A 115,343-nucleotide genomic window follows, 5' to 3' on the forward strand; every position below is an offset into this window, starting at 1 on the left:
TCCACAAGGGAAAGTAACCACCCACCCCCCACAGCACCACCAAACACCCACACCACACCCAAGACCACCCTGCCCAAAAACGGTCAAAACACGAGGGAGGGGCCCGGACGACCTCGGTCGTCCGGGCCCCTCCTGGGAAGGTCGAGCGTCAGCCCAGGTGTCGAGCGTCAGCCGGGGTGTCACCCGTCAGGGAGCAACGTTCGGCTTGAGCGGGCTGCGCACCGCGGCGTTCGCGTCCACGATGCCGTAGCCGTAGAAGCCGTTGAAGTTCAGCGAGCCGGCGCAGTACGCGTCGAACTCGGCCGACCGGCCCTCGTTGGCGTAGCTCTGCGTACGCGGCTCCGGGCAGGCGTGCTCGGCGGCGGTCCGGTAGAGGTGCTGCTCCACCTTGGCCGGTGCCAGGCCGTAGCCGTTGCGGCCCTCCTTCTTGCCCCACTTGCTGACGATCAGCGCGGCGACGCCGCTGACGTGCGGCGAGGCCATCGAGGTGCCCTGGAGGTAGGTGTAGTAGCCGCACTCACCGGCGGTGGTGCACTGCTTGAGCACCGAGTTCTCGAAGCCCGGGACGACGTTGCCGTTCTCGTCGACCGAGCCCTCCTCCTGGAGCACCTTCTTGGGGTAGGTGGAGAGGATCATGTTGCCGTCGGTGCGGTGGGTGTCGGTGCCGAAGCCGTCCCGGAACCAGCCACCCGGCGCGGCGACCGAGATCTGCTCGGTGCCGTAGTTGGAGTAGTCCGACTTCTTGCCGGACGGTCCGACGGCGGACACGCCGATCACGTGCGGGCCCTCCACCGGGAAGTCCCAGCAGCTCTCGTTGTCGATCGGGCGCGGGTACGGGTCGGCGCCGTAGTCCGGGCTGGAGACGTCGGTGCGGGGTGCGCCGAGGTCCTCGTGGTTGTTGCCGAGCGAGCCGACCAGGGTGACGCCCTTGTTGTGGGCGAAGTTCAGGGCCCGCTTCATCGCCTTGATGATGGCCCGCTGCTCGGCCTGCGACTCGGCCGAGTCGGCCGGGTTGGCGGTGCAGTTGTAGAGCCACGGGTCGACGTAGAACGACATGTTGACCACGTCGATGCCGGACTTGCCTGCGTACACCAGGGCGTTGACGACCGGGTCGAGGAAGAAGTACCCCGAGTCCTGGCCGCCCTTGAGCTCCACCAGCGAGACGTTCGGGGCCACGCCGGAGAGGCCGAAGCCGTTGGCGGCGGCGCCGATGGTGCCGGCGACGTGGGTGCCGTGACCGCCGTCGTCGGTGCCGACCGGGTCGAGGCAGCTCGCCACCTCGCACGGGCCGTCGACGTCGACGAGGTCCGGGGCGAAGTTGCGCGACAGCGTCCAGTCGAAGTTGGGCGCGAGGTCGGGCTGGCTGGCGTCGACGCCGGTGTCCAGGATGCCGACGGTGACCCGCTTGTCGCCCGGCATGACCTTGCGGGCCTTGTCGGCCCCGATCATGCCGAGGCCCCAGAGCTTGTCGTCCAGCGGGTCCAGCTTCTTGCCGTTGGCGTTGCCCTTGGCCTTGACCGCCTTCTTGGTCTGGGTCAGCAGGTTCTCCTGCTCGACCCGGTCCAGCTTGGGCTTGCGGCCGATGGCCCGCTGCTCGGCCGCGCCGACCAGCGCGGAAGCGGCGGTGACCCGGCCGGCGAAGTCGGCCCGGTCGCTGGTGACCTGGAACAGACCGACGTCGTCCGTGCGGGACACGATGGTGCCGCCGGCGGCGCGGATCGCGGCGATCGCCGCGTCCGCCGAGACGCCGTCCTCGGCCACCACGGTGAACGTCCGGCTGGTGCTCGGCCCGGCGTTCGCCGGAACGGTCAGGCCGGTCACCGTGAGTGCCAGGGCTGCCGCGGTCGCGACGGCTCCGGCGGTGAAGCGCTTGCTCACCACATCAGATCCTCTCGTTGAGGGACGTGGCAGCCATCCCATAGCACCAGCGGCAATTCCGCCAGATACAAATCCGAATTGGACCCGCATCAGGCATTCGTCGGTTGCAGACTGCGCAGCGCCGCCGGCAGTTCGGTGAGCGTCCCGACCTCGGCGTCGGGCCGTGCCCCGGCCGGGCGCGGGAGACCGAGCCGGTTGAGCCAGATGCCGCGCAGCCCGGCCCGCTGCGGGCCGAGCACGTCGTGGGCGAAAGAGTCGCCGACGTACGCGATCCGCTCCGGCGGCACCCCGGCGGCGGCGACGATCGCCGCGTAGAACGCGGGGTCGGGCTTCTTGGGCAGGCCGCCCTCGTGGGCGTACAGCTCGAAGGCGAACGCGCCGGTCAGGCCGCAGCGTTCGGCCCGGCTGTTGCCGTTGGTGGCGTAACCGAGGGTGAAGTCGGCGCGCAGCGCGGCCAGCGCCGGCAGGGTGTCGGCGTACGGGCGGCTGAGCGCGAACCGGCGGGCGAAGAAGAGCTCGGCGAACTCGTCGAGCTGGCCGACCAGCCCGGCCCGGTCGAGCGACCGGGCCAGCGCGGCCCGGCGGATCTCGCCCACCGGAGCGGCGGTCATCGACCCGAAGACCGCCTGCCAGTCGGACTCCACCTCGGCGAGGCTGACCCCGGCCGCCACCGGGGTCCGGCGACGCATCTCCTCGAGTACGGCCACCAGGGCGCCGGTGACCGCCGGACGCAGGTCGATCAGGGTCTCGTCGGCGTCGAACACCACCACGCTGAGCATGTCCGTCACCTTCTCACGTCGTCGAACCCGGCCACGTCGAGCATGCGCCTGCCCTGAGCCCCGGTCGAAGATCGGCATGACGAGTCGCGGATCGACGGCGTCACGTCAGCGCCGGTTCGTCCGTCCGGGCCGGTGCCCGTTCGGCGCGGTCGGCGCGCAACTCGTCGAGGCGGACCAGCGCCACCCCGGCGACGATCAGCGCACCCCCGGCGAGTTGCACCGGCACCGGCAGTTCGCCCAGCACCAGCCAGGCGATGAGCACCGCGAACATCACCTCGGTCAGCCCGACGAACGACGACAGCCGGGCCCCCAGGATGCGGGTCGCGGCGATCCCGGTCAGGTACGCCACCACGGCGGCGACCAGCGACAGCCCGGCGATCGGCACCAGCCAGCTGGTGCGCTGCCCGGCGAAGTCGACCGCACCGAAGGTGGCCCGCAGCGGCAGCACCCCGACCAGGCCGAGCAGGGCCAGCACGGCCGCGCCGGCGGCCATCCCACCACTGGCCATGGTGACCGAGGGCAGGTCGGGGTCGACCCGGGCGGCGAGGACGAAGTAGCCGGCCAGCCCGACGGCCGCGCCGAGCCCCCAGAGCACGCCGATCGGGTCGAGTCGGCCTGCGCCGGTCAGGTCGAGCACCAGGCCGAGCCCGGCCAGGGCGGCCAGCGAACCGACCACGGTGAGCCGGCGGGGTCGCTGCCCGTGCACCAGCCACATCCAGCCCACCACGAGGATGATGCCGAGGTACTCCAGCAGCAGGGCCACCCCGACGGGCAGATAGCGGACCGCGTTGAAGAAACAGGCCTGGGCGGTCGCGACGCCGAGCAGGCCGAAGACGGCGACCGGGCCGAGGTTGCGGCGAAACACCTCCGCCCGGCCACGCAACGCGAGCGCGGCGGGAACGGCCAGCACCAGGGCGGCGAGGCCGACCCGGGCCACCACGACGGCCTCGGCGGACCAGCCGGCCTCGATCAGTGAGCGGGCGAAGGTGCCGGAGGTGGCGAAGGTGACGGCGGAGAGCAGGGCGAGGGCCAGGCCGGTGCCGGCGGCGGATCGGTGCGGCATCGGGTTCCTCCGGCGTGACATCAGCAAAGTAGCATTACGCCGGTGACGCTAGCGGCCGAGAACGACAGGGGTCAAGTTGCTTTTCGCCCATGACACGGAGTGCGGGCTGACTGCCGCCGCCGCCCTGGTCAACACCGACGGCCGGGACGGCGAAGGGCTGCCCGACATCGCCGCGCTGGACCGCTTCGTCGCCGCGAACAGGTGGACCGGCCGACACGAACGCACCGAGGTCGAGCTGCGGGCCGTCCGGGCGCTTCGCCCCCGGCTGCGCCAACTCTGGGGCGAGGACCCGGACACCGTCGTCGGCGTGGTCAACGACCTGCTCCGGGAGTCCCGGGCGCTGCCGCAGCTGATCCGACACGACGACGAGCCCTACCACGTGCACGCCGCACCCCGGGACGCCCCGCTGGCCACCCGGATGGCCGTCGAGGCGGCGATGGCCGTCGCCGACCTGGTACGCGGCGACGAGCTGGGCCGGCTGCGCCACTGCGCCCACCCCGACTGCACCAACGTGCTGGTGGACCTGTCGAAGAACCGGTCCCGACGGTTCTGCGAAGCGGGCTGCGGAAACCGGGTCGCGGTCAACGCCTACCGGGCCCGGAAGGCGGCCGGTCGCCCTGAGTAGCCCGCACCCCGCCGGGCCCTGATCCGATCCGGCGATCGGATCGCCCCGTCGAGGTGGCCGGTGCGACCGCACCGCGGGCCCGGCCCTCGCTGGCGGGATCTGCGAACACCGGACCATACCTGCCGCAAACCCTTCACACCGTAGTGACTCCATCAGCACACTGTGAGTACGACATCGACCGCCCCACCCTCCGGGCGCGACGTGTCGTGGTGAGACCGCCTGCCATCCCGGCCGACGGTCCCGCCTCCGGGGGAGACGACTCAGCCGACTCACCATGGAGACGACGCGATGCCCCGGCTCACCTGGCGACACTGGCTTGCCCTGATGTTCCGACCCACCGGCCGCCTCGAAGCAACCCCGACTGACCGTCCCGTTCCGACCAACCGGGCCGGTGGGCCGACCACCGGCCCCGCCATCGCGCCCGATGCTGGACCTGACAGTCAACGGCACGCCGGACCCGGCAACGGCCTGGGCATCGGACCCGTCACCGGCCTGGACGGCGGACCCGACGCCGACCCCAACACCGGACCAGACGTCGGACCCGACGCCCGACCAGGCGTTGGAGCCGATGCTGAACCGGTCCCCGGGTGGGAGGACACCACCATGGCGTTCCCACGGGTGGGACGCACCGGATGGCTGACGCTGGCGCAGGAGTGGCGGGCCAACGGGGGCCACTGGAAAGCGGCGGCCGACCCAGCCGGGCCGAGCGGGCCAGCCGGGCGGCACACATGATCCACTCACCTGCGGCGCGCCAGCGACCCCGCCGTACCGCCGTACCGGAGTCGAGCACGGGCACGGGTGGACGGGCGCGGTCAGGGGTGGGTCATGCGGAGGAGGTCGAGGGCCTCGTCGAGCTGGGTCTCGGTGAGCTTGCCGGAGTCGACGTGCCCCCGGGAGATCACCACATCCCGGATCGAGGTCTGCTTCGCCAGCGCCTCCTTGGCGATCGAGGCGGCCTCGTCGTACCCGAGGTGGCGGTTGAGTGGGGTGACGATCGACGGCGACCCTTCCGCGTACGCCAGGCAGACCTCGACGTCCGCGACCAGGCCGGCCACCAGGCGGTCGGCGAAGAGCCGGCTGGACGCGGCCAGCAGTTTGATCGATTCGAGCAGGTTGCGGCCCATCACCGGGAGCATCACGTTCAGCTCGAAGTCGCCCTGGCTGCCGGCGAACGCGACCGTGGCGTCGTTGCCGATCACCTGCGCGCAGACCTGCCGCATCGCCTCGGCGACCACCGGGTTCACCTTGCCCGGCATGATCGACGAGCCGGGCTGGAGGTCGGGGATGCGCAGCTCCCGCAGGCCCGCGCGGGGGCCGGAACCCATCCAGCGTACGTCGTTGGCAATCTTGTAGAGCCCGACCGCGACGGTACGCAGCTGGCCGGACGTCTCCACCAGCGCGTCCCGGGCCCCCTGCGCCTCGAAGTGGTTGCGCGCCTCGGTCAACGGCAGCCCGGTCGAGGCGCGCAGCTTGTCGATCACCCGGCCGGCGAAGCCGAGCGGGGTGTTGATGCCGGTGCCCACGGCGGTGCCGCCCAACGGCAGCTCGGCCAGCCGGGGCAGCGCCGACTCCAGCCGCTCGACCCCGTAGCGGACCTGCGCGGCGTAACCGCCGAACTCCTGCCCCAAAGTGACCGGGGTGGCGTCCATCAGGTGGGTACGCCCCGCCTTGACCACCGTCTCGAACTCGGCCGCCTTCGCCTCCAGCGCCCCGGCCAGGTGTTTCAGCGAGGGCAGCAGGTCCTCCACCACGAACTGGGTGGCGGCCAGGTGGATCGAGGACGGGAAGACGTCGTTGCTGGACTGCGAGGCGTTCACGTCGTCGTTCGGGTGCACATCCCGGCCCAGCTCACGGGTGGCCAGGGTGGCGATCACCTCGTTGGTGTTCATGTTGGACGAGGTGCCCGAGCCGGTCTGGAACACGTCGATCGGGAACTGGTCGTCGTACCCGCCGTCGGCCACGTGCGCGGCGGCGGTGGCGATCGCCTCGGCGACGTCCGCGCCGATCACCCCCAGCTCGCCGTTGACCAGCGCCGCCGCGCCCTTGATCTGGGCCAGCGCCTTGATCTGCGCCGGTTCGAGGCCCCGCCCGGAGATCGGGAAGTTCTGCACCGCGCGCTGGGTCTGCGCCCGCCACAGCGCCTCGGCGGGCACCTCCACCTCGCCCATCGAGTCGCGTTCGATCCGGTAGCCCGCTGCCTCAGGAGTCGTCACGCGTTCCATCCTGCCGCGCCCGCCGCCGGCTCGCAGATGATCGCCCAGTCCCGCGCCGACAGCCGTCCGACGCCTCGGCGGGAACGGGGGCGGGACGAGCGGATGCCCGGTGGCCGGCAGGGTCGCACCGGCCACCGGGCATCCGCCGTGGTGCTACTTCGTGCCGGTGAGCGCGACCAGCGCGTTGGCGGTACGGAAGTACGGGTTGCGACCGAGGTCGCCGACGGTGGTGATGCCGAAGGCCTCCTTGAGCAGCTTCGCGTCGCCGTCGCTGACCCCGGCGAGCGCGGCCACCGGGGCGTCGACGATCTCGGTGAGGGTCTTGTCCTGGTATGCCTTGTCGACCAGCTTGGTGAGGTCGGCGGTGACGGGCATGCACACTCCTTCGAAGATTCCGACCGGGCATTCCGGGCGGAAGCGGATGAACCTTCCGAATTAGATCATGAGACCGCTCGGCGATCCACTGTGGATCGCGGGAGGATCACGCCTCCTCGTCGCCGCCCTCGTCGCCGCCCTCGTCATCGCCGAACGAGTCGAAGATCTCGTCGGCGACCATGCCGCCGGCGAAGCCGAGCGCCGCCCCGCCTACCACGCCGGCGGCGACGGCACCCATGCCGGGACCACTGCTCCGCTCGTGGTGGTACTCCTCCTTGTAGTGCCCGCCGGGAGCGCCGTAGCCCGGAGCGCCGTAGCCCGGAGCGCCGTAGCCCGGAGCGCCGTAGCCGGGTGGCGGGGGCGGGTAGCCCGGGGTGCCGTAGCCCTGGGCCGGTGGGGCGTAGCCGTGGCCGGCGTGCAGGCTCTGATACCCGTCGAGGGCCTGGCGGACCCAGGTGTCGACCTGCCCGGCCCAGTCCACCCGGTCGGCGTCGGCGTGCGCAGCGTGGTAGCGACCGAACGAGTCGTGGCCGCCGCCGAACAGTCCGCCGCGCTTGTCGAACTCCAGCACGACGTCGACCCCGTGCTCGTTCGCCACGAAGGTCAACTCCACCGCGTTGACGCCGTGGGCGTACTGCGGGGCGGCGTAGTACTCGATCTCCTGGTAGAACGGCAGGCTCTGGTGCAGCCCCGAGATGTGCCCGCGCTCCAGGTCAGCGCTCTTGAACTGGAAGCCGAGCCGGCCGAACGCCTCCAGGATGCGCTCCTGCACCGGCAGTGGGTGCACGGACACCGGGTCCAGGTCGCCCTTGTCGACCGCGCCCCGGATGGCCACCTCGGTACGCAGGCCCATCGTCATGCCGTGCAGGTGCTGCCCGTACAGGTTGGTCACCGGGGTCTCCCACGGCATGGCGACCTGGAACGGCAGCGACAGGTGCTGCCCCGCACACAGGTGTAGGCCGCCCGCGACCGGAACGCGGTGGAACTCGACGACCGCGTCGTACTCCTCCTCCGCGCCCTCGATCTCCACCCGGGTGACCAGGCCGACGGTGATGTGGTCGATCTCCACATCGTGGCTGCCGCCGGCCAGGTTCACCTGCCCGCCCAGCACCAGACCCGGGCGGGTGTTCGGATTGGAAAGGACCGTATCGACGCTGGGGCCGCCCACCCCGAACGCGCCCAGCATCTTCTTGAACACCACGAACGTCTCCCTCGACGACCACCGAACGCGCGACACCCGGTTCCGGTGGAATTTCCACCCGGAACCCTTGTGCCGCAACCAGATCAACGACGTCCATAATGGATGCCGTCAGGCGGGGAACCTACCGACGAAACCTGCGAAGTAGCTGAGTGCATCCGCACGGCTACTCTCGGGCAATGCGGTGTGTCGCCGAGCCGAAATGCGTCAGGACTTCCCGGCGTCACCGGACGGAACGTGCCAGCCCACACCGGGAACCATCACGGCCAGCCCCTCGGCGGCCAGCGCGTCCATCGCCTTTGGAAGCGGTCTCCCGGGCTACGCCGTGGGTCTGGGTCAGGGTCTTCTCGGACGGGAGTCGACTCCCGGGCGGGTACTGGCCGACCTCGATCGCCGTACGGAGGATCGCCGCGAGCTGCCGGTATCGCGGCACCGGCGACACCGGGTCGATCTCGGTAGCGATGAGTCTGGCGGCCCGCTCTTCGGCGCGGGGCACACCAGCCTGCGCCGCGCGCAGCTTCCGCACCGCTGACTCTAGGTTGGCCACTCAGCCATCGTCCCTGGCCAGACGGCGGCATGCCAACTCGGTTATCCCTAGGCCCGATCGAGCATTCTCCGGACGTATCACTGCCGAGACCGACATCCCTCTCCCCACCCCATAGCCCCGACACGGAACCGGAAGCGATCAGGAGTCGTTTACGACATCAACTCGACAGGCGTCGCACGTCGGTCTCGTCGCAGAGCGCCAGGACGAAGGTGACAGATCAACCCCTGCCGAAGGAATGTCGGCCGCGCGCCGCCTCAGGAGTCGTCACGCCTCTCGTCCCCGGAGTTCCCGGGCTCCACACCGCCAGCTCGTAGGATCCGCCGGACCTGTTCACGGCCGTAGCCGGTGAGCCGGGCCCGGCGCTCCACCACCTGCGCGCCGAGGGCCAAGAGGGCAGGTCAGCCAGGCGGTCAGTCTTCACCGTTCCGGATGATCTGCCGGACCCTCTCCCGGCTATAACCGGTGGCCGCCACGATGTCGACCTGACGTGCGCCGTCCCGGTCAGCGGCGCGGATGGCCTCGGCCAGCTCGACACGAGCAGCCTTCACCTGAGCGCGGGCTTCAGCGATGAGCTTGGCGGCCCGTTCCTCGGCACGGGGCACGCCAGCCTGCGCAGCACGTAGCTTCCGTACCGCTGACTCCAGGTTGGCCACTCGGCCATCGTCCCTGGCCAGACAGTAGGCCAACCCATGCATCCCGCCACTAGGCACAAAAGATACCTTGACGTTTGGCCAACTCTGGTCTTGGGTATTTGGCATACGGTCGCGCACTACGGGAGGAGATTCCATGCCGAAATCAGAGGTTCCAGCGGTGGGAGCACGGGAGCTACCCGAACACGGGACCGTCGAGGTTTGGGTAGACGCCGGCAGTGGCGCAACTGGGCAGCGCGTCATGGTCGCCGTGAAAGATCTCCGGTTTGCCGAGCAAGACCGAGGGGAGGGCGCAACCGCGATCTATGCCGTCCGGACGTATCACTGCCAGGGTTGACCCGAACGCCCCGGCGCTTTCACCACCGGGTGCCGCAAGCCGGCAGCCCCGGTGTCCGCCTCTGCCAGCAAGCGGCCCGGGGCATCGCCTTACCTCCCGCCAGCCGAGAGCCACCTGCCCTCAGCGGCGGCCCACGGTCAGCACCGGCTTGGTGACCTCGGCGAAGAAGTCGTTGCCCTTGTCGTCCACCACGATGAACGCAGGGAAGTCCTCCACCTCGATCTTCCAGACCGCCTCCATGCCCAGCTCAGGATATTCCAGCACCTCGACGTGCTTGATGCAGTCCTGGGCGAGCCGGGCCGCCGGGCCGCCGATCGAACCGAGGTAGAAACCGCCGTGCTGCTGGCAGGAGCGGGTCACCTGGCCGGACCGGTTGCCCTTGGCCAGCATCACCTGGGAGCCGCCGGCCGCCTGGAACTTCGCCACGTACGCGTCCATCCGGCCGGCGGTGGTCGGGCCGAACGAGCCCGACGCGTAGCCCTCGGGGGTCTTCGCCGGGCCGGCGTAGTAGACGGCGTGGTCGCGCAGGTACTGCGGCATCGGCTCGCCCGCGTCGAGGCGCTCGGCGATCTTCGCGTGGGCGATGTCCCGGGCCACCACCAGCGGGCCGGTCAGCGACAGCCGGGTCTTCACCGGGTACTTCGACAGCTCGGCCCGGATCTCGGCCATCGGCCGGTTCAGGTCGACCCGCACCACGTCGGAGGCGTCGAGCGTCTCGTCGGTGACGTCCGGCAGGTAGCGCGCCGGGTCGGTCTCCAGGCGCTCCAGCCACACGCCCGACGGGGTGATCTTGGCAACCGCCTGCCGGTCGGCCGAGCAGGAGACCGCGATCGCCACCGGGCAGGACGCCCCGTGCCGGGGCAGCCGGACCACCCGCACGTCGTGGCAGAAGTACCTGCCGCCGAACTGCGCGCCGATGCCGAAGTTGCGGGTCAACTCCAGCACCTCGGCCTCCAACTCCAGGTCGCGGAAGCCGTGCGCGGTCATCGAACCGGCGGTGGGCAGCGCGTCGAGGTACTTCGCGGAGGCGTACTTGGCGGTCTTGAGGGCGTACTCGGCGGAGGTGCCGCCGATGACGATCGCCAGGTGGTACGGCGGGCAGGCCGAGGTGCCGATGAGCCGCAGCTTCTCCTCCAGGAACTGGATCATCCGCACCGGGTTCAGCAGGGCCTTCGTCTCCTGGTAGAGGTACGACTTGTTGGCCGAGCCGCCGCCCTTGGCCATGAACAGGAACTTGTACGCGTCCGGGTGCCCGTCTGGGTCCTCGGCGTACAGCTCGACCTGGGCGGGCAGGTTGCTGCCGGTGTTCCGCTCGTCCCACATCGTCAGCGGGGCGAGCTGCGAGTACCGCAGGTTCAGTTTCGTGTACGCCTGGTAGACCCCGCGCGAGATCGCCTCGGCGTCGGCGCCGTCGGTGAGCACGTGCCGACCGCGCTTGCCCATCACGATGGCGGTGCCGGTGTCCTGGCACATCGGCAGCACGCCACCGGCGGCGATGTTGGCGTTGCGCAGCAGGTCCAGGGCGACGAACCGGTCGTTCGGCGAGGCCGCCGGATCGTCGATGATCGCCCGGAGCTGGGTCAGGTGCGCGGGACGCAGGAAATGGGCGATGTCGTGCATCGCCTCGGCGGTCAGCGCGGTCAGCGCGGCCGGCTCCACGGTCAGGAAACGGCGGCCCCCCGGGCCGTGGACGACGTCGACGCCCTCGTCGGTGACCAGGCGGTATTCCGTCTGATCCGGACCGGTCGGCAGCAAGGGGGCGTACGAGAACGCGGCGGCACTGCTCATGTCGGAAAAGCCTAGGGCAGACCGGTCGATCGGTGACACCCGCCGGGTGGGTCGTGGGACGCCGCTCTCACCCGTTGCCGTCGGGGCAGAGCTCCCGCTTCGGCCCGCAGCTGTCCGCGGTGTCCGGTGCGCCACCCGTGCGCCCCGGTCCGGGCCCGCCACCGCCGTCCGATCCGGCAGGCGGCGCGGCGGGCGGTGCCGCACCGGCACCCGCGCCGAACCGGACGTACCCGATCTCCCGGCCCTCGCCGACGACAATCCCGTTCGGGCCGACCGCGAGCGCGTTGGCGCTGGTCCGTAGCACCACCAGCTCCTTTCCGGTACGCGGGTCCAGGGCGACCAGCCGGTTCGGCTTCTCCCCGGTCAACACCGCCGCGTACGGGGTGAGCGCCGCGCCCGCCTTCGCGCCGGCCGGCCGGGTCCAGCGGGCCTTGCCGGTGCCCAGCTCCCGGGCGACTACCGACTGCTTGTCGGCGGTCCGGACCAGGGCGTACCGGTCGTCGACGGCGAGCAGCTTCTCGCCCGCGGCGTCGACCAGCAGCAGCCGGCCGTCGTACCCGTCGAGGACGGCCTCCCGCCCGTCGGGGGCCACCCCAATCAGCACGTTCCGGGCGCCCTGCGGGTCCTCGCGCTGGGCGCAGCCGGCGCTGTCGGCGGTCCGCAGGTTGAGCCCGGTACGCCGCCACACCTCCTGCCCGGTGGCCGGATCCCGGGCCGAGACGGCGTACTGGCAACTGCCGTCCACCGAGACGGCGGTGATCCGGAGCATCCGGCCGCCGATCACGGACAACCGCTCGTCCCGGCCCGGTTCGACGTTCTGCACCACCCGGCCGGTGGCCGTGTCCACCACGTGCACCCGGCCGTCCACCGGGAAGCCGAGCAGCGGCGGCACCGCCTCCGGCCCGGCCACCGCCTCGTCGATCCGCTGCGCGGAGAGCCGCCGGGTGCCGCGCAGGCCCGGGTTGTCGGCGAAGAGCCCGGTGCTGACGCCGGGGAGGAAGGCCGTCCACAGTGGGCTGGTGCCCCGCGGATCCCAGGCGCTGAGCGTGCAGTCGGTGGCGGCCACACACCGGGCGTCCAGCAACATGTTCCGGTACGTCCAGACGGCCACCGCGTCGTTGTCGCGCCGACGTACCGCCCCGGTGGTGGGGTCGATCAGCTCGTACCCCTTGACCAGGAGCTTGCCCACGGCGACGACGGCGTCGCGGTCGCCACCGACCACCGCCGACCAGTCCGCCTTGCGCTCCCAGAGCGACGCGCCGGTGGCGAGGCTACGGACCTCGATCCGGGTCCGCTGCTCGACCACGACGGTGTCGCCGACGATCGTCACGCTCTTCGGGGTGCCGCCGACCCGTTGCTGCCAGAGCACGTCCGGTTCGGAGATCGGCTCGCTGCGGTCGACCCAGTCCCACACCCCCGGGAACGGGTTCCACACCCCGGTGGCGGCGAGCGCGACCACGATGACGAGCCCGAGCAGCAGCCCTCCCCGCACCCCCCCAAGGCCCTTCACACCGCACACGGTAGCGACGTTCACCTCCCCGCCCCGCCCCCGCGCCGGAGTGTCGCCCCGCTTTCTGACCCCGAGGGCCCGTCGACCGCCGGGCAGCGCAGGCCCGGGGACTCAGGAACCGGCGGCGGAGCGCAGCAGCGGCAACGTCCGGTACGGGATCTGCTCGGCCAGCGCGATGATCGTGGAAGCCCGGCGGATCGCCTCGGACGAGACGATCTGGTCGATCACCCGCTGGAGGTCGGCGTTGGAGCGGGCCACGATCCGGCAGAGCAGGTCGCTGGCCCCGGTGATGGTGTGCGCCTCCAGCACCTCGGGGATCGCCGCCAGGTGGGCGGTGACCGTGTCGTGGCCGTGCCGTTGGCTGATCTCCAGGGTGACGAAGCTGGTCACCGTGAACCCGATCGCCGCCGGCCGGATCTCCGGCCCGAACCCGCCGACCACCCCCCGACTGACCAGCTTGTCGAGCCGGGCCTGGACGGTTCCCCGGGCCACCCCGAGCCGGCGGGAGCATTCCAGCACGCCGATCCGGGGTTCGTCGGCGAGCAGTTGGACGAGCCTGCCGTCCAACTCGTCGAGCTGTGCACCCTGTCCACCGTTCATGGCTGGACACCCTACCGATTGCACAACCTGACCAGGGGAAAAAGCAACGGTTGCCCAGTCGTCGGGTCGCCGCGATGCTGCCTGGAAGAGCTACCACCGGCCCACGAAGCCGGCCGCTACGCGAGGGAGGCCACCGTGACCCAGGCGATCGACCGACCCCAGTCGACCGAGGACATCGACGTCGACACGCTCGTCGGCGCAGTCGACCACGACATCACCCGTGACCCGTTCCCGGTCAAGGGCCTCGACCACGTGCACTTCCTGGTCGGCAACGCCAAGCAGGCCGCCCACTACTACTCCACCGCGTTCGGGATGACCTGCGTGGCGTACCGGGGGCCGGAGCAGGGCTACCGGGACCACTCCGAGTACGTGCTGACCAGCGGTTCGGCCCGGTTCGTGCTGACCGGCGCGGTGCGCCCCGACGCCTCCGGGGCCGACCACGTCGCGAAGCACTCGGACGGGGTCAGCGACATCGCACTGGAGGTGCCGGACGTCGACGCCGCGTACGCGCACGCCGTCGCCCAGGGTGCGACCGGCCTGGTCGAGCCGCACGACGTGACCGACGCGCACGGCTCCGTCCGGCTGGCGGCCATCGCCGCGTACGGCGACACCCGGCACACCCTGGTCGACCGGTCCCGCTACACCGGCCCGTTCCTGCCCGGCTTCGTCGCCCGGGGCCCGATCGTCGACCGGCAGCCGATGATCGCCGCCGGCCTCCAGCCGAAGCGCTTCTTCCAGGCGGTCGACCACGTGGTCGGCAACGTCGAACTCGGCCGGATGGACGAGTGGGTGGAGTTCTACAAGCGGGTGATGGGCTTCTCCAACATGGCGGAGTTCATCGGCGACGACATCGCCACCGACTACTCGGCGCTGATGAGCAAGGTCGTCGCCAGCGGCACCCGCAAGGTGAAGTTCCCGCTCAACGAGCCGGCGGTGGCCCGCAAGAAGTCGCAGATCGACGAGTACCTGGAGTTCTACCAGGGCCCCGGCGCACAGCACATCGCGGTGGCCACCAACGACATCCTGGCCAGCGTCGACGCGATGCGGGCGGCCGGCGTCGAGTTCCTCGACACGCCCGACTCGTACTACGACGACCCGGAGCTGCGCGCCCGGATCGGCAACGTCCGGGCGCCGATCGAGGAACTGAAGTCCCGCAAGATCCTGGTCGACCGGGACGAGGACGGCTACCTGCTCCAGATCTTCACCAAGCCGGTGCAGGACCGCCCGACCGTCTTCTTCGAGCTGATCGAGCGGCACGGCTCGCTCGGCTTCGGCAAGGGCAACTTCAAGGCGCTCTTCGAGGCCATCGAGCGGGAGCAGGAAGCACGCGGCAACCTGTAACACTGTCGAACGTGACGCAGCCTCCGACACACCCGACGTCGCCGGCCGGTGGGCCTCCGCCCACGGCCGGCGGCTTCGCGCCGCCCTCCGGCCCCACCCCCCAGGGGTACGCCGTCCCGCCGCAACCCGGCCCGTACGGCGGCCCGTCGCACCTCCGCCCACCGCACCCCGGCCCGTACCCGACGCCGCCCGGCCAGTACGCCGGGCTGCCCGGGTACCCGCCGCCGGCACCCGGGATGCCGCCGCCCGGCTTCCCGGCGCTGTCGCCGGGCGGGCAGCCGCTGGCCAGCTTCGGTGACCGGCTGTTGGCGGTGCTCCTGGACGGGTTGGTGCTCGGGGCGGCCAGCCTGGTCGTCACCATCCCGGCGTTCATCGCCTTCTTCGTGCTGGTCATGCCGGACCTGACCGCCACCGCACCGGACGGCACCCCGGTGTCGGACCCGTTCCTCGGCTTCCTGCTGCCGTTGCTGGCCCTGGAGGCCGGGATCTTCCTGGTGATGCTCGCCCTGAGCTACGTCTACCAGGTCGAGATGATGTTCAAGACGGGGCAGACCGTCGGCAAGCGGGTGATGAGGCTACGGGTGGTGCCGCTGGACCCGGCCGGCACGCTGGACCGGAGGATGGCGGCCAAACGGTGGGCCGCGTACCAGGTCGCCGGGATCGTCATTCCCGGCTTCAGCTACCTCGATGGGCTCTGGCAACTCTGGGACAAGCCGTGGCAGCAGTGCCTCCACGACAAGTTCGCCGGCACCATCGTCGTTAAGGTTGCCGAGTGAGCGAGCAGAGCGACCGAACCGGACAGCGCAGGGCGAGACCGTGAGCGTGCAACCAGGCTGGTACGTCGACCCGGCCGAGCCGACCACCCGACGGTGGTGGGACGGCGAGGGCTGGATCGGCGCCCCGATCCCGGTCGACGCCACCCCACCGGAGGGCCCGCCGCCGCCCGAGCCGGAGCCGACCCCGGAGCCAGCCGCGCCGGTCTCCCCCGCCGCCGCCCTGCCCACGCCGACCGGGCAGCCTCCCGTACCCCCGTGGACCCCGACCGGCCCCGGCACGCCGGGAGCACCCGGCACCCCGGGGACGTCCTGGATCGGACAGCCGGGCCCAGGACAGCCGGGAGCCGGACAGCCCTGGGTCGGGCAACCGGGGACGCCCGGGGTCGGGCAGCCCGGCGGGCCGCCGCCCGGCTGGCCCTACCCGACCTGGCCGGGGCGTCCGCCCGAGCCGCGCCCACACGGCATGCCGTTGGCCGGTTACGGCGCCCGGCTACTCGCCCGCCTGGTCGATTTCGGTGCCGTCTTCCTGCTCAACGCGGTGGTCAACGGCTGGTTCGTCTGGCGGTACTTCGAGGAGACCGCGCCCTACCTGCGGGAGGCGTTCCGCCGGGCGCTGGCCGGTGACTCCTCCCGGGAGGGTCTGCCAACGATCGGCGAGCAGGCCGGCGGGCTCCAGATCGCCATCCTGGTCATCGCGACCGCGCTCTGGTTCGCCTACGAGGTGCCGTCGATGGCATCCGGCGGACAGACCCTGGGCAAGCGGCTGCTGCGCATCCGGGCGGTGCCGGTGGACGCCGACCAGCCGCTCGGCTTCGGCCGGGCCACCCGGCGGTGGAGCACCATGGGCATGCCCACCCTGCTCTGGTTCTGCTGCGGCTTCGGCCTGCTGCTCCAGTTCGTCGACGCGGTCTCCGCGCTCTTCGACCACCCGCTGCGCCAGGCGCTGCACGACAAGCGGGCCCAGACGGTCGTGGTGCAGGTGCCGCGATCCGCCAGCCCCGACACCCCCACCGCCCCGGCCGACCGCGCCGACCCCGAACCCCCGGGAGACACCCCATGACCGACACCGGACGTCACCAGCCGTCGCTGCGGCTGACCCGCGCCGACCTGGACACGCTGCCGAACTACGTGCCCGGTCGCAGCCCGGCCGACCTGGCCCGTGAGCTGGGCCTGACCGAGGCGATCAAACTGGCCAGCAACGAGGTGCCGTACGGGCCGCTGCCCGGGGTGGTCGAGGCGGTCACCGAGGCGGTCACCGGCTCGCACCGCTACCCCGACATGGGGGTGGTGGCGCTGCGCACCGCGCTCGCCGAGCGGTACGGCGTGGAACCGGACCGGGTCGCCACCGGTTGCGGGTCGGTGGCGCTGGCCGAGCACCTGGTCCGGGCCACCTGCCTGCCCGGTGACGAACTGCTCTACTCGTGGCGCTCGTTCGAGGCGTACCCGATCATCGCGGCGACCAGCGGCGCGAACAGCGTGCGGGTGCCCAACGACGCCGGCCACGGGCACGACCTGGCGGCGATGGCCGCGGCGGTGACCGACCGGACCCGGATGGTGCTGGTCTGCAACCCCAACAACCCGACCGGTACGGCGGTACGCAAGCCGGAGTTGGACCGGTTCCTCGACGCCGTCGGCGACGACGTGCTGGTCGTCATCGACGAGGCGTACCGGGAGTTCGTCACCGACCCGGAGGTGCCGGACGGCCTGACCTACCTGGACCGCCCCAACGTGGTGGTGCTGCGCACCCTGTCCAAGGCGTGGGGGCTGGCCGGGCTGCGGATCGGTTGGCTGGTCGGCGCCCCCGAGGTGGCCGCCGCGGTGCGCAAGGTGGTCACCCCGTTCTCCACCAGCACCGCCGCCCAGGCCGGCGCGCTGGCCGCGCTCACCCAGGCCGACGAGGTCGAACGACGCTGCGCGCTGGTCGTCGCCGAGCGGGACCGGGTCACCGAGGCGTTGCGCAAGTTCGTTCCCGACGTGCCGTCCAGCCAGGCCAACTTCGTCTGGCTGCCGTTGGGCGAGCGGGCCGTGGAGTTCGGCCGGGCGTGTGAGGCGCGCGGCGTGATCGTCCGGCCGTTCCCCGGGGACGGGGTACGGGTCACCATCGGCACCCCGGCCGAGAACGACACCTTCCTGGCCGTCGCGGAGGCCGCGCTGTCCTGAGCCGCCGACCGGGTGCTCGCCGGGGCCGGGTTCAGGTCGCGGCGAGCACCACCGGTTCGGCCATCAGGAAGTAACCCTGGTCGTCGTCGTCCGGGCCGGCGCGCTCCCGGAGCCGCTCCACCGCGACGTAGCCGCCGGCCGCGTACGCCTGGCCGGGCTTCCAGCCGATGCCGTCCCGGCCGGGGGTCATCGGGAACCGGGACCGCTGGGCACCGGTGACCGGGTCGAGGGTGACCAGTTCACGGCGCTCGGTCAGCACGTACAGCCGGCCGGCCTCGGTGGCGAGGATCCGGACCGGCCCCAGGTCGCCGCGCTGCCAGCGTTCCTTGCCGCTGCGCGCCTCCCGGCCCTTGAGCACCCCGCCGTCGTCACCGACGGCCAGCTCACCGACCAGGGTGCTGTCGGCGGCGTCCAGCGCGGGGGCGGCCATCGGCGCACCCGGGCCGACCTGCCAGCCCCGGCCGCCGGACCCGCCGTCGGTGCGCAGCCCCCGGCACTGCGACCGGGGGGTGAGGCAGCCGACCGGGGTGACGGTGAACCGGTCGGGGGCGTCCGACGGTCGCCAGCGGGTGCCCACCGTGCCGGTGGACACGTCCCGGAACTCGACCGCCGTCGGCCCGGCGCAGGAGTCGACGGAGACGGCCTGCCCGGCGGCGGTGGTGCCCAGGTCGGTACGGCAGTCCGGGTCGCCGTCGACCTGCCAGAGCAGCCGGCCGTCGGCGAGGTCGTAGCCGCGCAGGCTGCCCGCTCCGGAGACCACCAGCACCGTACGGCCGTCCGGGGCGGGCGCGACGGAGATCCCGCGCGGAGCCCAGACGGTGGCCGCCCCGGTGCGGCGGGCGGGCTGACCGCCGTCCGGCGTCGGCCCGTCGGCCCGCCAGGCGACCTTCCCGGTGAGCGCGTCCAGCGCCACCAGTTTCCCGTCCGACCAGCGGCTGAGCACCGTCGTACCGGCGGCCAGCACCCCGTCGAGCGAAGCGGGCCAGCGCCGGTACGACCAGAACGGGGTGACCCGGTTACGGCCGTCGGCGGGCTGGTCGGCGTAGAGCTGACGCTCGGCGGCGTAGACCCGGAGCCGTCCCGCGACCACCAGCGGCGCGACCGGCAACCGGCCCACCACCCCGATCGCCGGGGTGCCGACCGGCGGCGGTGCGCCCTGGGCGGGCGTACTGACCTCGGCGGGCGCGAGCACCCGGTAGCCGATGCCGGCGACCACCGCGAGGGTGAGCAGCGTGGTGACCGCGACCACGAGCCGTCGCCGCCCCTTCGGGAATCCCATGCCCACCTCCGCCCGGCACCCTACCCAGACGTCCCCCCTCGGGACCGGTCAGGTCACGCCGCGTGGCGCGAACGGATTCCCGTCGGGGCTCCGGCCCGCTCGTCGCGGGCACGCTCGGTGGACAGGCACGCTCGGCCGCAGGGCCCGTGGTGGCGATTAGGCGGCGGTGGGGTGGTCGGCGCTGCGCACGGCGGCCTCCAGCGCGGTCAGGTCACGCCGGATCGCGCCCTCCACCGTCCGGGCGGCGAGACCGCCGAAGAGCAGCGCCAACATCCGGCCGTACGGGCCGGTCGGCACCGCCTGGTGCTCGACGGTGACGGCGGTGCAGCCCCGGCGACGACGCTGGACGGTGCGCAGGGTCCAGGTGATCCGGTAGTCCACCCCGGTGCCGGGGGAACTGAGCACCAGCCGGTGCGGTGGCTCGGCGGCCAGCACGACGAACTCCTCCACCTGATCGCCGCCGTCCGGCCGGGTGCGGGTCTCCCGCCAGGCGGTCCCCGGGCCGAGCTGCCCCGGGGTGAGCAGTTCGACGGCGCTGACCGTGCAGAGCCAGTCGACGCGGACCGGCAGGTCGGTCAGGAGCGCCCACACGTCGACGGCCGGCGCCTCGATGAATGCGGTGACCGCAACCGTGGACATGACACCTCCCGTGTCGTCCACGGTACGGCGGGTGAGCGGCCAACGGGGGGCCGGACAGTGAAATTTCCGTCGTCGGCGCCCCGGACGGGGCGCCGACGACGGTGTCACTCAGGGGCGGAACAGCCCCTCCCGGACGGCGTCCACGAACGCCGTCCAGCCCGGTGGGCCGACGACGAGGGCCGGACCCGACGGGTCCTTGGAGTCGCGTACCCCGACCACGGCTCGGGTGCGGACGAGATTGTCCGCCACCTCCACACAGAGCCCCTGGTCGTTCGAGCGGCTACTGGTGCGCCACACCGCGCCGACGAGATCGTTCATGCTCGTACCTCCTGTCCACTGGGACGTGCCACGCCGACGCGCCCCACGCCGCCGACGGGAGGCGGGCGGTGCGGGGCGTGCCGACGGAATCCGTGGAACAAACGCGGCAGGAGAGCCGGACGATCGGACAGCCGGTGCGACCGGCTGCGGGCGGGCAGGAGCGGGACCGGCTGCACCAGGAGGCGGGCAGGAGCGGGACCGGCTGCTCAGCGGGCGGGCAGGATCCGGCCGGTGACCTCGCCGAGGGCGATGGTGGTGCCGTCCGGGCCGGGGGCGGTGGCCCGCAGGGTGACGGTGTCGCCGTCGGCCAGGAAGGTGCGGGTGTCCCCACCGACCTGGACCGGCTCGGCCCCACCCCAGGTCAGCTCCAGGAACGAGCCGACCTGGCCGCGCTGAGGGCCGGAGACCGTGCCGGAGGCGTACAGGTCGCCGGTGCGCAGGGAGGCCCCGTTGACGGTGAGGTGGGCCAACTGCTGGGCGGGCGTCCAGTACATGCCGGCGAACGGCGGCTCGGTGACCCGTTCACCGTTCCACTCGACCGCCAGCCGCAGGTCGAGACCCAGGTGCGGGGTCTGGCGCAGGTAGTCCCGCACCGGCGGGTCCTGCTCCGGGGCCGGCACGAACGCGTCGGCGAGGGCGTCCAGCGGGGTCACCCAGGCGGAGACGGAGGTGGCGAAGGACTTGCCGAGGAACGGCCCGAGGGGCTGGTACTCCCAGGCCTGGATGTCCCGGGCCGACCAGTCGTTGACCAGCACCACCCCGAAGACGTGGTCGACGAAGTCGTCGACCGCCACCCGGTCGCCCAGCGCGCTCGGCACGCCGACCACGAAGCCCACCTCGGCCTCGATGTCGAGGCGTACCGACGGGCCGACGGTCGGGCCCTGACCGGTGGCCCGCTGCCCGGTCGGACGGACGATCGGGGTGCCGGAGACCACCACCGTGCCGGCCCGACCGTGGTAGCCGATCGGCAGGTGCTTCCAGTTCGGCAGCAGCGGTGGCTGGCCGGGACGGAAGATCTGCCCGACGTTGCCGGCATGGTGCTCCGAGGAGTAGAAGTCGACGTAGTCGGCGACCTCGAACGGCAACAGCAGCTCGGCCTCGGCCAACGGCAGCAGGAGGGGCTCCACGGCGGGCCGGTGCGCCGGGTCGGTGAGCAGCTCGACGATGCGCTGCCGGACCGAGGTCCACTGCGGGCGGCCGAGGGCCATGAAGTCGTTGAGGGTCGGTCGGCCGAACGCCCCGGCGGCGAGCACCAGCCCGGCCGACTCCGCGCCGGCCAGGTCGAACACCAGGTCGGCGACGCGTACGCCGATCCGGGGCGGCTGCCCGTCGTGCCGGAACACCCCGTACGGCAGGTTGGTCACGCCGTACGGCGAGCCGTCCGCGCCCGTCACCCAGCTCATCGGTCGAATCCCCCGTTCACCAGCCCAAGCCGGATCAGATCGGTCAGTGGTTCCCGGACGCTGCACGAGCCGAACCCGATCCACAGCGGACGGGCGGCGTCACGGCCCGCTCGGGCCGGCTCGACCAGCCGTACCGCATCGGTGTCGGCGAGCAGCACGGCGACGGCGTCCACCTCGCCGCCGTCGACGGCGGCGAGGGTGGCGGCCAGCACGTTGCCGAAGCCGTGATGGGTGAAGCCGGTCTCCGGGTCGAGGTGGCGCACCGCGTGGTGCAGTCCGGCGGTCAGCTTGAACGGCAGGTCACGGTCCCGGCAGGCGCAGATCACCGCGGCCAGCTCGACCGGGGTGGGGAAGAGTTCGGCGGCCAGCCCGCCGGTGCGGAACTTCGCGGCGATCCGCACGCCGGCCGCGCGGGCCTCGGCGAGGGTGTCCAGCGCGGCGGTCAGCCCGAAGGTCAACGGGATCTCGGCGTACCAGTCGGTGCCGGGGTCGGCGGACCGGGCCGGCTCCCGGCCGCGCTCCGGCCGTGCCCCGGTGAGCCGGAGCAGCTCGGCCAGGCCGGGCTGGGGGTCCTCGCCGCGTCGGGCGACCGCCACCTCGACCTGCCTGACGACGATCCCGGCGGCGTCGAGGCCGGTCAACGCGGCGGGCAGCGGTGCGATGCCGGTGTCGCCGATCAGCCCCACCACGAAGCCCTCGGCCGGGTCGATCAGGCCGCCCAGCGCCCCGGTGGCGACGACGGAGGCGGGCACCAGCAACGGGCCGACCAGGTCGGCATACCAGGAGGCGCGGTGTTCCCGGTGCGCGGCGACCGCGTCGGGCAGCGACGCGCTGCCCGGCGGGAAGACGGCGGCGTCGTCGACGAGGCCGGCGAGGAGGCGGGGGACCTGCGTTGACACGAGACAAGAATCTACGGGACGCTGTCAAGGAACGGACAGCAACGTCCGACTATCGGACGCCACCGGCCGGATATCGGGACAATACGGGAGGCGAGCAACATGCCGTACTACCGCAGCGTCGGCGAGGTGCCCCGCAAGCGGCACACCCAGTTCCGCCAGCCCGACGGCAGCCTCTACACCGAGGAGCTGATGGGCCAGGAGGGCTTCTCCGCCGACTCGTCCCTGCTCTACCACCGGTACGCCCCGACCGCGATCGTCGCCGCCGAGGAGTTCACCCCGCCCGCGTACACCCGGGTGCCGAACCATCCGCTCAAGCCGCGCCACCTGCGTACCCACAAGCTCGTCGGCGCGGGGGCCGACCCGGTGCTCGGCCGGCGTCACCTGCTCGCCAACGACGACGTCCGGATCGGGTACGCGCTGGCCGACCGGCCGTCCCCGCTCTACCGCAACGCCACCGGCGACGAGTGCCTCTACGTCGAGGCGGGCACGCTGCGGCTGGAATCCACCTTCGGCGCGCTCGACCTGGTCGCCGGCGACTACGTCGTCATCCCCACCTCGACCGTCCACCGGCTGGTCCCCACCGGCGACACCCCCGTCCGGCTGCTGACGGTCGAGGCCACCGGGCACATCGGCCCACCCCGGCGGTACCTGTCGGCGCGCGGCCAGTTCCTGGAGCACTCGCCGTACTGCGAGCGGGACGTCCGGGGGCCGGACGCGCCACTGCTGGTCGACGGCACCGACGTCGAGGTGCTGGTCCGCCACCGGTCCCGGGCAACCGGCACCGCCTGGACCCGGCACGTCTACGCCCACCACCCGTTCGACGTGGTCGGCTGGGACGGGCACCAGTACCCGTGGGCGTTCTCGATCCACGACTTCGAGCCGATCACCGGCCGCATCCACCAGCCGCCGCCGGTGCACCAGACCTTCCAGGGCCCCAACTTCGTGATCTGCTCGTTCGTGCCCCGCAAGGTCGACTACCACCCGGACGCCATCCCGGTGCCGTACCACCACCACAACGTCGACTCCGACGAGATGCTCTTCTACACCGGAGGCAACTACGAGGCCCGGCGCGGCTCCGGCATCGAGCAGGGCTCGATCTCGCTGCACCCGTCCGGCTTCACCCACGGCCCCCAGCCCGGCGCGGCGGAACGCTCGATCGGCGTCGACTTCTTCGACGAGCTGGCCGTCATGGTCGACACCTTCCGCCCGCTCGACCTCTGCGACGCCGCCGTGGAGTGCGAGGACCCCGGCTACGCCTGGACCTGGACCCGCCACCCCTGACGCCCCGCCGGGCCATGATCGTCTACGCCTCAGCGGCACTCCCCCCGGCGTGTCGAGTCGCTCAGCCGTAGATGATCAAGGAGTGGGGACGGCGGGTGGCTAGACGCCCGCGCGGGTGGTGGCGATCAGGGTGGCCGGCACCGCGACGGCGATGGCGACCACCAGCGGCCACGGGGTGCCCACCAGGGCGTAGAGCAGGAGCAGGGCCGGGCCGGCCGGGACCGCGTACACCGCGAACGCCAGTGCCCGATCCTCCCGGCGCAGCACCGGCAGGACGACCCGGCTCAGTTCGGAAACCCGCCGGGACAGCCGCCAGGCCAGCAGACCGCCACCGACCGCCGCCATGACCGCCATCAGTCGGCTGGACCCCGACCCACCGGCGGCCAGGACCGCGAGCAGCAGGCTGGCGACCAGCGACCAGCCACTGCCGATCAGGACGAGCCGGCGTAGCCCGGTCCAGACCGGCAGCTTCTCCGCACGGGTCGGATGCACCGGTGCCAGCGCGGCCACCTGTTCCAGCGCCAGCACCCAACGACGCCGTTCCAGCCGTAGCACCCCCGGATCGTGCCGGGCATCGGCCAGCCCCGGGTCGAGCCGCAACGCCTCCCGGTAGGCCCGCTCAGCCAGGTCGAACAGCTCAAGCCGGCCGGCGACCAGCGCCAGCACCAGGTGCGCCTGCGGCTCGTCGGGGGCCAGCTCCACCCCACGCCAGGCCGCGTTCAGCGCCGGCTGGCCGTTGCGCGCCTCGGCCAGGATCGCCGCCGCGCTCCGCTGGGCGTACGCGTCAGCCGGCCCGGCCGCCAGAATCCGATCGGCGGTACGCGCCGACTCGGCGTACTCCCCCAGGTCGGCGAGGGCGATCGCCCGGACGACCAGGGCGGCGGTCGGGATCCTCGCGCCAGCCTCCCCGGCCGGGTTCGCCGACCCATCCCGCCCGCCGGAACCGCCCTGCTCATGCGGACGCCCCGCCCCCGGCACAACCGGCGACCCCGGCGGAACCGACGAGCCCGGCGACCCCAGCGAATCCGGCAAGCCAGGCGACCCCAACGGCCCCAATGAGCCCGACGACCCCAGGGAGCCCGATGACCCCAGGGGGCCTGAGGACCCCAGGGAGCCCGGCGACCCCAGCGCGCCCGATGACCCCGAAGACCCCAGCGCGCCCGGCGACCCCAATGCGCCCGAAGATCCCAGCCCGCCCGGCGACCCCGAAGATCCCGGCGATCCCGGCGATCCCGGCGAATCCGGCGAATCCGGTGAATCCGGCGGGGCCAGCGCACTCGGCGGAGCCGGTGGACTGGTTGCCGCGTCGGCGGCGGCGATCGCCGCACCCGGGCGACCGGCGGCGAGGTGCAGCCGAGCCAGCAGCGTCAACGCGGTCGGGTCGGTGGGGGCCAGGGCGAGCGCGAAGCCCAGTTCCTCGGTGGCCTCGTCGTAGCGGCCGAGTTCGGCCAGCAGTTGGGCCCGCTGCCGGTAGCCGTCCAGCGTCGATTCGTCGTCGGTCATCTCGGGCCCTACCCGGCCGCCGCGTCGTAGACCAGGGCCACCGCGATGCCGGCGAGGCCCTCGCCACGCCCGGTGAAGCCGAGCCCGTCACTGGTGGCGGCGGTGACGGTGACCGGCGCGCCGACCGCGTCGGAGAGCACCCGCTGGGCCTCGTCGCGACGCGGCCCGATCCGGGGCCGGTTGCCGACGACCTGCACCGAGACGTTGCCGATCGCGAACCCGGCCGCGCGGACCCGACGGGCGGACTCGGTGAGCAGCGCCACCCCGGACGCGGCGGCCCACTCCGGCTGGTCGACCCCGAAGTTCGCCCCGAGGTCGCCGAGCCCGGCAGCCGAGAGCAACGCGTTACAGGCGGCGTGGGCGACCACGTCGGCGTCGGAGTGCCCGGCCAGGCCGTCCTGGCCGGGCCAGTGCAGGCCGGCCAACCAGCACGGCCGGCCGGCCGCGAAGGCGTGGATGTCGGTGCCGACGGCGATCCGGGGAACGATCATGAATCGAGGGTACGCGTCACCGGCCGGCGGCCAGCAGCTGCTCGGCCAGGGCCAGATCGAACGGGCGGGTGACCTTCAACGCGTACTCGGAGCCGGGGACGCAGAACACCGGGACGCCCTGCTTCTCGACCAGACCGGCGTCGTCGGTGAGCGGGTCACCGGCGGCGGCATGCGCGGCGGCCAGCACCTCCCGACGGAAGCCCTGCGGGGTCTGCACGGCACGCAGGGCGGACCGGTCCACGGTGCCGAGGACGACGCCGTCGCCGTCCACCTCCTTGATCGTGTCGACCACGGGAAGCACCGGGATCACCGCGTCGTGGCCGGCCCGGACCGCCGCCGCCACCGCCTCGACAAGTGCGGGCGGGGTGAGCGCGCGGGCGGCGTCGTGCACCAGCACGATGCCCGGACCGGGTGGCACGGCGGCCAGGGCGTTCGCCACCGACGCCTGTCGTTCGGCGCCACCCGCCACCACCAGGACCGGGGCGACCGGGGCCAGCAGCCGCCGGACCGCGTCGACCTCGGCGGCCGGCGCGGCGACCACGACGGTGTGCACCGACGGCGCAGCCGCGATCCGGCGTACCGCGTGCACCAGCAGAGGTTCGCCGCCGAGCAGCCGCAACGCCTTGGGACCACCTGGACCGAGGCGTACCCCGGCACCGGCCGCAGGAACGAGGACCGCGACGTCACCGCGCGGATTGAGCTGCGCGGTCACGTCGCGGTCCTCGTCGGTTCTTCGCTGCGGGGTGGGTACGCCGATGCGGTGGGATCAGGCCTCGGTGAGGACCTTGTCGAGCAGCGTCTCCGCCTCGTCCTTGGTGCTCTTCTCCGCCAGCGCGACCTCGCCGACGAGAATGTCGCGGGCCTTGGCGAGCATGCGCTTCTCACCCGCGGAAAGGCCCCGCTCCCGCTCCCGACGCCACAGGTCGCGGACGACCTCGGCGACCTTCAGCGGGTTGCCGGAGGCAAGCTTCTCCAGATTCGCCTTGTAACGCCGCGACCAGTTGGTCGGCTCCTCGGTGTGCGGTGCACGGAGCACGTCGAAGACCTTTCCCAGGCCCTCTTCGCCGACCACCTCACGCACACCCACGATCTCGGCGTTCTCGGCGGGCACCCGCACCGTCAGGTCACCCTGTGCGACCCTCAGGACCAGGTACTCCCTGGGCTCGCCCTTGATGACCCGAGTCTCGATTGCCTCGATGAGTGCGGCCCCGTGGTGGGGGTAAACAACGGTCTCGCCGACGCTGAAAACCATAGGTTCGAAACCCCTTTCGCTGTGTCTAGGGTAACACGCTCAGGCACCAATGTCCCGCTGCCGTCCTGACCGTTGGCGCAGCTCAGGGGCCCTGTGAGAGGTCTTGCTTCGGCTTGACAGGCGGCCAAACCAATGGTTCAAACACGCTCCGTAAGCAGCGGATGACAGCCCGGCACGGGCGATCGGAGCATGGATTTCTCGGGCTATGCGCTTCTCCCATGGTAGCCCGGCGGCGTCCCGCCCGCTCAGGTCTAGCGGCAGGAGGGCCCGTGCGGGACGCTGGAGGGGTACCGCACACCGCTCGCCGCACCGCTTACCGGGGGGTCCGATGGGCATGCCTGACGCAGAGGGCCACGGCCCGCCCGACGGCCTGCCCGACCTGCCGCCGGAGTGGGGTCGGGTGGTCGTGCCGGACGACGCGTCCGCGCTCGCCGAGGAAGCCACCCAGCTCCGTCGCGAGCTGCGCCGCCGCACCTCGGCCGCCCGGTGGCGGCGTCGGCTGGGGCTGGTCCCGCGCCCGGACGGCCGGCCCCCGATCGGGCTGCCCCTGCTGATGCTCCTGGTGGCGGTGCTCGCCACCACCGTCGGCCTGGTCACCGTCACCTGGCCCCGGTCGTCCCGCGGCACCGACCGGCCGACCGTACTGCCGCAGTCGGCCACGCCGGTCCCACTGGTCGGGCGGTCGCTGCCGGCGCTGGACCTGGTCGACGTCGACCAGCGGCCGGTCCCGCTCCGCGGCCTGCTGCCCGCGATGATCATTCTGGTGGACGGTTGCGCGTGCGCCGAGCAGGTCGCCGCCGCCGCCGGCGCCGCGCCCGACGGCGTCCAGGTGGTCAGCGTCGCCGGCGGACGCGAGGTCACCCCCGCCCCACCGGCCGGCGGCCCGGTACGCGCCCTCGCCGACCCCGCCGGTGAACTGCGTACCGCGTTGCACCTGCCCGCCCAGTCCGGTGCCGCCCCCGCGCTGCTGGTGGACCGGGCCGGCACGGTGGTCCGGGTGCTGCCCGAGCTGGGTGCCGCCGCCGACTACCGGGACGACCTGGTCCGGCTCTCCGGCTGACCCCGACCCGCGACCCGGGGACCAGGTTGGCGCGCGGCAGCCAGCGGGCGGTGGTCGTGCGGGTGCCGGCCGGTCCCGTCAATCGGCGTCGCTCAGGGCACCACGACGACCTGCGCCTCCAGCTCGACCGAGCCCGGCCCCACCGCCGAGAACTCCAACCGGGTACGCCCACCCTGCCCGGTCAGCTCCCACGCGACCAGCTCGCCGTCGCAGTCGATCTGCCGGCGCTGCGGCGGATCGTCGTGCAGGATCGCGACCAGCAGCGTCCCGTCGCCCGAGCAGCGGTACTGGAACAGGTGCCGCACGCCGTCAGCCGGCGACTCCCGGCGGACCGGTGCCCGACCGGCCACCAGGGTCATCCGCTCCCGCCACCTGGTGTCGGTGAACGTCGGCAGGCCCACGTCCGGATCGCCGGACGCACTGGGCAGCTCGGTCGACGCCAGCACCCGCCCGGTCCGGGCGTCGATCATCACCACCCCGCGTCGCGGTGCCTCCGTCCCGGCCGACGGCTGCGGCGACACCGCCCCGACCGGGCCGGTCGTCGGGGCGGTGGCCGACCACCACCAGCCACCCCCGACCAGGGCGAGCAGGACCGCGCCGGCCAGCACCGCACCGCGCAGCCGGTCACCGCCGTCCACCTCGACCCTCACCCGGCGAGGGTAACCAGGCACCGGCCGGCGGCACTCGGCGCAGCGCCGACAACACCTGCTCTGACCAGGTCAAATACCCAGAATCAGGGTGTTCGGACCGCTACCGGGTAGGCCGGGGCGACGCGCGAGAGGAGTGGCGGGCGGATCAGGGGCGACGTTCGAGGAGGGCGGCGTAGAGGGTCAGCCCCGGGCCGAAGGCGAGCAGCACGATCCACCGGGGTGGCACCGCCGCCCGGAGCAACCGGTCCAGGACCAGCAGCACCGTCGGCGAGGAGCAGTTGCCGTGCGTGTCGAGGACCCCCCGGGAGGCCGCCAGGGCGTCGGCCGGCAGGGCGAGTTCCCGCTCCACCACGTTCAGGATGCGCGGCCCGCCCGGGTGTACCGCCCAACCGTCCACCTCGGCGAGCGTCGTGCCGTGCCGGGCCAGCAGGCCGTCCACCAGTTCCCGGACGTGCGCCGAGAGCACCTGCGGCACCTTCGGCGACAGGCCCATCCGGAAGCCGGTGTCGGTGATGTCCCAGGTCATGTGATCGGCGGTCGAGGTGTCGGTGATCGAGGCGACCTCGCGCAGCGCATACCCCCCGGAGGCGGCCTGCGTCTCCGGGACCAGCACGGCGGCCACCGCCGCGTCGGAGAAGAGGGCGTGCGAGATGATCTGCTGGGTGTCCATCCGGGCCGACGCCGGCTGGATGTGCAGGCTGGTCAGCTCGGCGCAGAGCAACAACGCCGGCCGGCCCCGGGCAGCCACGAAGTCCCCCGCCGCACCCAACCCCGGCAGGGCCGCGTAACAGCCCATGTGGCCGACGAACATCCGCTGGGTGTCCGGGGCCATGCCCAGGTCGCGGGCGAGGAGGATGTCCAGCCCGGGGGTGGCGTAGCCGGTGCAGGAGCAGACCACGAACAGCCCCAGCTCACCCGCCGCGAGCCCGGCGGCGGTCAACGCCCGCCCCACCGCCTCCTTGCCCAGCGGCAGGGCCTCCACCTGGTAACGGCGCATCCGCCGCTCGGTCGGCCAGTCGGAGACGTCCTCCACCAGCGGGCTGACCGCCGCCTGCCGCTGGGAGACCCCCGAGTTGGCGAAGATGCGCTCGGCCAGGCCCCGGGTGGTGTCGGAGAAGTGCCTGGCGAAGAAGCCCGTCCAGAGTTCGTCCTGGCGCGCGCCGGGCGGGTGCGCCGTACCCAGCCCCGCGATCAACGGCACGGCCATCTGTCCCCACCTCTCGTCCACACTGCCCGTCCGGCGGTCCCCGCCTCCGTCACCCTCACCAACGAGGGGCCGATCCGTCGCGGTCCGGGTCACCCCCGAGCACCGCCACCCCGAGCCAGTCGGCGCACACGTCGGAGGTCGCCGGGTGCAGCGAGCCGCAGCGGGCGTCCCGGTAGAGCCGTTCCAGCGGGTGCCCCCGACGGGTTGCCGAGGTGCCGGCCGCCTCCAGCATCGACGCCGCCACCTCCGCCGCCGTGGTGCCCGCGAGCAGCTTGGCCCGCCACACCCACCGGTTCGTCTCGGCGTCGCCGGGGGCGTCGTCGACCCGGCGGGCCGCCTCGGCCACCACCAGCTCCGCCGCCGCCACCATCGCGTCCGCCCGGCCGAGCCGCGCGCGGACCGCCGGCAGGCCGCCGAGGTCCCGGGCGTTGAGGTGCTCGGCGGCGGCGTCCACCGCCGCTCGGGCCACCCCCACGTAGACGGCCGCGTAGCTGGCCACCAGCCAGTGCGGCATGAGTTGGGCGAACACCAGGGCCAGCCCCTCCACCCCGCCGAGCAGCCGGTCCGTCGGCACGGTCACGTCCAGGTGCAGGTCGTGCGAGGAGGTGGCCCGCATGCCCAGGGCGTCCCAGGTCGGCTCCACGGTCAGCCCCTCCCCGGCGGGCACCAGGAACTGGGAGACCACCGACGGGTCGGCGGCGCTGCGGGCGGCCACCAGATAGCCGTCGGCGTGCCCGGCACCGGAGCAGAACGTCTTGCTCCCCTTGATCCGCCAGCCGCCGTCGACCGGTTCGTAGACCGTGCTGAGCCGGGACAGCCGGGCCCCCGCGCCGCGTTCGCTCATCGCCACCGCGTACCAGGAGCCCTCGGCCGCCGCCCGGAGCAGCCGGTCCCGGGCGGCCAGCGCCTCGTCCGGCACGCCCAACGCCTCGGCCAGTTCCTCGGTGACCGCGCCGAGCGCGCCGGTGACCGAGGCGTGCATGTTGAACACCAGCGCGGTCGCGCCGTTGCCCCGGGCCAGCTCGGTCGCGACCGCCGCGTACCCGGCGAAGGAGGCGTCCGAGCCACCCAGCCCGGACGGGACCATCAGCCCGAAGAGCCCGGATTCCCGCAGGTCGGCGAAGTCGTCGGCCGGGAACGTGCCGTCCCGGTCGTGTCCGGCCGCCCGCGCGGCGAACCTCGGCGCCAACCGACGGGCCGCCGCCAGTGCGTCCACAGTCATACGGTCCCCTTCCTGGAAGTTCCTGGTACCCCGAACCGTGACGGCTACCCGTGTCGGACCCCTCGGCCCTGGTAGAGCACCGCGGTCGACCAGGTCGGCCGGATCATGGGCCCGCCGTCGCGCGAGCCACGGCCGGCACCCCCGAGGTTGCGTCGCGTCAGCCAGCCCAGCGTCCCCCACAGCCCCGGCCGGACACCCCGTACCCGCAGTGCGACACCGTGCCGGGCACACTCGGCGACCAACTCCCGGTCGTCCACGAACAACCGTGGGTCGTGGATGCCTCGGGGCACGGTGGACAGCCGCTCGCCCACCTCCACCGCGATCAGCCGGGCCAGCGCGGTGTCGTTGAGGGTGTCCAGCACCAGCAGCCCACCGGGGCGCAGCAGGCGGCACGCCTCGGCGACCGCCGCCCGCCAGTCCGGCACGTGCTCCAACAGCTCACCGGCCGCCACCACGTCGGCGCAGCCGTCGACGAGCGGCACCGCCGTGGCGTCGCCGGCGAGCACGGTCACCCCGTGCGCCGCCGCCTGCTCCAGAGCGGAGCGGGTGAGGTCCACCCCGACGTGCCGGTAGCCCCGACCGGCCAGGTGCGGCGCCATCAGCCCGGCGCCGCAGCCCAGGTCGACCAGGACCGCGTCGGGCCGGGTCGCCGGTGGCACCAGCGCCGCCCGAGCACGGGCGAGCCAGTGCAGCATCGCGAACGCGCCGTCGGGCCGCCACCACTCGCCGGCCAGGTCGTCGTACTGGCGGGGATCGTTGGGGGGCAGCACTCGGACACCGATGGACGCCGAACCGTCGCGCATGGCATCGAGCGTGGCACGACCGGCCGGTAACGACCAGACTTCCCTTATGTCGAGGTCGGTGTTAGGGCTGGTCAGGGCAAGTCATCCGGAACCGGGCCTGGCGGTGACCACGGTGGCCGGGTTGCTCGCCGTCGGGGTCGGCCACCGTCCGGCCGGGACGGTCGCGGTGGTGCTCACCGTGCTGGCCAGTCAGCTCGCCGTCGGCTGGACCAACGACGCGGTGGACGCCGGGCGGGATGCTGCGGTGGGGCGTACCGACAAACCGGTCGCCGACGGGACGGTGGGTCGCCGTACGGTGGCCGTGGCCGCCGTGGTGGCCGCGCTCGCCACCCCGCTGCTGGCGCTGACCACCAACCCGGTCGCCGCGTTCTGGTACACCCTCGGCCTGGTGTCGGCGCTGCTCTACGACTGGCCGCTGAAGTCCACAGCGATCTCGGTGCTGCCGTACGCGGTCTCCTTCGGATCGCTGCCCGCCTTCGTGGTGCTCGCCCTGCCGGGGACGCCGACGCCACCGGTCTGGCTGGTCGTCGCGGCGGCCTGCCTGGGCGCGGGCGCGCACTTCGCCAACGTGCTGCCCGATCTGGCCGACGACGCCCGGACCGGGGTACGCGGCCTGCCGCACCGGCTCGGCGCCACCGGGAGCCGGCTGGCCGCCGCCGGGCTGCTCCTCGCCGCCACCGTCGCCCTGGTCCTCGGGCCACCCGGGCCGCCGTCGTGGGTCGGCTGGTCGGCCGTCGCGGCGGCCGTCGCGGTGCCGGCCGTCGGCTGGTACGCGGGACGCGCCGCCAGCCGGGGCGCCGGCCGGTCGGTGGCCGCCTTCCGGGCGGTGATGGTGGTGGCCCTGATCGATGTGGTGCTGCTGGTGGCGAGTGGTCGGGTGGTCTGACCGGCACCCGCCCGGGTGGCCGCACCGGGTCCGCGTGCGGCCCTCGATCAGCCCCAACTACCCTGGAGCGCGGTCTGCGCGGGTATGACCACCCCGTGCCCGGGGTACGGCCGGGTCGGGATCGTGACGAGGAGGACCGACGTGACGCGCTCGATCAGGGGTTCCCGGCGGGCCACCCTGCTGCTGTCCGGCATGGCGGCGGCGACCGCCCTGCTGGCGGCGGGCTGCGGGGCGGGCCAGGTGTCCGAGACCGCCAACAAGCAGCCGTCGGTCCAGGGTGTGAACGTCCAGACGCCGGACAACGCGTACAAGGTGCGTGGCCTCTACGTCGAGTACCCGGGGGAGAGCGGCTTCGCCGCCGGTGGGACCGCCGCGATCAACACGGTGATCTACAACGACACGCGGAACCCGGTGACCGTCACCGTCACCACCGACAGCGCCCGGCAGATCCTGCTCACCGGGGCCTCCGGCTCGGCCAGCCCCTCCACCTCCGCGTCACCGTCGGAGAGCGGGAGCGCGTCGCCGTCGGGCAACGCCTCGCCGTCGGGTAACGCCTCGCCGTCGGAGGAGACGTCGCCGTCGGGCAACGCGTCGCCGTCGGAGGGTGCCTCGCCGTCCGAAACGGCCAGCCCGTCCGCGCCGGCCGGGGAGCCGGCCCGGATCGAGATCCCGGCCCTCGGTTACGTCCAGCTCAACGTGCAGAACGGCAAGCACCTCCAGCTCGTCGGGCTGAACGAGGCGCTGCGCAGCGGCCAGCAGGTGAACCTGACCTTCGACTTCGGCGATGGCCGTACCGTCAGCACCCCGGTCCCGATCGGCGTCCCGTTGACCCCGGCCCCCCGGTCCTCTCCGATCGTGCACCGCGAGGGCGGCGAGGAGAGCGCCCAGGAGGGCAGCTCCGGGCACGGCGGCTGACCACCCCGTACGAACTGCCGACACCGTCGGCGTGGTGACCACCACGCCGGCGGTGTTTTCGTCACCGGTGGGGGTTAGCGTCCTGGGGTGACCACCTCCCGATCGACTCCCGCCCGTGGTGCGTCCGGCGCGTCCCGGGGCCGGGCCGCCCGCGAGCCCCGCCCCGCCTACGAGTGCGACGCCTGTGGCCACCAGCCGCCCAAGTGGGTGGGGCGCTGCCCGGAGTGCGGCGAGTGGGGTTCGGTGGTCGAGTGCACGGTCACCGGGCCGGTGGTCTCCGGTCGGGTGGTCAGCTCCCGGATGCCGGCCGAGCCGGCCCGGCCGATCGCCACGATCAGCGCCGCGCCGGCCCGAGCCCGGCCGACCGGGGTCAGCGAACTCGACCGGGTCCTCGGCGGTGGTCTGGTCCCCGGCGCGGTGGTCCTGCTCGCCGGGGAGCCGGGGGTGGGTAAGTCCACCCTGCTGCTCGACGTGGCGCAGCAGTGGGCGGCCACCGCCGGCAGCCCCTCGCTGGTGGTCAGCGGCGAGGAGTCGGTCAGCCAGGTCCGGCTGCGGGCCGAGCGGATGGGCGCCCTGCACGAGCAGCTCTGGCTGGCCGCCGAGAGCGACCTGAGCGCCGTGCTGGGCCACCTCGACGCGGTCAAGCCGGGCCTGCTGGTCCTCGACTCGGTGCAGACCATCTCCACCACCGGCACCGAAGGGGTGCAGGGCGGGGTGACCCAGGTGCGGGCCGTCACCGCCGCCCTGGTCGCGGTCGCCAAGGAACGCGGCATCGCCACCGTGCTGGTCGGTCACGTCACCAAGGACGGCCAGGTCGCCGGCCCCCGGGTGTTGGAGCACCTGGTCGACGTGGTGCTGCACTTCGAAGGGGACAAGCACTCCTCGCTGCGGATGGTCCGGGGCGTCAAGAACCGGTTCGGCGCGGCCGACGAGGTCGGCTGCTTCGAGATGCACGAGGGGGGCATCAGCAGCCTGGCCGACCCGTCCGGGCTCTTCCTCACCCGCTACTCCGAGCCGGTGCCGGGCACCTGCGTGACGGTGGCGATGGAGGGGCGACGGGCACTGCTGACCGAGGTGCAGGCGCTGATCGGCGCGACGGTGGCCGGCTCGCCCCGGCGTACCGTCTCGGGGCTCGACGGGGCCCGGTTGGCCATGGTGCTGGCGGTGCTCCAGCGCCGCACCGAGCGGCTGACCCTGCACGACCGGGAGGTCTTCGCGGCCACCGTCGGCGGGATCCGGGTGGTCGAGCCGGCCGCCGATCTCGCGGTCGCCCTGGCGGTCGCCTCCGGCGGGCTCAACCTGGCCATCGCGCCGCACCTGGTGGCGATCGGCGAGGTCGGGCTGACCGGCGAGGTACGACGGGTCGGGGCGGTCCCCCGCCGGCTGGCCGAGGCGGCCCGGCTCGGCTTCCGGGTGGCCCTCGTGCCGCCCGGATGCGGACCCGGCAGCACCGGCGTCACCCCGGACAACATGCAGGTGACCGAGGTCACGGATGTCCGGTCGGCGCTTCAGGCGGTCGCCCGCGCATCCGCGGAGTGACGGACGGTGGCGAACGCCCGGACCGGACGGGCCATACCGGACAACGCCCGCGACGTCCGGCCAGTGGGAAGAACCGACGCCGCGACACATCACAGTAACCACGAGAGCACCCACCGCAGGGCAGTCCGTAGACTGTGCCCGTGCCGACCGACCGCGACGCCGCCAAGCCTGCCGGCGCGACGCCCCACACCCGCGCCGCCGCCGTGGGCTCGCCCACCCGTCCGATCAGCGTGAGCGTGACCGGAGCCACCGGCAACGCCGGTGATCCGCTGCGGGCCAACCTCGCCCTGATGGCACCCGGTACCGCGCTGCGTGACGGGCTCGAACGCATCCTGCGCGGCCGGACGGGTGCCCTGATCGTCCTCGGCTACGACAAGGTCGTCGACCAGATCTGCACCGGTGGCTTCCCGCTGGACGTCGAGTTCTCCGCGACCCGGGTCCGCGAGCTGTGCAAGATGGACGGCGCGGTGGTGCTCTCCAGCGACGGCACCCGGATCGTCCAGGCCGGTGTGCACCTGATGCCCGACCCGTCCATCCCGACCGAGGAGTCCGGCACCCGGCACCGCACCGCCGAGCGGGTGGCCCGGCAGACCGGCTACCCGGTCATCTCGGTCAGCCAGTCGATGCGGATCATCAGCCTCTACGTCAACGGCCAACGACACGTGCTGGACGACTCGGCGGCGATCCTCTCCCGGGCCAACCAGGCCCTGGCCACCCTCGAACGCTACAAACTCCGCCTCGACGAGGTCTCCGGCACCCTCTCCGCGCTGGAGATCGAAGACCTGGTCACCGTACGGGACGCGGTCGCGGTGGTGCAGCGGCTGGAGATGGTCCGCCGGATCGCCGACGAGATCGCCGGGTACGTGGTCGAGCTGGGCACCGACGGCCGGCTGCTCGCCCTCCAGCTCGACGAACTGATGGCCGGCGTGGACGCCGACCGCACCCTGGTCATCCGGGACTACCTCCCCACCGGCCGCAAGTCGCGCACCCTCGACGAGGCCCTGGTCGAGCTGGACCTGCTCGGCGCGACCGAGCTGATCGACCTGGTCGCGGTCGCCAAGGCGATCGGCTACCCGGCCGCCTCCGACGCGCTCGACGCGGCGGTCAGCCCGCGCGGGTTCCGGCTGCTGGCCAAGGTGCCCCGGCTGCCGGCGGCGATCGTCGACCGGCTGGTGCTGCACTTCGGCAGCCTCCAGCGGCTGCTCGGTGCCACCGTGGAGGATCTACAGGCCGTCGAGGGGGTCGGCGACGCGCGGGCCCGAGGCGTTCGGGAGGGGCTGTCCCGGCTGGCCGAGGCGTCCATCCTGGAACGCTACGTCTGACCGGGGCCGGGGCGCGGCCGGTGCTGACGCCTCCTCCCGGCCCTGCGGGCAGCCCGGTGCCGGCCAGCCTGCCGCGATCACGGCCGACCCGGTGCCGACCAGGGAGCCGGGGGTCGGGAGCAGCCGCTCGCGACCGGCCCAGGGTCAGCCGGTGACGACCAGCTTGACCGGATCGCTCAGCTTGGTGCCCACCCGGGCGAAGACCTGGTAGTTTCCGGCCGGCGGGTTCGGCCCCGAGGCCACGCCCTGGCTGCACCGGCTGGCGTCCATGCCGTTCCAGGTGAGCTGGTAGGAGCGCTCGAAGCCGGGAGTGAAGGACTGCACGTCGGAGCCCTTGCCGGTGCCGCAGGTGTCCGACGACCAGACCTTCTCCGCACCGGACTTGATGAACAACTCCTGGAGGTCCGCGCCGACGTCCCGGCTACAGGTCCGTTGCGACCTGTTTTTGATCTTGAGACTGAGGTCCACCGGAGCACCCCGACGCACCTCGGCGGGGAGCGCCACCGGGGTCACCGTGATCTCGGTATCGGTGCAGGTGCCGTCGTCCACCCGGGCCGGGTTGACCGGCGGGGCGGGCGGATCGGCCGACGGCGCGCTGCTCGTACCCGGGTCGGTGGACGGCCCGGCCGACGAGTCCGGCGCGTCGGCCGCGCCCGACGGTGAGGCGGACCCGGGGGCCGGCGACGCGACCGTCGGCGACACGACGCCCGCCGCCGGGGCCGACGACGAGGACCCGGCACCCGGTGTGGTGCTGGTGCCCCCGGACCGGGTGCACGAGTAGAGCAGGACAATCAGGAAGAGAAGCCCCGCTCCGAGTACGACGGCGCGACGCCGCCAGTACACGGCGGAAGGCAGGGGACCGACCGTCAGACGCATGATGCCCCCACCGTAGCGGCGCGACGCACGCGGACCGGTCGCGACTCGCCGGACGTCCCCCACCGGGCCGGAAACGACGCTCCACACCCGACGGTCGCCCGGGAATCGGCCCGGTCCATCCACCGCCGTGCAGCACGGCGCGTCACCGGTGGACCGTGCTCTGCCCGACGCCTGCGCCCCGGCGCGTCACAGGTAGACCTTGCGTTGGTACACCGCGTGCGCGCCGGCCACCCGGTCGAGGAAGAGCAGCCCGGCGCAGTGGTCGATCTCGTGTTGCAGGGCGCGGGCCTCGAAGCCGTCGGTGACCAGCTGGACCGGCGCACCACTGCCGGGCAGCGCCCCCTCGACCACCAGCCGGCTGGCCCGCTTCACGTCGCCGGTGAGGTCGGGCACCGACATGCAACCCTCCCGGCCGGGCTTCCAACGGCTCGCCTCCACCACCCGGGCGTTGCAGAGCACGAAGGTGCCGTGCACCGTCACCGCCTTGGGATGGCCGGTCACGTCCACCGCGAACACCTGGGCGCCCACCCCGACCTGCGGTGCCGCGAGACCCACGCAGCCGGGCGAGACCCGCATGGTGGCCACCAGGTCCGCGGCGAGCCGGACGGTCTCCTCGGCGGTCGGGTCCACTTCCGGCCCCGGCCGGCTCAGCACCGCCTCGGGGGCGCAGACCACCCGGCGCACCTCCCCCGGTACGCCCAGCGTCGCCGGAGTCCAGCCGCCGAGCCCGACGTACGGCACCCCGCTCACGGGCTCACCTCTGTTCGCGACTGCGGGGCTCGCAAACCCGACTCACTCCTCGCACTCACGGGCTCACCTCTGTTCGCGACTGCGGGGCTCGCAAACCCGACTCACTCCTCGCACTCACAGGAGGTCCGGGTCTGCGGGGCGCAGGGAGACCTCGACGCCCAGGTCGGCGGCGACCCCGGAGAGCCGGCCGGTGAGCTCGTCGGCGCTGCCCGCAGGCAGGTCCACCTCGGCCACCACCACGTAGAGCGAACCGGCCAACCGGGTGCTCAGGTCCGTCACGTTGCCACCGGCCTCGGCGATCACCCGGGTCATCGCCGCCACGATTCCCATCCGGTCCGCGCCGTGCACCGCCAGCACGTACGGCTCACCCGCCGGCGTCGTCGCACCGTCCGGGGTGACCGCGCGTACGGTGGCCAGCAGTTGACCGTCGGCGGCGAGCGGCGCCAGGGCGGCCTCGACCGCGGCGGCCGTCGGCCCGACACAGATCAACGTCATGGCGAAGTGGCCGCGCAGCCGGGTCATGGTGGAGTCGGTGAGGTTCGCGCCGAGCCGGGCAAGCACCTCGGCGACGTCGGCCACGATGCCGGTCCGGTCCCGGCCGATGACGGTGATCGCGAGCTCGCTCATCCGGGCATTCTGCCCGATCCGCCCGGCAGCCCGGCGACGCCCCGCCCGGCCCGCCCATCCAGCGGGAAGGCATCGCATGACATCATCGTCGGCGCGATGACTGAACCGACCTTCACCACCCTGGTCAGCCGGTGGTACGAGCAGAACGCCCGCGACCTGCCCTGGCGGGTGCCCGGCATCGGGGCCTGGCCGATCCTGGTCAGCGAGGTCATGCTCCAGCAGACACCTGTGGTACGCGTACTGCCCGCCTGGCACGCCTGGCTCACCCGCTGGCCGGATCCCGCCGCCCTCGCCGCCGACACTCCCGCCGAGGCGATCCGGATGTGGGGCCGACTCGGCTACCCCCGCCGGGCGGTACGGCTGCGCGACTGCGCGGTGGCGGTCGTGGAACGGCACGGCGGTCGGGTGCCCGACCAGCTGGAGCAGTTGCTGGCGCTACCCGGCATCGGGACGTACACGGCGCGGGCGGTCGCCGCGTTCGCGTACGGTCAGCGGCACCCGGTGGTCGACACGAATGTCCGGCGGGTCGTCTCCCGGGCCATCGCCGGGGAGCCGGATGCCGGCCCGGCCACCACCCCGGCCGACCTGGTCGCCTGCGAGGAGCTGCTGCCGACCGAGCCGGCCGCCGCCGCGCTGGCCAGCGCCGCCTTCATGGAACTCGGCGCGATAGTCTGCACCGCCCGCTCGCCGCGCTGTCCGGACTGTCCGGTCGAGTCGGTCTGCGCCTGGCGGGCCTCCGGCCAGGCAGCCCCCACCGGCCCGACCCGCCGACCCCAGCGGTACGCCGGCACCGACCGTCAGGTGCGTGGACTGCTGCTCGGGGTGCTCCGGGACGCCACCGGCCCGGTGCCGCACCAACGGCTCGACCAGGTCTGGCAGGACGACGTGCAGCGGGCCCGAGCCCTGGCCGGACTGGTGAAGGACGGCCTGGTCGAGCCGGTCGGCGAGGAGAACTTCCGGCTCATCGGTGACGGCCCGGCCACCCAGCCCCTCCCCGGCTGACCCCCACCCATCCGATTCTTCTGATCCACTCAACTGTGGCGGCCTGGCGGTCTCCCACCCTTCGCCAGACCGCCGGTGGCCCCGCCGGTGACTCGACGCCGTCAGCGATGACCCGAACCGGTATCGGGAGACGAGAAGGGCGACGGCCCGGTGGCTCGCGCCGCCGGGCCGTCGCCCTTGTGCTCTGTCGTCCTACTCGCGAACGGTCCTACCCGTGGGTCGGCCCTACTCGCCCGTGGTGGCGGCACCACCCAGGTCGGCCGGGACGGCGTCCGGCACCTCGGCCGGGCGGTCCGAGCCGTGGAAGACCAGCTTCGACTTCTCGATGTCCTCCGGGTCTCCCTCGCAGTCCACCACCACGATCTGACCGGGGGTCAGCTCGTTGAACAGGATCCGCTCGGAGAGGTTGTCCTCGATGTCGCGCTGGATCGTCCGACGCAGCGGACGCGCTCCCAGCACCGGGTCGAAGCCCTTCTTGGACAGGTACTTCTTGGCGTTGTCGGTCAGCTCCAGACCCATGTCCTTGTTGCGGAGCTGGCCCTCGATCCGCTGGATCATGATGTCCACGATCGAGAGGATCTCGTTCTGGCGCAGCTGGTGGAAGACGATGGTGTCGTCGATCCGGTTCAGGAACTCGGGCCGGAAGTGCTGCTTGAGCTCGTCGTTGACCTTCTGCTTCATCCGGTCGTAGGTGGACTCGGAGTCCTCCGACTGCTGGAAGCCCAGCGAGACCGCCTTGGCGACGTCCCGGGTGCCCAGGTTGGTGGTCAGGATGATGACCGTGTTCTTGAAGTCCACGATCCGGCCCTGACCGTCGGTCAGCCGACCGTCCTCCAGGATCTGGAGCAGGGTGTTGAACACATCCGGGTGGGCCTTCTCGATCTCGTCGAAGAGCACCACCGAGAACGGGCGACGACGGACCTTCTCGGTCAGCTGCCCACCCTCGTCGTAACCGACGTAACCGGGAGGGGCACCGACCAGGCGGGACACCGTGTAGCGGTCGTGGAACTCGGACATGTCCAGCTGGATCAGCGCGTCCTCGCTGCCGAACAGGAACTCGGCGAGGGCCTTGGACAGCTCGGTCTTACCGACACCGGACGGGCCGGCGAAGATGAACGAGCCGGACGGTCGCTTCGGGTCCTTCAGGCCGGCCCGGGTACGCCGGATCGCCTTCGAGACCGCCTTGACCGCGTCCTCCTGGCCGATGACGCGCTTGTGCAGCTCGTCCTCCATGCGCAGCAGGCGGGAGGTCTCCTCCTCGGTCAGCTTGTAGACCGGGATACCGGTCCAGTTGCCGAGCACCTCGGCGATCTGCTCGTCGTCGACCTCGCTGACGACGTCCAGGTCACCGGCCTTCCATTCCTTCTCCCGCTGCGCCTTCTGACCGAGGAGCTGCTTCTCCTTGTCCCGCAGCTGGGCGGCCCGCTCGAAGTCCTGCGCGTCGATCGCGGACTCCTTGTCGCGGCGCACCTGGGCGATCCGCTCGTCGAAGTCACGCAGGTCTGGCGGCGCGGTCATCCGGCGGATGCGCATCCGGGCACCGGCCTCGTCGATCAGGTCGATCGCCTTGTCCGGCAGGAACCGGTCGGAGATGTACCGGTCGGCCAGGGTTGCGGCAGCCACGAGCGCGGCGTCGGTGATGCTCACCCGGTGGTGCGCCTCATAGCGGTCCCGCAGACCCTTGAGGATCTCGATGGTGTGCGCCAACGACGGCTCACCCACCTGGATCGGCTGAAAACGACGCTCCAACGCGGCGTCCTTCTCCAGGTGCTTACGGTACTCGTCGAGGGTGGTCGCACCGATGGTCTGCAACTCGCCCCGGGCCAGCATCGGCTTGAGGATGCTGGCGGCGTCGATGGCGCCCTCGGCGGCGCCCGCACCCACCAGGGTGTGGATCTCGTCGATGAACAGGATGATGTCGCCCCGGGTGCGGATCTCCTTGAGCACCTTCTTCAGGCGCTCCTCGAAGTCACCCCGGTAGCGGGAGCCGGCGACCAGGGCACCGAGGTCGAGGGTGTAGAGCTGCTTGTCCTTCAGCGTCTCGGGCACCTCGCCCTTGATGATCTTCTGGGAGAGGCCCTCCACCACGGCGGTCTTACCGACGCCGGGCTCACCGATCAGGACCGGGTTGTTCTTGGTGCGGCGGGACAGCACCTGCATCACCCGCTCGATCTCCTTCTCACGCCCGATGACCGGGTCGAGCTTGCCCTCGCGGGCAGCCTGAGTCAGATTACGACCGAACTGGTCCAGCACGAGGCTGGTCGACGGCGCGGCCTCACCCGGCGCGGTGCCGGCGGCGGCCGGCTCCTTGCCCTGGTAGCCGGAGAGGAGCTGGATAACCTGCTGGCGGACCCGGTTGAGGTCGGCGCCCAGCTTGACCAGCACCTGGGCGGCGACGCCCTCGCCCTCGCGGATCAGCCCGAGCAGGATGTGCTCGGTGCCGATGTAGTTGTGGCCGAGCTGTAGCGCCTCGCGCAGGGACAGCTCCAGCACCTTCTTGGCCCGGGGCGTGAACGGGATGTGCCCGCTCGGCGCCTGCTGGCCCTGGCCGATGATCTCCTCGACCTGCTGGCGGACGCCCTCCAGGGAGATGCCGAGGCTCTCCAGGGCCTTTGCCGCGACGCCCTCACCCTCGTGGATCAGGCCCAGCAGGATGTGCTCCGTACCGATGTAGTTGTGGTTGAGCATCCGGGCCTCTTCTTGGGCCAGGACGACAACCCGTCGCGCTCGGTCGGTGAACCGCTCGAACATGCCCTCGTGCTCCTCACGTGCCGTGCGCCTCGACCGCGAGATCTTGGCGGGGCCGGTGCGCGGACGTCCGGGACGGGCGTCCGTGCCTCCTTACTCTATCGCCGCTGACCGACTCCGCTGAGGTCGTGTCTCCTCGCACTGAGCCGTTCCGACGTCGTTTTGACCAACCATCCGCGCTCAGGAGGTGTTCCGGCACCCCAGCCTGTACGCGCAGAGCGAAATTCGCCCGGGGTGCGGAACGCCCTCCGGGGGCCTCGTGGGTCATCCACAGGCTGTGGACGCCTTCTCCACCGGCTGTGGACAACACCCCCGGAGCCGGAGAACTTCCCGCCCGGACACGGCGGACGCCCGCCCGGATGACCCCGGCACGGCGACGCCGCCCGGACGTCCGGATACGGCGACGCCGGCCCGGAGGGGTGCTCCGGCCCGGCGTCGGTTCGCCGCTGACGCTCAGCGGGTCGCGTGGTACTCGTCGACGATCTCCTGCGGGATGCGACCCCGGTCGGAGATGTCCTTGCCGTTCTTCTTGGCCCAGGACCGGATCGCCTTGTTCTGCTCGCGGTCGGCGGTCGCACCGCCCCGGCCCCGGGCGGCCCGGCCGCCCACGACCACGCCACCCCGGCCCACCCGGGTGCCGGCGGCCACGTACGGCGCGAAAACGTCCCGCAATTTGTCGGCGTTGGAGTTCGACAGGTCGATCTCGTACTGAACACCGTCGAGGGCGAACTTCACGGTCTCGTCCGCGTCCCCGCCGTCCAGGTCATCGACCAGCTTGTGAATGATCTGCTTGGCCACGTCCCACATTCCTTTCGAGCAGGGTGCTCCTGCAATAGGAGCACGATAACCTGCCCGATGCTTGCCGCGTCAATAGGACGCCGTAACGACCCGGCAAAGGTCTTGCCGGGGGCTACTCGGCGCGGACCAAGGGGAAGAGGATGGTTTCCCGAATTCCCAGGCCGGTCAGCGCCATCAAGAGCCGGTCGATTCCCATTCCCATACCACCTGCCGGCGGCATTCCGTACTCCATCGCCCGCAGAAAGTCCTCGTCCAGCCGCATGGCCTCGTCGTCGCCCCGGGCGGCCAGCTGGGCCTGCGCGACCAGCCGCTCCCGCTGCACCACCGGGTCCACCAGCTCGGAGTACGCGGTGCCCAGCTCGAAGCCGAGCACGTAGAGGTCCCACTTCTCGGCCAGTCCCGGCTCGCTGCGGTGGGCCCGGGTCAGCGGGCTGGTCTCCTCCGGGTAGTCCCGCACGAAGGTCGGCGACTGGAGGCTCGGGACCACCAACTCCTCGAACAACTCCTCGGCCAACTTGCCCGGACCCCACTTCGGGTCGACCGCGAGCCCCACCTTGTCGGCGTACTCCACCAGGCGGTTGCGGTCGGTACGGACCGTGACCTCCTCGCCGAGCGCCTCGGAAAGCACTCCGAAGAGGGTCACCGAGCGCCACTCGCCGCCCAGGTCGAACTCCTGGCCGTCGGCGTGGGTCACCGTCGTCGAGCCGCTGACCGCCACCGCCGCCTGCTGCACGAGATTACGGGTCAACGCGGCCATGGTGTCGTAGTCGCCGTACGCCTGGTAGGTCTCCAGCATCGCGAACTCCGGCGAGTGCGACGAGTCGACTCCCTCATTGCGGAAGTTGCGGTTGATCTCGAACACCCGGTCGACGCCGCCGACCACGGCGCGCTTGAGAAACAGTTCCGGCGCGATTCGCAGATACAGATCCGTACCCAGTGCATTGCTGTGGGTCACGAATGGGCGGGCCGCCGCGCCGCCGTGCAGCAACTGGAGCATCGGCGTCTCGACCTCGATGAATCCCTGACCGTGCAGCGAGTCACGCAGGCTGCGCACCGCCGCGGCCCGGGTCCGGACCATCTGCCGGGCCTGCGGACGGACGATCAGGTCCACGTACCGCTGCCGGACCCGGGCCTCCTCGCTCAGTGGCTTGTGCGCCACCGGCAGCGGACGCAGCGCCTTGGCGGTCACCGCCCACTCGTCGGCGAGCACCGACAGCTCACCCCGCCGGCTGGTGATCACCTCACCGGTGACCCCCACGTGGTCACCCAGGTCGACCAGGCGCTTCCAGTCGTCCAGCCGCTCCGCGCCCACCCGGTCCAGGGAGAGCATCGCCTGGAGTTCGGTGCCGTCGCCGTCGCGCAGGGTCGCGAAGCAGAGCTTGCCGGTGTTCCGTACGAAGATCACCCGGCCGGTGACCGAGACCCGGTCCCCGGTCGCGGTGTCGGTCGGCAGTTCGGCGTACCGCTCGCGGACCTCGGCCAGGGTGCTGGTCCGGGGAAAGCCCACGGGGTACGGCTCGACGCCCTCGGCGAGCATCCGGTCCCGCTTCTCCCGGCGGACCTTCATCTGCTCGGGAAGGTCGTCGGCGGGGTCCACTGGCACGGCGTTCTGCTCGGTCACGGCACGCTTCCTCGGCTAAGGGAATTTTCGGCGGGGTCAGCCCATGAGCGTACTCAAGCCCTCAGCCGGCCGTTACGGGATAACCTGCCGGCCATGACGGACCCCACTGCGGCGGTCTCCTTCGGTGCCGCCGCGGCCGGTTCCGCCCGCGGCGGCTCTTCGCCAGCCATCCCGACCTGGCCGGTCGGGAGACCGTCGCACCGCCGTACCGCATCCTCGTCTTCCGCGCCGCCGCCACTGATCTGCCCGTTCCGGTACCGCGCCGCGGTCGACGACCTGGACGTCGACGAGCAGACGACGGAAGGTGGCCCTTCCGTGCGGCTCAGGTGTTCCGCTCGTAGACCATCCGCAGGCCGATCAGGGTGATCATCGGCTCGTGGTGGGTGATGGTCCGGCACTCGCCGATCACCACCGAGGCCAGCCCACCGGTGGCGATCACCGCCCGCACCTGGCCCAGTTCCTCGGTCATCCGTTCGACGATCCGGTCGACCTGCCCGGCGAAGCCGAAGTAGAGGCCGGACTGGAGGCACTCCACGGTGTTCTTGCCGATCACCGAGCGGGGCTTGTTCGCCTCCACCTTGCGCAGCTGGGCGGCGCGGGCCGCCAACGCGTCGAAGGAGATCTCGATGCCCGGGGCGAACGCCCCGCCGAGGAACTCACCCCGGCCGCTGATCACGTCGAAGTTGGTGGTGGTGCCGAAGTCCACCACGATCGACGGCCCGCCGTAGAGGGTGTACGCGGCCAGGGTGTTGACCACCCGGTCCGCGCCGACCTCCTTGGGGTTGTCGATCGCCAGCTGGACCCCGGTCCGTACCCCCGGCTCGACGACCACGCTCGGCAGGTCGGCGTAGTAGCGGGCCAGCATGGTACGCAGCGAGCGCAGCGCCGCCGGCACCGTCGAGCAGGCGGCCACCCCGGTGATCTCCACGGCGTCACCGGCCAGCAGCCCCCGGAACATCAGACCCAGTTCGTCCGCCGTCGAACGGGCGTCGGTCTTGATCCGCCACGAGTGCACCAGCTTGTCGCCGTCGAAGGTCGCCAGCACGGTATTGGTGTTTCCGATGTCGATGCAGAGCAGCACGCACGCAGCCTAGACGCCGGCCGGCCCGTCGAGCGCGAGGAGTGAGCCGGGTCAGCTCACCGCTCGCGCAGGTCGAGCGCGATGTCCAGGATCGGCGAGGAGTGCGTCAGCGCCCCCACTGAGAGGAAGTCCACCCCGGTCGCCCCGTACTCGGCGGCCCTCTCCAGGGTCAGCCCGCCGGTCGCCTCCAGCTCGGCGCGGTCGCCGACCGCCGCGACCACCTCACGCAGGGTCGCCGGGGACATGTTGTCCAGCAGCAGGAAGTCGGCGCCGGCCTCGACCGCCTCGACCGCCTCGACCGGGGTGTCCACCTCGACCTGCACGGGCACCTCCGGGAAGGTCTCCCGGACCCGCCGGAAGGCCGCCCCGATGCCACCGGCGGCCAGCTTGTGGTTGTCCTTGATCATGGCGACGTCGTACAGGCCCATCCGCTTGTTGGTGCCGCCGCCGGCCCGGACCGCGTACTTCTCCAGCATCCGCAGCCCCGGGGTGGTCTTCCGGGTGTCCAGCACCGTCGCCTTCGTACCGGCCAGCGCGTCCGCCCAGGACCGGGTGTGGGTGGCCACCCCGGACATCCGGGAGAGCAGGTTCAGCGCCGTCCGCTCGGCGGTGAGCAGCAAACGGGTCGGGCCGGTCACCGTGGCCAGCACGTCACCCCGGGCCACCCGTGCGCCGTCGTGGGCCACCACCGACACCTCGACCGTACGATCCGCAGCGGTCACCTCGGCGACCAGCTCGAAGACCGCCGCAGCCACGGCCAGGCCGGCCACCACGCCGTCGGCTCGGGCCACCAGATCGGCGGTGTCGGTCTGCTCGGGCGCAATGGTGGCGACGCTGGTGACGTCGAGGAAGTCCGGCCCCAGATCCTCGGTGAGCGCGTCGACGATCACCCGCCGAACCCGCTCCGGGTCCAGGCCACCGGCCGTCAGCGCCCGCCGCGTCGAGTCCCTCACCAGACCTCCCTCACCTGCAACACCGACTCACTCCGCGCGCTCAGGGGCGCTCCCGCCGTTCGTGACTGCGGGGCTCGCAAAACCGGCTCACTCCTCGCGCTCATGGGTAGCCTCCCATCGTTCGGTCAGGCCGCCCTGGGGGCCGACCGCCGCGACGAGGTGGCCGCGCCAGCGCTCGTCGGCCGTCGGGAAGTCCTCCCGCCAGTGGCAGCCCCGGGTCTCCTGCCGGGCGTACGCGGCGGCGACCAGGGTCGCCGCCACGGTCACCAGGTTCGTCGCCTCCCAGTCGGCCACGCCCGGCCGACCCCGGCCCTGCCCCAGCTCGGTCAGGGTGGCGGCGGTCGCGGCCAGGGTCCGCGCCGAACGCAGCACCCCGGCGCCCCGGGTCATCGCCCGTTGCAGCTCCGCGGTCCCCCCGGCCGGCACCACCCAGCCCGTGCCGCCCACCCAGGCACCGGTCTCCGCCGGCTTCGCCTGCTCGGGCAGTCCGGCGGCGATGTCCTCGGCGATCCGGCGGGAAAAGACCAGCCCCTCCAGCAGCGAGTTGCTGGCCAGCCGGTTCGCGCCGTGCACGCCCGTGCAGGCGACCTCGCCGCAGGCGTACAGGCCGGGGATGGAGGTCCGGCCACGCAGGTCGGTGCGCACGCCACCGGACGCGTAGTGGGCGGCCGGGGCGACCGGGATCAGCTCGGTCGCCGGGTCGACCCCGATGGCCAGGCAGGACGCGACGATGGTCGGGAACCGCCCGGCCAGGAAGTCCCCGCCGAGATGCCGGGCGTCGAGGTACACCTGGTCGACGCCGGTGGCCAACAGCACCCGGTGGATGCCCTTCGCCACCACGTCCCGGGGCGCCAGTTCGGCCAGCTCGTGCTGGCCGAGCATGAACCGCTTGCCGTCGGCGTCGACCAGATGGGCGCCCTCGCCGCGCAGCGCCTCCGAGACCAGCGGCTGCTGGGCCAGTCCCGCGCCCGGCACCCGGGCCTGCGGCGGCACGATCAGGGCGGTCGGGTGGAACTGCACGAACTCGACGTCGGTGACCGCCGCGCCGGCCCGCATCGCCAACGCCACCCCGTCACCGGTGGAGACCGCCGGGTTGGTGGTGGCCGAGAAGACCTGCCCCATCCCGCCGGTGGCCAGCACCACCGCGCGGGCCAGCAACGCGCCGACGCCGTCCTCGCTGCCCTCGCCCAGCACGTGCAGGGTGATGCCGCAGGCCGGGCCGGGGGAGTCCGGGCCGTCGCCGGGGGCGCGCAGCAGGTCCAGCACCAGGGCGTGCTCGACCAGCCGGATCCACGGGTCGCGGCGGACCGCCGCGTGCAGGGCCCGCTGCACCTCCGCCCCGGTGGCGTCGCCACCGGCGTGCACGATCCGGTCGGCCCGGTGTCCACCCTCCCGGGTGAGCATCAGCGAGCCGTCCGGGTTGCGGTCGAACTCCGCGCCGATCCGCATCAGCTCCCGCAGCCGGAGCGGACCCTCCTCCACCAGCACCCGGACCGCCGCCGGGTCACAGAGTCCGACCCCGGCGACCTCGGTGTCCCGGGCGTGCGCGGCGGGCGAGTCCGCCGGATCGAGTACGGCGGCGATGCCGCCCTGCGCCCAGCGGGTCGAACCGTCGTCAATGTTGACCTTGGTGACCACGGTGACGTGCAGGCCCGCCTCGCGCAGGTGCAGCGCGGCGGTGAGCCCGGCGACCCCGGAGCCGACCACGATCACGTCGGTGGTCTCCACCCAGCCGGGCGCGGGAGCGGCCAGCAGCCTGGGCAGAGCCGGCAGGTCGACGGTCGGCGGAAGTTCCATGCCCACAGTCAACCTGAACGATCCTCGCGACGGGCGGCGGGGGCGGGACGAGTGGTTTCGGCTACCCCGTCCGCTACTTCGTCCGGATCGGCAGGGCGGCCGGTCCGCCCCCCTTCAGCGAACTGGTCACCGTCCGGTCGCTCAACCACAGGTAGCAGCGGACCCCCCGGTCACCGACCCGCCAGCGACCCGGACCGGGGGGACGCACCACCACGCCGCTGCGGAACCGCAGGTCGGCATCGTCCGGCACGCCCACGTAGCGGGCCAGGAGAGTACGGCAGCCGGCGTACAGCGGCAGCCAGTCGGTGTCCTTCGTCGGGTACGGCCGATCGGGGGCCTTCCAGGCGCCCACGAACTCCGCCTCGTGCGCGGTGGCGCACTCCACCGGCACCAGCACCTGCACGCCGGCGCCCCGGCCGCCGTTCTTCGCCCGCTGGCAACCCAACCGGAGCGGGGACGGGCCCTTCAACGCGTCCCGCAGACTGCCCGTACGGGTGACCACGGTGGCCGCCGCCTCGACCGTGTTCACCTCGCTGACGTCGCACCGGAACCAGCGGGCTCCCGCCGCCCAGCCGGGTGCGGTCGGCAGCGCCACCGCCAACCGCAGCCGGCCGGCCCGCCAGTCGTCACCCACGTACCCGGTGGCCTGGACGTCGCACTCGGCGAACGCGCCACGCAGTTCGGGTGAGCCGGTCGCGGGCGCGGTGGCCCGCTCGCCAGGCAACGCGCCCACGTGCACCGTCTCCACCCGGTGCGGCACCGCACAGTCCACCGGCGCGTACGCCGCCAGGGCGACCGTGTCGGTGAAGTCGGCGACCTGGCACACCCCTGCCTCGGGGGTGAACGGCCCGGCCGCCGGCAGGGCCGCCCAGTCGTCGGTGAGATCCCCGTCGAGGCCGCCCGGCGCGCCGCAACCCGTCAGGACTGCTCCCACCGCCAACGCGGCGACCATGACCCTCATCGCACGGCGCAACGCGGCCTCCCCAGCCGACGACCGTCAATCCGACGGTCAGCCCAGGGTAACCAAAAATGACCTTCCGGTGACAGACCGGAAGTCCGGTCAGCCGACGACGGCGAGCGGACTCGGGACCGGGTCGCCGGCCGTCCCGGTGGCCGCCGCGGCGGGATCGCCGCCCAGCTCAACAACCCTGTTGTCGGCGTCGACGTGGACCACCCGGGGACGGTACGTCCGGGCCTCCGCGTCGTCCATCTGACCGTACGAGATCAGGATCACCAGATCCTGCGGGTGCACCAGATGCGCCGCCGCGCCGTTGATGCCGATCACGCCGCTGCCCCGCTCCCCCGGGATCACGTACGTCTCCAGCCGGGCCCCGTTGGTCACGTCCACGATCGCCACCTGCTCGCCGGGGAGCAGGTCGGCGGCGTCGAGCAGATCCTGGTCCACCGTCACCGAGCCCACGTAGTGCAGGTCGGCCTGGGTCACCGTCGCCCGGTGGATCTTCGACTTGAGCATGGTCCGGAACATCGGCGTGCCTTTCAGCAGGTGATGACTGGTGATCAGGAGCGGGGGGCGAGGTGGATGGCCAGGTTGTCGATCAGCCGGGTGTCGCCCACCCAGGCCGCGATCAGCAGCCGCGCCGGCCCGGTGACCGGCCCCGGCTCCAGGTCCGGGTCGGTGAGCGCCAGGTAGTCCAGTCGCGCGCCCGGCGCATCGCCCCACCCCCGGTGCGCGGCGGCCAGCACGTCACCGGCGTCGTCACCCCGATCGGCGGCGGCGGCTCCGGCCCGCAACGCGGCGGACAGGCTCAGCGCGACCCGCCGCTCGTCCGCCGACAGGTAGCGGTTGCGGCTGGACAGAGCCAGGCCGTCCGGCTCCCGTACGGTCGGCACCCCGACCACCTCGACCGGCACGTCCAGGTCCCGGGCCATCCGGCGGACCAGGGTGAGCTGCTGGTAGTCCTTCTCCCCGAAGAAGGTGAGATCGGGCCGGGTGAGCTGGAGCAGCTTCAGCACCACGGTCAGCACCCCGTGGAAGAAGCCGGGCCGGCTCTGCCCCTCCAGGTCCTCCCCGAACTGCCCCGGGTTCACCCCGACCGTGGGCTGACCGGTCGGGTACATGTCCGACACGTCCGGGGCGAACACCAGGTCCGCGCCGGCCCGTCGGCACACCTCCAGGTCGGCGTCCAGGGTGCGCGGGTACCGGTCGAAGTCCTCGTTCGGACCGAACTGCAACGGGTTCACGAAGATCGTCACGAGGACGTGGTCGGCCCGCTCCCGGGCCGCCCTGATCAGGGTCTCGTGCCCCTGGTGCAGCGCGCCCATCGTCATCACCACACCGACCGTGCCGGCCAGCCCCTCCCGGGCCTTCGCCAGCTCCGCCCGCGTGTGCACCAACTCGGTCCCGGTGCTCATGCTGTAATCCCTTTCGCTCGCGACTGCGGGGCTCGCAAAACCGGCTCACTCCTCGCGCTCACCGCACTCCCACCCGCTCGCGACTGCGGGGCTCGCAAAACCGGCTCACTCCTCGCGCTCACGCGGGCACCTCGCGGTGGATGCTCGCCAACACGTCCAGCAGCGACTCGGCGTCCACCGGGCGCAGCCGGCCCGCCGCGATCGCCCGATCCGCGCTCCGTCGGGCCAACGCCAGGTAGGGGGCGACGGATTCCGGCGCGGTCTCCGCCAGCCGGGCCAGGTGCCGCCGTACGGTGCCCGCGTCGCCCCGCGACACCGGACCGGTGAGCGCGTCGTCGCCGAGCCGCAGCGCGTTCTCCAACGCCGCCCGCAGCAGCGGGGCGAGCACCTTCTCCGGCTGCCCCACCCCGGCGTCCCGCAGCCGGTCGGCCGCCTCGTTGACCAGGGTCACCAGGTGGTTCGCGCCGTGCGCCAGCGCCGCGTGATAGAGGACACGGTCCGCCTCGCCCACCCATTCCGGCACCCCGCCCAGGTCGGCGACGAGCCGGGCCGCCGCCGCCCGCAGCTCCACCGGGGCGGTCACCCCGTACGAGATGCCGGCGAGCCGGGACAGGTCGTCCGGCGTACCGGTGAAGGTCATCGCGGGGTGCAGGGCCAGCGGGCGGGCGCCCACGGCGGCGGCCGGGGCCAGCACGGCCAGGCCGTGTGCGCCGGAGGTGTGCGCGACCAGTTGGCCGGGGTGCAGCGCCCCGGTGTCGGCCAGCCCGGCGACCACCACCGCCAGGGCGTCGTCCGGCACGGCGATCAGCAGCAGGTCGGTGGCGTCCCGGGCGACCGAGGTGGCCGACCGGTTCACCGCATCCGGCAGGAGCAGCGCGATCCGGGCCTTCGCGGCCCCGGAGACCCCGGAGGCGGCGACCACCCGGTGCCCGGCGGCGACCAGCGCCGCCCCCAGCACGGCACCCACCCTGCCTGCGCCGACGACACCGACGGTGAGGCTCCGGGGAAGGACGAACGGGACGCCGGGTACGGCGGGGCCCTGCGGTGCGGCGGCCCCGGGCGGGGCAGCCGGACGCGGGCGCAGCGGTGCGCTCATGGCAACGATCCAGTCCTCGAAAGGGGGTACCGGTCGATCGCAAGTATGCGCCGGGGGCAGGGAACACGAACAAGGATGTGTGAAAACCTTCACCGACTGCGGGGACCGGGCCGCCCGGTGGAGCGGCGGCCCGGTGCGGCAGCTCAGCGTCGGTCGCGTAGGAAACCGGCGTCGACGAACTTGACATTGGTGTCCGGACGCGCCCCGTCGTCCCCGTCCGGCTTCGCCGGGGTGTTCCGACCGTCGTGCACCACCAGCAGCCCACCGGGGAAGCCCGGCAACGGGGTGGCCGTCACCGCCGCCCCGTCGCACTCCTGCGAGCCGTCGACCCGGCCGTCGACCACCGCGAACCGGCCGGTCGGCCGGTTGGTCCGCCGGTCGTAGGTGTAGAACGTGTCGTCGCCCTGGCTGGACACGATCAGGGTGCCCGCGTACCGGCCGGTGCGCAGGATGGTCAGGCCCTCCACGTCCTGGGCGATCCGCCCGCCGAAACCGGGGTCGGCGGCGTCCCGCACGGGAGCGGCGGCGGCACCGGAGGCGGCCACCAGCAGTGGTACGACCGCCAGCGCAGGGATCGCGATTCGTCTCATGCCCGCAGACCGTAGGGTCGGCACGGTGACGGACCCTGAACGCGGGATGAACTCGATACGCTGGCGGGACGCCATGGACGCCGCCCTCTACGGGCCGGACGGCTTCTTCGTCTCCGGGGCGGGCCCGGCCGGCCACTTCCGCACGAGCGTGCACGCCTCCCCCACGTTCGCGGCGGCGGTCTTCCGGCTCGTGACGCGCCTCGACGCCGCCCTCGGGTTCCCCACGCCGTTCGACGTGGTAGACGTGGGCGCCGGCCGGGGTGAACTGCTCCGCACCCTGGCAACCCTGGCCCACGACCCCGTACCCGACACCTCCCCACCCACGACCTCTCCGCACGTCGCTTCCCCCGCCGACACCCGCCCAGCCCCCAGCACCCCCCTCACCACCTCCCCGGCCGTCCCCTCCCCGACCGTCCCCCACCCGGCCGTCCCCTCCCCGACCGCCCCTCACCCGCAACCGCCGCCACTGGCCCACCGCCTGCGCCTCACCGCCGTGGAACTGGCCCCCCGCCCCCCGGATCTCCCGCCCGACATCACCTGGACCACCGAGATCCCACCAGCCCTGACCGGCCTCCTGATCGCCACCGAATGGCTGGACAACATCCCCCTGGACCTCGCCACCGGCCACCACTACCGCCTGGTGGACCCGAAAACCGGCAAGGAGACCCCCGGCCCCCCACTGACCCCCCAGGACACCACCTGGCTAACCCACTGGTGGCCCACCCCACCCCCACCCCCCGGCCTGCATCCGGTGATCAAGAGGTTTGCGTCAGAAGAGGGCGCGGAACCTGACGCAAACCTCTTGATCAACCGGGTGGAAATCGGGCGGAGTCGGGATGAGGCGTGGGCGAAGGCGGTGCGGCGGGTGGGGCGGGGGGTGGCGCTGGCGGTGGACTACGGGCACCTGCGGGGGGAGCGGCCGGTGGGCGGGACGTTGACCGGGTACCGGGGTGGGCGGCAGGTGCCGCCGGTGCCGGACGGGTCGTGCGACGTCACCGCGCACGTCGCCATGGACTCCGTGGCCGCTGCCGGTGAGCGGGTCGCCGGGTGCGCGTACACCCTCATGTCGCAGCGGGAGGCACTGCTCGCGCTCGGGGCCGACGGCGGGCGACCGCCGCTGAGCCTGGCCGGCACCGACCCCGCCGGGTACGTGCGGGCGCTCGCTGCGGCGTCGGCGGCGGCCGAGCTGACCGACCCCGCCGGCCTCGGCGGGCACCACTGGCTGCTCCAGCCGGTCGGCGTCGCCGTCGATACACTCATGGCACGATGACCGGATGACCACGGACACCGGTGAACTGCGCGAGCTGACCGTCGGCACCGGGGCCGGCGGCGAGCAGCTCGGCACCGACATGGTGCTCAACATCGGCCCGCAGCACCCCTCGACGCACGGGGTGCTGCGGCTGAAGCTGGTGCTCGACGGGGAACGGGTGGTCGCCGCCGAACCGATCGTCGGGTACATGCACCGGGGCGCGGAGAAGCTGTTCGAGGTCCGCGACTACCGGCAGATCATCGTGCTGGCCAACCGGCACGACTGGCTGTCGGCCTTCTCCAACGAGCTGGGCGTGGCGCTCGCCGTGGAACGCCTGATGGGCCTGGAGGTGCCCGAACGGGCCACCTGGCTGCGGATGGCGCTGGCCGAGCTGAACCGGGTGCTCAACCACCTGATGTTCCTCGGCTCGTACCCACTGGAGATCGGCGCGATCACCCCGGTCTTCTACGCGTTCCGGGAACGGGAGACCATCCAGGCGATCATGGAGGAGGTCTCCGGCGGTCGGATCCACTACATGTTCAACCGGGTCGGCGGGCTCAAGGAGGAGGTGCCCGCAGGCTGGACCGGCCGGGCCCGCGCCGCCATCGGCGAGGTCCGCCGCCGACTGCCCGACCTGGACGATCTGATCCGGCGCAACGAGATCTTCCTGGCCCGTACCGTCGGGGTGGGGGTGCTGTCGGCCGCCGACGCCGCCGCGTTCGGGGCGTCCGGGCCGGTCGCGCGGGCCTCCGGGCTCGACCTGGACCTGCGCCGCGACGACCCCTACCTGGCGTACGACCAGCTCGACGTGCCGGTGGTCACCCGCACCGCCGGGGACTGCCACGCCCGCTTCGAGGTGCTGCTCGACCAGGTGTACGCCTCCCTCGACCTCGCCGAGCAGTGCCTGGACCGGGTGGACCGGCTCACCGGGCCGGTGAACACCCGACTGCCCAAGGTGGTCAAGGCCCCCGAGGGGCACACCTACGCCTGGACGGAGAACCCGCTCGGGATCAACGGCTACTACCTGGTGTCGCGGGGCGAGAAGACGCCGTGGCGGCTCAAGCTGCGCACCGCCTCGTACGCCAACGTGCAGGCCCTGGCCACCCTGCTCCCCGGCTGCCTGGTACCCGACCTGATCGCCATCCTCGGCTCGATGTTCTTCGTGGTCGGCGACATCGACAAGTGAACCGCGTCTGATCACGGCGCGGAAGTTGTCCCGGGCGGCCCGACGTGGCCGGGTGGGCAACGCCAGGGGCCGGGGCGGGGTCAGCGCCAGTGGCCGCCGGCGCGGGGGGCGTCGTCCTGCGGCGGGTAGCCGTACCGTTGCTCGTCACCCCACTGGTGGCTGCCACGCGGCTCGGGCTCGGGGGTCCGCCACGAGACCACCGGCTCCCGGTCCCGCCGCTGCTCGGCCGGTTGCCCGCCCCACCGCTGGCCGTCGGCCTGTGCGGGCCAGTCCTGCGCCGACTGCGGGGCCCGCGCCGACCAGTCCTGCGCCGGCTGGCCGGCAGGAGCCGACCAGTCCGGTCCCGGCTGTTGTTCGGCACGGGCCGGCCGCTCCTGGGCGGACTGCACGGACTGGGCGGCACGGGCCGGCCGCTCCTGGGCGGACTTGACGGGCTGGGCGGCACGGGCCGGCCACTCCTCGGCCGGTCGCTGGCCGCGTGCCGGTTCGCGCCACTGCTGCGGCACCGGAACGCCGCCGGCCGGGAGCGCCGGGCGGTCGTCCGGCGCTGACCGGCCGCCACCCCACTGCTCACCAACCCGCTCCGGATCGTCGCGGTACGGGTCCTCCTGCCGGACCGAGGCCCACTGGTCGGAGTAGCGGTATCCCGCTCCGTCGGCGTGCGCCTCCGCCCGACGCTCCCCGACCCGCAACTCCCGGGCACGCCCGTCGTCGCGCACCTCGGCCCACCTGCCACCGGCGCGCACCTCACGAGCGGGCGGCTCCTCACGGGCGTCGGTCCAGCCGGTCCGGCTGCCCGTCCAGGCATCGGCCTCCTCGACGACCGGGGACCGCTCCGGCCGGGCCGGCTCGCCTCGCTCGTCGGCCGGAGCGCCCCAGGCGGGGGCGGTGGCCGGCCAGGCCCGCTCGTCCCGAGGTGCCGGACGGGAACCCCGGGAACGGTCGTCCGGCTGGGCCGACCACCCCCGGTCGGTCGACTCGGCCCGCCCCGACCAGGGACGCTCCGGCTCCCCGCCGGCCCAGGACGACTCGTCCGAGCCGGGCGTCCAGCGGCCGGCGTACCCACCGCCGTAGCCGCCACCCGCCGGGTCGGGCCCGTCGACGACGGTGTGCCGGGTGGTCACGTGCACGGTCTCGGTGTGCCGCACCACGCCGAGCGGGCGGGACGCCGGCTCGGCAGCGGGCACCGCGCCGCGCGGTTCCCGGGGGGACGCCCCGTACCCACCGGCCTGGCCGGTGACCGGGCGCTCCGGGGCGTACCGGCGGCCGGTCGGTTCGGCGGCCGGTCGGTCGGCGGTGGCCCGTCCCCGGCCCGCCGCGACCGGCTCCGGGGTGTCCGCCCGCCGCCCCCATCCCGATGCGGTCTCCTCGGCGACGGCCCGGCGACGGCCGACCGGAACCTCCGGTTCCGGCTCGGCGGCCGGGACCTGGACTCGACCCGCGCCGCCGGCCCGCTCGTCGGCGGTCGGCGGGCTGATTCCGGCGGCGATCCCTGCCGCCGCCGCGTCCAGTTGGCGACGCAACGCGGTGACCTGCTCCTCGGCCCGCTGGGACTGGTCCAACGCCTGGTTGCCACGCTGGGCGGCGGCGACGATCTCGCTACGCAACTCGCGTCGGAGCTGCTCCAACTCGTCGAGAACCTCCTCGCCGGACGACCGGGCACCGTCGTCGGCCCGCAGCGCGATGGAGAGGCCGATCAGCACCACGGAGGTGATGGCCAGTACCGCGGCGAACCGCAGTGGACCGTTGCCATCGGCGACCATCAGGATCAGCGCGGCTATCGGCGCGAACGCCACCCCGGTCCAGAACAGGACGGCCAGCAACTGGAGGCTGCGCTTCTCGGAGACGACCGGGGAGGGCATGGCTGTGCAGCCTACCGAGATGTACGCGGGCTGGGAACGGTCCCAGGGCAGAAATGACCCGATCTCGGCCGGTACGACTCGAGACGGACCCGGTCGCGGTCGGGGGGAGCCGACCGCGACCGGGATGACGATCAGCTGGTGGCGAGCGCGCCGTCAGACGAGAAGACCAGGCCCACGCTGGCGGTACCGGTCTTCAGGGCGTTCTTGGTCTGCGGACCACCGGCGTCCAGCGAGCTGAACGAACCGGCCTTGAAGTCGTAGACCTCGACCAGACCGGCCTGGCACTTCGGCCGCTGCGGGCACTCCGGCGGCCCGGCCAGCACGGTGTCCTTGCCGGAGCACTTGGCCGCCAGGTCGGAGAGGGTCTTCAGGGCGTACTTGTCGGCGAACGCCCTGGTGACGGCGAAGGCGTTCTGGTCCTGGGCCGACGACGGGGTGCCGAAGGTGATGCCCGCCTTGTCGCCCTCGGACTTCAACGCGCTGACCGTCTTGTCCAGCTCCGGCGAGGAGACCGGAGTGGCGTCCTTGCCGTTGGCCTTGGTGTTGAGGAACTCCGCCATGGTCGCCGCGTACTCGGGGACGACCTGGATCTCGCCCTTCTCCAGGCTCGGCTCGTAGAGCTCACGGTTGCCGATCTGCTGCACCTTGACCTGGTAGCCGGCCGCGGTCAGGGCGATGTTGTACAGCTCGGCCAGGGTCTGGCTCTCGGAGAAGTTGCCTGCCCCGACGACGATCGGGCCGCCCGACCCCTTGGCGATGCCGGTGGTCACCCCGTTGGCCGAGGCGAACTCCTCGGCAGCCGCCTTCGGCGTCTTGCGGTCCACGTCGACCGCCTTGTTGAGGGCGATCAGCTTCGGCGTGTCCAGCGCGGCGGAGACCCTGTCCAACGCGGCGAGGAGCTGCGGGTTCGCCACCTTGGCGTTGACCGCCGGAATGATGTTGTCGGTGTTCTGGAGCTTCTTGTCGTCGTCGAGGACGACCAGCTGGTCACCGGCGACCGGGGCGCAGCCCGCACTGCTCGTACCCTGCTCCGGAGCATCGGTGCCGGACGAGCCGGCGTCTCCGCACCCGGTCAACAGACCCGCCATGGTCAGGGCGCCCACCGCACCCACCGCCAGCCGTGTCCGTACGCGCATCGTGCCCGCCTTCCGTGTCCCGGCGCGGCCCCGGAAGGGCCGGCCGCGTGTCCGACGGGCGACGATCGCCGCCCGCGTGTTCCAGCCAATATCCTCCAGGACCGACCGACAAACTCTGAGCGGATTTCGTCATCGGATCGTCACGCGACAGATCAGTTTCCCGCCGTGGCGTCCGCCGCCCGTCGGTTCGCCGCCCGTCGGGTACGCCGCAGTGGTCGCGGGGTCACCACCCGCTCGACCAGCGCCAACACCCCCTCCGCCGCCAACGCCAGCCCAGCCACCAACACCCCGCCGGCGATGATCTGCCCGCCGCCGGCAGCGATGTCCAGCCCGAAGCCGGCGCGGATGATCTGCCCCAGTCCCCCGCCGTTGACGAACGAGGCCAGCGCCGCCGTCGCCACCACCTGGACGGCGGCCGTGCGGAACCCGGCGGCCAGGTACGGCACCGCCAGCGGCAGCTCCACCTGGCGCAGCACCTGCCACCCGGAGAGCCCCATACCGCGCGCCGCGTCCCGGGCCTCCGGATCGGCCTGCCGCACCCCGGTGTACGCGTTGGCCAGCAGCGGCGGCACCGCGAAGACGGCCAGCGCGACCACCACCGCCGGACGACCGAAGCCGAGGAAGGTCAGCGGCAGGATGGTCAGCAGGGCCAGGGTGGGGATGGACAGGGTCAGGTTGGAGATCAGCACGACCGCGCCGCCACCGCGCCCCGAGTGCCCCAGCCACAGGCCGACCGGCCAGGCCACCATGCAGCCCAGCAGCACCGCCGCGGCGGACATGCTCAGGTGCTCACCGATCCGGTCCAGCACACCACCCGGGTTGGTCCAGTTCAACGGGTCGTTCAACCAGACCACCGCCTGCTGCACGGGATTCATCGGGTCGACCCTTCGTTGGCGGCGGGGGTCATCGGGGGCAACTCCGCAGCGTCGGCGGGGGTCATCGGGGGCGGCTCCGCAGCCAGGGCGTGAGCAGGCGGCCCACGCCGGCCAGGATCAGGTCCAGCACCAGGGCCAACAGGACGCAGAGCACCGTACCGGTCATGATCTGGGCCTTGTAGAAGTTGTTCTGGAAGCCGGCGAAGATCAGCTGACCGAGGCCACCCCGGCCGATCACCACCCCGACGGTGACCAGCGCGACGGTGGAGACGGTGGCCAGTCGTACGCCGGTGAGGATGCCGGGCAGGGCCAGCGGCAGGTCGATGCGCAACAGCCGGGCCCAGCGGCCGTACCCCATGCCCTCGGCGGCGTCCCGCACCTCCGGGGGCACCTGGTTCAGCCCGGCCACCGTGTTGCGGACGATCACCAGCAGCGCGTACAGCACCACCACGGTCAGCACGGTCACCGCGCCGATGCCCAGGTACGGGGCGATGAACGCGAACAGGGCCAGGGAGGGGATCGTGTACAACACCCCGGCCAGTGCGAGAATCGGCCCGGTGAGACGTCGGTACCAGTAGGCCAGCACCGCCAGCGGCAGGGCGACCAGCGCGGCGAGCAGCACCGCCCGGCCGGTCAGCGAGGCGTGCTCGCGCAGCGCGGCGAGAACGGTGTCAGAGTTGTCCCGCACGTACTGCCAGGAGAACCACGGATTACCCGGCTCGGCCCGGTAACTCAGGTGGAAGGACACACGTGGACGTTACCCCCGGGGGCACCGGCGACGCAGGGCACAGCGCTGCCTCGATCAGGCTGGACGGCATCCGCAAGCGGTACCCGGACGGCACCGAGGCGGTCCGGGAGCTGAGCCTGGAGGTGACGGCCGGCGAGCTGGTGGTGCTGATCGGCCCGTCCGGCTGCGGCAAGTCCACCGTGCTGCGGATGGTCAACCGGCTGATCGAGCCGACCGGCGGCCGGATCTTCCTCGGCGACGAGGACATCACCCGGGTCGACCCGGTGAAGCTGCGCCGCCGGATCGGGTACGTGATCCAGAACGTGGGCCTGTTCCCGCACCAGACCGTGGCCACCAACGTCGGTACCGTGCCCCGGCTGCTCGGCTGGTCGAAGGAGCGGATCCGGCAGCGCAGCGGTGAGCTGCTGGAGCTGGTCGGGCTGGACCCGGCCCAGTTCGGTCGCCGCTACCCGCACGAACTCTCCGGCGGCCAGCGGCAGCGGGTCGGCGTGGCCCGCGCGCTGGCCGCCGACCCGGTGGTGCTGCTGATGGACGAGCCGTTCTCCGCCGTCGACCCGATCGTGCGCGCCCGGTTGCAGGAGGAGTTCCTCCGGCTCCAGGCCGAGGTCCGCAAGACCATCGTGCTGGTCACCCACGATCTGGACGAGGCGGTCCGGTTGGGCGACCGGATCGCGGTGCTCTCCGAGGGGGGCCGGCTGGAGCAGTACGACACCCCGGCGGCCCTGCTCGGTGCCCCCGCCTCGCCGTTCGTCCGGGAGTTCGTCGGTGCGGACCGGGGCATCCGCCGGCTCGCGGTCACCCCGGTCACCCGGGAGGTGCTCGACGGGGCGACCGTCGACGCCTCCCTGCCGGAGTTGCCGCTGGGCCGGTCGGCGTACGACGCGCTGGCCGCGATGCTGACCGCTGGCGTCGACACGGTCGTGGTCACCGCCGACGGCCGGCCGGCCGGCACGCTCAGCCGCGCCCGGGTGCTGGATCTCGGGCGGACCGACAGCTAGGCAACGCCGAGGTCAGACCGGGCCGGGGTGCAGACCGGGCCGGGTCAGGCCCGACCGCCCAGGCTGGCCAGCCCGATGATCCAGCCGGCGAAGAAGCCGTAGCCGGCTCCGGTCCCGGTGGTCTCGAAGGCGGCCAACAGCGACCCGTCCGAGGTGAGCAGCGCCGCCAGCAGGGTGGCCGCCGCCCCGGCCAGGGTGTACGCGGCCCAGCCGGAGAAGAACTGGCTGGCCGAGCCCTGCACCCGGGCCACCTGGCCGGCCGGCAGCAGGTAGAGCAGCGCGGCGGCGAACAGCAGCAGCAGGATGGCCCGCAGGTCGGTGGCGAGCACCCCGTGCGCCGAATCCGCCGAGTCGACCCGCCAGGCCGGCCAGGCGAGCAGCCGCAGGTACCAGCCACCGGCGGAGTTCGGATCGGTGTGCTCCTCGGCCCAGCCGACGTACCAGGGGCTGCCGCAGACGCCGACGAGGATCAGCGCGGCGAGGGTGCCGGTGCCGGCCGCGGTGCCGTACCCGCGCACGGTGCGGGGACGGTTGGTGAGGGCCATGCGGCGGGAAGTTCCCGATCCGCCACGGCCGGCAAACCTCTCCCGCCACCCGGCGACGCGCCCGGTCAGTGCTTCATCAGGTAGTCGATGAACGCCGCCCGCAGCAGCGGCGCGGACTCCTCGTAGCCGTGCCCGGTCAGCTCCCGCCACAGCGCCGACGCCTCGTCGATGGTGGGCCCGACCGAGTTGGGCGCCCCGTCGAGGGCCGCGGCCTCGTCGGCGTTCGGCAGGTGCCGCAGCACCGACCAGAAGAACCCGACGTCGCGCCGCTCCCGGGCCAGCGCGAAGGCCCGCTCCCGCAACTCCTCCGTGGAGAGGGCGTCGAGCTGGTCGAAGGTGTGGCCGGTGCCGGCGGAAGGAGTCTCGGTCATGTCCGCGAGCCTAACCGGCGAGATCCCGTCCCGGCCCGTCGTCCACGCCCGTCCGCGCCGCCGGCCGGTGGGTCAACGCTCGCCGGTGTCCCAACGGGGTGGTTCGCGCTGCCACCGGGGGGCCTCCCAGGGGTCGGGCGGGGTGTCGGCGTCGGTCGTCCGCTCCGGCAGTGCCGGGGGCCAGTTACGCGCCTCTCCGGAGGGGGGGATCGACCAGCCGGAGCTGATCGCCCCGTCCCGCACCGGCGGCAACTCGACCGGTTCACCCCGGGGCGTACGCGGCCGACCGTACGTCTCGACCAACCGGGTCACCAGCAGGCCGCCGGCCAGCGCCGCCCCGCCGACGGCCCAGCGGTCGGTCGGGGCACCGGTCTCAGCCGCCCAGGCCAGGTAGGTCACGACCAGACCGACCGCGAGGAGGGCGCCGAAGATTCCGCCGCGTCGGCCGTAGGCGCTGGTGCCGCCGAGCATGGACCCGCCCACCGCGAGCACCGTCCAGTCCAGCCCCGACGTCGGCGTCACCGGACCGGTCCCGTTGGCGGCGACGAGCACCCCGGCGAGCATGGCGAGCACGGTGGAGGCGATCAGCGCGGCGGCGGTCACCACGGCGGCGGCCAGGCCGCGTCGTCGGGCCGGATCGGCCACCGGGCGGAACCGGCCCACCAGGCGACGCACCGCCCGGATCGCGCCGAACGCCCCGAGGAGGACGGCGACCGCGGCGAAGCCGGCGAAGAGGTAGTAGGCGTTGCGCCGGGGGTCGTAGTCGGCCTGCACCGCCACCGGCAGCTTCCGCCGCTCGATCCAGACGATCATCCCGGCGGCAGCGGCCAGGCTGGCGGCCCAGCCGGGGACGTGCAGCACCACCACCGCCCAGGCCAGGGCCAACCCGCCCAGCGCGGCGGCGACCAGGGCCGGGACGACCGCCGTCGACACCCCCCGGTCGCCCTGCTCGGCGAAGTGCAGCGCGGCGGCCAGCGCGACCGGGCCGATCGCCAGGTTCACCGCGGCGGTACGCAGGCTCAGCCCGGCGGCGAGGACGAGCAGACCCAGCGCGACCGCGTCGACGAGCAACCGACGCAGGCCGGCACCACGCACCGCGTCGGGGTTCTCCCGCCAGAGCAGGTAGGCCAGCGCGGCGAGGGCGAGCAGCAGAACCAGTTCCCAGGCGACGTGCACGCCGAGCCGGTCCCGGCCGGGCTCACCCTGCGTCGGGTCGTCGAAGACGCTCTCCGGCGCGGTCGCGGGCACTTCTGCCGACGCCGCCCGGCCCGGTTCGTCGTACACCATGCGGTGCGCCTCCCAGGTGACCGGCCGTCCCCGGTGACGGCTGACTGTTCTCCGGTCGCCAGGCACCGTACCCGCGCGCAGGGCCGGACGTAACCCCTCGGTCAGCGCTGGCCGGATCGCCCCTGCCGGTCGTCGGTGTCCTCGTCGGACTCGGGGACCCGACAGGAGCGTTCGAGCCAGAGCGCGGCGGCGATCAGGGCGAACGAGGCGAGCGTGCCGGCCCCGGCGGCGGGCCGGTCCTCGATCGCGGCGTTGGTCGGCTCGACGAAGAGCCAGCCGGTCAGTCCGGCGTAGAAACCGAAGAAAATCGCCCCGGCCAGCGCCGATGCCTTGGCCAGCACCACGAACCGGGCGACCAGCAGCGGGTTGACCGGCTCCCGACCGGGCTTGCGCTCGATCCGGCTCCGGGTGTTGACCGCCGCGTACGCCTCCAGCACCGCGAGCGCGGCCAGGGTGACCACCGGCAGCCAGGGCAGCCGGGGGATGCCGCTGTAGTAGAAGCCGCTGATCAGCAGCCAGGCCACGGCGGCGGCGGCGAGCGCGGCGACCAGCAGGGTCGAGAACCGGGTGGGCCCCATCTTCGACCCGTCGGGCTCCTGGTCACGGGGCGGTCGGGACTGCGTCATGCCGGCCGGCTCCACTGGTTCATGCGTCCGACTCTAACGCCAGATCGGGGCGGGGGTTCAGATCGAGGGCGTCACGTGCGACCGGTTCGGCCTGGAGCAGATCGGTGAGCCCACCGTGCCCGACCAGCCGCCCGCCCGGGTCGATGTCGAACCACGGTCGGAGCACGAAGGCGCGCTGGTGGGCCCGGGGGTGCGGCAGGGTCAGCCCGGGGTCGTCGCTGAGCACCGGTCGACCGGCATCGTCCCAGACGGCGACGACGTCCACGTCGAGGGTGCGCGGCCCGAACCGTCGGGCCGGGTCACGGACCCGGCCGGCGGCCTGCTCGGCGGCGTGCGCGCGGGCCAACCAGTCGCCCGGGGTCGCCGCCGGGTCGGCGACCATGACCGCCGCGTTCAGGTACGCCGGCTGGTCGGCGTCCCCCCAGGGGGGCGTCTCGTAGACGCCGGAGACCATCACCACCGCGTCGCCGAGGCCGGTCACCGCGGCCCGCAGGTGGCCGAGCCGATCGCCCAGGTTGCTGCCGATCGACAACACCGCCCGGGTCATCGGGTACGACGCATCGCGACGGCCACGTCGGCGAAGGTGTGCGGGATCGGGGCCTCGGGCTTGTGAACGGTGACGGTGGCCGCGGTGACCAGCGGTTCGGCCAGGCAGACCGCGAGCAACCGGTCGGCGAGCGTCTCGATCAGGTTGACCGGCTCGCCGGTCAGCACCGCGACCAGCCGCTCGGCCAGGTCGCCGTAGTGCACGGTGTCGGTCACCTCGTCGGTGCGGGCGGCCGGAGCGAGGTCGAGTTCGAGTTCGGCGTCGACCACGAACTCCTGGCCCCGGGCGCGCTCGAAGTCGTAGACGCCGTGCCGACCACGGGCCCGCAGCCCGGTCAGGACGATCCGGTCGGTCATCGGTCTCCCCTCCCTCGATCGACGCCGGCTGGGCCGTTCCCGCCGCCCGGCCGGGCCGGACCGGTGACGCCCCCCAGCCCGGCCATCTCCCCCAGCCCAGGCACGTCCCCCAGCCCAGGCACGGCCCTCAGCCCCGCCGGTCCGGCGACATCCCCCGGACCGGCCCGGCCGGCTCTCGCCTCCGGACCTGACCGGGCAGGCGGGTCCTCCCCTGCGCGCCCGGGGGCGACGGTGAGCCGGGGGCGGCCGGTGGCCGACCAGACGGCGAGCGCGTCGACGGTGCCCCGGACGTCGTGCACGCGTACCCCCCAGGCACCGGCGGCCACGGCGAGCACGCTGGTGGCGACGGTGGCGGCTGCCCGGCCGTCGGTGTCCCGTGGGGTGCCGTCCGGGTCGGCGAGCAGGCGGCCCAGGTACGACTTGCGGCTGGCGCCGAAGAGCAGGGGAAGACCGAGGTCGAGCAGCTCCGGCAGGCGGGCGCTGAGCTCCCAGTTGTGCGCGGCGGTCTTGGCGAAGCCGAGCCCGGGATCGATCACGAGTCGGTCGGCGGTCACCCCGGCGGCCAGCGCGTCGTCGACCCGCTGGGCGAGTTCGGTCCGGACGTCGGCGACCACGTCGGTGTAGGTGGCCAGTTCGCCCATCCCGCGGGAATGCCCCCGCCAGTGCATCAGTACCCAGGGGCAGCCGGCGTCGCGGACCACCCGGGCCATGTCGGGGTCGGCCAGCCCGCCGGAGACGTCGTTGACCACGACGGCACCGGCGACGACGGCCGCCTCGGCCACCGGGGCCCGGGTGGTGTCGATGCTGACCGGCACTCCGGCAGCGCTGAGTTCCCGGATCACCGGCAGCACCCGGGCCACCTCGGTCCACGGGTCGATCCGATCGGCCCCCGGCCGGGTGGACTCGCCGCCGACGTCCACCAGGTGCGCGCCCTCGTCCCACAGTCGCACTCCATGTGCGACGGCCGCGTCGAGATCCGCGTACCGGCCACCGTCGGAGAAGGAGTCGGGCGTGACGTTGAGGACGCCCATCACCACCGGGCCCTGCGCCCGTACCAGATCGGTCACGACTAGACGGTACCGGTCGCGCCGAGCCGCTCCCGGAACCCCCACCGACCACCCCGTGGCGGCACTGACGTGCCGATTGGAACAGGTGTACGATCGGTCATCAGGGTCGATCGGCCCCAGTCTTCGCGGCTTGTCGCAAAGGGGGGCGGCCCGTACGCTGTGGAATTGCCCAGCATCAAGAGATGGCGAAGCGTGGAGGGAGGGCCGAAGCGGGAAAATCCCCCCAAATCTCGCCACGCTCCGTGGTGGGAAACCCGCACGGTGTCAGCGACGCCGCGCAGATTTGAGCACATTCCCGCCAGGCTTGCCTACTGCACCACCGCGGCACCGCCGGCCGCGCTATGGGGAGGTTCCAGTGATCGCCTTCGAGCTCATGGAGACGACGTCGTCCGGCGTCGCGCAGGTGCTGCACACCCTGGCGACGGCGCCGCTCGCCGAACCGGCCCCCAAGGGCATCGACACCAACGGTGTCGTCACCTTCTTCGCCAGCAAGATCGCACCCATCCTGCTCGCCGTACTCGGGGTCATCTTCATCGGCCGGGCCAGCCGGGGCGAGATCTCCAAGGTGCTCACCAGCTCGGCCATCGCGATCGTCGGGCTGGCCTTCATCGCCGGCGCGGCCACACTCTTCTTCATCGGTGACTACCTGATCGACCTGATCTTCGAATAGGCGCGGGCGAGACATGCGGCTGCGCACCGACGACGACATCTACCGGGCCCGCCTGGTCTACCTCGGGCCGCCCGGCTACACCCTTCCGGTCCACCTCCCGTACGCCCAGTACGGACTGTTCATGCTGCTCGTGCCCCTCTACATGTTCATCCACTGGCTGTTCACGATGCAGGTCGAGTTCTTCCCCGCCTGGGAGATCGCGCTCGCCATCGTGAGCACCTCGTTCATCTTCCGGTACGTCGACCCGGACCGGCCGGCGCGGATGGTCATCCGCACCGCGCTGACCGACTGGCGACGCACCCGGGAGCCGGCCGCCGAACTGCGGGATCCCCGCCTCGTCGGCAGCCGGATCAGGATCCGGGAGGAACTGGCATGACCGGGCGTACCCGCATCGGGCAGTCGGACCACATGGGTGAGGCGGTCGAATGAGTCGCTCTTCCACGCCGGGTTTCCCGGCCGGACGACACAGCGCCCCGCACGGTAACCGTGCGCGGTCGTTCGACTACCCCCAGGAGGAGCTGCGGGACGACGAGCCGTACGATCCGACCCTGCTCACCGGGGCAGGTCAGGGTGGGGTCGGCGTCTTCCAGGCACCCCGGCCCACGCCCGGTCGTGACACGCCCCCGGTGGAGCCGGTTCCCGCCACTCCGATGCTGGTGGGTGACGGCACCGACATCGACTCCCCCTTCCTCGATCTCTTCGGCGGCGGCCCGCGCCCCGGCGCCCCCTCTCCCGGCACCGCCAGGAGACGCGGCCCCGGCCGGGAGCACCAGCCCGTTCCGCACCAACCGGTCGCCGCGCCGACCCCACCGGCAGCCATCGAGGCGCAGGCAGCCCCGGCGGCGATCGAGGCGGCCCCGACGACGGAGCGGCCCGCCCGTACCCGGGTTCCGCACCAGCAGGGCGACCGGTTGGCGACGACTCCGGCCGCCGACCGGCCGGCCGAGCCGCCGCAGCGGGCACCACGCCGGATCCCGACCGAGCTGTTCCCCCGGGACACGGGCGAGCCGCTCACCGCACGGGAGGCAGCCGAACGGGCCCGCCGGGAGGCCACCGAACGGGCCCGGGAGGCAGCCGACCGCAGCCGACGCGAGGCCGCCGAGCAGGCCCGGCGCGAAGCAGCCGAGCAGGCCCGGCGCGAGAGCGCCGAGACGGCCCAACGCGAAGCGATCGAGCAGTCCCAACGTGAAGCAGCCGAACAGGCCCGCCGTGAAGCGGCCGAGCACGCCCGGCGTGAGACGACGGAAGCAGCTCGGCGCGAGGCTGCCGAGACGGCCCGACGCGAGGCCATCGAACGTACCCGGCGTGAAGCCACGGAACGAGGTCGACGCGAGACCGCCGAGACGGTCCGGCGGGAGAGTGCCGAGCAGTCCCGGCGGGAGGGGGTCCTGGCGGCCCAGCCCCGGCCCACCTCGGCAGCCCCGACGGCGACGGCCTGGCCGGAACACGTCGAACCGGCCTGGCCGGAGCCCGTCGCACCGGTCCGGGTGGAGGCCGTGACCGCGCCGGTGGGCGCGCTGACCGTCGAGCCGGCCCGACGCGAACTCGCCGAGCCCGATCGGCCCGAACCTACGGACCCCGGCCCCCGGGAACTGGCCGCGCCGAGGCAACGCGCGGCGAGTCGCCGTACCGCTCCGACCAAGCCGGTCCGGGTACGCCCACCGAAGATCAAGTTCGGTGATCGGGATCCCTCGATCGAGCTGGCGATCACCGAGATCGCCGGTCACCTGACCTTCACCCCCAACACGGTCACCGCCTGGTACTGGCTCCCCGAGGTCCGGTGGGCGTTCCGCCCGGACGCCGAACGCGAGGCGCTGCTCTCCGCGATCTCCGAGCAGTACGCCGGCCTGGCCGGCTTCCGGCTGCACCTACGCCGCACCACCCGGCCGTTCCCGGCCGACGAGTGGGCCCGCACCATCGACGCGCACACCGCGGCACCGCTGCCCGACGTCCCCGGCACGCCCGGCTGGGCCGACCACCTGGTCGCCGCCCAGCAGCACCTGATGTCGGTCAACCATGCCGAGGGGCAGACCTACCTGGGGGTCACCTTCGCCCGCCGCTCGCTCGGCGACTCGCTCACCGAGCGGTTGCTGCGCACCTTCGGCAAGGGCACCGCCGACGGAGAGCGCCGCAAACTGGGTCGCACCGTCGAGCAGTTCGACGAGGTGCTGGGCAGCTTCGGCATGCGTGGCCGGCGGGTCACCGCGCAGGAGCTGGAATGGCTGCTCTACCGCTCGGTCGCCCTCTGCATGGCCCCGCCCGGCACGCTCTCCCCGGTGACCAACGGCCGGTGGGAACGCGGTGACCTGCTCGCCCTCACCGAACAGGTCGAGCGCTACCGCACCCCGTACGGCACCACGGTCAAACTGGTCAACCGGATGACCGGCGAGGAACGGCACGTCGCCGTGCTCGCGGTCGGCCGGATGGAGCCGTTGGAGATCCCCGAACGACACGAGCCCTGGCTGCACTTCCACGAGCGGCTGCCCTGGCCGATGGAGATCTCCACCCGGGTCGACATCCTCGGTTCCGGCGACTCCTTCCGCAACCTCGAACACCGCTTGCGGATGATCCGGTCACAGCAGCTCGACTACGCCGAGCACGGCATCGACGCCCCGCCGGAGCTGGAACGACTCGCCAAGCGGGCGCTGGTGATCGGCGACGAGATGACCACCGGCCTGCCGGTGGACTCCGCGCGGGCGCACGGCTGGCACCGGATCGCCGTCGGCGGCCGGACCCGCGAGGAGTGCATGGAACGGGCCCGCCGGCTCATCCAGCTCTACTCCCGGGAGTTGCGCATCTCCCTGCAACACCCGAAGAACCAGGACTGGCTGGCCCGGGAGTTCATCCCCGGCGAGCCGATCGCCAACACCGGCTACGTCCGACGGATGCCGGTCCCGCTGCTGGCCGCCGCACTTCCCCAGGCGGCGTCCACCGTCGGCGACCGGCGGGGCGACCTGATCGGTCGTACCGCCGGGACCTGCCGCCGGCCGGTCTTCCTCGACCTGCACTTCCCGATGGAGGTACGCGAACGCTCCGGGCTCGCCGTCTTCGTCGCCGAACCCGGCGGTGGCAAGTCGACGCTGCTCGGCGCGCTCGGCTACCTGGCCGCCCGGCGGGGTGTGCAGGTCACCCTACTCGACCCGTCCGGACCGCTGGCCCGGCTCTGCGCCATGCCGGAGCTCAAGCCCTACGCCCGGGTACTCAACCTGACCGGGTCGGAGCCGGGAACGCTGGCACCGTACTCGCTCATCCCCACCCCGCTGCGCAGCGAGTTCACCACCGGCGCGGCGGGCGACCGGGAGTTCGAGATCGCGGTCTCCAACGCCCGGGCCGAGCGACGCATGCTGGTGCAGGACATCTGCATGATGCTGGTGCCGCCGCAGGTGGCCCGGGAGGCGTCCACCGCCACCCTGTTCCGACACGCGGTGCGTCAGGTGCCGGCGGAGGAGACGTCCACCCTGGACAGCGTGGTCGCCTGCCTCCAGGGGCTCGACGACGACGCTGGCCGGGAACTGGCCAACCTGTTGCTCGACACCGCCGAGATGCCCCTGGCCATGCTCTTCTTCGGCCGTCCGCCAGAAGGGCTGCTCGGTGCCGACGCGGCGCTCACCGTGATCACCATGGCCGGTCTGCGGCTACCCGACCTCAAGATCGAACGCGAGTACTGGTCGGCCGAGGAGGCGTTGGCCCTGCCGATGCTGCACACCGCCCACCGCCTCGCCGTACGCCGCTGCTACGGCGGGTCCATGTCGTCGCGCAAGCTCGTCGGCCTGGACGAGGCGCACTTCATGGAGGGCTGGCGCTCCGGCCGCTCCTTCCTGGTCCGGCTCGCCCGCGACTCCCGCAAGTGGAACCTCGCCGCCCTGGTCGCCTCGCAGAATCCGAAGGACATCCTCGGCCTCGACGTCCAGAACCTCGTCTCCACCGTCTTCGTCGGCCGGATCGCCGAGGACAGCGAGATTGCCTCCGAGGCGCTCCGATTGCTCCGGGTGCCGGTCGACGACGGTTACGAGGCCACCCTGGCCTCTCTCTCCGCCGTGGACACCACCTCCGCCACCCGGCTCGGCTTCCGCGAGTTCGTCATGCGCGACGTGGACGGCCGGGTGCAGAAGGTCCGGGTGGACGTGTCGTACGTCGAGGGCCTGCTGGATCACCTTGACACCACCCCCGCCGCGGTCGCACAGGCCGCCGGGATACTGCCGACCGTCCTGGCTGATCTGGAGGCGTGACAATGGCGAGGGCCCGGGCACGGATCACGGCGCTCCTCCTCGCACTCGGCGTACTCGCCGGTGCCACGATCGCCTGGCCGGTGGTCGGGGCCACACCGGCGTACGCCGGCCCGCCCGTGACGGCGCAGGCCGCCGCAGACCTCTGCACCACCAAGGAGTGGCAGACCGACTTCCGCACCTGCGTCGGCAAGCTGAAGCAGGTCAGCGAGACGGAGGTGGACTGTCGCAAGCCACCGGTCCCCTCGGCACCGGATTCCGGTCTGGCCGGCTGGTTCGCCTCCCGGCCCGACGCGTCCAAGCTTCCCGGGCCGAAGGGTCTCTACAGCGACTACGGCTATGGGGGCTACAGCTTCAACACGTACGACGTGGAGGGGGGCTGTGCCTCCACCGTCCTCCATCCGGACTACAAGTTCACCACGACCGTCGCCAACGGCGAACTGATGATGGCCACCGCGGTGGTGGGTGCCTCGAACGCGCTGCGGGAGCGCGCCTGGGACCCGCGAACGATGTGGAACTGGGCCGACCCGCTGGTGGAGAAGGCGACCAAGGCCGTCTACCAGAAGGTGTTCAGCGTCTTCGGAATCGTGACCCTCTGCGTGGTGGGCCTCTATCTGCTCTGGCGCTCCCGTCAGTCCGACATGAGCAACGCGATGACCACCGCAGGCTGGGCACTGCTGGTGATGGTCGCGGTGACCGCGCTCGCCGCCTGGCCGGTGAAGTCCGCCAACATTGCCGACGGCACGCTCATCACCTCACTGGGTGTCGTCCACGACGCCGTCGGACCTGCGGCCCGCGATATCCCACCAGACCGATGTGTCTTGCCGAATCCCGATGCGTGCGTGGACAAGCGCCCTCCTGCCGTCCGCGCCAGTGACACTGCCACTGAGTCGATGTTGTACCGCAACTGGTTGCGTGGCGTCCTGGGCTCTGCCGACAGCGAGACTGCGAAGAAGTACGGGGCGGCGCTCTATGATGCCAAGTCGCTCTCCTGGGAGGAGGCGGAGAAGCTCCGGCAGAACCCTGCCACCCGAGAGGCAACCATCAAGGCCAAGCAGCAGCAGTGGATGACCGTGGCCGAGCAGATCAAGACCGAGGATCCGGAGGCATATGAGTACCTCCAGGGCAGTAGAGACATGGATCGGATCGGCTCGGGGTTCATCGCGGTGCTGGCCTCATTGCTCTTCGCCATGTTCGACCTCACCGCCTCCCTGCTGGTGCTGCTCGGCTTCATGATCTTCCGATGGGCAGTGATCGCGGCTCCGATCCTGGGCACGGTCGGCCTGCTCCGCCCGGCCAGCGCCGGGCTGCGGCGGCTGGCGAACGCGGTGGTTGCCGCGGTCTTCAACATCGCCATCTTCGGCACCGGAGCAGCGATCTACCTGTTCGCCGTCGACCTGATCATGAGCACGCCCACGCTGCCCGGCTGGCTTCAGGTGGTGCTGGTCTGGCTCTGTGGTGTGGTCGGTTGGTTGCTGCTCCGCCCCTATCGACGGATCACCCAGTTGGGCGGCAAGGACAACAGTGAGGCGGTCAGCTCCGCCGGTTCGTGGCACCGTCGGTTCTTCCGGGACATGCGCGTCGCCGCCCGGCTCGACGTGGCCGAGCCCGGTGGCACGACCGAGCCGAAGGGCATCCGGCGGCGTGGGCCGGCGCTGGAACCGGCGAGCCAGCGGCCTGAGGCCAGACGGGAGGACCCGAGCCACTCCACGGTCACCACACCAGCTCACCGGGAACGGCCGGATGGACGGGAACGCGCCGAGGAGACCGGGCCGACCTCACCGTCGCGGGAGACCGGTCGCCCCACGGCCGCACCCCGCCCCCGTCGGTCAGCGGCGGCCTGGACCGAGCCGGACGTGCCGGAGGAGGCCCCGTCGTTCGTGGTCTACCGGCCCGACTCCGCTGAGCGGACGCCGGTCAAGCCCAGTCCCCGGATACGCTCCGAGGCCAGGTGAGAGCGATGCGACGAGCAGTCGAATTCCTCTTCACGCGGCTCATCCGCTCGCGGCTCGGCATCGCGCTCGTGATCGCCGTGCTGGTCCTCGGTGTGATCAGCACAGCCCGTCTGGTGTCCGGTCCTGGCGACCTCACGGCGGGACTGAGTAGCCGCCCACGTGAACCGATCACCACCGTCGACCCGGAGGAGGGCGACGACGGTGTCATCGCCACCCCGGTCCCTGAATCGCCACGCACCCGGCCCGGCGAGTCGACCCCCGAGCAGACGGCCACCCGGTTCACCACCGCCTGGCTCGGCGGACCCGCCACCACCGCTGAGCAGTGGCAGGCCAGCCTTAGGCCGCTGTCGACGCCCGCACTCACCGAGAAGTTGACGGGCGCCGACCCAGCAGGGGTGCCGGCGGAGAAGGTCACCGGTACCCCGATGCTCCGTCCTCGGACGGCGGTCTTCGCGGAGGTACTGGTTCCGTTGGAAAACGGACGGCTGCGGCTGGAACTGGTTGCGCCCGACGGTCGCTGGTTGGTGGATGCCGTGGACTGGGAGCGGGAATGACTGCTGAGATGCCAAGATCGGGGGAAGCCCCTCGCCGCCGGTTCCGGATAGGTGCTGTCGCTGTCGCGCTGACAGGCACCCTCGCGCTGCTCTGCTGCGGAGGTGGTGCGGCGTTCTTCCTGACCAACCTCGGTGGTGACCAGGAGAGCATGGTGTCGAACGAGCAGCAGTGCGATGACGAGCACCGGGTCGACGTCAACGTCACCGGCACCATGCCTCGGATGTCCGAGTACGGGGACAGTCAGTTGCGGAACGCGGCGATCATCATCAAGGTCGGTCAGGAGATGAAGGTGCCACCCCGGGGATGGGTGATCGCGGTGGCCACCGCGATGCAGGAGTCGGCCCTGCGGAACTTGTCCAACAGCACTGTCGCCGGCTCACGCGGTATCCCGAACGAGGGCGTCGGCTCGGACCACGACTCCGTCGGCCTCTTCCAGCAACGGGCCGGCTGGGGAAGCGTCACGCAGCGGATGAGCCCCGACTATGCGGCCCGCAAGTTCTACGAGAAGTTGTTGAAGGTCGACGGTTGGGATCGGATGTCGCTGACCCGCGCAGCTCAAAAGGTGCAGATCAGCGCTTATCCCGACGCGTATGCAAAGCACGAGGACCTCGCCAGTCAGATCGTCAATGCGCTGGCCGGTGGTGCCGCCCGAACGGTGCAGATCGCCGACCGCGCGGTCTGCGACCAGGCCTCCGCGCGGACCATCGCTGCTTCCGGGTGGACCGCGCCGATCGACGGCGGCGTCGGCTCCGGTTTTCGTACCGCGAGCCGGCCGCGCCACAACGGAGTGGACATCGGTGCCCGCAAGCGGACCGAGATCCATGCCGCAGCTACCGGTAGGGTGCTGGTCGCCCGCTGCGATCCGGACCACAGCGGACGTCGCAGCTGCGACGTCGACGGCTTCCCCGGCAAGGGCGGATGCGGCTGGTTCGTCGACATTCTGCACGCCGGCGGCTATGTCAGCCGCTACTGCCACATGATCGAAAAGCCCCGGGTGGTCCCCGGACAGCTCGTGAAGGCCGGCGAGGTCATCGGGTTGGTGGGCAGCAGTGGCAACTCCTCCGGCCCGCACCTGCACTTCGAGGTCCATGTCGACAGTGACCGCAGCTTCGCCGGCGGGATCAACCCGGTGCCGTTCATGCGACAGCGGGGTGCACCACTGAACGGCTCGGCATGAGGCCAGCGGAACGATGAGCGGACCGCTGCCGGACCCCTTCGCCGGGCAACCCGACTGGGCCCCGCTACCACCACGGCCAATCGAGATCGTTCCCGCCACAGGCCGGGTCGACTTGCGCGGCCGCCGAGTCCTCGTCGGGCTTCCGGGCCTCGGTTGGCGAGGTGACCTACGCGCCGACGAACGTGTGGTTCAGGGCAGTCGCACCTATGTGCCGATCATCCCCGAACACGAGTGGTACCGGGCGGAGTCCGACCAGGTGGAGGTCTTCGCCCCGCTTGTTCCGGTGGAAAGGGTGTGGGTGGAGACTCTGGGCAGCCGGCCCGCGCCGACCGACCCAGCGCGCGAACAGGGCATCCGGCTGGTCTCCCTGGACGGACCGACGCATCGGGCCCCCACCCCGGTCTTCGAGACGGATGCGGTCAGCGGCCGACGGGTGGTGCACGTCGAGGACTCCGTCGAACAGCGGGACCTTCGTGCGGTGACCGAGTCCTACTCGGGCGCGGATGGCGACATCTGCGTCCGGGTCACTCCGGAGTTGGAGTGGTACCGCTGGGCCTGGCGCGGCCAACCACCCACCACACTGGAAGTGCCAGTCCACCTGCTATGGATCGAGTGACTACTAGGCAGCCTTGGTCGCCTCGCAGACTCTCCAATGCGCGTTGAGGCGGGTCTGAAATCGCCACCGCTGGCGATCACTTTGAGAAATGCCGTCCACGGCGGCTGAGATAATGAGATCCGTCTCCACTTGGGCGATCTCGCCTTGTCGTTGCATCAGGAGGGCACCCCAGCTGACCGTAAGCGTGGTCGCGAAGCGGCGCTCCCTGTCACGCAAGTCGTCACGGAGCGCTCGAAGTTTGGCTAGTCCATCAGGGCTCCCCTCGCAGGCAAGGAGTTGTGCGCGGGTGTCGTTCTCGTTGACCAGGAACTCGCGGAGGTAGTTGTCCACCACGACGTCCGGGGCGCTTCGGTCGGGGGTCGCGGCTCGCTCGTACAGCACGTAGCCCGCCACCCCACCCCCCACGCAGAGCAGCGCCAGCACCCCGGCGACGACGGTGAGGACGGTCCGGAGCCGGCGGGGCGGACGCACCGGCACCGGCAACGGCGCAGGGGGTGCCGACTGGTCCGGTGGGGTCCGCTGCGCCGGTACTCGGGACACCTGGGAACCGGCGGGGGGCTGCACTGATTCCACCCCTTGAGGCTATCGGCTGGGCGCCTCGTACCCAATGCCCCGGAAGCTGCGGATCGTGATCGGGCGACCTCGCGAGGTGAGAGTTCACCGCCTTTCGCGACAAGCCCGGCGCATCGCCGTCGCGCTTCCCGGGGGAGCGGCCCCGGCTGGGATACGGTCTGCAGTCGGGGAGGTTTCCAACCTCGGAAAGAGGGGTGGACGCGGTGGCCGGTCCGAAGGCTCGTACGAACCGCGCCGCAGCCCTGCACCGCCGCGCTGCGGTCACCGTCGTCGCGGCCACCACCGTCCTCGATGAGATCCGCCCAGCCCCCGCCGACCAACGTCGCCAGTACGAGTTGGCGGATCGACTGCGTACCGCCGCCGCGCTGCTCGCCCCGGGCTGGGCCGGTGCGGCCCTGGAGACACTGTCGGCGGATGCCCCGTGTGGTGAGGACAATCCGCCGTTCGTCCGGGTCGGGACGGCGACACCGCTGGAGGACGCGCGTTTCCCCGCGCTGGTGCCGTTGCTCGGCACAGGGCATCTGACGCTCGACGCGGATGTCCGGGACTCCCGGGTGGCCGGCCTGCTGCGGGCCGTGCTGCTGCGGTTGCTGGCCGCCGCCCCGGCGGGCTGCCTGCTGGTACGCGGAGTCGACGGCGTCGCCGCCGGACCGGGCGCCAAAGGCACCACCACCGGACCGGGAACCGGAGACACCGGAGACACCGGAGACACCGGCACCTTCGCACCGTTCGCGGCGTTGGCCGATGCCGGTCTGCTGCCGTCACCGGCGGCGGACGTGGCCGGGCTGCGGGCGGTGCTCACCGAGGCCGAGCAGTGGGTGTCTCCGGGGGCGGGACGACCCCGTCGACATGATCGAACGCTGCTGCTGGTGATCGCCCGGCTGCCCGAGTCGACCGGCCCGAGCGACCTGGACCGGATCGTGGCGTTGGCCGAGCGGGGCCGGGGAGCTGGCCTGCACCTGGTGGTCGCCGGTTGGCCGGTGCTCGGCCGTCCGCCGTTGCCGCAGGCCACGCCGATCCGGCTGCGCACCTCGTACGCGCTGGTGGGTGACCCGCCGGGTAGCCCGTTCAGTGGGCCGGGCACCGACGGGCCGGGCGGCCTGAACTGTCCGGTCCTCGTCGACGAGGATCCCGGTCCGGAGTTGATCGGGGCGGTCTGTCGTCGGCTGGCCGATCAGGTGGAGGCGGGTTCCCGGCTGGGTCTTGCCGAGCTGTTGCCGCCCGAGGACGCGGAGCTGTGGACGACGACGTCGGTCGACGGCCTGTCCACAAGCGTCGGGGATGCCAGCGGCCGGCCGGTCACCGTGGGTTTCACCGAGTTGACCCCGCACTGGCTGGTCAGCGGCCGATCGGACGCGGGCCGCTCGGCGTTCCTGACCAATGCCCTGCTCGGCCTGACCGCCCGGTACGGCCCGGACGAGCTGGCCCTCTACCTGGTGGACCTGGGCGACGGCGAGTCGTTCGTGGAGTTCCTCCAGACCGAGCGGGACCGTTCGTGGATGCCGCAGGTCCGCGCAGCGGGGATGGCTGCCGACCCGGAGTACGTCCGGGACCTCTTCGACCAACTGGTGGCGGAGATCCATCAGCGGGAGGAGGCGGCGGCGCGGGCCGGTGGTCAGCGCTTCGCGGAGCTGCGCGACCACCAGGTGCTACCACGCCTCGTCTGCGTCATCGACAACTTCCCGCTGCTGCTCGCCGATCGGGATCCGGTAGCCGCCGAGGTGCTGGCCAGGTTGGACGGGCTGGCCCGGTCGGGGCGCGGGTACGGCGTCCACCTGGTCCTGGCCGGCGCGGGTGACCTGGGTGTCGGCGCGGGGCCGGCGCCTCGGGACTCCGTGCTGGGGCAGTTCCCAGTGCGGGTGGCGCTCGCCGGTGGCAGCGCGGTGTTGATGCCGACCAACGACGCCGCCGCCGGCCTGGCGGTGGGCAGTGCGGTGGTGAACACCGCAGGCGGGTTGGGGGGTCCGCGCGGTGCCACGCGCGGGCACGAGCGGCTGATCCGGTTCCCCGACCCGCATGATGCCCCGGAGGTCGTCGAGCGGCTGCGGCATCGGCTGTTCGCGGCGCGGCCGGAGGGTGCCGTACCGCCGGTGGTGTTCGCCGGTTGGGCCCGGCCGTTGCTGCGTAACGACCCGCGGATGCGGGCCGCCGTGGCCGGTCGGTCCGGCGCTCCCGCGGCCCTGCTGGGTCGGGCGGTGGACGTGGCCCGGACGACCGTGGCGGTGCCGCTGGGCCCGGTGGCGGGACGGAACCTGGCCGTCCTGGGACCGGGCGAGGCGGCGGCGACGCTGCTGGCGACGGCCGCGCGGAGTGCCGCCGCACACCATCCGCCGGGCAGCGCCGAGTTCGTGATCGCCCCACTGGCCGAGGGGTCCGCCCGGCTGGCCGCCGCGCTCGCCGCCGAGCTGGGCGAGTGTCAGCGGGTGTCGACGGTGGACGGGGCGGGGCTGCTGACCGTGGGCGGCGGTGCCGGACCGACCTATCTGGTGGTGTTCGGGGTGGACGTGCCGTCGGCGGAGGAGCTGCCGCCGGATCGGCTGCGCGCCCTGCTGCGGGATGGCCCGCCGGCGGGCCGGCACCTGCTGGGCTGGTGGCGGACGGTTCCCCCGTTCGCCGGGTTGTTGGAGCCGGACGGCGAGGTCGGAAAGTTGGCCGCGGTCGCCGCGGTCGACGTGCCGGGTGCCCAACTGGCCCCGGTCTTCGGACGGCCGGTGCAGTGGCGTCCCCGGCCGGGTCGGGTGGTCCTCTGGGACACCCCGGACGACCGGGGCACCGTACTGGTGCCGTTCGCCGACGAGGCGGACCAGACGTGACCGACCGCAAGCGGCACCGGGCACGTCCGACCGCAGGTCGAACCCGACCCGACCGACCGAAGGCAGGACCGGGCGTGACCGACCGCGAGGAGGACCGGGCGTGAGCATCGACGACGCCGTGACGGCGGCGCCGGTCCGGCAGCGGACCGGCGGCGAACCGGCCCCGTCGGTGGCGGCCGCCTGGACGGACTACCTGGCCGCCGCCCGCCAACTCGACGGGGTACGCCGGGGTGCGGCGACGGCCGCCGCCGCGCAGGCCCGTGCCGTGGAGGCGGCCCGCGCGGAGCTGACCGAGGTTCGCGCCCGGCTGGTGCCGCAGCAGGCCCGGCTGCGCGAGTTGGGCGTGCCGGCGATCTCGCTGGCCCCGACGCCACCGGAGCTGGCCGAGGCCACCCGGGCGATGGCGGGCGGTCCGGCGGCGGTGCTGGCCGGCCTGCGGACGGCGCAGGGTTGGGCCGAGGGTGCCGACGCGGCGCTGGCGGCGCGCGGTTCGCTGCGTCCGGCGGCCTGGCCGCCCCGGTTGCGCAACCTGCTGGTGTACGCCCCGCTGGCGCTGGTCGTGCCGGTGGTGCAGCTGGTGTTGTTCCTGGCGACCGGCACCGGGCCGCTGACCGTGGTGGCGCTCCTGGTGGGCCTGCCGATGCCGGCGGCGGCGTTCGCGGCCGGCTGGCTGGGGGTGGGGCGGCTGTTCCCCCCGGGGCCGGACGGGCGGTGGGACCGCACGCCCCGCCTGGGGCTGCTGACCTGCCTGGTGCCGGCGGTGGTGACCGCCGCCGGGATCATGCTGGCGCTGCTGGCCGGCTGACCCGGCCCGTAGCCCGCAGCCGGTGCCCGGCGCTGCCCGCCGGTTGACCTGGGCCGCAACCTGCGGCCGGTGCGGGGTGCTGCTGGCCGGCCCTCGGGCCGCAGCCCCGGGGCCGTGCCGGCGGTGGGAGCCCGGCCGGGTGCTCAGCGGTGGATGATCAGCGACATCGCCTCGGCGCGGGACTTCGCGTCGTGCTGGAGTACGCCGCGCACGGCCGAGGTGACGGTCTTGGCACCGCTTTTCTGGATGCCGCGCATCGCCATGCACATATGTTCGCATTCCAGTATCACGATCACGCCACGCGGCTGGAGTTTGGCCATCAGCAGGTCGGCGATCTGCGAGGTGAGTCGTTCCTGCACCTGCGGACGACGGGCGAAGACCTCGACCAGCCGGGCCAGCTTGGACAGGCCGGTGATCCGGCCGTCGGGCCCGGGAATGTAGCCGATGTGCGCGCTGCCCCGGAACGGGAGCAGGTGGTGCTCGCAGAGGCTCATCACATCGATGTCCCGGACGAGCACCAACTCCTCGTGGTTGGCCTCGAAGGTGGTGCTGAGCACCTGGGCCGGGTCGACCCGGAGGCCGGCGAAGAGTTCGGCGTAGGCCCGAGCGACCCGGGCGGGGGTCTGCTGGAGGCCGTCGCGGTCGGGGTCCTCCCCGACCGCGATGAGGATCTCGCGGACCGCCTTCTCGATCCGGCCGAGGTCCATGGTCTCCTCGATCGGGCGACCGTTGAGCTTGCCGCTGATCAGCCGGGCGGCGACGTGGTCGAGTGTCTCGTCACCGGGTTCGGTGGACGAGGCGGCCAGCCCCGAGGGGTCGGGGCTGGCCGCGGCGTCGGTGTTCAGTGCAGACCGTCCGAGTTGTTCGAGGAGCCGCCGACGGAGATGCCGTCGGCCGTCGCCTGCGCCTTGAGCTTCTCCTTCTCCGCCGGGGTGAGCACCGGCGGCTCGGTGGAGGGCAGACGCTTGCCGAAGCCGTTGTACGGGGCCATCGGCGGGCGCTTCACCACCCGGGAGCAGATCCGGGCCATGTCGGCGGTGGAGAGGGTTTCCTTCTCCATCAGCTCAAGGACCATGCTGTCCAGGACGTCCCGGTACTCCACCAGGATCTCCCAGGCCTCGTCGTGGGCCAGCTCGATCAGGGCCCGCATCTCGCCGTCGATCTCGGCGGCGACCGAGTCGGAGTAGTCCCGCTCGTGGCCCATGTTGCGGCCGAGGAACGGCTCGTCCCCGCTGGTGCCGTACTTGATCGCGCCGAGCTTCGAGCTCATGCCGTACTGCGTGATCATCGCGCGGGCCAACTGGGTGGCCTTCTCGATGTCGTTGCCGGCCCCGGTGGTGGGCTCGTGGAAGACGAGTTCCTCGGCGGCCCGGCCACCCAGCGCGTACGCCAGGGTGTCGATCATCTCGGCCCGGGTCTGGGTGTACTTGTCCTCGGTCGGCAGGACCAGGGTGTGCCCGAGCGAGCGACCCCGGGACAGGATCGTCACCTTGTGCACCGGCGCGGCGTGCGGCAGCGCCCAGGCGACCAGTGCGTGCCCACCCTCGTGGTACGCGGTGATCTTCTTCTCCTGGTCGCTCATCACCCGGGTCCGGCGCTGCGGACCGGCGATCACCCGGTCGATCGACTCCTCCAGCGAGTCGTTGGTGATCGCCCGCTGTTCCTTGCGGGCGGTGAGCAGCGCGGACTCGTTGATCACGTTGGCCAGGTCGGCGCCGGAGAAACCAGGGGTACGCCGGGCGACCGCGTCGAGGTCGACGTCGGGCGTGAACGGCTTGCCCTTGGCGTGCACCCGCAGGATCGCCTTACGGCCTTCCATGTCGGGGGCGTCGACCGGGATCTGCCGGTCGAAACGGCCCGGACGCAGCAGCGCCGGGTCGAGGATGTCCGGCCGGTTGGTGGCGGCGATCAGGATGACCCCGCCCTTGGTGTCGAAGCCGTCCATCTCGACGAGCAGCTGGTTGAGGGTCTGCTCGCGCTCGTCGTGACCGCCGCCCATGCCGGCGCCACGGTGCCGGCCGACGGCGTCGATCTCGTCGACGAAGACGATCGCCGGGGCGTTCGCCTTGGCCTGCTCGAAGAGGTCGCGGACCCGGCTGGCGCCGACACCGACGAACATCTCGACGAAGTCGGAGCCGGAGATCGAGTAGAACGGCACCCCGGCCTCGCCGGCGACGGCGCGGGCCAGCAACGTCTTACCGGTGCCGGGCGGGCCGAAGAGCAGCACGCCCTTCGGGATCTTGGCGCCCAGGGCCTGGTACTTGGCCGGGTTCTGGAGGAAGTCCTTGATCTCGTGGAGCTCCTCGACCGCCTCCTCGGCCCCGGCCACGTCCGCGAAGGTCGTCTTCGGGGTGTCCTTGGTGATCATCTTCGCCTTGGACTTGCCGAAGTTGAGCACCCGGGAGCCGCCGCCCTGCATCTGCGACATGAAGAACAGCAGCAGGAGCACGAGCAGCGCGATGGGCAGCAGGTTGACCAGCAGGCTCACCCAGATGCTGTCGGACGACACCTTGGCGTCCGCCGGGCCGGTGACCCGGTTGGCCGCCTTGGCGTCGAGGACCTCGTTCCAGACCTGCTCGCCGGCCTGGTACGGGAACTGGGCCTCGATCCGGTCGGTCGTGGTGTCGCCGAACTTGGTCTTCTCGGCCAGGTTGAGCTGGAGCGTCTGCTCCTTGTCCTGGAAGACGACCTTGTTGATCTTGGCGGTGTGCAGTTGGTCGAGCGCAACGGAAGTGTCCACCCGGTGGTAGCTGGGACCAGCGGTGAACAGCTGACTGAGCACAACGGCGCCGAGGATGACCAGGATGATCCAGACCACCGGTCGGCGGAAGAAACGCGTACGTTCCATGCTGTTGTCGAGCGCCGAGGCGCCCGCATCCTCCTGATCGACGTCCTGACCGTCTGAATGGTGTCGCCGCCGATGGCGGCGTCGAGCCGCCGTGCGGGCCGGCCTCGACCCCGGGGCGCGCGAACTGCCGCACCACGGTCACTCGACGGTACACCGTTCGTGCCAGGTGCGAGCTTGCGAGCCCGGCACTTACGCGGACGGCGAACCGGGGTTTCAGCCGGCGTGGCGGGGAACTGCGCACCGGCCCCCCGCCGACCGCCCGGTCACGCGGGTCGGGGTGCCGGACGCGGAGATGCCCCCACGCCACCGACACCTACCGTAGTCGGATTCACTGAGAGCCCGCTGAACGTCCGCTCGATGGACTCCGATACGAGCAGGTCGAGCAGGTCCGGGTGGCGCTCAGGCCCGGGCGTAGACCTCGGGCTTGAGCACGCCGACGTACGGCAGCTCGCGGTAGCGCTCGCCGAAGTCGAGACCGTAGCCGACCACGAACTCGGTGGGGATGTCGAAGCCGACGTACTTGACCGGCACCGGGACCTTCACCGCGTCCGGCTTGCGGAACAGGGCCACCACCTCGACGCTGGCGGCCGAGCGGGACTCCAGGTACCGCAGCAGCCAGGACAGGGTCAGGCCGGAGTCGACGATGTCCTCGACCACCACCACGTGCCGACCGGCGATGTCCCGGTCCAGGTCCTTGAGGATGCGCACCACGCCGGAGGAGGTGGTGCCCTGGCCGTACGAGGAGATGGCCATGAAGTCCAGCTCGACGGGCGGGCCCTGTCGGCCCAGCGCCCGAGCGAAGTCGGCCATGAACATGACCGCACCCTTGAGTACGCAGACGAGCAGCAGTCCGTCGGTGACTCCGGCGTGGTCCGCCGAGACCTGCTTGGCCAGCTCTGCGGTCTTCTCGCGGATCTGCGCCTCGGAGATGATCACGTGATCGATGTCGGCGTCGTACCAGGAGCCGTCAGCCATGCTCCTAGCCTGCCGTACGCCGGACGGCCCTCGTCGGCGGGGCCGCCCCTTTGGGTGCGACCCCGCCACGGGTTTTTTTGGCATACCGGGAGCAATCACCTCAGCAGGTGCGGGATCGCCAGCGCCGACCCTCCTCGGTGGGTTTCCAGTCAGCCGAGTCACGGGTGTCGACGGTCAGGCCGAACGCCGAGGCTACGGCCAGCGCGACGAGGAAGAGCAGGAACAACAGGAACTCCATGGCGGCGCTCACTTTCATGAGATGTGGGGATTTCGCCGCCGGTGCGCACCGGACTGATCCCAGTCTCCGTCGCCCGGTCAGGCCGGGACAGTGGCAGGAATGCCAGCCCCCCTCGATTTTCTGCCACCCCTGCGGTTACCCTCGTCACATGATTCGATCGGTTGCCGTCATCGCGTTGGATCAGGTGGCCGTCTTCGAGCTCGGCGTACTCACCGAGGTGTTCGGGACCGACCGCACCGACGACGGCTTCCCCGGCTACCGGTTCACCGTCTGCACCGCCGACGGCGGCCCGGTCCGGACCGCCTCCGGCTTCGGCCTCACCCCGCAGGCCGGCCTCGCCCCGGTCGACGACGCCGACCTGGTGGCCGTCCCCGCCCACACCCAGGGCGGCGAGGTCCCGGAGTCGGTGCTGGCCGCCCTGCGTCGCGCCGCCGACCGGGGGGCCTACGTGTTCAGCGTCTGCTCCGGTGCGTTCGTGCTCGGCGCGGCCGGTCTGCTCGACGACCGGGAGTGCACCACCCACTGGAAGTACGCCGACGAGCTGCAACGCCGTCACCCGTCGGCCCGGGTCCGGTGCAACAGCCTCTACGTGGCCGACGGACCGGTGCTGACCAGCGCCGGTACGGCCGCCGGCATCGACGCCTGCCTGCACCTGGTCCGCCAGGAACACGGCTCGGTCACCGCCACCCGGCTGGCCCGCCGGATGGTGGTCCCGCCGCACCGCGACGGCGGCCAGTCCCAGTACGTCGAGGCACCGATCCCCGCCACCCCCGACGCGCCCACCCTGGAACCGGTGCTGAGCTGGCTGGTGGGTCACCTGGACCGCCCGACCACGGTGGACGAGTTGGCCGCGCGGGCCGGCATGTCACCGCGTACCTTCGCCCGCCGATTCCGGGCCGAGACCGGCACCACCCCGCACGACTGGCTGACCAACCAACGGGTGCTGCTGGCCCGTCGACTGCTGGAGGAGACCCGGCTCAGCGTGGAGAGCGTCGCCGGCCGCTCGGGTTTCCCCGACGCCGCCGCCCTGCGCCACCACTTCGCCCGCCGGGTCGGCACCACCCCGCAGAGCTACCGCACCACCTTCCGCGACCGCGTCCCCACCTGCTGACCAGCGGCGGGTGACCCGACCCGGGCACGGTGGCCGGGGCCGGCAGCCCCGGCACCGGGTCGGCTGGGCTGCGGGGTGACCGCCCCACCGGCCGTCGGGTTCGGTAGCCCGGCACCGCGCGCTGTCGGCCCGGGGCTCGGGGCGCACCGCACCCACCCCGGCCAGCACCGAACGCCCGTGCTGACCGGGTTGCGGGAAACAGACCAGCCGCTCCGGCCGGACCCACCGGTCCGGGCGGGCGGGGGCGCGCTCAGTCGACGGGCAGCAGCCGGCCGTCCCGGCGGCCGACGCGTACTCCGCCCGGCAGCGCGGTTGCGCCCTGCCCACGCCAGGCGGTGACCAGCGCGTCCAGCGCGTCGACGTGACGGTGGGAAAGGGCGCCGGGTGGGGCCCCCAACTCCCGCGCCCAGGTATGCAACACCCGACTGCGCACCGCCCCGGGCAGCCCCGCCAGCGCCACGACGGACAGCCCCCCGCCGTCCCGCACCCCGGTCCCGTCACGCCGGGACTCGTCAGCCCGAAACCCGTCGGACCGGGGCTCGCCGGAAGAGGGCTCGCCGGGCCGGGGCACGGGGGCGGCGAGGGCGGCGGCGGCCAGCTCGTCCAGCGCGGCGGTGTCGGCGGCGAGCAGCCGGGCCGTACGGGCCAGGTTGTCCACCACCCCCTCGCCGAGCGCGGCGACCAGTGCCGGCAGCACGTCGGCCCGGACCCGGGCACGGGCGTACGACGGGTCGGTGTTGTGCGGGTCCTCCCACGGGGTCAGCCCCAGCGCCGCGCACGCGCTGCGGGTCTGCTCGCGGGTGACGTCGAGCAGGGGGCGCAGCAGAGGCACCCCGGCCAGGTCCCGTCGGGCGGGCATCCCGGCCAGCCCGCGCGGGCCGGCTCCCCGGGCGAGTGCCAGCAGAACCGTCTCGGCCTGGTCGTCGCGGGTGTGCCCGAGCAGGATCGCGGCGGCCCCGTGCCGCCGGGCGACGTCCGCCAGCGCCTGGTAGCGGGCCTGTCGGGCCGCCGCCTCGGGACCACCGGGACGGCCGGCCACGGTCACCGGCACCGCCTCGACCGGGTCCAACCCGACCTGCCCGGCCCACTCGACGACGGCAGCGGCCCGCTCGACCGATCCGGCCTGCAGCCCGTGGTCGACGGTCACCAGACCGGCCCGTCGGCCGAGCCGGGACGCCACGAAGGCGGTGGCGACCGCGAGGGCCAGTGAGTCCGCCCCGCCCGAGCAGGCCACCAGCACCGGTCCGCCGGCGGGCAGTTCGGCCAGCGCCCGGCGTACCGCGACCCGGACGGCGGCCACCGCCGGGGCGAGCGCCGCCCCCGACCGCACTGCGGAGACGTCCCGACCGGTCACGAGCGGGCCGGCGGGGACAGAACCGGCTTCCCCGGCCGGGCCGGCGCAGACATCCCGACCAGCCGTGAACGAGTCAGCAGCGGTACGCCGACCGGCCACCGGCTCAGCCGGCGGCCGGGGTGGCGCCGGCCGGCCCGTGCACCCGGGCCACCCAGGCGGCCGGGTCACCCAGCTCGTCCAGCCGGGGCAGGGTCAACGGCGAACCGAAGATCTTGTTGAAGCCGGCCATGCCGACCTGCTCGACCACGCCGTGTACGAACTTGCGGCCCTCGGCGTACTGGCGCATCTTGACGTCCACGCCGAGCAGCCGGCGGATCGCCTTCTCCAGCGGGTTGCCCGACTCGCGGCGTCGGTCGAACCCCGCCCGGATCCGCTCCACGCTGGGGATGACCTGCGGACCGACGCCGTCCATCACGAACTCGGCGTGCCCCTCCAGCAGGGTCATCAGCGCGGTGAGCCGGTCCAGCACGGCCCGCTGCGCCGGGGTCTGCACGATGTCCAGCACGCTGGTGCGGCTGTCCGGGTCCCGCACCGCGTCCGACAGCGTGGAGACGCCCCGGCGCAGGCGCTCGACCAGGTGCTCGGTGCCCTGCGAGGCGTCCACGAACGCCTGCACCTCGCCGAGGAAGTACGCCCGCATCCACGGCACGGCGGTGAACTGGGTGCGGTGGGTGACCTCGTGCAGGCAGACCCAGAGCCGGAAGTCACGCGGGTCGGCCCCCAGCTTCCGCTCCACCTCGACGATGTTCGGCGCGACCAGCAGCAGCTGCCCCGGATCGGCGGAGAAGACCTCGTACTGGCCGAGCACCCGGCCGGAGAGGTACGCCAGCACGGTGCCGGCCTGCACCCCGGTGAGTCGGGAGCCGACCGCCTCGGTGAGCGCGCCGGGTGGCTTGTCACCGGAGAGCCGGCTGACCAACGGGGTGATCACCTCACGCAGGCCGGCGATGTTGGCGGCCGCCCAGTCCCGCCGGTCGACCACCCGCACCGGCGGATGGCTCACCTGCGCGCGCAGCCCCGTGTAGTCGGCCACGTGCCCGGCCGCCTCGTCGGTGAGCCGGCGCAGGTCGCCGACGACGTCGGTGGCCTCCGCGTACGACACGCGGGGCCCCGACTTGCTCAGCGCCCCAGCGGTGGCGGCGGCCAGATCCCAGTCCACGAACTGCGCCATGCCACCCACCGTACCCGCGCCGCGATACCCCGGCCGGGTCCGCGCGACGGGCCGCTCCGCGACGGGCTGCTCAGCGGCAGCCGCAGCCGGCCAGCGCGCCGGCGATCCGGTCCAGTGCCGCCCGGGTGACCTCCGGGTCGCCGGCCGGAGCCTGATCGGTGAGCACGGCGAAGGTGAGCAGCCGACCGTCGCGGGTGGTGACCAGGCCGGCGATGGCGTGCACCCCGGTCAGGGTGCCGGTCTTGGCCCGGACCACACCGGCCCCGGCAGCGGTGGCCGTCGCCTCGTACCGGGAGCCGAGGGTGCCCGACCAGGCGGCCACCGGCAGGCCACCGAAGATGGCCGTCAGCTCCGGGTGTGTGCCGTTGCCGGCCACCGCGATCAGGTCGGTGAGCAACGAGGGGCTGATCCGGTTACTGCGGGACAGCCCACTGCCGTCGGCGAGGCTGATCTCGTCGGCCGGCAGCCCCAGCTCGCCGATCACCTCGTCCATCGCCGTCGCCCCGCCAGCGAAGGAGGCCTGCTGGTTGCGGGCCAGGGCGACCTGTCGGGCCAACGCCTCGGCGATCACGTTGTCGCTGTCGCTGATCATGATGTCGACCAGCCTGATCATCGGCAGCGACTCGACCTTGCCCAGCTCGGTGCCCGGTCCGGGCGCACCGGTCGCCGCCGTGCCACCGGTCGCCGGGGCGGTGCCCCGGACCACCCCGGTCTCCGGCAGTCCGAGCAGCCGGGCGAAGGAGCGGCCGGCGGCCAGGTCAGGCTCGGCGTACCGCTCGGCCGCGCCGTGGCTGTCATCGAAGTTCTTCCGCGCCTGCACCGGGTCCCGACGTGCGCCGTCGGTCATCAGCGCGGTGATCGACGCGCCGAAGCCGCCGGTCGGGATGTCCGAGTCCCAGCCGGGGCCGTGGACCGGACCGGGGAAGAGCGTGGAGTCGACCACCACCCGGGTCGGGGCGGTACCGCCGAGCGCCTGCTTGACCTGCGCGGCGAGGGTGTCGAGACGGGCCGCGCCGGGGTAGAAGCCGGACTTGTCGACCGCCAGCGTCGGGTCACCGCCACCGACCAGCACCACCTCGCCCGGGTTCGCCCCGGCGAGCACGCGGGTCGGGATCCGGTAGCCCGGGCCGCGCGCCTCCAGCACGGTCACCCCGGTCGCGAGCTTGGCGACCGAGGCGGGGACGGTGCCCTCGTCGCCGCCCTCGGCGTACAGCGATTCGCCGGTGACCACGTCGGCCACCGACAGGTTGACCCGGCTGCCCAGGGCGGCGGCACCGAGCAGTGGCTCCACCGCGGCGCGGACCCCGTCGGAGGTCGGCTCCGGCGCGTTGGCGTCGGGGCCGGCGAGCACCGGTGACGGATCGGGCTCGGGGGGCCGCGCGGAGGCCGACGGAGTGGCCGATCCCTCCCCCAGCCAGCCGGCGACCGGGCCCGGACGGAGCACCACCGCCGCCCCGGCGAGGCCGACCAGCAGCACGGCGACCAGCAGCACGGGTAGCCACCGGCGACGGCGACGCGGCGGTGCGGCGGGTGACACCGGACCGCCACCGCCCGGCGACGGAGCGACCGACGCGGAACCGGGATGGACGGGGGTCGACGCGGCGCCGCCGGGCGAAGCGACCGACGCGGAACCGGGGTGCGGGGAGCCCGACGCGGAACCGGGGTGCGCGGCAACCGGCGCGACGGCACCGGACGGGGGGAACGGGGGCGACACCGGGGCGGACCCGACGACCGACCGGCCGGCGGTGGCCGAGGACGGCGGACGCCAGACCGGCGGTGGCGGATGCTCGACGGCCCGACCGGCAGCCGGCGGCGGCTCGGGGGTCGACTCGGGGCGGCGGGGGACGTTCGCGTCGGGCACCGGAACCCGGCCGGTGGCTCCACCGCTCACGGGTCGGCCCGATCCGCGCCCGTCAACCCCCTCCGGGCGGTAATGTGAATCTTCCCTCCCCACGACCCCCTCCTCCCGCCGCCGAACCCGCCTGGGTGACACTACTTCGGTCCGAAGACTATGCGGCGTCCGGAGCCGACGGGTGGCCATTCACCCGCACCGGGGGCGTCAGTGGTTCCGTTCAGCCAGCGTGGGCAGACGAGGGAGCGTGGGAGATGGATTTCGACGTAACGGTTGAGATCCCGAAGGGTCACCGCAACAAGTACGAGGTGGACCACGCGACCGGTCGCATCCGGCTGGACCGCACCCTGTTCACGTCGACCCAGTACCCGGCCGACTACGGCTTCATCGAGGGCACCCTCGGCGAGGACGGCGACCCGCTGGACGCGCTGGTGCTGGTCCCCGAGCCGACCTTCCCGGGTTGCCTGATCCGCTGCCGCACCATCGGCATGTTCCGGATGACCGACGAGAAGGGCGGCGACGACAAGGTTCTCTGCGTGCCCTACGAGGACCCCCGCCAGGAGCACCTGCGCGACATCCACCACCTGGGCGAGTTCGACCGGCTGGAGATCCAGCACTTCTTCGAGGTCTACAAGGATCTCGAACCGGGCAAGTCGGTCGAGGGCGCGACCTGGGTCGGCCGGGTCGAGGCCGAGGCCGAGGTCCGGGCGTCGTACCAGCGGGCCCGGGACGCCGAGGCGCAGGGCGGCACCGGACACTGACCCACCAGCTGCACCGAAGGCCCGGACCGGCGGTCCGGGCCTTCGCCGTCGGTGTCCCGCCGGTCCGCGGCGCGACGACGGCGGGTCGGCACGCCGGGGCCGGGTCGGCCACGGCCGATCGGGGCTCGGGTGCGGGTCAGCCCAACAGGCCCCGGGCGGCCTGGTAGAGGTCCAGCACCGCGCAGGCCACCGGCACCACCGAGACCACCAGCGCGGTGTCGGTCAGGTCGGCCATCCGACCGAGGTACGGCGAGACCGGCCGCCGGGCGTACGTCGTCCCGGCGGCGACGGCGACCAGCGCGACGAGCAGCCCGCCCCCGCTCAGCGCCAGCAGCCCGAGGGGCCCGGACCGGCCGGCGAGCACCGCGCCGAGCACCGCGAACCCGGTCAGCCCGGCCGCCACCGGGGGCACCCGGTGCCGGACCGCCACGAAGAGCCGGGAGCGCAGCAGCAGCACCGCCGAACCCACCGCCACCAGCACCCGTCCGGCGACCCCGCCGGTGACGGCGAGCACCAGCGCCGCGGCGACCACCAGCGCGGCGTGCCCGAGCAGCATCCCGGTCAGCATCTCCTCGCTGCGGGCCACCGCCGCGTGCACCCGATCCCGGTCCGGCAGGTCCCGCACCCCGTCCGGGCCGCCCGTCGGGCCGTCGGGCAGGGTGATCGGCGGCAGCGGCACCTTGCCCAGCCGGATCGCCAGCAGCGGCAGTGCCCCGAGGGCGAAGACCAGCACACAGAGCAGGACGGCGGCGGTGTCCGCCGGGGCGAGCAGCAGCCCGCCCAGCCCGGCGAGCGCGCCCGACGCCCCGGCCGTCGCGCCGGCCACGAAGACCCGCAGCCGGGTGGCGACGCCGAGCAGGCCCAGCACGGCGACCAGAAGCAGCGCCACCGCACCGGCGAGCAGTTCGGGCGCACCGAGCCAGGGCATCGGCCGCAGCGCCCCGACCGGGTCGCCGGAGCTGACCGCGAGGGCGCCCGCGACCGCGGCGTACGGCAGGGCGTAGCCGCCGAGCGTCGCGCCGGTCGGGCCGTCCCCGTACGCCCGGGAGGCGACCGTGCCGGCGAGGGCGAGCAGCAGCGCCACCGCGCCCGCGGCGGTCCAGCCGACGGGCTGCCCCGGCCCGGCGGCCAGGACGGCCAGCAGCCCCACGGCGAGCGGGACGCCCGCCCCGGCCAACACGGCTGCCCGGGTGGCCGACGGTGACCAGGCGACGCCCCGGCGACGGGCGCCGTCGGCGATGGCCTCGACCACGTCGTCGTACTCCAGCTCCGGCCACTGGTCGTGGGCGGGCACCAGGTGCAGCACCTCACCGTCGCGCACCCCCTGTGGCAGCAGCGCCTGCGCGGTCACCAGCACCGCGCCGTCGGTACGCCGCAGCACCCAGCCGCCGTGTCGCTCGCCGTCGTCGGCCAGCCCCTCACCGGCGTGCCGCAGCACCTCGGGCAGCAGCTCGGCCAGCGGGACCTGCTCCGGCAGGGCCACGTCGACGCGTCGCCCGGGGGCGCTGATGGTGACCCTGGCCAGCCCGGTGGTCATCGACTGGACTCCATATCGATCGGGAGCGGTGGCTGACGGACGACGCGCACTTTACCTACGATGAGCCAGGCTCGGGTTACCGAGCGCCACAGGGAGGCGCTGTGTCCATTGTCGTCATCAAACGGCCACCGCGTCGGCCCGCACCGGAGATACCGGTCGGTGAGCTGCCCGTGGAGGGTCCGCCGGAGATTCCCCCGGTCACCGGTGGCCGGTGGCAGCAGGCACTGATGGTGTTGCCGATGCTGGGTGGCACGGTGGCGATGGCGATGATGTTCGGTCGCGGCGGCGGCGCCTACTCGTACGTGGTGGGCGGGATGTTCGGGCTCTCCTCGGTGGCGATGCTGATGACCTCCTGGGGCAGCGCCTCCGGCACCCCGAAGAAGTCGGAGATGATGGCCGCCCGCCGGGAGTACCTGCGGCACCTGACCGCCCTGCGGCGGCGGGTCCGGCAGACCGCCCGGCAGCAGCGGGCCGGGCTGTACTACCGGCATCCCGATCCGGGTCGGCTCTGGTCGACGGTGGACAGCCACCGGGTCTGGGAGCGGCGGCCCGGTGACCCGGACTTCGGCGTGGTCCGGGTCGCCGTCGGGCCGCAGACGCTGGCCACCCCGCTGGTCCCGCCGGTCACCCGGCCGCTGGAGGAGCTGGAGCCGATGACCGCCGGGGCGCTGCGGCGTTTCCTGGACGCGTACTCGGTGGTGCCGGACCTGCCGGTGGCGCTGTCGCTGCGCAGCTTCGCCCGGGTCTTCGTCCGGGGCGGGTCACCGGAGACCGGCGGCCTGGGCACCGGGTCGCCCGACGCGCAGGCGTTGGCCCGAGCCGTGCTCACCCAGCTCGCCGTCTTCCACGCCCCCGACGAGTTGCTGGTCGCCGTCTGCGCCGGCCCGGAACGGCGTCGGCACTGGGAGTGGGTCAAGTGGCTGCCGCACGCCCACCACCCGACCCGCGTCGACGCGCTCGGCCCGGTCCGCCTGGTCACCAGCTCCGCCGCCGAGCTGGAACGACTCCTCGACGAGGTGCTGGCCAGCCGCTCCCGGTTCAGCCCGGCCGGGCCGGCCACCGACGGCCCGCACGTGGTGGTGCTCCTCGACGGCGGCGACCTGACCGACGCCACCGAGTTGACCGGCGACGGCGGCATCGACGCGGTCACCGTGCTCGACCTGGACACCCCGCCACCGCGCCTGCTGGACCGGTTCGCCCTGCTGCTGGAGGTCCGGGCGGGGCGGCTGCACTCCTGGTCGGCCGAGGGGCACGCCGAGGTGGGCACCGCCGACCGGTTGGACGTCGTGGACGCGGAGGCGGTCGCCCGCCGGCTCGCCCCGCTGCGGCTCGCCGCCGCCGGCCGGGGCACCGAGGCCACCCCCGGGGCCGAACTCGGCCTGCCCGAGCTGCTGGGGCTCGGCGACCCGGAGGGCTTCACCGCCGACCAGGGCTGGCTGCCCCGCTCGCCCCGGGACCGGCTGCGGGTGCCGATCGGCGTCGGGGCGGACGGCGGCGCGGTCGAGCTGGACCTCAAGGAGTCGGCGCAGGACGGGATGGGACCGCACGGGCTGCTGATCGGGGCGACCGGCTCGGGCAAGTCGGAGCTGCTGCGTACGCTGGTCCTGGCGTTGGCCGCCACGCACAGCTCGGAACAGCTCAACTTCGTCCTGGTCGACTTCAAGGGCGGGGCCACCTTCGCCTCCTTCGACCGGCTGCCGCACACCGCCGCCGTGATCACCAACCTGGTCGACGCGCTGCCACTGGTCGACCGGATGGTGGACGCCATCAACGGCGAGCTGATGCGCCGCCAGGAGCTGCTGCGTCGGGCCGGCAACTTCGCCAGCCTGCGCGACTACGAAGGGGCCCGGGCGGCCGGCACGCCGCTCACCCCGCTGCCGTCGCTGCTGCTGGTCTGCGACGAGTTCTCCGAACTGCTGTCGGCCAAGCCCGACTTCATCGACCTGTTCGTGCAGATCGGCCGGCTCGGCCGCTCGCTCGGCGTACACCTGCTGCTGGCCAGCCAGCGGCTGGAGGAGGGACGGCTGCGCGGGCTGGACACCCACCTGTCGTACCGGATCGGGTTGCGGACCTTCTCGGCGCTGGAGTCCCGGACGGTGCTCGGGGTACCGGACGCCCACGAACTGCCCCGCTCCCCCGGGCACGGCTACCTGCGCGCCGGCACCGACCCGCTGGTCCGGTTCCGGGCCGCGTACGTCTCCGGTCCGCTGCGCCGGCGGAGCGGGGCGACCCGGGGCGGGACGGGTGGCGCGGCCCGGCTGCTCACCTTCTCCACCCATGTCGTGCCGGTGCCGGAACCGGCCGTCCCGGTGGCCCCGCCGGCCGCCGAGGAGGAGACCGAGAGCCTGCTCGACTCGCTGGTCGGCCGGCTGGCCGGGCAGGGACCGCCGGCCCATCAGGTGTGGCTGCCACCGCTGGACCGGGCGCCCACCCTGGACGAGTTGCTCGGTCCGCCCGGCGTCGACCCCCAGCGCGGCCTGGGCTTCGCCAACCCGGAGCTGCACGGCGGCCTCCAGGTGCCGGTGGCGGTCGTCGACAAGCCGTACGAGCAGCGACGCGACCTGCTGTGGTTGGCGCTGGGCGGGGCCGCCGGGCACCTGGCCGTGGTCGGCGCGCCGCAGAGCGGCAAGTCGCACGCGTTGCGGACGCTGGTCTGCGCGCTGGCGCTCTCCCACACCCCGACCGAGGCCCAGGTCTACTGCCTGGACTTCGGCGGCGGCGGGTTGACCGCGCTGCGGGATCTGCCGCACGTGGGCGGGGTCGCCGGCCGGGCCGAGCCGACGGTGGTCCGGCGTACGGTGGGGGAAGTCGCCACCCTGCTCACCGAGCGGGAACGCCGCTTCACCGAGCTGGGGGTGGAGTCGATGGCGGCATGGCGGCAGCGGCGTCGGGCGCTCGCCGCCGCCGGTCAGCCCACCGTCGACCCGTTCGGTGACGTCTTCCTCGTCGTCGACGGCTGGGCCACCCTGCGCGGCGAGTACGACGACCTGGAACCCCTGATCACCGACCTGGCCACCCGGGGCCTGTCGTACGGGGTGCACGTGGTGGCGAGCGCGGTGCGCTGGATGGACTTCCGGCCCGGCATCCGGGACCTGTTCGGTTCCCGGTTGGAGCTGCGCCTGGGTGACCCGTCCGACTCGGTGGTGAAGCGGACGGCGGCGGCCGGCGTGCCGGAGCAGTCGGGTCGGGGCATCACCGCGCAGAGCCTGCACTTCCTCACCGCCCTGCCGCAGCTCACCGGCGGGGACACGGCGGATCTGGTCAAGGCGGTCGCCGACGCGTGGTCGGGGCCGTCCGCGCCCCGGGTACGGCTGCTGCCCCCGGTGCTGCCGTACGCCGAGTTGGACACCGCCGCCGGCACCGGGCTGGCGTTCCCGGTCGGAATCGCCGAGGCGGACCTGCGCCCGGTGCTGCTCGACTTCGCCACCGAGCCGCACTTCGTGGTCTTCGGCGACGCCGAGTGCGGCAAGTCGTCGTTCCTCCGGGCGCTGGCCACCTCGATCATCGACCGGTTCACCCCGGAGCAGGCCCGGGTGATCCTGGTCGACTACCGGCGCAGCCTGCTCGGCACCGTCGAGACCGACCACCTGATCGGGTACGGCACGGCGGCGGCGCACACCACCGAGCTGATCGAGTCGGTCGCCGGCTACATGCGGGGCCGGCTACCCGGCCCGGAGGTCACCCCGGCGCAGTTGCGGGACCGCTCCTGGTGGTCCGGCCCGGAGCTGTTCATCCTGGTCGACGACTACGACCTGGTGGCCAGCGGTCCGGCGAACCCGCTGCGAGGGCTGGAGGAGCACCTGCCACAGGCCCGCGACGTCGGCCTGCACCTGGTGCTGGCCCGCCGCTGCGGTGGCGCCGGCCGGTCCCAGTACGAGCCGATCGTGCAGCGGTTGCGGGAACTCTCCACCGCCGGTCTGGTGATGAGCGGCAGCCCGGACGAGGGACAGCTGGTCGGTGCGGTCCGCCCGGGGCCGTTGCCCGCGGGGCGTGGTCGGCTGGTCACCCGACGCGAGGGTGTACGCCTCGTCCAGCTGGCACATCTTCCGCCACCGTGATCCAGGTGCGCCGGAACGTGCCGTGTCGGCAGTGAGAACCGGTAATCTCCGAGCAGCACGTTCCCGCGCGATGAATGGCTGACGATGTGACCAGGGTTCGGCAGGGCTCCCCGACGACGCTGCACCGGTTCGCCGGGCGGGCGTTGATCGGCGTCGCGGCGACCACCGTCACCGTGCTGGGCTCGTCCCCGCCCCCGGCCTCCGCCGTGGCACCGGCTCAGGTCTCCACGTCGACCCGGCCGTCGGTCTCCACGGTGGCCGTCCGACCGGCCACGCTGGCCGCGCCACGGGCCGGTACGCCGCGGACCGAGCCCGACTTCGCCCCGGTGCAGGCGCGGGCCGACCGGGTCCGCGACGACCAGTTCCAACTCGACGAGTTGAACGCGGCCACCGCCTGGCGCACGTCGACCGGACGCGGAGTGACGGTGGCGGTGGTCGACTCCGGGGTGGATGGTGGCCATCCCGACCTCGCCGGTCAGGTGCTGCCCGGGATCGACCTGGTCTCCCCCGACGGCGGCGACGAGCCGGACCCGGTGGGGCACGGCACCACCGTGGCCAGCCTGATCGCCGGGCGCGGCGACGACCGGCGGGGCGTGGTGGGGCTGGCGCCGGACGCCCGGATCCTGCCGGTCCGGGTGCTCGACGACGAGAACCGCTACGACGACGCGATGATCGTCGCCAAGGGGGTGCGCTGGGCGGTCGACAACGGCGCCCGCGTGATCAACCTGTCCCTGGGCGGCAGCGGTGACAGCCCGGCCCTGGCCGCCGCGCTGGACTACGCGTTCGCCCGGGACGTGGTGGTGGTGGCCTGCACCGGCAACGTCGCCACGTCCACCACGTCGAAGGTCTGGTATCCGGCGCGGGAGCCGGGGGTGATCGCGGTGGCGGGCCTGGAACGCGACAGCGAGAACCTCTGGTCCGGTTCGATCACCGGCCACGCCACCACGCTGACCGCCCCGGCGACCGGCCTGGTCGGGGCCCGCCCGCCGAGCAACTACTGGGGGGTCCAGGGCACCAGCTTCGCCGCGCCGCTGGTGGCGGCGACCGCCGCCCTGGTCCGGGCCCGCTACCCCGACATGTCCGCCGGGGACGTGGTGAACCGGCTGCTGAGCACCGCGAAGGACATCGGCCCGACCGGCCGGGACGACCGCTTCGGGTACGGCCTGGTCGACCCGGTCGCCGCGCTCACCGCCGACCTGCCGCTGATCCAGCGCAACCCGTTGGACGACAACGACTCCCCCGGGGTGGTCGGGTTCGGCCCCGCCCCCGGCTCGGTCGAGGACACCCGGGCCGGCGGCACCGGCAGCGACCCGCTCGGCTTCACCGCGCCACGACAGCACACCCGGTGGACGGCCCAGCCGGCCGGCGGCGCGGACGACGCCCCGCGCCGGCTGTGGACCGGTGTCGCCGTCCTGGTCGCCCTGGTCACCGGGGTGGCGTTGACGGTCCGCCGGTTCCGGCTGCGGGGCCGTTGAGCCGCGACTGATGCCGATCACGGGTGGGTAGGGCAGGTCGCATGGGTTCCTCCGGTCCACGCACCGCCGTACCCCCTGCGGACCGGTCCTGGCGGGACCGTCGCCTGGACCGGGACCACTCGTTCGGGCTGCGGTTGACCCTGGCGGCGACAGCGGCGTTCCTGGTGCTGGTGCCGTTCGCGGTGCTGACGGTGCTGGTCGTCGGCGCCTGGTCGCCGCTGCACGACCTGGACACGGCGGTCACCGACGCCCTGCACCGGTTCGCCGCCGACCATCCGGCGTGGGTACGGATGACGAAGGCGTGGACGCACGTCTTCTCGCCGAATCCGCTGCGGGTGGCCGCGCTGGCCGTGGCGGTGTGGTTGTGGAGCCGCCGGGCCCGACGACTGTCGCTCTGGGTGGTCACCACGATGGCTGTCGGCGGGGCGCTCGGCGCGTTGTTGAAGCTGCTGGTCGGCCGGAGCCGGCCGGAGCTGCTCGACCCGGTGGCCCGAGCCGCCGGGTTCTCCTTCCCGTCCGGGCACGCGCTGAACGCGACCCTCGCGGCGGGGGTGTTGCTGCTGGTGTTCCTGCCGTTCGCCCCGCGCCGCCCGGTGGTCCGGGTGGCGCTCTGGACGGTTGCCGTGCTGTTCGTCGGGGTGACCGGGCTGAGCCGGGTGGCGCTGGGCGTGCACTGGGTCAGCGACGTGCTCGGCGGCTGGTTGCTGGGCGTCGCGGTGGTGACGGCCACCGCGGCGGCGTTCCGTACCTGGCAGGGGCGGGCCGGGCCGCCGTCCACCGGGACCACCGTCGACGGGGTGGCGTCGGAGCTGGCCGACCCGGCGGGACCGCGAGCGTAGCGGCCCGCGCGCCAGACGGCGGCCCGGTCCCCCGTCCGGCGCCGTCGGCCGGATCAGGTGCAGTCGCCGGTGCCCACCCCACGGGTACGCTCCGCGCCGGCCAGCGCCACCGGTCGGGCCTCCTCGGCGGTCACCGCGAAACCGGTGTTCGGGTCGTCCGCCGCCGCCGCGAAGATCACCCCGAGCACCAGGCCGTTGGAGGAGACCAGCGGACCACCGGAGTTCCCACTGCGGACCAACGCCCGGATCGTGTAGATCTCCCGGTTCACCTTGCTGGCGTTGTAGATGTCCGGGCCCTCGATCCGGTCGACGTCACGGATCCGGGCCGGGCGGGCGTCGTACGGGCCGTCGAGCGGGAAGCCCAGCACGATCGCGTCCGCGCCGCTGCCGGCCTGCCCGGCGGCGAAGCGCAGGGACGGACCGGGCAGCCCCGGCACGTGCAACACGGCCAGGTCACGGTCCGGGTCGTAGACGACGACCTCACCGTCGTACCGTTCGCCGCGCAGCTCGACCGCGACGGAGCGGGTGCCGGCCACCACGTGCGCGTTGGTCATCACCCGGTCGTCGGCGTAGACGAAGCCGGAGCCCTCGATCCGGCGCGAGCAGCTCGGCGCAGAGCCCAGCACCTTCACCACCGCCCGCTGGCTGTTCGCCACCACCTGGGAGCCGGCCAGCGCCGGGTCCGGCGGGGCGACCTGCCGCGCCGAGGTACGGCCCAGACCGTTGAAGACGTCGGGGAACCCGTTGGTGTCGACGGTGTCCCGCAGCGCGGTGGAGAGTTCCTGGGCCTGGTCCGGCAGGACCCGGTCCACCACGGTCAGCAGCGCGCTGTTCTTGACCGAGGCGGCCAGCCAGGGCAGCGACGAGGAGCCCAGCGGCACCGCGACCAACCAGGCCACCAGCATCACCGCGAGGATCGAGACGAACGCGCCCCCGATGTCGTCGGCCCGCTTGGCGGTGTCGTTGGTGATCGTGCGACGCAGGTGGGAGCCGAGCCAACCGGCCAGCGCCTGACCGAGCACGGCGAGCCCGAAGACGGCGACCAGGGAGACCAGCACCCTGGTCCCGCTGTCGATGAACTGGCGGGCCAGCAACGGCCCGAGCTGGAGGCCGATGAGCGCACCCAGGAAGAACCCGGAGAACGACAGCGCCCCGATGACGAAGCCCTGACGGTATCCGCTGATCGCGAACACGAGCATGAGCAGGAGCAGAACGAGATCCACGGCCGACACCGGTCAAGGGTACGTGCACCGGACACCGGTGGGACGCTCCGGCTGCGGAACGTGACGGTCAGGTCGGCGGACCGGCCAGCTCGTCGGCCTCCTCGGTGCCGGCCGAGGGAGCCGGGGTGGCACCGGTCGGCGGCAGGTCGACCACCCGGGACCGGGGCCACGGCCGGTCAAAACCGCCCATTTCCAGCAGGGCCGCCAGCACCCCGGCGGTGAAGCCCCAGACCAGCATGCCCCGGACGGAGAACGCCGGGCCGATCCAGCCGCTGGGGTGGCGTACCCGCATCCGGTTGGCCGGGTCGACCAGTTCGGCGATGGGCAGCCGGGCGACGTGCGCCACCTCGGCCGGTTCCCGGGGGTGCACCGGGTGCGGGGTGTGCCACCAGGCCAGCACCGGGGTGACCACGAAGTCGCTGACCGGAATCCAGAGCTTCGGCAGCTCGGCGAGGACGGTCACGCTGGCCGGGTCGAGGTCGACCTCCTCGTTCGCCTCGCGCAGCGCGGTGGCGCGGGCGTCGGCGTCCTCCGGGTCGGCCGCACCGCCGGGGAAGGCCGGTTGACCGGCGTGGTTGCGCAGCGTGGCGGCCCGCTGGAGGACCAGCACGTCGGGGCCGACGCCGGGCTCCTCACCGAGCAGCACCAGCACCGCACTCTCCCGGCCGCCCTCCTCGGGAGTGGTCAGCCGGGTGAAGTCCTCGGCGCGGGCGGTCCCGAGCCGGCCCAGCAGCGGATCGAACCAGGACGGCGGACGGCGGGTCATCCGGCCGCCTTCGTACCGGCCGACGGATGGACGGCGGCCCGGCGCGGCTGCGGCGGCCGACCGACCGGAGCACTGCCCACCGGTGCCGGAGCGCTGCCGGCGGTCGGGACGACAGCCGGTGTCACGCGGGCACCTCCAGGCCGAGGTGGCGGCGGACCAGGTCGGCGAGGCGGGCGTCGTCGAGCGCGCCGGAGCTGTCGGTGTGCCGGACCCGGCCCTGCGCGTCGACCAGCAGGGTCAGCGGGACGGCGTTGCGGCGCAGCTCCCGTTGCAGGGCCTCACCCTGGTCGAAGAACATCGGGAAGTGGATGCCGAAGTCCTCGCCGAAGGACTGCGCGCCGTCCCGGCTGTCCCGGCTGTTCACCCCGATCACCTGGAGCTGGCCGGCGGCGCGCACGCTGAGCCGTTGGAAGGCCGGCAACTCCTTGCGGCAGGGTAGGCACCAGGAGGCCCACACGTTGATCACGGCCGGGCCGTGGATGTCGCGCAGCGCCACGGGAGCGCCCCCGGTGAAGCAGGAGAGCACCAGTTCGGGCAGGAGACTGCCGCCACCGTCGGCCGGAGCCGGGCTGCCGACCGTACCCCCGCCGACGCCGACCCCGGCGGACCCGGATGGTGCGACCGCTGCGGCGGACCCGGATGGTGCGGCGGACCCGGATGGTGCGGAGGAACCGGCGGAGGCAGCCGGCGGGTTGGTCAGCGAGGCGCAGTCGGTGAACGGCGACGGGCGCGGCGCCCGCCCGGCACCGGAGGCGGGTCGCTCCGGCTCCTCGGTGGTGGTACAGCCGGCGAGCACCAGCAGCGCCGGGACGAGCAGCGCGGCGAGCCGACGCTTCACGGTGCCTCCGCGACGACGGCCTGCACGGGCACCAACTCCGGGTCGACCCCGGCGGCGACCGCGAGATCCCGGGCACGAGGGCCCTTGAGCAGCTTCGCGGCGGCGGCCGGCTCGGTCGGCCCGAGCCCGTACGACGGGCAGAGCCGGGCCAGGGTGCACGCCCCGCAGGCGGGCTTGCGGGCATGGCAGACCCGCCGGCCGTGGAAGATGATCCGGTGGGAGAGCATGGTCCACTCCCGCTTCGGGTAGATCGCCCCGATCTCGTGTTCGATCTTGACCGGATCGGTCTGGACGGTCAGCCCCCACCGCTGCACCAACCGCTGGAAGTGGGTGTCGACGGTGATCCCCGGCACGTCGAAGGCGTTGCCCAGGATGACGTTGGCCGTCTTGCGGCCGATCCCGGGCAGCGTCACCAGATCGGTCAGCCGGCCGGGAACCTGGCCGTCGTACCGCTCGATCAGGGCTTGACCCAGCTTGATCAGCGAGTCGGTCTTGTTGCGGTAGAAGCCGGTCGACCGGATCAGCTCCTCCAGCTCGGCCCGAGCTGCCCCGGCGTAGTCGGCCGCCGTCGGGTACCGGGCGAAGAGCTTCGGGGTGACCTCGTTGACCTTCTTGTCGGTGCACTGCGCGGAGAGGATCGTGGCGACGGCCAGCTCCAACGCGTTGGAGTGGTCCAGTTCGCAGTGGGCGTCGGGGTGCGCGTCGGTCAGCGCCCGGCCGATCCGCCGGGCACGCCGGGTACGGCCGAGGTCCGTCTCGACGCGGCCGGGAGAGCTGATGGTCACGCCGGCCAGCCTACGTCGCCGCCCCGACCGACCGCCGGGCCCACGCCAGCCCTCGCTCAACCGCGGACCGGACCTCGGCGTAGCGCGACGGACCGGACCTCGGGCGGCCGCCGCGCCGGACTCCCCCGCCCCGGAATGACGGTGCGCGGCACGGACCGGTGAACCGGGACGTCGGGGTCGAAGGTGCGCGGCGCGGACCTGCGGACCGGGACCGCCGGGTGGCCCGGTCAGCCGGTCGTGGGCGGGCTGATCTTCCCCTTGCCGTCGAATCGCGCCCCGGTACGCGGGAAGTCGTTGCCGCTGAGCTGCTTGACCAGGCCGAGGCCCTGGCCGGCGGAGTCCATCGTCGGCTTGCCCACCGAACTCATCCGGGTGGAGGTGAACGAGCCACCGGCGAAGCTGCCGTCCGGCTTGAGGGAGACCTTCAGGACCCCACCCCAGCCGAGCCGGCCGGTCGGGTTGAGCGAGCGGGCGCCACCGGCGAAGTTGCCCAGGCTGTACGCGATCAGCCGGCCCTGGTAGAACTCCATGCCGCGCAGCACGTGCGGGCCGTGCCCGACGATCAGGTCGGCCCCGGCGTCGATCATGGCGTGGGAGAACTTCACCGGATCACCCCGGTTCTCGCCGAGGAACATCTCGGTGCCGGGGCGGACCCGGGTCTTGTCCGACCCCTCGCCCCCCATGTGCACCTGCACCACGACCAGATCGGCCATGGTGGCGGCCTTCTCGACGACCCCCTTGGCGGCGTCGATGTCGACCAGGCTGTTGGACCAGGGGTACGACGAGAAGCCGGCCACCGCGACCTTTACCCCGCCGACCTCGACCACGGTGATCTGGTCCGGCGCACCGGTGTGCTTCAGACCGTGCTTCTCCAGCGCCTGCTGGGTGTTCTCGTACCCCTGCGGACCGAAGTCGTAGCCGTGGTTGTTGGCCTGGTTGAGCAGTTGGAAACCGGCGTCCTTGAGGTGGCCGGCGTACTCCGGCGGGACGCGGAACTGGAAGCAGTTGCTGGAGTTCGCGCCACACTTGCCGGTACCGGTGTCCGTGGTGAGCGGCTCCTCCAGGTTGCCCATCACCAGGTCGGCCTTGAGCGCACCCTTGACCTCGTCGAAGAAGCCCTTGCCACCGTTGGCGGGCAGCCGGGACGGGGCCATCCCCATGACGATGTCCCCGGTCGCCGAGAGGGTGATCGCCGCGTCCTTGCCGGCCGCCGCGGTGGTCGGCACCGGGGAACCGGTGGCACCACCACCACCGCCCGGCCGCCAGACCGGGTCCGGGGTGTCGGGCTGGGCGCAGCCGGCGAGGAGCACGGCGAGCAACGCGCCGGCGGCGAGCGCGACGCGGCGGCGGGAACGGGGCTTCGAAAAGGCGGCAGAGTACATCGCCCGCGACGCTACCGGGTGGGAAATCGACCGACGACGGGCCGATCGGACGGAAGTTCAGCCCGTCCGCCGCTCCGACCACGGGACGCAGGGCACCGAGCCGCCGGCCCGGACGGCCTCGCGGACGACCCGGGCGAGCGGGGCGCCCCAGGTCGACCGGGGTCCCCCGTACGGCTCGGTCGGGCCAGCCGGCGCGCCGGCCGGGCAGAGCACGGTGACCGAGTCGGTAGGTGTGCCGGTACCCGGCAGGCCCAGTTCCCAGATCGCCTGGCACTTCGCCTCGGTCGCGGTGGCGACGGCGTTCACCAGGGCGGCGTCACCGAGCACCGCCGGAACGTAGACGACGATGTTGACCGTCCCGACCCGCGCCGCCGGGACGGGAACGTGCGTCAGCACCGCGGCCTGCGCCCCAGTCGCAGGCCGCGCCCCAGCGGCGGCCGATGCCGGGGTGCCGGGCTGCGCCGGGGCGACGGCCGGTGCCGGGGCAGGGGGCTGCGCCGGGGCAGGGGGCTGCGCCGGGGCAGGGGACAGCGCCGGGGCAGCGGCCCAGAGGGGGGTGCCGAGGCCGACCGTGGCCCAGGCCCGTACGCCGGTGTCGGTCCGGGTCACCACCTCGGCGACGTCCACCCCGGTGAGCAGGCCGATCCCGGGCCCGTCGAGGTCGAGCCGGTCGGCGAGCGCGGCCAGGTGGGCCGCCGGATCGTCCCGGTGGTACGACATCGGCACGGTCGCGTTGACCACCCAGTTGCGAACGCCGACACCGCCACCGAGCGGGCCGGAGCTGACCGCCCGCAGCGGCGAGCGGGCCCGCCACACGAGTAGCGGAATGTCCCATCCGTCCTCGGGGCGGTGGGTCAGCACCGGGTCACTCAGCACCCGGACACCCTACGACCAGCGGCGGCATCTGCCGGTGACCAGGTGGTTCGGGCGGCCGATCTTAGTGGCCGATCGGGTCGGCGAGGTTACGCCCAACGATCAAGATTCCAGGGGTGCAGCTCTGATTCGTCCTCACGTGCGCCTAGACTTGGCGGCGCGCGAGGGATCAGCGGACGGCGGACCCGGCCGAGGGACGGCGACGCGCAACCGGAGGTGCGCGATGGACGAGGTACTGGCCCGCAGCGGGATCTTCCAGGGTGTCGACCCGGAGGCTGCCGAGGCGCTCGCCAAGGAGATGGAGACGATCGACGTCCGCAAGGGCGAAATCGTCTTCAACGAGGGCGAGCCCGGCGACAGTCTCTACATCCTCCTGTCGGGCAAGATCAAGGTGGGGCGTCGGGCAGCCGACGGCCGGCAGAACCTGATCGCGGTGATGGGCCCGTCGGACATGGTCGGTGAGCTGTCGCTCTTCGACCCCGGCCCGCGTACGGCCACCGCCACCGCGGTCACCGACACCCGGCTCGTACGGCTGCGCAAGCAGGCGTTGCGGCCGTGGCTCAACAACCGCCCCGAGATCGCCGAGCAACTGCTGCGGGTGCTCGCCCGCAGGCTGCGCCGGACCAACGACTCGCTGGCCGACCTGATCTTCACGGACGTGCCGGGCCGGGTCGCCAAGAACCTGCTCCAGATGGCCGGCCGGTTCGGCACCCGGGACGGCGGCGTGCTGCGGGTGACCCACGACCTGACCCAGGAGGAGATCGCCCAGCTCGTCGGCGCCTCCCGGGAGACGGTCAACAAGGCGCTCGCCGACTTCGCCTCGCGGGGCTGGCTGCGGCTGGACGGCAAGAGCATCATCATCCTCGACCCGGAGCGTCTCGCCCGCCGCGCGCGGGTCTGACCCGACACACACACGTACCACCCGGGCCAGGGCCGCCTCGACGGGCGGCCCTGGCCCGTTCGCGTGCCCGGCCGTCCCGACACCGGTGGCGACCCGGACGCCACCGGTGGGATCCGACCTGGTCGTGGCCGTCTGGCAACGCTGCGCGGCCAGCGGCACGGCGATTCGGCCCCGCGATTCGGCCCCGCGATTCGGCCCCGCGATTCGGCTCGGTGCCACCGGTTGACCCGACCCGTCGGATGATCAGCCCAACCACGGCTGATCGGCGGTGTGGCCGCTCGGATCAGCCCACTCCAGGTCCCCGTCCCACGCCCGGTCCGGCAGGGGCCTTGCCGCCACCGACCCACGCATGTCCCCGGCGACCCGCTCGGTCGCCCTCGGCACGCGCTTGCCGTAGCCGGGACCGGCGGCGAGCCCGTTGGATTGTGAAGAGTTCTTGTCGCCTGGGCAACAACAACTCTTCACAATCCCCACCGCACCGTCGATCCGTCAGCCGGCAACCGAGCGGGGAACCATCGGCGGACCGGTTCCGCACCGATCAGGTGGCCCCGATGGCCGCGCTGGCACCGTGCGACAGCGACTGAGGCAGTCGCCGGCACCGACCAGATCCGCCCGCACCAGATCCGCCCCCCCACAGATCAGGCCACCCCACACAGATCAGGCCACCCCACACAGACCAGGCGGGGCCACCCAAGACCAGGCGGGCCACACAGACCGATCCCGCACAGACCAGGTCCGCCACACAGACCGATCGCCCCGAACAGACCAGGCCGGCCACACAGATCCCGATCGCTTTGCACAGACCAGGCCCGCCACACAGACCCGAATTACCCCGAACAGGCGGACCTGTCACACAGACCCCGATCGCTTGCACAGACCAGGCCGCCCGCACAGGCCCGGTCGCCGCGCAACGGAGCAGGCCCACCACACAGACCAGGCTCCGCCCGAACAGACCAGGTCCGGCTACGGAGACAGCCGGTGACGCAAAAAAAAGTCAGGCTTGACTGTTTGTTTTGACGGCGGCACGCTGTCTCCGTGTTTGCCGCATCGAATCGCGTCCCGCAGCAGGAGCGCAGCCGCGCCACCCAGGCCCGGCTGCTGGAGGCGACGGTCGACTGCCTGGTGCGGTACGGCTGGTCGGGCACCACCACCACCGTGGTCGCCGCCCACGCCGGCGTCTCGCGCGGTGCCCAGCTGCATCACTACCCGACCAAGGCGGCCCTGGTCACCGCCGCCGTCGCCCACCTCGCCGAGCGCCGCGCCGAAGAGCTGCGCGCCGAGGCCGAGGCGCTGCCCGTCGGGCCGCAGCGGCTCGACCGGGTGATCGACCTGCTCGGCGTCGCCTTCACCGGGCCGCTCTTCGTCGCCGCGCTGGAGTTGTGGGTGGCCGCCCGCACCGACCCGGAGCTGCGCGGCGCACTGGTACCGCTGGAGGCCCGGGTGGGTCGGGAGATGCACCGGCTCACCGTCGCGCTGCTCGACGTCGACGAGCGTCGACCCGGGGTCCGCGAGGCGGTCCAGGCCACCCTCGACCTGCTGCGCGGGCTCGGCGTGGCCAACCTGCTCAACGACGACTCGGCCCGCCGCACCGCCCTGCTGCACACCTGGAAACGCCAGCTCGCCACCCTGCTCACCCCGGACCCAAGTCCATCCGGCGACCAGCCCTGACCCGCAACCACAGGACCGAACCCGGCGACCGGCCCTGACCCGCAACCACCAGCCCGAACCGCAACCACCAACCCAGATCCGCAACCACCGGACCGAACCCGCAACCACCAACCCAGACCCGCAACCACCAGCCCGAACCCGCAACCACCGGACCGCACCCGGACCCGCAACCACCAGCCCACCAGCCCGGAGGCATCGTGGTCGACCCGACCGTTCTGCTCACCGATCTGACCGGCGAGTCCGAGCAGCTCGACGCGCTCGTCGCCGTGTTGCCCCCCGAGGCGTGGACGCGACCGACCCCCGCCCCCGGCTGGACGGTCGCCCATCAGATCGCCCACCTCGCCTGGACCGACCACGTCGCCAGCCTGGCCGCCACCGACCCGGCGGCGTTCCACGCCTCGGTCACCTCGGCGACCGACCCGGGCCGGCTGGTCGACGACGGGGCAGCGGAGTTCCTGGCCCCGCCGGCCGTACTGCTCGACAGGTGGCGCAGCGGTCGCGCCGCCCTCATGCCCGCCCTCGCCGCCGTACCGGTCGGGGGGAAGGTGCCCTGGTACGGCACCCGGATGTCGGCCGCCTCGATGGCCACCGCCCGGATCATGGAAACCTGGGCGCACGGCGAGGACGTCGCCGAGGCGCTGGGCGTCAGCCGTACCCCGACGGCCCGGTTGCGGCACGTCGCGTACCTCGGGTTCCGTACCCTCGGGCACGGCTTCGCCGCTCACGGCCGCCCGGTGCCGACGGTGCCGGTGCGGGTCGAACTCGTCGCACCGAACGGGGCGCGCTGGGCCTTCGGCCCGGCCGACGCGGCGGACCGGGTCGCCGGCCCGGCGCTCGACTTCTGCCTGCTGGTGACCCAGCGCCGGCACCGCGCCGACCTTGCCCTGGTCGCCACCGGCCCGACCGCGGACGCCTGGCTCGACGTGGCCCAGGCCTTCGCCGGCCCACCGGGTACCGGCCGCAGGCCACGCACCACGGGCCGCGCCGGGGTGACGGCGTGACCGGGGTGCTCCGGGTCGGCAACGCCTCCGGCTTCTACGGCGACCGATTCACCGCCTGGCGGGAGATGCTCGACGGCGGTGAGCTGGACGTGTTGACCGGCGACTACCTGGCCGAGCTGACCATGCTGATCCTCGGGCGGGACCGGCTGCGCGACCCCGGCCTCGGTTACGCCAAGACCTTCCTCCGCCAGCTCGAAGGCTGCCTCGGCACCGCCCTGGACAGGGGCGTACGGATCGTCACCAACGCGGGCGGGCTGAACCCGGCGGGGCTGGCCGCCGCGATCGGCGCGCTCGCCGACCGGCTCGGGCTCAGCGTCCGGGTCGGCCACGTCGAGGGCGACGCCCTCACCCGACCGGACGCGCTCACCGCCAACGCCTACCTCGGCGCGTTCGGCATCGCCGCCTGCCTGGACGCCGGGGCGGACGTGGTGGTCACCGGGCGGGTCACCGACGCCTCACTGACGGTCGGACCGGCCATCGCCCGGTTCGGCTGGCGACGCGACGACCTGGACGCGCTGGCCGGGGCCACCGTCGCCGGGCACCTGATCGAGTGCGGGGCCCAGGTCACCGGGGGCAACTTCAGCTTCTTCACCGAACTGCCCGACGGTGGGCACCGGCCCGGCTTCCCGATCGCCGAGATCCACCCGGACGGCTCGTCGGTGCTCACCAAGCACCCCGGCACCGGCGGCGCGGTCACCGTCGAGACGGTCACCGCCCAGCTGTTGTACGAGGTGGGCGGCCCCGACTACCTCGGCCCGGACGTGGTGGCCCGGCTGGACACGGTACGGCTGCACCAGGACGGGCCGGACCGGGTCCGGGTGGACGGGGTCCGGGGCACCCCACCGCCGGCCACCCTCAAGGTGGGCGTCAACAGCCTGGGCGGTTTCCGCAACTCGATGACCTTCGTGCTCTGCGGACTGGACATCCCGGCCAAGGCCGCCCTGGTCCGGGGGCAGGTCGAGGCGGCGGTCGGCGCGGACGGGCTGGAGTTCACGCTGGCCCGTACCGACCATGTCGACGCGGTCGACACCGAGACGGCGAGCGCGCTGCTGCACGTACACCTGCGCGACGGCGACCGGGGGCGGGCCGGGCGGGCCTTCTCGGCGGCGGCGGTGGAGCTGGCCCTCGCCTCCTATCCCGGCTGCACCCTGACCACCCTGCCCGGCGACGCCACCCCGTACGGGGTCTTCACCGCCGACACCGTGCCGCAGGCCGACGTGCCGCACGTCGCCGTGCTGCCGGACGGCGAGCGGGTGCCGGTCCCACCGCCGCAGACCATGGCCGGGCCGGTGCCCGACCCGGCGGGATCCACTGCCCCGGTGCCGGTCCCACCGCCGCAGACCGTGGCCGGGCCGGTGCCGGATCCGCCGGGACCAACCGCACCGGCGGACCCGGCACCGGCATCCGGGCCGACCCGCCGGGGGCCGCTGGGCGAGGTGGTCGGGGCGCGGTCGGGCGACAAGGGCGGCGACGCCAACCTCGGCGTCTGGGCACGGACCGAGGACACCTGGGGGTGGCTGCGGGATTGGCTGAGCGTCGAGCGGCTCGCCGGGCTGCTGCCGGAGACCGCCCCGCTGACCGTCGAGCGGTACGAGCTGCCGCACCTGCGGGCGGTCAACTTCGTGATCCGGGGGCTGCTCGGGCCGGGGGTGGCCGCCTCCACCCGGTTCGATCCGCAGGCCAAGGCGCTCGGCGAGCTGCTCCGCTCGCGCGTCGTCGAGCTGCCCGGCACGACCCCGGACCAGGAACGAGATCGCCGCGAAGGGTGCGGTGCGGTACGGCGGGCGGGCGAACCGGAGGGAACCGCGTGACCACGCTGGAGAGTGCGATCGACCCGTCCGCGCCGGCCTTCGTGGCCAACCGGGACGCGCTGCGGGACCGGCTGGCCGAGCTGGACGCCGCGCTCGACCAGGCGCGGGCCGGTGGCGGCGAGAAGTACGTGGCCCGGCACCACGCTCGCGGCAAGCTGTTGCCCCGGGAACGGATCGAGCTGCTGCTGGACCGGGACAGCCCGTTCCTGGAGCTGTCGTCGGTCGCCGGCTACGGCACCGACTTCCCGGTCGGGGCGAGCGTGGTCACCGGCATCGGGGTGGTCGAGGGCGTCGAGTGCCTGGTCGTCGCCAACGACCCGACCGTGCGCGGCGGCGCGGTGAACCCGTGGTCGCTGGCGAAGACCCGGCGGGCCGGCGAGATCGCCCTGGCCAACCGGCTGCCGATGGTCAACCTGGTGGAGAGCGCCGGGGCGGACCTGCCCACCCAGGCGGAGATCTTCATCCCGGGCGGCCGGGTGTTCCGTGACCTGACCCGGCTCTCCGCCGCGAAGATCCCCACGGTCAGCGTGGTCTTCGGCAACGCCACCGCCGGGGGCGCATACGTGCCGGGGATGTCCGACTTCACCATCATGATCCGCGACCGGTCGCAGGTCTACCTGGCCGGGCCGCCGCTGGTGAGGATGGCCACCGGCGAGGTCACCGACGACGAGTCGCTGGGTGGCGCGGCGATGCACGCCTCGACGTCCGGGCTGGCGGACTTCCTCGCCGCCGACGAGCGGGACGGTATCCGGCTGGCAAGGCAGTGCGTCCGCCGGTTCAACTGGCGCAAGCAGGGTCCGCCGCCGCGCGACCCCACCCCGCGACCACCGAGGTACGACCCAGAGGAGCTGCTCGGCATCGCCAGCGCCGACCTGAAGGTGCCGTTCGACCCGCGCGAGGTGCTGGCCCGGGTGCTCGACGGCAGCGAGTTCGACGAGTTCAAGCCGGCGTACGGCACCGCCCTGGTCACCGGCTGGGGCGAGCTGCACGGCTACCCGGTCGGGGTGCTGGCGAACGCCCGGGGGGTGCTGTTCGGCGCGGAGGCGCAGAAGGCGGCCCAGTTCATCCAGCTCGCCAACGCCGCCGACACCCCGCTGGTGTTCCTCCAGAACACCACCGGCTACATGGTCGGCACCGAGTACGAGCAGCGCGGCATCATCAAGCACGGCGCCCTGATGATCAACGCGGTGTCGAACTCGACGGTGCCGCACCTGACAGTCAACCTGGGTGCCTCCTACGGGGCCGGCAACTACGGCATGTGTGGCCGGGCGTACGAGCCGAGGTTCCTGTTCACCTGGCCGAACGCCAGGTCGGCGGTGATGGGGCCGGCGCAGCTCGCCGGGGTGCTGTCGATCGTCGCCCGGCAGGCCGCCGCCGCCCGGGGCCGGGACTACGACGAGGACTCGGACGCGGCGATGCGGATGATGGTCGAGCAGCAGATCGAGTCCCAGTCCGGGGCGTTGTTCCTCTCCGGCCGGCTCTACGACGACGGGGTGATCGACCCCCGGGACACCCGTACCGTCCTCGGGCTCTGTCTGTCGGCGATCCACAACGGGCCGGTCAAGGGTACCGACAACTTCGGCGTCTTCCGGATGTAGTGCCCGTGAGCGCGAGGAACGCAGCGGAGCGGAGTCCCGCAGTCACGAACGAAAGGTCTGCTCAGCGCCCATGATTCGGAAACTGCTGGTCGCCAACCGGGGGGAGATCGCCCGTCGGGTCTTCGCCACCTGTCGGGCCCTGGGCGTCGCGACGGTCGCCGTGCACTCCGACGCCGACGCCGGTGCGCCGTACGTCGCCGAGGCCGACGAGGCGGTCCGCCTGCCGGGGAACACGCCCGTCGAGACGTACCTGCGGATCGAGCTGATCCTGGACGCGGCCCGCCGGTCCGGCGCGGACGCCGTGCACCCGGGTTACGGGTTCCTCGCCGAGGATGCCGGATTCGCGGCGGCGGTGACCGACGCGGGCCTGACCTGGGTCGGTCCGTCCGCCAAGGCGATCGCCGCGATGGGCGACAAGGTGGCGGCGAAGGCGTTGCTCGCCGAGGCGGGCGTGCCGATGCTGCCCACCTGGACCGACGGTGACGCGATCACCGACTTCCCGGTGCTGGTCAAGGCGTCCGCCGGGGGCGGCGGCAGGGGCATGCGCGTCGTCCGCGACCCCGCCGACCTGCCGGCGGCCGTCGCCTCCGCGCGCCGCGAGGCCGCCGCCGCGTTCGGCGACGGCACGGTCTTCGTCGAGCGGTACGTCGAGCACGGCCGACACGTCGAGGTGCAGATCTTCGGGGACACCACAGGTGCCGTGCTCGCGCTCGGCGAGCGGGACTGCTCGATCCAGCGCCGGCACCAGAAGATCGTCGAGGAGGCACCGGCGGTGCTGCCCGACGGGGTCCGGGAGCGGCTGCATGCGGCGGCGGTCGCCGCCGGCCGGGCCGTCGACTACGTCGGCGCGGGGACTGTGGAGTTCCTGCTCGCCCCGACGGGTGAGTTCTTCTTCCTGGAGATGAACACCCGGCTCCAGGTAGAGCACCCGGTCACCGAGGCGGTCACCGGGCTGGATCTGGTGCGGCTGCAACTGCTGGTCGCCGAGGGCGGGCCGCTGCCGTTGGCGGCGACCCCGCCGGCCGACGGCCACGCGATCGAGGTACGGCTCTGCGCGGAGGACCCGGCGCAGGGTTTCCGGCCGGCCACCGGCACCCTGCACCGGTTCGCGCTGCCCGGGGTGGTCGGAGAGTTCGCCCCGACCCGGGGCCTGCGGCTCGACTCCGGGGTGGTGACCGGTTCGACGGTGGGTGTGCACTACGACTCGATGCTCGCCAAGCTGGTCGCCTGGGCACCGACCCGGGCCGAGGCGGCCCGGTTGCTCGCCGGGGCGCTGGCCCGCGCCGAGCTGCACGGCGTGGCCACCAACCGGGACCTGCTGGTCCGGGTGCTGCGCAGCCCCGAGTTCGGCGCGGTGGAGGTCGACACCGGGTTTCTGGACCGGCACCCCGAGGTCTTCGCCCCGCTGCTGCCGGCCGACCAGGTACCGCTCGCGGCGCTGGCCGCCGCGCTCGCCGGTGCCGCCGAGCGTCGGGCGTACGCGCCGGTGCTCGCCGGGCTCCCGTCGGGCTGGCGCAACGTGCCGACCTTTCCCCAGGTCGTCCGCTACACCGCCGCGAGCGGCGACGAGATCGAGGTGCGCTACCGGCTGGACCGGGCCGGCCGGCTCGCCGACTGGTCCACCGACCCGCCGGCCCTTCCCGTCGGCCCGCCCGACCCGACGGCCGCCGCCCCGACCACCGCCCGCACGAACGCCCCCGGCACGACACCGGCCGCCGGCACGACTGCCGCCGCCGGCACGACACCGGCCGCCGGCACGGCCACGGCGGAGCCGGGACCGGCCGTGACGCTGGTGACGGCCGGGCCGGACCGGGTGCTGCTGGAGGTGGCGGGGGTGCGGCGGGTGTTCCGCGTACACCGGGCGGGGTCGGTGGTCTTCGTGGACGGCCCGGACGGGGCGGCGGAGCTTACCGAGCTGCCCCGCTTCCCGCTGCCCACCGTGGCGCTGGCCGCCGGGTCGCTGCTCGCGCCGCTGCCCGGCACGGTGACCCGGGTGCACGTCGGGGTCGGTCAGCGGGTCGCCGCCGGTGACCTGCTGCTGACCCTGGAGGCGATGAAGCTGGAACATCCCGTGCTCGCCCCGACCGACGGCGTGGTCGCCGACCTGCCGGTGCCCGTCGGTGGGCAGGTCGAGACGGGTGTGGTGCTGGCCGTGGTCAACCCCGAGGAGGCCCCCCGATGAACTTCGACCTCACCCCCGAGCAGGACCAGCTCCGTGACGCCGTCCGCGCACTGGGCCGCCGGTACGGCCACTCGTACTTCGTGCAGAAGGCGAAGTCCGGCGGGCACACCACCGAGCTGTGGGACGAGGCCGGCCGGCTCGGCTACCTGGGCGTCAACGTCCCCACCGAGTACGGCGGCGGCGGGGGCGGCCTCACCGAGCTGGCCATCGTCTGCGAGGAGCTGGCCGCCGCCGGTTGTCCGCTGTTGCTGCTGGTGGTCTCCCCGGCCATCGCCGCCACCGTGATCAACAGGCACGGCACCGAGGAGCAGCGCAAGCGCTTCCTGCCCGGCTTCGCCGACGGCTCGCTGAAGGTGGTCTTCGCGATCACCGAGCCGGAGGCCGGGTCGAACTTCCACCGGCTCGGCACGGTGGCCCGCCGCGACGGCGACGACTGGCTGCTGTCCGGCCGCAAGTGCTACGTCTCCGGCGTGGACGAGGCGCAGTACGTGCTGGTGGTGGCCCGTACCGAGGAGGCGGCGACCGGGAAGCTCAAGCCCGCGCTGTTCGTGGTGCCGACCGACGCGGCCGGGTTGACCCGGTCCACACTGGACATGGAGATCGTCTCTCCGGAGAACCAGTTCCTGCTCTACCTGGACGACGTCCGGCTGCCCGCCGACGCGCTGGTCGGCGGGTCGCTGGACGCCGGCCTGCCGGCGCTGTTCGCCGGGCTGAACCCCGAGCGGATCACGGTCGCCGCGATGGGCGTCGGCACCGGCCGGTACGCCATCGAGCGGGCCAGCGGGTACACCGCCACCCGCAAGGTCTGGGGCGGCAGGAGCATCGGTTCGCACCAGGGCGTCGCGCACCCGTTGGCGCACGCGGCGGTGCAGGTGGAGCTGGCCCGCCTCATGATCCACAAGGCGGCCACCCTGTACGACGCCGGCCGCGACCTGGAGGCCGGGGTGACCGGCAACATGGCCAAGTACGCGTCCGGGGAGGCCGCCGCGTTGGCCGTGGACACCGCCGTGCAGGCCCTCGGCGGGGCCGGCATGACCACCGAGTACGGCGTGGCGACGCTGCTCGGCGCGGTCCGGGCCGGCCGGATCGCCCCGGTCAGCCGGGAGATGATCCTCAACTTCGTCGCCCAGCACGTCCTGGGCCAGGAGAAGTCCTACTGACCCCGGCTCAGTGCACGGCGCGGCAGGCCGCCTCGATGCGGTGCACCGGGCGTACCCGCCGGCCCAGCCCCTCCAGCAGCGAGTCCTCGACGTGGTAGTCGCGGATCCGCAGCCGGTACCGGGGCAGTTCCTCCTCGCTGGGGCAGAGCACCTGGGCGCGGACGTCGTCCACCGGGACGTACCGGACGCCGCCGCGCTCCTGGAGCAGCACCATGTTGACGTCGTCCACGGTGACGACGTGCCCCCGGACGTCCTCGGTGACGCCGGGGGTCGACTCCACGGTGGTCACGGTGAGTGGCAGCACCGGCGTGGTGATCACCGGCAACGCCGCCCAGACCAGCATGGCCAGCACCGCCGCCTCGGTGATCGAGGCGAGCGGTCGGATCACCGCCCCGGGCAGCGGGCCGGTCACCGCGAGCGCGAGCAGCGGCGGGACGACCAGCAGCGCCAGGACCAGCAGTTCCCGTTGCTCCCACGCGTCGACCAGGGTGGGGGCCAGCAGCCAGCCGTAGCCGGCGAGCAGCGCCACCAGGATCAGCATCCGGGGCACGAACTGTTCGTGCAGTCGCGCCGGGGTGAGCTGGAAGGCGGCCATGAACGCCGGCAGCAGCAGCGGCAGGTAGAGCAGTTGCCAGGTGACCAGGGCCAACAGGAAGCTGGCCAGCACGAACCAGGCGGGGGTGATGTCCGACCAGCGGACGAAGAGCGGGCGACGGACGGTGGGCGGCATCCGTTCGACGCTGACCCGCAGCACCGCGCCGAGCGCGAAGACCGCGACCAGGCCGGTGGAGAGCAGCCGGGCGGCGGTGGTCAGGAAGCCGGCCAGCAGGTTCACCGGTCCGACGTTCGCCACCAGCAGCAGCGTGGTCTGGAGTTCGCCGCCCGCCTCGACGCCGAGGCGCAGCACGGAGAAGATGGCGGGCACCCCCACCACGGCCGTCCAGAACGACTGGCTGGCCCGCGCCCGCCGCTCCGCTGCCGGATCCCAGCCGTCGCGCAGCGGGACGGTGGTGGCGCCCAGATCCTGCGGTACGGCCGGGGCGGTCACCGCGTCGGCGCCTTGTCGTCGAAGTCGACCAGCTCCGGCACGTTCAGCGGTTGCGGCTGCGCCTTCTCCGCCTTCAGCCAGGGCCCGAGGGTCCGGTTGTACGCGGTGAGCCACGGGCTGCTGATCCCGCTGCGCCCCTGCAGGTAGCTCTTCTGAAGGGCGAAGGCCACCAGGTCACGCAGGGCGGGATCACCGATCGGCACGCCGACGCCGAGCAGCTCGCTGGTGCCGAAGGGCATGTCGACGATCTCGAACTCGGTCGGGTAGAGGGAGAGGAAGCCGGCGAGGATCGTCTCGTCGGAGCTGACCGCGTCGTAGCGGCCCTCCCGGATGCCCTTGACGCAGTCGCCGACCTCCTTGACCACCAGCGCCTTCACGTCGTGCTTGGCCAGCTCGGCCTCCGTGGTGGAGCCGCCGCTGGTGCAGACCTTGTACTGCGGCTCGCGGAGGTCCTCGATGGTGCGGATCTTGTCCTTGAGCCGGGTCGGCACCATCACCTCCTGGGTGGTGACGAAGTACGGCCCGGCGAAGCTGACCAGCTTCTCCCGCTCCTCGGTGATCGAGAAGCTGGAGACCACCAGGTCGACCAGGCCACCCTGGAGGGCGGGAATGCGGTCCTCGGTGGTCACCGAGACCCACTCGATGCGCTGGTCACCCTCGTAGCCGAGGTAGGAGGCGACGTAGCGGGCGATCTCGACGTCGAAGCCGCTGTGCGCGCCGTTGCGCAGCTCGCCCATCAGCGGTTCGGTGGTGGCCACCCCGATCTTGATCTTCGGCTGGCCGTCGATGTGCGATTCCCGCAGCTTGTCGAGGACCGAGGGCAG

Annotated in this window: 100 protein-coding genes and 3 pseudogenes (1 of these 103 running past the window's edge); 36 read left to right on the forward strand and 67 right to left on the reverse strand. The window is 73.0% G+C overall.

Annotated elements, in window-relative coordinates; translation table 11 throughout:
- Positions 1 to 186: 186 nt before the first annotated feature.
- The 3 genes from ACIG87_RS22445 to ACIG87_RS22455 all read right to left on the reverse strand — a co-directional run bounded on the left by ACIG87_RS22445 (position 187) and on the right by ACIG87_RS22455 (position 3,720).
- A complete protein-coding gene (locus tag ACIG87_RS22445; protein ID WP_396852931.1) occupies positions 187 to 1,878 on the reverse strand; it encodes a S8 family serine peptidase in 1,692 nt (563 codons plus the stop codon).
- 89 nt (positions 1,879 to 1,967) lie between these two features.
- Positions 1,968 to 2,657, reverse strand: a complete 690-nt coding sequence (locus tag ACIG87_RS22450) for an HAD family hydrolase (protein ID WP_396852933.1) — start codon at positions 2,655 to 2,657, stop codon at positions 1,968 to 1,970.
- Positions 2,658 to 2,757: 100 nt separating this feature from the next.
- Positions 2,758 to 3,720: an EamA family transporter gene (locus ACIG87_RS22455; RefSeq protein ID WP_396852935.1), complete on the reverse strand. Its 963-nt coding sequence runs from the start codon at positions 3,718 to 3,720 to the stop codon at positions 2,758 to 2,760.
- A 76-nt stretch (positions 3,721 to 3,796) separates the two neighbouring features.
- On the opposite strand from ACIG87_RS22455, the gene ACIG87_RS22460 reads away from it, so the two are divergent.
- The gene (locus ACIG87_RS22460) at positions 3,797 to 4,345 is read left to right on the forward strand and encodes a CGNR zinc finger domain-containing protein (protein WP_396852937.1); all 549 of its coding nucleotides are present in this window, start codon (positions 3,797 to 3,799) and stop codon (positions 4,343 to 4,345) included.
- Positions 4,346 to 5,157: 812 nt separating this feature from the next.
- Here the strand turns inward: ACIG87_RS22460 and ACIG87_RS22465 are convergent.
- The 8 genes from ACIG87_RS22465 to ACIG87_RS22500 form a co-directional block, all read right to left on the reverse strand.
- Positions 5,158 to 6,558 (reverse strand): class II fumarate hydratase, encoded by a 1,401-nt coding sequence (locus tag ACIG87_RS22465; RefSeq protein WP_396852939.1) that lies wholly within the window; start codon positions 6,556 to 6,558, stop codon positions 5,158 to 5,160.
- 153 nt (positions 6,559 to 6,711) lie between these two features.
- Complete coding sequence (locus ACIG87_RS22470; RefSeq protein WP_396852941.1) at positions 6,712 to 6,933, reverse strand: hypothetical protein; 222 nt, start codon at positions 6,931 to 6,933, stop codon at positions 6,712 to 6,714.
- 106 nt (positions 6,934 to 7,039) lie between these two features.
- On the reverse strand, positions 7,040 to 8,134 hold the full coding sequence (locus ACIG87_RS22475; RefSeq protein WP_396852943.1) for a sporulation protein: 1,095 nt from the start codon (positions 8,132 to 8,134) through the stop codon (positions 7,040 to 7,042).
- Between the two features lie 220 nt (positions 8,135 to 8,354).
- On the reverse strand, positions 8,355 to 8,678 hold the full coding sequence (locus ACIG87_RS22480; protein WP_396852945.1) for a GntR family transcriptional regulator: 324 nt from the start codon (positions 8,676 to 8,678) through the stop codon (positions 8,355 to 8,357).
- Positions 8,679 to 9,088: 410 nt separating this feature from the next.
- Entirely contained in the window at positions 9,089 to 9,331 is a 243-nt protein-coding gene (locus ACIG87_RS22485) for a hypothetical protein (protein ID WP_396852947.1), read from the reverse strand.
- A gap of 454 nt (positions 9,332 to 9,785) precedes the next feature.
- Positions 9,786 to 11,453, reverse strand: a complete 1,668-nt coding sequence (locus ACIG87_RS22490) for a fumarate hydratase (protein WP_396852949.1) — start codon at positions 11,451 to 11,453, stop codon at positions 9,786 to 9,788.
- 67 nt (positions 11,454 to 11,520) lie between these two features.
- Entirely contained in the window at positions 11,521 to 12,972 is a 1,452-nt protein-coding gene (locus ACIG87_RS22495; protein ID WP_396852951.1) for a PQQ-binding-like beta-propeller repeat protein, read from the reverse strand.
- Between the two features lie 102 nt (positions 12,973 to 13,074).
- Complete coding sequence (locus tag ACIG87_RS22500; protein WP_396852953.1) at positions 13,075 to 13,563, reverse strand: Lrp/AsnC family transcriptional regulator; 489 nt, start codon at positions 13,561 to 13,563, stop codon at positions 13,075 to 13,077.
- Positions 13,564 to 13,698: 135 nt separating this feature from the next.
- On the opposite strand from ACIG87_RS22500, the gene hppD reads away from it, so the two are divergent.
- From hppD to hisC, 4 genes are read left to right on the forward strand one after another with little or no spacing between them, the layout of a single operon-like run.
- A complete protein-coding gene (hppD, locus tag ACIG87_RS22505) occupies positions 13,699 to 14,904 on the forward strand; it encodes a 4-hydroxyphenylpyruvate dioxygenase (RefSeq protein ID WP_396852955.1) in 1,206 nt (401 codons plus the stop codon).
- Positions 14,905 to 14,915: 11 nt separating this feature from the next.
- Complete coding sequence (locus ACIG87_RS22510) at positions 14,916 to 15,680, forward strand: RDD family protein (protein WP_396852957.1); 765 nt, start codon at positions 14,916 to 14,918, stop codon at positions 15,678 to 15,680.
- A gap of 40 nt (positions 15,681 to 15,720) precedes the next feature.
- On the forward strand, positions 15,721 to 16,740 hold the full coding sequence (locus tag ACIG87_RS22515; protein ID WP_396852959.1) for an RDD family protein: 1,020 nt from the start codon (positions 15,721 to 15,723) through the stop codon (positions 16,738 to 16,740).
- Positions 16,737 to 17,840, forward strand: a complete 1,104-nt coding sequence (hisC, locus tag ACIG87_RS22520) for a histidinol-phosphate transaminase (protein ID WP_396852961.1) — start codon at positions 16,737 to 16,739, stop codon at positions 17,838 to 17,840. Before ACIG87_RS22515 ends, hisC begins: the two co-directional genes overlap by 4 nt.
- 31 nt (positions 17,841 to 17,871) lie before the next feature.
- Here the strand turns inward: hisC and ACIG87_RS22525 are convergent, their stop codons facing one another.
- From ACIG87_RS22525 to ACIG87_RS22545, 5 genes are all read right to left on the reverse strand, one after another.
- Complete coding sequence (locus tag ACIG87_RS22525) at positions 17,872 to 19,119, reverse strand: PQQ-binding-like beta-propeller repeat protein (RefSeq protein ID WP_396852963.1); 1,248 nt, start codon at positions 19,117 to 19,119, stop codon at positions 17,872 to 17,874.
- Positions 19,120 to 19,275: 156 nt separating this feature from the next.
- Positions 19,276 to 19,758: an SRPBCC family protein gene (locus ACIG87_RS22530; protein WP_396852965.1), complete on the reverse strand. Its 483-nt coding sequence runs from the start codon at positions 19,756 to 19,758 to the stop codon at positions 19,276 to 19,278.
- 108 nt (positions 19,759 to 19,866) lie between these two features.
- Positions 19,867 to 20,076, reverse strand: coding sequence for a DUF397 domain-containing protein (locus ACIG87_RS22535; RefSeq protein WP_396852967.1), 210 nt, complete (start codon positions 20,074 to 20,076; stop codon positions 19,867 to 19,869).
- 206 nt (positions 20,077 to 20,282) lie between these two features.
- Entirely contained in the window at positions 20,283 to 21,479 is a 1,197-nt protein-coding gene (gene fahA, locus ACIG87_RS22540; RefSeq protein ID WP_396852969.1) for a fumarylacetoacetase, read from the reverse strand.
- A complete protein-coding gene (locus ACIG87_RS22545; RefSeq protein ID WP_396852971.1) occupies positions 21,476 to 22,378 on the reverse strand; it encodes a hypothetical protein in 903 nt (300 codons plus the stop codon). Before ACIG87_RS22545 ends, fahA begins: the two co-directional genes overlap by 4 nt.
- A gap of 99 nt (positions 22,379 to 22,477) precedes the next feature.
- Here ACIG87_RS22545 and ACIG87_RS22550 point away from each other — a divergent pair, with 99 nt between their 5' ends.
- Complete coding sequence (locus ACIG87_RS22550; protein WP_396852973.1) at positions 22,478 to 23,659, forward strand: homogentisate 1,2-dioxygenase; 1,182 nt, start codon at positions 22,478 to 22,480, stop codon at positions 23,657 to 23,659.
- 99 nt (positions 23,660 to 23,758) lie between these two features.
- On the opposite strand, the gene ACIG87_RS22555 is transcribed toward ACIG87_RS22550, so the two are convergent.
- The 5 genes and pseudogenes from ACIG87_RS22555 to ACIG87_RS22575 all read right to left on the reverse strand — a co-directional run bounded on the left by ACIG87_RS22555 (position 23,759) and on the right by ACIG87_RS22575 (position 26,905).
- Positions 23,759 to 24,637, reverse strand: coding sequence for a hypothetical protein (locus ACIG87_RS22555; RefSeq protein WP_396853138.1), 879 nt, complete (start codon positions 24,635 to 24,637; stop codon positions 23,759 to 23,761).
- Positions 24,638 to 24,955: 318 nt separating this feature from the next.
- Positions 24,956 to 25,162 (reverse strand): annotated as a pseudogene (locus tag ACIG87_RS22560) (tetratricopeptide repeat protein); the annotation flags it as partial.
- A gap of 8 nt (positions 25,163 to 25,170) precedes the next feature.
- Positions 25,171 to 25,653 (reverse strand): 2-C-methyl-D-erythritol 2,4-cyclodiphosphate synthase, encoded by a 483-nt coding sequence (ispF, locus tag ACIG87_RS22565; protein WP_396852974.1) that lies wholly within the window; start codon positions 25,651 to 25,653, stop codon positions 25,171 to 25,173.
- Between the two features lie 16 nt (positions 25,654 to 25,669).
- A complete protein-coding gene (gene ispD / locus ACIG87_RS22570; RefSeq protein ID WP_396852976.1) occupies positions 25,670 to 26,365 on the reverse strand; it encodes a 2-C-methyl-D-erythritol 4-phosphate cytidylyltransferase in 696 nt (231 codons plus the stop codon).
- A 54-nt stretch (positions 26,366 to 26,419) separates the two neighbouring features.
- The gene (locus ACIG87_RS22575) at positions 26,420 to 26,905 is read right to left on the reverse strand and encodes a CarD family transcriptional regulator (RefSeq protein WP_013288937.1); all 486 of its coding nucleotides are present in this window, start codon (positions 26,903 to 26,905) and stop codon (positions 26,420 to 26,422) included.
- 328 nt (positions 26,906 to 27,233) lie between these two features.
- Here ACIG87_RS22575 and ACIG87_RS22580 point away from each other — a divergent pair, with 328 nt between their 5' ends.
- Positions 27,234 to 27,965 (forward strand): hypothetical protein, encoded by a 732-nt coding sequence (locus ACIG87_RS22580; RefSeq protein WP_396852978.1) that lies wholly within the window; start codon positions 27,234 to 27,236, stop codon positions 27,963 to 27,965.
- 92 nt (positions 27,966 to 28,057) lie between these two features.
- On the opposite strand, the gene ACIG87_RS22585 is transcribed toward ACIG87_RS22580, so the two are convergent.
- From ACIG87_RS22585 to ACIG87_RS22600, 4 genes are all read right to left on the reverse strand, one after another.
- Positions 28,058 to 28,615 (reverse strand): hypothetical protein, encoded by a 558-nt coding sequence (locus ACIG87_RS22585; RefSeq protein WP_396852979.1) that lies wholly within the window; start codon positions 28,613 to 28,615, stop codon positions 28,058 to 28,060.
- Between the two features lie 145 nt (positions 28,616 to 28,760).
- Entirely contained in the window at positions 28,761 to 29,822 is a 1,062-nt protein-coding gene (locus ACIG87_RS22590) for a type III polyketide synthase (protein WP_396852981.1), read from the reverse strand.
- Positions 29,823 to 29,877: 55 nt separating this feature from the next.
- Positions 29,878 to 31,044, reverse strand: coding sequence for an acyl-CoA dehydrogenase family protein (locus tag ACIG87_RS22595; RefSeq protein WP_396852983.1), 1,167 nt, complete (start codon positions 31,042 to 31,044; stop codon positions 29,878 to 29,880).
- A gap of 44 nt (positions 31,045 to 31,088) precedes the next feature.
- Positions 31,089 to 31,847: a methyltransferase domain-containing protein gene (locus tag ACIG87_RS22600; protein WP_396852984.1), complete on the reverse strand. Its 759-nt coding sequence runs from the start codon at positions 31,845 to 31,847 to the stop codon at positions 31,089 to 31,091.
- 46 nt (positions 31,848 to 31,893) lie between these two features.
- Between ACIG87_RS22600 and ACIG87_RS22605 the strand changes: the two genes are divergently transcribed.
- The 4 genes from ACIG87_RS22605 to disA all read left to right on the forward strand — a co-directional run bounded on the left by ACIG87_RS22605 (position 31,894) and on the right by disA (position 36,509).
- Positions 31,894 to 32,733, forward strand: coding sequence for a UbiA family prenyltransferase (locus ACIG87_RS22605; RefSeq protein ID WP_396852985.1), 840 nt, complete (start codon positions 31,894 to 31,896; stop codon positions 32,731 to 32,733).
- A gap of 141 nt (positions 32,734 to 32,874) precedes the next feature.
- On the forward strand, positions 32,875 to 33,648 hold the full coding sequence (locus ACIG87_RS22610) for a hypothetical protein (RefSeq protein ID WP_396852987.1): 774 nt from the start codon (positions 32,875 to 32,877) through the stop codon (positions 33,646 to 33,648).
- 87 nt (positions 33,649 to 33,735) lie between these two features.
- Positions 33,736 to 35,187, forward strand: coding sequence for a DNA repair protein RadA (gene radA / locus ACIG87_RS22615; RefSeq protein ID WP_396852989.1), 1,452 nt, complete (start codon positions 33,736 to 33,738; stop codon positions 35,185 to 35,187).
- A gap of 140 nt (positions 35,188 to 35,327) precedes the next feature.
- Positions 35,328 to 36,509, forward strand: a complete 1,182-nt coding sequence (gene disA / locus ACIG87_RS22620) for a DNA integrity scanning diadenylate cyclase DisA (protein ID WP_396852990.1) — start codon at positions 35,328 to 35,330, stop codon at positions 36,507 to 36,509.
- A 144-nt stretch (positions 36,510 to 36,653) separates the two neighbouring features.
- On the opposite strand, the gene ACIG87_RS22625 is transcribed toward disA, so the two are convergent.
- The 3 genes from ACIG87_RS22625 to ACIG87_RS22635 form a co-directional block, all read right to left on the reverse strand.
- On the reverse strand, positions 36,654 to 37,385 hold the full coding sequence (locus ACIG87_RS22625; protein ID WP_396852992.1) for a hypothetical protein: 732 nt from the start codon (positions 37,383 to 37,385) through the stop codon (positions 36,654 to 36,656).
- A gap of 186 nt (positions 37,386 to 37,571) precedes the next feature.
- Positions 37,572 to 38,135 carry a peptide deformylase gene (locus ACIG87_RS22630; RefSeq protein ID WP_396852994.1) on the reverse strand — a complete coding sequence of 188 codons (564 nt, stop codon included), beginning with the start codon at positions 38,133 to 38,135 and terminating at the stop codon, positions 37,572 to 37,574.
- Between the two features lie 114 nt (positions 38,136 to 38,249).
- Positions 38,250 to 38,762 (reverse strand): glycine cleavage system protein R, encoded by a 513-nt coding sequence (locus ACIG87_RS22635; RefSeq protein WP_396852996.1) that lies wholly within the window; start codon positions 38,760 to 38,762, stop codon positions 38,250 to 38,252.
- Between the two features lie 96 nt (positions 38,763 to 38,858).
- Between ACIG87_RS22635 and ACIG87_RS22640 the strand changes: the two genes are divergently transcribed.
- Entirely contained in the window at positions 38,859 to 39,764 is a 906-nt protein-coding gene (locus ACIG87_RS22640; protein ID WP_396852997.1) for an A/G-specific adenine glycosylase, read from the forward strand.
- 225 nt (positions 39,765 to 39,989) lie between these two features.
- Here ACIG87_RS22640 and ACIG87_RS22645 read toward each other — a convergent pair whose 3' ends face one another.
- The 11 genes from ACIG87_RS22645 to ACIG87_RS22695 all read right to left on the reverse strand — a co-directional run bounded on the left by ACIG87_RS22645 (position 39,990) and on the right by ACIG87_RS22695 (position 52,821).
- Positions 39,990 to 42,515 (reverse strand): ATP-dependent Clp protease ATP-binding subunit, encoded by a 2,526-nt coding sequence (locus tag ACIG87_RS22645; protein WP_396852999.1) that lies wholly within the window; start codon positions 42,513 to 42,515, stop codon positions 39,990 to 39,992.
- A 450-nt stretch (positions 42,516 to 42,965) separates the two neighbouring features.
- Complete coding sequence (locus tag ACIG87_RS22650; RefSeq protein WP_168222573.1) at positions 42,966 to 43,310, reverse strand: Lsr2 family protein; 345 nt, start codon at positions 43,308 to 43,310, stop codon at positions 42,966 to 42,968.
- 112 nt (positions 43,311 to 43,422) lie between these two features.
- Positions 43,423 to 44,931 (reverse strand): lysine--tRNA ligase, encoded by a 1,509-nt coding sequence (gene lysS, locus ACIG87_RS22655; protein ID WP_396853001.1) that lies wholly within the window; start codon positions 44,929 to 44,931, stop codon positions 43,423 to 43,425.
- 322 nt (positions 44,932 to 45,253) lie between these two features.
- Positions 45,254 to 46,012, reverse strand: coding sequence for a type III pantothenate kinase (locus ACIG87_RS22660; RefSeq protein ID WP_208567763.1), 759 nt, complete (start codon positions 46,010 to 46,012; stop codon positions 45,254 to 45,256).
- Between the two features lie 56 nt (positions 46,013 to 46,068).
- A complete protein-coding gene (nadC, locus tag ACIG87_RS22665; RefSeq protein ID WP_396853003.1) occupies positions 46,069 to 46,965 on the reverse strand; it encodes a carboxylating nicotinate-nucleotide diphosphorylase in 897 nt (298 codons plus the stop codon).
- A gap of 87 nt (positions 46,966 to 47,052) precedes the next feature.
- The gene (locus ACIG87_RS22670; RefSeq protein WP_396853005.1) at positions 47,053 to 48,762 is read right to left on the reverse strand and encodes an L-aspartate oxidase; all 1,710 of its coding nucleotides are present in this window, start codon (positions 48,760 to 48,762) and stop codon (positions 47,053 to 47,055) included.
- A 73-nt stretch (positions 48,763 to 48,835) separates the two neighbouring features.
- Complete coding sequence (locus tag ACIG87_RS22675; RefSeq protein WP_396853006.1) at positions 48,836 to 49,723, reverse strand: septum formation family protein; 888 nt, start codon at positions 49,721 to 49,723, stop codon at positions 48,836 to 48,838.
- 99 nt (positions 49,724 to 49,822) lie between these two features.
- Positions 49,823 to 50,248, reverse strand: coding sequence for an aspartate 1-decarboxylase (gene panD, locus ACIG87_RS22680; RefSeq protein WP_396853007.1), 426 nt, complete (start codon positions 50,246 to 50,248; stop codon positions 49,823 to 49,825).
- A 32-nt stretch (positions 50,249 to 50,280) separates the two neighbouring features.
- On the reverse strand, positions 50,281 to 51,135 hold the full coding sequence (panC, locus tag ACIG87_RS22685) for a pantoate--beta-alanine ligase (RefSeq protein WP_396853008.1): 855 nt from the start codon (positions 51,133 to 51,135) through the stop codon (positions 50,281 to 50,283).
- Positions 51,136 to 51,253: 118 nt separating this feature from the next.
- Positions 51,254 to 52,231, reverse strand: coding sequence for a Rossmann-like and DUF2520 domain-containing protein (locus ACIG87_RS22690; RefSeq protein WP_396853009.1), 978 nt, complete (start codon positions 52,229 to 52,231; stop codon positions 51,254 to 51,256).
- Positions 52,232 to 52,374: 143 nt separating this feature from the next.
- Positions 52,375 to 52,821, reverse strand: a complete 447-nt coding sequence (locus ACIG87_RS22695) for a phytase (protein ID WP_396853011.1) — start codon at positions 52,819 to 52,821, stop codon at positions 52,375 to 52,377.
- Positions 52,822 to 52,867: 46 nt separating this feature from the next.
- Here ACIG87_RS22695 and ACIG87_RS22700 point away from each other — a divergent pair, with 46 nt between their 5' ends.
- Entirely contained in the window at positions 52,868 to 54,091 is a 1,224-nt protein-coding gene (locus ACIG87_RS22700; protein ID WP_396853140.1) for an SAM-dependent methyltransferase, read from the forward strand.
- Between the two features lie 4 nt (positions 54,092 to 54,095).
- Positions 54,096 to 55,256: an NADH-quinone oxidoreductase subunit D gene (locus tag ACIG87_RS22705; protein ID WP_396853012.1), complete on the forward strand. Its 1,161-nt coding sequence runs from the start codon at positions 54,096 to 54,098 to the stop codon at positions 55,254 to 55,256.
- Positions 55,257 to 55,336: 80 nt separating this feature from the next.
- Here the strand turns inward: ACIG87_RS22705 and ACIG87_RS22710 are convergent, their stop codons facing one another.
- The 4 genes from ACIG87_RS22710 to ACIG87_RS22725 form a co-directional block, all read right to left on the reverse strand.
- Positions 55,337 to 57,118: a hypothetical protein gene (locus tag ACIG87_RS22710; RefSeq protein ID WP_396853014.1), complete on the reverse strand. Its 1,782-nt coding sequence runs from the start codon at positions 57,116 to 57,118 to the stop codon at positions 55,337 to 55,339.
- 131 nt (positions 57,119 to 57,249) lie between these two features.
- On the reverse strand, positions 57,250 to 58,254 hold the full coding sequence (locus ACIG87_RS22715) for a glycine betaine ABC transporter substrate-binding protein (protein WP_396853016.1): 1,005 nt from the start codon (positions 58,252 to 58,254) through the stop codon (positions 57,250 to 57,252).
- 152 nt (positions 58,255 to 58,406) lie between these two features.
- Positions 58,407 to 59,129 carry an ABC transporter permease gene (locus ACIG87_RS22720; RefSeq protein WP_396853017.1) on the reverse strand — a complete coding sequence of 241 codons (723 nt, stop codon included), beginning with the start codon at positions 59,127 to 59,129 and terminating at the stop codon, positions 58,407 to 58,409.
- Between the two features lie 61 nt (positions 59,130 to 59,190).
- Complete coding sequence (locus tag ACIG87_RS22725) at positions 59,191 to 59,877, reverse strand: ABC transporter permease (RefSeq protein WP_396853018.1); 687 nt, start codon at positions 59,875 to 59,877, stop codon at positions 59,191 to 59,193.
- Between the two features lie 2 nt (positions 59,878 to 59,879).
- On the opposite strand from ACIG87_RS22725, the gene ACIG87_RS22730 reads away from it, so the two are divergent.
- Positions 59,880 to 60,875 (forward strand): ABC transporter ATP-binding protein, encoded by a 996-nt coding sequence (locus ACIG87_RS22730; RefSeq protein WP_396853019.1) that lies wholly within the window; start codon positions 59,880 to 59,882, stop codon positions 60,873 to 60,875.
- A gap of 44 nt (positions 60,876 to 60,919) precedes the next feature.
- Here the strand turns inward: ACIG87_RS22730 and ACIG87_RS22735 are convergent, their stop codons facing one another.
- The 7 genes and pseudogenes from ACIG87_RS22735 to folP all read right to left on the reverse strand — a co-directional run.
- Entirely contained in the window at positions 60,920 to 61,420 is a 501-nt protein-coding gene (locus tag ACIG87_RS22735) for a hypothetical protein (protein ID WP_396853020.1), read from the reverse strand.
- A 65-nt stretch (positions 61,421 to 61,485) separates the two neighbouring features.
- Positions 61,486 to 61,791 (reverse strand): hypothetical protein, encoded by a 306-nt coding sequence (locus ACIG87_RS22740; protein ID WP_396853022.1) that lies wholly within the window; start codon positions 61,789 to 61,791, stop codon positions 61,486 to 61,488.
- Between the two features lie 72 nt (positions 61,792 to 61,863).
- A complete protein-coding gene (locus ACIG87_RS22745) occupies positions 61,864 to 63,078 on the reverse strand; it encodes an ABC transporter permease (protein ID WP_396853024.1) in 1,215 nt (404 codons plus the stop codon).
- A gap of 101 nt (positions 63,079 to 63,179) precedes the next feature.
- Entirely contained in the window at positions 63,180 to 63,656 is a 477-nt protein-coding gene (locus ACIG87_RS22750) for a DUF3180 domain-containing protein (RefSeq protein WP_396853142.1), read from the reverse strand.
- A 67-nt stretch (positions 63,657 to 63,723) separates the two neighbouring features.
- Complete coding sequence (gene folK / locus ACIG87_RS22755; protein ID WP_396853025.1) at positions 63,724 to 64,251, reverse strand: 2-amino-4-hydroxy-6-hydroxymethyldihydropteridine diphosphokinase; 528 nt, start codon at positions 64,249 to 64,251, stop codon at positions 63,724 to 63,726.
- Positions 64,248 to 64,607: a dihydroneopterin aldolase gene (gene folB / locus ACIG87_RS22760; RefSeq protein WP_396853027.1), complete on the reverse strand. Its 360-nt coding sequence runs from the start codon at positions 64,605 to 64,607 to the stop codon at positions 64,248 to 64,250. Before folB ends, folK begins: the two co-directional genes overlap by 4 nt.
- Before the next feature lie 218 nt (positions 64,608 to 64,825).
- Positions 64,826 to 65,674: pseudogene (folP, locus tag ACIG87_RS22765) on the reverse strand (dihydropteroate synthase); the annotation flags it as partial.
- Positions 65,675 to 66,029: 355 nt separating this feature from the next.
- Between folP and ACIG87_RS22770 the strand changes: the two are divergent.
- From ACIG87_RS22770 to ACIG87_RS22800, 7 genes and pseudogenes are all read left to right on the forward strand, one after another.
- Positions 66,030 to 66,344 carry a hypothetical protein gene (locus ACIG87_RS22770; protein ID WP_091247662.1) on the forward strand — a complete coding sequence of 105 codons (315 nt, stop codon included), beginning with the start codon at positions 66,030 to 66,032 and terminating at the stop codon, positions 66,342 to 66,344.
- Between the two features lie 13 nt (positions 66,345 to 66,357).
- A complete protein-coding gene (locus ACIG87_RS22775; RefSeq protein WP_396853029.1) occupies positions 66,358 to 66,720 on the forward strand; it encodes a hypothetical protein in 363 nt (120 codons plus the stop codon).
- Positions 66,721 to 67,918: 1,198 nt separating this feature from the next.
- Positions 67,919 to 70,573, forward strand: a pseudogene (locus ACIG87_RS22780) (ATP-binding protein); the annotation flags it as partial.
- Between the two features lie 2 nt (positions 70,574 to 70,575).
- Entirely contained in the window at positions 70,576 to 72,525 is a 1,950-nt protein-coding gene (locus ACIG87_RS22785) for an MFS transporter (protein WP_396853144.1), read from the forward strand.
- A complete protein-coding gene (locus ACIG87_RS22790; protein ID WP_396853031.1) occupies positions 72,522 to 73,079 on the forward strand; it encodes a hypothetical protein in 558 nt (185 codons plus the stop codon). The genes ACIG87_RS22785 and ACIG87_RS22790 overlap by 4 nt, the downstream gene beginning before the upstream one ends.
- A gap of 8 nt (positions 73,080 to 73,087) precedes the next feature.
- Positions 73,088 to 74,257, forward strand: a complete 1,170-nt coding sequence (locus ACIG87_RS22795; protein WP_396853146.1) for a M23 family metallopeptidase — start codon at positions 73,088 to 73,090, stop codon at positions 74,255 to 74,257.
- 13 nt (positions 74,258 to 74,270) lie between these two features.
- A complete protein-coding gene (locus tag ACIG87_RS22800) occupies positions 74,271 to 74,873 on the forward strand; it encodes a hypothetical protein (protein ID WP_396853032.1) in 603 nt (200 codons plus the stop codon).
- A gap of 3 nt (positions 74,874 to 74,876) precedes the next feature.
- On the opposite strand, the gene ACIG87_RS22805 is transcribed toward ACIG87_RS22800, so the two are convergent.
- Positions 74,877 to 75,437, reverse strand: coding sequence for a hypothetical protein (locus tag ACIG87_RS22805; protein ID WP_396853148.1), 561 nt, complete (start codon positions 75,435 to 75,437; stop codon positions 74,877 to 74,879).
- 203 nt (positions 75,438 to 75,640) lie between these two features.
- On the opposite strand from ACIG87_RS22805, the gene ACIG87_RS22810 reads away from it, so the two are divergent.
- Together ACIG87_RS22810 and ACIG87_RS22815 are read left to right on the forward strand one after the other, a co-directional pair.
- A complete protein-coding gene (locus tag ACIG87_RS22810; protein ID WP_396853034.1) occupies positions 75,641 to 78,259 on the forward strand; it encodes an FtsK/SpoIIIE domain-containing protein in 2,619 nt (872 codons plus the stop codon).
- Positions 78,260 to 78,359: 100 nt separating this feature from the next.
- Positions 78,360 to 79,064, forward strand: a complete 705-nt coding sequence (locus ACIG87_RS22815; protein ID WP_396853036.1) for a hypothetical protein — start codon at positions 78,360 to 78,362, stop codon at positions 79,062 to 79,064.
- A gap of 143 nt (positions 79,065 to 79,207) precedes the next feature.
- Here the strand turns inward: ACIG87_RS22815 and folE are convergent, their stop codons facing one another.
- The 4 genes from folE to ACIG87_RS22835 form a co-directional block, all read right to left on the reverse strand.
- Positions 79,208 to 79,870, reverse strand: coding sequence for a GTP cyclohydrolase I FolE (gene folE, locus ACIG87_RS22820; protein WP_396853150.1), 663 nt, complete (start codon positions 79,868 to 79,870; stop codon positions 79,208 to 79,210).
- A gap of 35 nt (positions 79,871 to 79,905) precedes the next feature.
- Positions 79,906 to 81,912: an ATP-dependent zinc metalloprotease FtsH gene (gene ftsH, locus ACIG87_RS22825; protein WP_396853038.1), complete on the reverse strand. Its 2,007-nt coding sequence runs from the start codon at positions 81,910 to 81,912 to the stop codon at positions 79,906 to 79,908.
- Positions 81,913 to 82,311: 399 nt separating this feature from the next.
- On the reverse strand, positions 82,312 to 82,887 hold the full coding sequence (gene hpt, locus ACIG87_RS22830) for a hypoxanthine phosphoribosyltransferase (protein WP_396853040.1): 576 nt from the start codon (positions 82,885 to 82,887) through the stop codon (positions 82,312 to 82,314).
- Positions 82,888 to 82,987: 100 nt separating this feature from the next.
- Entirely contained in the window at positions 82,988 to 83,125 is a 138-nt protein-coding gene (locus tag ACIG87_RS22835; protein ID WP_396853042.1) for a hypothetical protein, read from the reverse strand.
- Positions 83,126 to 83,273: 148 nt separating this feature from the next.
- On the opposite strand from ACIG87_RS22835, the gene ACIG87_RS22840 reads away from it, so the two are divergent.
- The gene (locus tag ACIG87_RS22840; RefSeq protein WP_396853044.1) at positions 83,274 to 84,236 is read left to right on the forward strand and encodes a GlxA family transcriptional regulator; all 963 of its coding nucleotides are present in this window, start codon (positions 83,274 to 83,276) and stop codon (positions 84,234 to 84,236) included.
- A 250-nt stretch (positions 84,237 to 84,486) separates the two neighbouring features.
- Here the strand turns inward: ACIG87_RS22840 and tilS are convergent, their stop codons facing one another.
- The 3 genes from tilS to dacB all read right to left on the reverse strand — a co-directional run bounded on the left by tilS (position 84,487) and on the right by dacB (position 88,250).
- Positions 84,487 to 85,566: a tRNA lysidine(34) synthetase TilS gene (tilS, locus tag ACIG87_RS22845; protein WP_396853151.1), complete on the reverse strand. Its 1,080-nt coding sequence runs from the start codon at positions 85,564 to 85,566 to the stop codon at positions 84,487 to 84,489.
- Between the two features lie 127 nt (positions 85,567 to 85,693).
- The gene (locus ACIG87_RS22850; RefSeq protein WP_396853045.1) at positions 85,694 to 86,761 is read right to left on the reverse strand and encodes a zinc-dependent metalloprotease; all 1,068 of its coding nucleotides are present in this window, start codon (positions 86,759 to 86,761) and stop codon (positions 85,694 to 85,696) included.
- 70 nt (positions 86,762 to 86,831) lie between these two features.
- Positions 86,832 to 88,250, reverse strand: a complete 1,419-nt coding sequence (gene dacB / locus ACIG87_RS22855; protein WP_396853153.1) for a D-alanyl-D-alanine carboxypeptidase/D-alanyl-D-alanine-endopeptidase — start codon at positions 88,248 to 88,250, stop codon at positions 86,832 to 86,834.
- 617 nt (positions 88,251 to 88,867) lie between these two features.
- Here dacB and ACIG87_RS22860 point away from each other — a divergent pair.
- A complete protein-coding gene (locus ACIG87_RS22860; RefSeq protein ID WP_067306541.1) occupies positions 88,868 to 89,374 on the forward strand; it encodes an inorganic diphosphatase in 507 nt (168 codons plus the stop codon).
- A 136-nt stretch (positions 89,375 to 89,510) separates the two neighbouring features.
- Here the strand turns inward: ACIG87_RS22860 and eccD are convergent, their stop codons facing one another.
- Complete coding sequence (eccD, locus tag ACIG87_RS22865) at positions 89,511 to 90,911, reverse strand: type VII secretion integral membrane protein EccD (protein WP_396853047.1); 1,401 nt, start codon at positions 90,909 to 90,911, stop codon at positions 89,511 to 89,513.
- A 101-nt stretch (positions 90,912 to 91,012) separates the two neighbouring features.
- Here eccD and eccCa point away from each other — a divergent pair, with 101 nt between their 5' ends.
- The 3 genes from eccCa to ACIG87_RS22880 all read left to right on the forward strand — a co-directional run bounded on the left by eccCa (position 91,013) and on the right by ACIG87_RS22880 (position 97,283).
- Complete coding sequence (gene eccCa / locus ACIG87_RS22870; RefSeq protein WP_396853049.1) at positions 91,013 to 94,969, forward strand: type VII secretion protein EccCa; 3,957 nt, start codon at positions 91,013 to 91,015, stop codon at positions 94,967 to 94,969.
- A 74-nt stretch (positions 94,970 to 95,043) separates the two neighbouring features.
- A complete protein-coding gene (mycP, locus tag ACIG87_RS22875; RefSeq protein WP_396853050.1) occupies positions 95,044 to 96,444 on the forward strand; it encodes a type VII secretion-associated serine protease mycosin in 1,401 nt (466 codons plus the stop codon).
- Positions 96,445 to 96,485: 41 nt separating this feature from the next.
- Entirely contained in the window at positions 96,486 to 97,283 is a 798-nt protein-coding gene (locus ACIG87_RS22880; protein ID WP_396853052.1) for a phosphatase PAP2 family protein, read from the forward strand.
- Positions 97,284 to 97,336: 53 nt separating this feature from the next.
- On the opposite strand, the gene ACIG87_RS22885 is transcribed toward ACIG87_RS22880, so the two are convergent.
- The 6 genes from ACIG87_RS22885 to ACIG87_RS22910 all read right to left on the reverse strand — a co-directional run bounded on the left by ACIG87_RS22885 (position 97,337) and on the right by ACIG87_RS22910 (position 103,153).
- Complete coding sequence (locus tag ACIG87_RS22885) at positions 97,337 to 98,515, reverse strand: MarP family serine protease (RefSeq protein ID WP_396853053.1); 1,179 nt, start codon at positions 98,513 to 98,515, stop codon at positions 97,337 to 97,339.
- Positions 98,516 to 98,573: 58 nt separating this feature from the next.
- Complete coding sequence (locus ACIG87_RS22890; protein WP_396853054.1) at positions 98,574 to 99,272, reverse strand: NUDIX hydrolase; 699 nt, start codon at positions 99,270 to 99,272, stop codon at positions 98,574 to 98,576.
- Positions 99,273 to 99,393: 121 nt separating this feature from the next.
- Positions 99,394 to 100,110, reverse strand: coding sequence for a TlpA family protein disulfide reductase (locus ACIG87_RS22895; RefSeq protein ID WP_396853056.1), 717 nt, complete (start codon positions 100,108 to 100,110; stop codon positions 99,394 to 99,396).
- The gene (gene nth, locus ACIG87_RS22900; protein ID WP_396853057.1) at positions 100,107 to 100,895 is read right to left on the reverse strand and encodes an endonuclease III; all 789 of its coding nucleotides are present in this window, start codon (positions 100,893 to 100,895) and stop codon (positions 100,107 to 100,109) included. The genes ACIG87_RS22895 and nth overlap by 4 nt, the downstream gene beginning before the upstream one ends.
- Before the next feature lie 227 nt (positions 100,896 to 101,122).
- Positions 101,123 to 102,277, reverse strand: a complete 1,155-nt coding sequence (locus ACIG87_RS22905) for a CapA family protein (RefSeq protein ID WP_396853058.1) — start codon at positions 102,275 to 102,277, stop codon at positions 101,123 to 101,125.
- A gap of 57 nt (positions 102,278 to 102,334) precedes the next feature.
- Positions 102,335 to 103,153, reverse strand: a complete 819-nt coding sequence (locus ACIG87_RS22910; protein ID WP_396853060.1) for an adenosylcobinamide amidohydrolase — start codon at positions 103,151 to 103,153, stop codon at positions 102,335 to 102,337.
- A 220-nt stretch (positions 103,154 to 103,373) separates the two neighbouring features.
- Here ACIG87_RS22910 and ACIG87_RS22915 point away from each other — a divergent pair, with 220 nt between their 5' ends.
- From ACIG87_RS22915 to ACIG87_RS22945, 7 genes are all read left to right on the forward strand, one after another.
- The gene (locus ACIG87_RS22915) at positions 103,374 to 104,051 is read left to right on the forward strand and encodes a Crp/Fnr family transcriptional regulator (RefSeq protein WP_067306583.1); all 678 of its coding nucleotides are present in this window, start codon (positions 103,374 to 103,376) and stop codon (positions 104,049 to 104,051) included.
- Between the two features lie 1,035 nt (positions 104,052 to 105,086).
- Positions 105,087 to 105,719, forward strand: coding sequence for a TetR/AcrR family transcriptional regulator (locus tag ACIG87_RS22920; protein ID WP_396853062.1), 633 nt, complete (start codon positions 105,087 to 105,089; stop codon positions 105,717 to 105,719).
- 197 nt (positions 105,720 to 105,916) lie between these two features.
- Positions 105,917 to 106,720 carry a TIGR03084 family metal-binding protein gene (locus ACIG87_RS22925; protein ID WP_396853063.1) on the forward strand — a complete coding sequence of 268 codons (804 nt, stop codon included), beginning with the start codon at positions 105,917 to 105,919 and terminating at the stop codon, positions 106,718 to 106,720.
- Positions 106,717 to 108,531: an acyclic terpene utilization AtuA family protein gene (locus ACIG87_RS22930; protein ID WP_396853064.1), complete on the forward strand. Its 1,815-nt coding sequence runs from the start codon at positions 106,717 to 106,719 to the stop codon at positions 108,529 to 108,531. Before ACIG87_RS22925 ends, ACIG87_RS22930 begins: the two co-directional genes overlap by 4 nt.
- Positions 108,528 to 110,129 (forward strand): acyl-CoA carboxylase subunit beta, encoded by a 1,602-nt coding sequence (locus ACIG87_RS22935; RefSeq protein ID WP_396853066.1) that lies wholly within the window; start codon positions 108,528 to 108,530, stop codon positions 110,127 to 110,129. The genes ACIG87_RS22930 and ACIG87_RS22935 overlap by 4 nt, the downstream gene beginning before the upstream one ends.
- A gap of 70 nt (positions 110,130 to 110,199) precedes the next feature.
- Positions 110,200 to 112,311 (forward strand): biotin carboxylase N-terminal domain-containing protein, encoded by a 2,112-nt coding sequence (locus ACIG87_RS22940; RefSeq protein ID WP_396853068.1) that lies wholly within the window; start codon positions 110,200 to 110,202, stop codon positions 112,309 to 112,311.
- On the forward strand, positions 112,308 to 113,471 hold the full coding sequence (locus tag ACIG87_RS22945; protein ID WP_396853070.1) for an acyl-CoA dehydrogenase family protein: 1,164 nt from the start codon (positions 112,308 to 112,310) through the stop codon (positions 113,469 to 113,471). Before ACIG87_RS22940 ends, ACIG87_RS22945 begins: the two co-directional genes overlap by 4 nt.
- 7 nt (positions 113,472 to 113,478) lie before the next feature.
- Here ACIG87_RS22945 and ACIG87_RS22950 read toward each other — a convergent pair whose 3' ends face one another.
- Both ACIG87_RS22950 and ACIG87_RS22955 read right to left on the reverse strand, forming a co-directional pair.
- A complete protein-coding gene (locus tag ACIG87_RS22950; protein WP_396853071.1) occupies positions 113,479 to 114,519 on the reverse strand; it encodes a hypothetical protein in 1,041 nt (346 codons plus the stop codon).
- Positions 114,516 to 115,343: the 3' portion of a transporter substrate-binding domain-containing protein gene (locus ACIG87_RS22955; RefSeq protein ID WP_396853072.1), read on the reverse strand. It continues 114 nt past the right edge of the window; the window shows 828 of its 942 coding nt (coding positions 115–942); the start codon falls outside the window, past its right edge; it ends in the stop codon at positions 114,516 to 114,518. Before ACIG87_RS22955 ends, ACIG87_RS22950 begins: the two co-directional genes overlap by 4 nt.

The organism is Micromonospora sp. NPDC051925 (assembly GCF_044548625.1).
In the GTDB taxonomy this organism is placed as follows: domain Bacteria; phylum Actinomycetota; class Actinomycetes; order Mycobacteriales; family Micromonosporaceae; genus Micromonospora.

Excerpts from the sequence above, each read along its gene's own strand:
- ACIG87_RS22450 (WP_396852933.1), bottom strand. The coding sequence starts at position 2,657 with ATGCTCAGCGTGGTGGTGTTCGACGCCGACGAGACCCTGATCGACCTG.
- ACIG87_RS22455 (WP_396852935.1), bottom strand. The coding sequence starts at position 3,720 with ATGCCGCACCGATCCGCCGCCGGCACCGGCCTGGCCCTCGCCCTGCTC.
- ACIG87_RS22470 (WP_396852941.1), bottom strand. The coding sequence starts at position 6,933 with ATGCCCGTCACCGCCGACCTCACCAAGCTGGTCGACAAGGCATACCAG.
- ACIG87_RS22490 (WP_396852949.1), bottom strand. The coding sequence starts at position 11,453 with ATGAGCAGTGCCGCCGCGTTCTCGTACGCCCCCTTGCTGCCGACCGGT.
- ACIG87_RS22500 (WP_396852953.1), bottom strand. The coding sequence starts at position 13,563 with ATGAACGGTGGACAGGGTGCACAGCTCGACGAGTTGGACGGCAGGCTC.
- hisC (WP_396852961.1), top strand. The coding sequence starts at position 16,737 with ATGACCGACACCGGACGTCACCAGCCGTCGCTGCGGCTGACCCGCGCC.
- ACIG87_RS22525 (WP_396852963.1), bottom strand. The coding sequence starts at position 19,119 with ATGGGATTCCCGAAGGGGCGGCGACGGCTCGTGGTCGCGGTCACCACG.
- ACIG87_RS22530 (WP_396852965.1), bottom strand. The coding sequence starts at position 19,758 with ATGTCCACGGTTGCGGTCACCGCATTCATCGAGGCGCCGGCCGTCGAC.
- ACIG87_RS22535 (WP_396852967.1), bottom strand. The coding sequence starts at position 20,076 with ATGAACGATCTCGTCGGCGCGGTGTGGCGCACCAGTAGCCGCTCGAAC.
- fahA (WP_396852969.1), bottom strand. The coding sequence starts at position 21,479 with ATGAGCTGGGTGACGGGCGCGGACGGCTCGCCGTACGGCGTGACCAAC.
- ACIG87_RS22550 (WP_396852973.1), top strand. The coding sequence starts at position 22,478 with ATGCCGTACTACCGCAGCGTCGGCGAGGTGCCCCGCAAGCGGCACACC.
- ispF (WP_396852974.1), bottom strand. The coding sequence starts at position 25,653 with ATGATCGTTCCCCGGATCGCCGTCGGCACCGACATCCACGCCTTCGCG.
- ACIG87_RS22575 (WP_013288937.1), bottom strand. The coding sequence starts at position 26,905 with ATGGTTTTCAGCGTCGGCGAGACCGTTGTTTACCCCCACCACGGGGCC.
- ACIG87_RS22580 (WP_396852978.1), top strand. The coding sequence starts at position 27,234 with ATGGGCATGCCTGACGCAGAGGGCCACGGCCCGCCCGACGGCCTGCCC.
- ACIG87_RS22590 (WP_396852981.1), bottom strand. The coding sequence starts at position 29,822 with ATGGCCGTGCCGTTGATCGCGGGGCTGGGTACGGCGCACCCGCCCGGC.
- ACIG87_RS22595 (WP_396852983.1), bottom strand. The coding sequence starts at position 31,044 with ATGACTGTGGACGCACTGGCGGCGGCCCGTCGGTTGGCGCCGAGGTTC.
- ACIG87_RS22600 (WP_396852984.1), bottom strand. The coding sequence starts at position 31,847 with ATGCGCGACGGTTCGGCGTCCATCGGTGTCCGAGTGCTGCCCCCCAAC.
- ACIG87_RS22605 (WP_396852985.1), top strand. The coding sequence starts at position 31,894 with ATGTCGAGGTCGGTGTTAGGGCTGGTCAGGGCAAGTCATCCGGAACCG.
- ACIG87_RS22625 (WP_396852992.1), bottom strand. The coding sequence starts at position 37,385 with ATGCGTCTGACGGTCGGTCCCCTGCCTTCCGCCGTGTACTGGCGGCGT.
- ACIG87_RS22635 (WP_396852996.1), bottom strand. The coding sequence starts at position 38,762 with ATGAGCGAGCTCGCGATCACCGTCATCGGCCGGGACCGGACCGGCATC.
- ACIG87_RS22640 (WP_396852997.1), top strand. The coding sequence starts at position 38,859 with ATGACTGAACCGACCTTCACCACCCTGGTCAGCCGGTGGTACGAGCAG.
- ACIG87_RS22645 (WP_396852999.1), bottom strand. The coding sequence starts at position 42,515 with ATGTTCGAGCGGTTCACCGACCGAGCGCGACGGGTTGTCGTCCTGGCC.
- ACIG87_RS22670 (WP_396853005.1), bottom strand. The coding sequence starts at position 48,762 with ATGGAACTTCCGCCGACCGTCGACCTGCCGGCTCTGCCCAGGCTGCTG.
- ACIG87_RS22675 (WP_396853006.1), bottom strand. The coding sequence starts at position 49,723 with ATGAGGGTCATGGTCGCCGCGTTGGCGGTGGGAGCAGTCCTGACGGGT.
- panD (WP_396853007.1), bottom strand. The coding sequence starts at position 50,248 with ATGTTCCGGACCATGCTCAAGTCGAAGATCCACCGGGCGACGGTGACC.
- panC (WP_396853008.1), bottom strand. The coding sequence starts at position 51,135 with ATGAGCACCGGGACCGAGTTGGTGCACACGCGGGCGGAGCTGGCGAAG.
- ACIG87_RS22690 (WP_396853009.1), bottom strand. The coding sequence starts at position 52,231 with ATGAGCGCACCGCTGCGCCCGCGTCCGGCTGCCCCGCCCGGGGCCGCC.
- ACIG87_RS22695 (WP_396853011.1), bottom strand. The coding sequence starts at position 52,821 with ATGAGACGAATCGCGATCCCTGCGCTGGCGGTCGTACCACTGCTGGTG.
- ACIG87_RS22700 (WP_396853140.1), top strand. The coding sequence starts at position 52,868 with ATGAACTCGATACGCTGGCGGGACGCCATGGACGCCGCCCTCTACGGG.
- ACIG87_RS22705 (WP_396853012.1), top strand. The coding sequence starts at position 54,096 with ATGACCACGGACACCGGTGAACTGCGCGAGCTGACCGTCGGCACCGGG.
- ACIG87_RS22710 (WP_396853014.1), bottom strand. The coding sequence starts at position 57,118 with ATGCCCTCCCCGGTCGTCTCCGAGAAGCGCAGCCTCCAGTTGCTGGCC.
- ACIG87_RS22715 (WP_396853016.1), bottom strand. The coding sequence starts at position 58,254 with ATGCGCGTACGGACACGGCTGGCGGTGGGTGCGGTGGGCGCCCTGACC.
- ACIG87_RS22720 (WP_396853017.1), bottom strand. The coding sequence starts at position 59,129 with ATGAATCCCGTGCAGCAGGCGGTGGTCTGGTTGAACGACCCGTTGAAC.
- ACIG87_RS22735 (WP_396853020.1), bottom strand. The coding sequence starts at position 61,420 with ATGGCCCTCACCAACCGTCCCCGCACCGTGCGCGGGTACGGCACCGCG.
- ACIG87_RS22740 (WP_396853022.1), bottom strand. The coding sequence starts at position 61,791 with ATGACCGAGACTCCTTCCGCCGGCACCGGCCACACCTTCGACCAGCTC.
- ACIG87_RS22745 (WP_396853024.1), bottom strand. The coding sequence starts at position 63,078 with ATGGTGTACGACGAACCGGGCCGGGCGGCGTCGGCAGAAGTGCCCGCG.
- ACIG87_RS22750 (WP_396853142.1), bottom strand. The coding sequence starts at position 63,656 with ATGGGGCCCACCCGGTTCTCGACCCTGCTGGTCGCCGCGCTCGCCGCC.
- folK (WP_396853025.1), bottom strand. The coding sequence starts at position 64,251 with ATGACCCGGGCGGTGTTGTCGATCGGCAGCAACCTGGGCGATCGGCTC.
- folB (WP_396853027.1), bottom strand. The coding sequence starts at position 64,607 with ATGACCGACCGGATCGTCCTGACCGGGCTGCGGGCCCGTGGTCGGCAC.
- ACIG87_RS22775 (WP_396853029.1), top strand. The coding sequence starts at position 66,358 with ATGCGGCTGCGCACCGACGACGACATCTACCGGGCCCGCCTGGTCTAC.
- ACIG87_RS22785 (WP_396853144.1), top strand. The coding sequence starts at position 70,576 with ATGGCGAGGGCCCGGGCACGGATCACGGCGCTCCTCCTCGCACTCGGC.
- ACIG87_RS22795 (WP_396853146.1), top strand. The coding sequence starts at position 73,088 with ATGCCAAGATCGGGGGAAGCCCCTCGCCGCCGGTTCCGGATAGGTGCT.
- ACIG87_RS22800 (WP_396853032.1), top strand. The coding sequence starts at position 74,271 with ATGAGCGGACCGCTGCCGGACCCCTTCGCCGGGCAACCCGACTGGGCC.
- ftsH (WP_396853038.1), bottom strand. The coding sequence starts at position 81,912 with ATGGAACGTACGCGTTTCTTCCGCCGACCGGTGGTCTGGATCATCCTG.
- hpt (WP_396853040.1), bottom strand. The coding sequence starts at position 82,887 with ATGGCTGACGGCTCCTGGTACGACGCCGACATCGATCACGTGATCATC.
- ACIG87_RS22835 (WP_396853042.1), bottom strand. The coding sequence starts at position 83,125 with ATGGAGTTCCTGTTGTTCCTGCTCTTCCTCGTCGCGCTGGCCGTAGCC.
- ACIG87_RS22840 (WP_396853044.1), top strand. The coding sequence starts at position 83,274 with ATGATTCGATCGGTTGCCGTCATCGCGTTGGATCAGGTGGCCGTCTTC.
- ACIG87_RS22850 (WP_396853045.1), bottom strand. The coding sequence starts at position 86,761 with ATGGCGCAGTTCGTGGACTGGGATCTGGCCGCCGCCACCGCTGGGGCG.
- ACIG87_RS22860 (WP_067306541.1), top strand. The coding sequence starts at position 88,868 with ATGGATTTCGACGTAACGGTTGAGATCCCGAAGGGTCACCGCAACAAG.
- eccD (WP_396853047.1), bottom strand. The coding sequence starts at position 90,911 with ATGACCACCGGGCTGGCCAGGGTCACCATCAGCGCCCCCGGGCGACGC.
- mycP (WP_396853050.1), top strand. The coding sequence starts at position 95,044 with ATGGCTGACGATGTGACCAGGGTTCGGCAGGGCTCCCCGACGACGCTG.
- ACIG87_RS22880 (WP_396853052.1), top strand. The coding sequence starts at position 96,486 with ATGGGTTCCTCCGGTCCACGCACCGCCGTACCCCCTGCGGACCGGTCC.
- ACIG87_RS22890 (WP_396853054.1), bottom strand. The coding sequence starts at position 99,272 with ATGACCCGCCGTCCGCCGTCCTGGTTCGATCCGCTGCTGGGCCGGCTC.
- ACIG87_RS22905 (WP_396853058.1), bottom strand. The coding sequence starts at position 102,277 with ATGTACTCTGCCGCCTTTTCGAAGCCCCGTTCCCGCCGCCGCGTCGCG.
- ACIG87_RS22915 (WP_067306583.1), top strand. The coding sequence starts at position 103,374 with ATGGACGAGGTACTGGCCCGCAGCGGGATCTTCCAGGGTGTCGACCCG.
- ACIG87_RS22940 (WP_396853068.1), top strand. The coding sequence starts at position 110,200 with ATGATTCGGAAACTGCTGGTCGCCAACCGGGGGGAGATCGCCCGTCGG.
- ACIG87_RS22945 (WP_396853070.1), top strand. The coding sequence starts at position 112,308 with ATGAACTTCGACCTCACCCCCGAGCAGGACCAGCTCCGTGACGCCGTC.